Raw genomic sequence first — 112,909 nt, 5'->3', positions numbered from 1 at the left:
AGGTCGCCCGCCCGCAACCCCGGCAGATCACCCTGAAACTGGCCGAGGCCCGTTGGGGCCGGTTGGAGCTTCAGGCCGCGGGCGCGGTCAGCGTCGATGCGCAAGGCCTGCCCACTGGCGAGATCACCATCAAGGCCCGCAACTGGCGCGAGATCCTTCAGGTTTCGGTGGCCGCCGGGGCGATCTCACCCGGTCTGGCCGGGGCGCTCGAGGATGGTCTGTCGCTGCTGTCGCAACTGTCGGGCAATCCCAACACGCTGGATATTCCGCTGGGCTTTCGCAACGGGCGCATGCTGCTTGGCCCCGTGCCGATCGGCCCCGCCCCGGTGTTGCGCCTGCGCTAAGCCGCGCTCCCAAAGACGGGGGCCCTGCCCCCGACGTTGAAATCCTTGGGGATTTCAACGCTCCCCCTAAAGCGTTCCAACTTTCACCTGGGACACCAGCGAAAGGTGGAACGCGTGCAACGATTGGATGCAGCACAGCGTTTCGCGAAAGGATGCAAGGCAAGTCTTTCGTGAAACGCTTTAGGATATTTGGGGCCAGAAGAAGCCGCCCCCGGTGCAGGCAAAAGAACAAAACTGCGTTTCTTCTGGCCATAAATATCCAAAACACGCCGGGCGAATTACAAACTGTCAGCGACAATAGGGCCCATACCCGTGATCGGCGGTGTCGAAATGAAAATGATCGCGGTGGTGGCGATCGGATTCAGGGCCAAGAACCGTGCCGAACGGGCCACAGGCCGAGCGGTGCAGCTTGCGCAGCACGCGCCCCTTGCGGCCTTTGTCCCAATCGTCCAGCACCGAGATTTCCGAGCCATCGGCCAGTTGGATCGCGGCGATGTCGATGGCGCGGCCCTTGGCATGTTCCGACAGTCGCGCGCCGGGCTGGTGGTTGCGCGTCCGGCAGGCGTAATGCGCAGCGACCCTGATGCCGGTGGCGCCGCCGCCCATATTGCCCACCGTGGGGGTCATGTCGCGCTTGACCCAGTCGTTGAGGGTGCGCGCGGTCTGGCAATTCATGATCGACCCCTGGCTGAGCGTGATCCCGCCGACCGAGCGCACCCGCACCGCGCTCGAGACCCCGCAGCCGCCTGAACTTGCCTGCGTGGTGTCGGGATAGCTGCCCACGACCTCGCCCTTGATCGCGGGATTGCCGCAGACCGATCCGCGCGTCGAGGTCACCGGCTCGTCACCGCCCCGGCCGCCACCACCACCGGGCAGCAGCGAACAGCCCATCAGAATGAGCGGGAAAAACAAGGCTTTACGCATGGGGCTACCCCTTTTTTACTCGTCCGAAATCCGGGGCGTCGGTGTCCTGACCGGCCTCGATGATGCCGCGCCGGATGGCGCGGGTGCGAGTAAAATACGCGAAGAGGTGATCGCCGTCACCGGTGCGGATCGCGCGTTGCAGCGCGAACAGCTCTTCGGTGAAGCGCCCGAGGATTTCCAGCGTCGCCTCCTTGTTGTTCAGGAAGACATCGCGCCACATGGTCGGGTCACTGGCCGCGATCCGGGTGAAATCACGGAATCCGGCGGCGGAATACTTGATCACTTCGCTGTCGGTGACGCGGCGCAGGTCATCGGCAACACCGACCATCGTGTAAGCAATCAGGTGCGGCGCATGGCTGGTGACGGCCAGCACCAGATCGTGATGCTCGGCATCCATCTCGTCGGTCTGCGCACCCATTCCCTGCCAAAGCCGGGCGACGCGAGCCACCGCGTCGCGGTCGCTGCCGGTATCGGGCACGATCAGGCACCAGCGGTTGTCGAACAATTCGGCAAAGCCCGAGCGTGGGCCGGAATGTTCGGTCCCGGCAAGCGGATGGGCGGGGACGAAATGCACGCCTTGCGGCAGATGCGGCGCCACCGCCTCGATCACCGCCTTCTTGACCGAGCCGACATCGCTGACCGTGGCCCCGGGCTTGAGCGAAGGGGCGATCTCGGCGGCGACAGCGCCCATGGCGCCCACCGGCACGCAGAGCACCACCAGATCGGCGCCTTCGACAGCCTCGGCGGCGCTGTCGCAGACCCGGTCGCACAGCCCGATCTCGCGCGCGGTGGCGCGGGTCTCGGGAGAGCGGGCATAGCCGGTCACCTCGCCGGCAAGCCCGCCGCGTTTCATCGCCCAGAACATCGACGAGGCGATCAGCCCCAGACCGATCAGCGCGACCCTGTCATAGACCGGCGCCATCACTCATCCCCCATGAACTGCCCCACCGCATGGGCCACCCGGCGGCAGCTTGGCTCGTCGCCCACGGTGATGCGCAGGCAGTTGGGCAGCTTGTAGCCCGCCACCCGCCGCACGATCAGCCCTTCGGATTTGAGATATTCGTCGCAGGCCTCGGCCGCGGCGCGGGTCGGAAAACGCGCCAGGATGAAATTGGCCATCGACGTGTCCGACGGCACGCCATGCCCGGCCAGCGCCTCGGCAAGCCAGGCGCGCATGCGGGTGTTGTCGTTGCGGCATTTCTCGGCCCAGGCGGTGTCGCGCACCGCGGCCTCGGCGGTGACAAGCGCCGCCTGGCTCAGGTTGAACGGGCCGCGGATGCGGTTGAGCACGTCGATCACATGGCTCGGGCCATAGCCCCAGCCGACCCGCAGACCGCCCAGACCATACAGCTTCGAGAAGGTGCGCGTCATCACGACATTGTCGCGCCGGTCCACAAGGCTCGCGCCGCCGTCATAGCCCTCGACATATTCGGCATAGGCGCCGTCGATCACCAGCAGGGTCTGCGGCGGCAGGCCGTCGGCAAGCCGGGTCAGCTCGCCCTCGCCGATCATCGTGCCGGTGGGGTTGTTGGGGTTGGCGATGAACACCAGCTTGGTGCGCTCGGTGCAGGCGGCGAGAATCGCATCCACATCGGTCACCCGCTCGCGCTCGCGCACCTCGACGGGGGTGGCGCCATTGGCCATCGCCCCGATCTTGTAAAGCGCAAACCCGTGTTCGGTATGGATCACCTCATCGCCCGGCCCGGCATAGGCCTGACACAGAAAGGCGATGATCTCGTCACTGCCCACACCACAGATCACCCGCGCGGGGTCCACGCCGTGCACCTGGCCGATCGCCTCTCGCAGCGACGCATGATCGGTCGAGGAATAGCGATGCAGATCGAACGCCGCCTTGCGAAACGCCTCTTTTGCGGCCTCACTCGGGCCGAACGGATTTTCGTTCGAACTCAGCTTGACCACATTGGTCAGCCCCTCCACGTGGCTTGCGCCCCCCTGGTAGAGTTCGATATCCATGATGCCCGGCTGCGGCGTGATCTTCGTCATGATCGGTTCTCCTTGCCCTCGGTGTTCTAGCCTTGCCCCTGTGACTTGACCAGCCGGAAAAGCCCGATCCCGTGGCAAAGAAAAAGGCCGCGGCGGTTCCCCGTCGCGGCCTTCCGGAAGATATCTGCGACGCTTTAGTTCTGCGCGTAGAATTCGATGACGAGATTCGGTTCCATGATCACCGGATAGGGCACATCGGCCAGACCGGGAGTGCGCACGAATGTCGCAACCATCTTGGAGTGATCCACCTCAAGGTAATCGGGCACATCACGCTCGGCCAGCTGCACGGCCTCGAGAAGCACGGCCAGCTGCTTGGAGCGGTTGCGCACCTCGATCACGTCGCCTTCCTGCACGCGGTAGGAGGGGATGTTGACCTTGCGGCCATTCACGCGGACATGGCCGTGGTTCACGAACTGGCGGGCGGCGAACATGGTCGGCACGAACTTGGCGCGATAGACCACGGCGTCCAGACGACGCTCCAGCAGACCCACCAGCAGCTCACCCGTATCACCGCGCTGACGCTCGGCATCGCGGAAGATGCGGCGGAACTGCTTCTCGGTCAGGTCGCCATAATAGCCCTTGAGCTTCTGCTTGGCGCGCAGCTGCAGGCCGAAATCCGAAATCTTGCCCTTGCGGCGCTGGCCGTGCTGGCCGGGGCCGTATTCGCGGCGATTGACGGGCGATTTGGGGCGACCCCAGATGTTTTCGCCCATGCGGCGGTCGATCTTGTACTTGGCAGACGTGCGTTTGGTCACGGCTGATCTCCTTCCATGTGGTTCAGAAGGGCGTTGTCCTCTGCGTTGCGGATCAGATCCGGGCGGCCGACAGGCATCCCCTTGCGGGGGCCACCAACACCAATGAAAGCGCGCTTATACGCCCGTCGGGTCCAGAGTCAACCCGCCATGCCAGCTGATCTCGGGGCGCCCCGGTTCAGGCCGCCTCGTGCATCAGGATCGCCGCCTCCGAGGTGTTCAGACAGCGCCGCGCAAACCGGCCATAGCTTTCGGGCCGGTCTTCCAGATCGGGCTCGCGCTCCAGCAGGCGCTTGCGGTCCCTCTCGCTCAGCGTGGACAGGGCCGTGCCTGCGGGATGGAAACTTTCGGTCTCCACGCCATTGGCCCACAGGACCTGATGACGCGGCAACAACAGATGAACATACGTCACCTCGCGCGCCATGACATCCACCACCACGGTCCGGTTGTTGACCAGATCGCGCGCCGCCACCAGCACCTCCGAGGTATTGAACAGCGCCTGCGCCACCCGGCCCTTGACCAGCATCCGGTGACCCGGCGACACCAGCAATTCGCTCTGCGGCCGGTCGATGCCCAGCGCACCCGCGCTGATGCGGATCGGGCGCAGATGCGGCATCGCGAACAGGCGCGCACCGCTCATCCGACGGCTGCCGACCCATTCGATCGGCTGCGCGCCATCGTCCTTGGTCTGCACCATGTCGCCTTCGCGCAGCTCTTCCACCAGCCTCGGACCCTCGGGCGTCTCGATCCTCGTGCCGGGGGTGAAACAGATCACGCCTCCGGTTTCCGGGCCGGTGCCCGACAGATGATCCATCCGCTCCATGGTGTGATGCACCACCCACATCTCGGTATGGGCGGGCGGGATACGATCCACGAACATCAGCAAGGGCGGCGTGCCGCCCCCGATCTCGATCACCGTGATCGTGTAACTCTGCGCGCCATCACTCACCACGAAGCCGCAATCGATCAGCGGGTCGTCTATGGTAACCTCGTTCAGATTTCTGGTATTGGTCTTGACCGCGCCCACCAGACGCCGCACCAGTCGCGCAGCCCGTTTGCGACAGTCGATCTCTCCGTTTGCCCCTTCAAGCCGCAGTATTTCGCTCGGTCCATCCACCCTCACGACATCACCGCTCCAGGACCATGCGGCCCCGACGTTAAGCGCGTGTAAGGGAGCGGCGTTCAAACCGTCCACTTCCGTCTGCGACCAGGAGATGACAAACGCGCCACGAAAGCACGTACTCATTGCCTGTATAACCTGCCTATAGTTTTTTTATTATCTAAAGATATATCAGACGGCTCACACTCTGCAAAGCCTGTAAACCCCTAAACAATCAGAATTTTATTCCCAGTCGCACAGAACCAACAAACTGGCTCTCGCGCTGCGCTTTGAATTCCTTGTCCAGCCAGGTCAAACCATAGAAAAGCTCGGTGCCCCCCTCGCCCTGCCAATGCGCCCCGGCCCTGACCCTCGTGCGCGCATCGGTCAGCTGATAGCCCCGGCTCTTTGGCAGGAATTCGCTATGCTCCACATGCGCGATATCGGCGCCCAGGACGAACGACAGGCCCAGCCCCTCGCCCGGTATCGTGCGATAGCGTTGCCCCGACACCGGATCGCGCACCATAAGGCCCCCTTTGCCCAGCGACCCGATCACCATGTCGGCGCCCACTCTCAGCAAGGTCTCGGCGCCGACACGCCCCTCGATGAAGGGCCGGATGCGCACCGGCCCGCCCATGCGGTATTCGCGCCCGATCTCGGCCACGGCGGTTGGAAAGACCTCGTTGCCGATCTGGGCGCGGCGCACCTGCAACGATGGATCGGTGCCATCGACCACGTTATGGATCGTCCGTTGCACATCCGTCAGACCCGTCTGCGATCCGGTCACCACCAGATCACCGCCCAGCGCGACCTCGGTCTGTCCGGCGTTGAAATGCGTGTGCAGACCGAAGGACAGCGCATTGGCCAGCGGGCGGTCGCCCGGCGCGGGCCTGCGCAGGTTTTCGGGCGCGATGATCTCGGCGTTCAGGCGCAGTTCCAGAAGGTCGCCAGCGCGCTCGGGCGCCCGGCCCTGCCAGTCGCGGCTCCAGACATAGCTCGCCGCCACCGATCCGGTGCGCCAGCGGTCGTTGCCATCGCCAAACAGGTCGTTGGTCAAAAGACGGCCATGGCCCAAACGGTCGTAGCCATTCGCATCCGCCGCACCCGGCGCCATGATGGCCCCGCCAAGCAGGCACATTGTCAAGAAAGCATAGACGGGGCGCATCCCAAGTTCCCTTCACCTGTCGCCCCCCCGGACGGGTCTCTTCTAGCAGGGAATTTCCCCTCCGGTGATCCCTTTTTCAAAGGTGATCTGCGGGATGTGGCGATTCTGCCGCAGGCTGAGGGGGCGGCGCAACGCACGCCCTGTTTACCGGCGCGATGCACCGAGCCAACACCGTCCCCACACCGACGCTATACCGACGTGATACCGACGCGATGCCGAACGGCGTTTTTACTTTGAATCAATGCGTTAAGGGTGATTCGCCCCTCACAGCTCCCGCAACCAGAATTGCAGCGCATGATCTGTCTCGCCCGGCTGGTCGATATCCTTCCAGCCGAACCGCGCCACCGCCCCCTCCAGAGGCGCATAGCCCCGCTTGCGCCAGAACGGGTCAAGCGGTTGATATGTCGCGGGTTTGAGCGGGTGATCGGCGGGCCTTACGACACTGCAGAACGCCGCATAGCGCCGCCCCATCGCCCGCGCATGATCCTCGCGCGCGTCGAAAAACGCGTGCCCGATCCCCTGCCCGCGATATCCGGGCTGCAGCACGCTTTCGGCGCAATAGAAAACCTCTTTCAGATCAATGCCTTGCCCTTCAAAGGCCGCCGCGAAATCCTGCGCGTGATCTTCCATCGGCGTCCCCGTCGACGCCCCCACCAGCCGGTCCCCGTCAAAGGCGCCCACCAAAATGGCGGCCTCGCTGTCCCGGTAGGTCTGCAGATACCGCGCCTCATAAGCCGCGTCCCCGTCATAAAGATACGGCCAGGCCCGGAACACCTCGATCCTCAGCCGCGCGACATCCTCCAGCGCCCGCGCCAGATCGTCTCCGGTCAGACGCGCGACGCGGATCACCTCAGCCCCCCACCTGCCGGATCCAGTCCGCCAGGTTGTAATAGGTCACAACGCGGGTTATCTTCCCGTTTTCCAACGAAAAAAACGATCCCGCCGGCAAGCGGTAGGTTTGCCCGCTGGCCTCTGGCAGCCCCTCATCGGTCTTGAGGTAAGTGCCGTTGACGATGAATTCCGCCGCCGCGCGCGTCCCGCCTTCGGCGTCGAAAATGACAATATCGGTCAGCTCCTCGCGATAGCAGCGGTTCATATGCTCGCAGAACGCCCGGAACGCCGCCTTGCCACGCCGCACCTGCCCTTCATTGACATGATGCGCCACATCCTCGTCCAGACAGGCCAGCATCCCCTCGACATCACCACGCCCAAAGGCATCGAAATAGGCTTTGACTGTTGAATTCATTCGATTTCCCTCGGTTCGCCCCACCGGTCCTTGAGGTGAGAGATGATCTGGTCGCGGGTCTGCCGATAGGCGTCCATCTTGGCCTCGCGCGTCTCGCCAAGCCCGGTCGGGTCCATGATCGGCCAATAGAGCACATCCAGATGAAACACCCGCGTCAGCTCCAGCGCCCTGCGCTGGCTGGCCGGGCTGAGCGCGACGATCAGATCGAAAGACGACAGGTCATCGCCCCATTGCTCCATCTCGTCGAAACTGCGTGTGCGGTGTCGGGCCAGCTCGACCCCGATTTCCTTGCAGACCGCGATCGAGAAACCGTCGATCTCCATATCGCCCTTGACGCCAGCGGACTGGACGTAAGTATCTGATCCATAGAACTTTTTCATGATGCCTTCGGCCATCGGCGACCGAACGGCATTATGGTCGCAGCAAAAGAGCACCGATTGTGGAAGCTCTTCGGCCATGCGGTCTCAGCCCCCGAAATGCAGGACGCAAATCAGCGTGAACAGCCGCCGCGCCGTATCGGTGTCCACATCCGCCTTGCCCTCCAGCCGCTCCTCCAGAATGCGCGCACCCTCGTTGTGGATGCCGCGCCGGGCCATGTCGATCGTCTCGATCTGGGCGGGCGGCAGGTTCTTCACGGCGTCGAAATAGCTTTCGCAGATTTGCCAGTAATCCTTGACCACCTGCCGGAACGGGCTGAGCGACAGATGGAACTCGGCCGCCGGCTGATCGTTCTCGGTGCGGATATCGAACACCAGCCGCTTGTCGCGGATCGACAGCCCCACACGGTAAGGCCCATCCGGCGTCACCCGGTCATCGCGCTTGGGCAGCGCGAACGAGTTTTCCTCGATCAGGTCGAACATGGCGACCTTGCGTTCCTGTTCGATTTCGGGCGTGGGGGGCGGCAGGTTGGCGTCGTCCAACTCTATATGACAGATACGCGACATGGTCTCAGTGCTCGTTCAGATGGTTGAGGCGCGCAGTGACCGACAGTCCATGCGCCTCGAGGCTTTCGGAAATGGCCAGCGTCTCGGCCGCGGGACCGATGGCGCGCAAGGCCGCAGGTGTCATGCGGGCCATTGTGGTCCGCTTCACGAAATCCATCACGCTCAGACCCGACGAAAACCGCGCCGAACGCGCCGTGGGCAGCACATGGTTCGGCCCGCCCACGTAATCGCCGATCGCCTCGGGCGTCCATGCGCCAAGGAAAATCGCCCCGGCATGGGGGATCTTGTCAGCGAGACCTTCGGCATCGGCCACGCATAATTCCAGGTGTTCCGGCGCGATGCGGTTGGCCAGCTCTGCGGCGCGCTCCATGTCCCTGACGGTGATGATCGCGCCATTGTCGCGCCAGCTTGCCCCGGCGATCTCGCGCCGTTCCAGCGTATGCAGATAGCGCGTGATCGCGGCCTCCACGGCCTTGGCCATCGCCGGATCGTCGGTAATCAGGATCGACTGCGCGCTTTCGTCATGCTCCGCCTGGCTCAGCAGGTCCAGCGCGATCCAGTCGGGGTTGTTGTCGCGATCCGCGATCACCAAAATCTCCGACGGTCCCGCGATCATGTCGATGCCCACGCGCCCGAATACCCGCCGCTTGGCCGCCGCCACATAGGCATTGCCCGGCCCGGTGATCTTGTCCACCGGCGCGATGGTCTCGGTGCCATAGGCCAGCGCAGCAATCGCCTGCGCGCCGCCGATCCGGTAAATTTCGTCCACGCCCGAGATGCGCGCCGCCAGCAGGACCAGCGGATTGACCTGCCCATCGGGCGTGGGCACCGTGATGGCCAACCGCCCGACGCCCGCCACCTTGGCGGGAACCGCGTTCATCAGGACCGAAGACGGATAGGACGCAAGCCCCCCCGGCACATAAAGCCCCGCCGCCGAGACCGGCGTCCAGCGCCAACCAAGCGTGGCACCAGCCTCATCGGTCCAGCTGGCATCCTGCGGCAATTGCCGTTCGTGATAGGCGCGGATCCGGTCCGCCGCCACCTGCAGCGCGTCGCGCTCGTGGCGCGGTACATCGGCGATCAGCGCATCGACGTTTTCGGTCGAGAACCGAAGAGTTTCGGGTGTCAGCTCCAACCGGTCGAATTTCGCCGTCAACTCGATCAAAGCCGCGTCGCCACGTGTGCGCACATCCGCGATGATCGCGGCCACCGTGTCATCCACATCGGCTGACTCTTCGCGCTTGGCCCCCAGCAGGGCTGCAAAGCGCGCATCGAAATCCGGGCTGTCGGCATCCAGAAAAACGGGCATTTCTCGTCTCCTTGCAGGCCGAACCCTTAGAACGAAGTGGGGCGCTTCACAAGCCACATGGGCCACCCCGCCCAATCAAAACACCCCACCATTGACGCCCGTCAAAGCATGAAACCCGACGGATGCAAAGATGGCACCGGCAGACGCATCAGCAAAGCGCGCGACCTAAACCAAGGGAGATAAGGATGTTTTTTGCAAAGCAACACGGACTGGGACTTCTGGCGGCCCTGACATTGGCGGGGGCCGCAATAGCGGACGAGACCGGCAAGGAAGAATACATGAGCAGCTGTGCCTCATGCCACGGCGAGGCCGCCGACGGCACCGGGCCGCTCGCCGATCTGATGACGGTGACCGTGCCGCCGCTGACCAATCTCAGCGCACAGAATGACGGGGAGTTTCCGATGCTGACCGTGATCCAGACGATCGACGGGCGGCAAGGCATCAAGGGCCACGGCTATCCCATGCCGGTCTGGGGCAAGCGGTTTCAGGCCGATATGTCAGATGCCGGACCCTATGGCCGCGAGGTGCTGGTGCGCGGGCGTATCCTGTCGCTGGCGCTCTATCTGGAATCGATCCAGCAATAACGCCATTACGGATCGTGGCGCGGCACCTTGCGCGACGGCGCGCGATAGGGCCGCGTCACGTCTTTCAGCGTGACCTCGAGCGCCTCGATCTCAAGCCGGATCGCACCATCGCCCGCCAGCGTCAGCAGCACATGCCCCGCGCCTTCCTCGCCCGGCTCGAAGGTGACAGACAGCAGGGACAGGATGGTGTCACTGTCGCCCCGGTCGATACCCTGGCTGGCCACGTTCAGAACATTGTCGATCACCAGAACCGACTGCACCCGTTCGGGATCGTGCCGCCGGCGCCCCTCGTCTTCCCAGCGAAACCGGTTGAGCAGCAGCGCAAAGCGCCGCTCGGCCGGGCGCCATGTCATCTCGGTGATCGGAAAGATGGCATCCTGCGCAAGCGACGACATCACCTGCAGATCGTCCGGATCGAGCGCGCCAAGGTTCAGCGGCGCCTCGCGGCCCTCTTCGAATGTGGCGTCTTGTGTCATTGCCCCGATACCCGCTCTATATGGGCGCCCACATTGCCAAGCTTCTCCTCGACCCTCTCATATCCCCGATCGAGGTGATAGACCCGATTGACGATCGTCTCGCCCTCGGCGGCCAACCCGGCCAGGATCAGCGAGACACTGGCGCGCAGGTCGGTGGCCATCACCGGCGCGCCCTTCAGGCGCTCCACCCCGGTCACCCGCGCCACGCCGCCCTGCACGTCGATGCGGGCGCCCATGCGCATCAGTTCGGGCGCATGCATGAAGCGGTTCTCGAAGATCCGCTCTTCCAGAACGCTGGTGCCCTCGGCTGTACACATCAGCGCCATCATCTGCGCCTGCAGATCGGTGGGAAAGCCGGGGAACGGCTCGGTGACCACATCGACCGCCTTCACCCGCCCATCACCGCGCGTCACCAGCAGGCCCTTTTCGGTCTCGGTCACATCGATCCCGGCCTCGTGCAGCTTTTCGCAGAACGCCCCCACCAGATCCATGCGCCCGCCAAGACACTCGACCTCGCCACCGCAGATCGCGGGCGCCAGCATATATGTGCCCAACTCGATGCGGTCAGCGACAACCGGATGGGTCGCCCCATTGAGCCGGTCAACGCCCTCGATGGTGATCGTGCCGGTGCCCTCGCCTTCGATCTGCGCGCCCATGCGGCGCAGGCAGACGGCCAGATCGACGATTTCGGGTTCGCGCGCGGCATTCTTCAGAACGGTCGTTCCCTTGGCCAGCGTCGCCGCCATGAGCGCGTTTTCCGTGGCCCCCACCGACACCAGCGGAAACTCCACGATGCCGCCTTTCAACCCTCCGGGCGCGCGGGCATGCACATAGCCTTCCTTCAGCTCAAGCTGCGCGCCCATCGCCTCAAGCGCGCGCAGATGCAGATCGACGGGCCGCGCGCCGATGGCACAACCACCCGGCAACGACACAACCGCATGACCATCGCGCGCCAGCATCGGCCCCAGCACGAGGATCGAGGCGCGCATCTTGCGGACGATCTCGTAATCGGCCACGTGATTGTCGAGCGCATGGCTCGACATCACCAGAACCTGCCCGCCCTGCAATTGCGTCACCTCGGCGCCAAGCGATTGCAGCAGCAGCGACATGGTCTTGATGTCGCTCAGCCGCGGCGCATTGGTCAGGGTCAGCGGTTCTTCGCTCAGAAGCGTGGCGGGCATCAGCGTAAGACACGCGTTCTTTGCGCCGGCGATCGGGATCTGGCCCTTCAACGGACCGTTGCCCGTGACGATAATCGAATCCATCTGCTCTAGTCCTTGTCCTCGGGGGCCTCTGGCCTGTCCGCCGCCTCGTCGCCGGATCGGGCGCGTGCCTGCGCCTTACGTCGCGCAAGATTGGCCTTCAAGGCCGATTTCAAACGGTCTTCCCGGCTTTGCGCTGCGGCTGCGGCCTTTTTTATGGGGTCTTTTGGGTTCATTCTCCCTCTCTACAGCAGGGCTCAAAAAGCGTCCAGATTGGGCTTGCACCATTTGGAATTAGGGTCTAAGCACCGCGCCACACGTTGCTGCTGTAGCTCAGTGGTAGAGCGCACCCTTGGTAAGGGTGAGGTCGGGAGTTCAATCCTCCCCAGCAGCACCACCTCCCCTACGGCAGTTTGGCGCTGATGGTCGGGAAACACCCCCTTTCACCGGGTGCGGTGGCCCTCTATAACAGCATGTGGCCCCGACCATCCGAGTCGTGGGCCTTTAACTATTGACGACAGGACGCTGACCCATATGGCAATATTCCGAAACATCCCCGGTCTCTTCTCATCGGACATGGCAATCGACCTGGGCACCGCGAATACGCTGGTCTACGTCAAGGGGCGCGGCATCATCCTGTCGGAACCCTCGGTGGTCGCCTACCACGTCAAGGACGGCGTCAAGAAGGTGCTCGCTGTCGGCGAAGACGCCAAGCTGATGCTGGGCCGGACCCCCGGCTCGATCGAGGCGATCCGCCCGATGCGCGAAGGGGTGATCGCCGATTTCGACACCGCCGAAGCGATGATCAAGCACTTCATCCGCAAGGTTCACAAGCGCTCGACCTTCTCCAAGCCCAAGATCATCGTCTGTGTGCCGCATGGCGCCACACCGGTGGAAAAGCGGGCGATCCGTCAGTCGGTCCTGTCGGCAGGCGCGCGCCGCGCCGGCCTGATCGCCGAACCCATCGCCGCCGCCATCGGCGCCGGCATGCCGATCACCGATCCCACCGGCTCGATGGTGGTCGATATCGGCGGCGGCACCACCGAAGTGGCCGTGCTGTCGCTGGGCGACATCGTCTATGCGCGCTCGGTGCGTGTCGGCGGTGACCGTATGGACGAGGCAATCATCAGCTATCTGCGCCGCCAGCAGAACCTTCTGGTGGGCGAATCCACTGCCGAGCGGATCAAGACCTCGATCGGCACGGCGCGGATGCCCGATGACGGGCGCGGCACCTCGATGAAGATCCGCGGTCGCGATCTGTTGAACGGCGTGCCCAAGGAAACCGAAATCAGCCAGGCCCAGGTGGCCGAGGCGCTGGCCGAACCCGTGCAGGCGATCTGCGAGGCGGTGATGACCGCGCTGGAAGCCACCCCGCCCGATCTGGCCGCCGATATCGTCGATCGCGGCGTCATGCTCACCGGGGGCGGCGCGCTTCTGGGGGATCTGGATCTGGCGCTGCGCGAACAGACCGGCCTTGCCGTGTCGATCGCCGATGACAGCCTCAACTGTGTGGCCTTGGGCACCGGCAAGGCGCTCGAGTTCGAAAAGCAATTGCGCCACGCGATTGACTACGACAGCTGAAGCACCCAACCTTTGCATGGAAGGGGGCACCGTTGGCAAGGGACCGCGCAAAGGCTGACGACTACACCGGACCGCTCAAGCGTTTGCTGATCGGCGTACTTTTGTTGTGCCTGATCGCCCTGTTCCTTCTGTGGCGCATCGACAGCCCCCGGGTCGAACGGTTCCGCTCTCAGGTGATCGACACGGTCGTGCCCAGCTTCGACTGGGCCATGGCCCCGGTGACCGCGACGGTCAATATCCTGCGCGACTTCCAGAGTTATCAGCGCATCTATCGCCAGAACCAGGAATTGCGCCGCGAATTGCAGCAGATGAAAGCCTGGAGAGAGGCCGCTTTGCAGCTCGAACAGGAAAACGCCCGCCTTCTGGACCTCAACAACGTGCAGCTCGATCCGCGCCTGACCTATGTCACCGGCGTCGTGATGGCCGATAGCGGCTCGCCCTTCCGGCAATCGGTGCTGCTGAATGTCGGCGGGCGCGATGGCATCGTCGATGGCTGGGCCGCGATGGACGGGCTGGGCCTTGTGGGGCGCATCTCGGGCGTGGGCGACAGGACCGCCCGGGTGGTGTTGCTGACCGATACCTCCAGCCGCATCCCCGTGACGGTGCAGCCCTCGGGCCAACGCGCCCTGCTGATCGGCGACAACAGCGCAGCGCCTTATGTCGATTTCATCGAAACCCCCGATCAGGTGCGCCCCGGCGACCGCATCCTCACCTCGGGCGATGGCGGGGTGTTCCCCGCCGGTCTGCTGGTCGGACAACTGGCCCAGGATCCCGGTGGCCGGATGCGTGCGCGTCTCTCGGCCGATTACGAACGGCTCGAATTTCTGCGCGTGCTGCGCAGCTACGGCACCGAAACCATCGGCGATCCGGGCCGCCTGATCGCGCCGGCAAGCCTGCCCGAAAGCTCGGGTGGCCCCGACCCCGAAGCCGCGCCCGACGCCGCCCCGACGCCTGTGGAGGCCGGCAATGGCTGAGCGCAGACACCAAAGCCGCTGGGCCATGCGCATGCTTTTCGGGGTGCTCTGCCTGCTGCTGATCTTCCTGCACCTCTTGCCGCTGCAACTCCTGCCGCGAGGCTGGGCCGGGCCGGATGTCATGCTCGCCCTGACCTTCGCATGGGTGCTCAGGCGCCCCGATTTCGTGCCGCCCCTTCTGATCGCCGGGCTGTTTTTGCTGACCGATCTGCTGTTTCAGCGCCCGCCGGGCCTCTGGGCGGCGCTCGTCCTGCTCGGCAGTCAGACCCTGCGCGCCCGTGAACCGGGCCTGCGCGATCTGACCTTCGCGGTGGAATGGGTCAGCGTCGCCACGACGCTGGTCGCCATGACGCTTGGCTACCGCATCATCCTTGCGATCCTGATGGTGGATCAGGCGCCGCTGGGCCTCAGCCTGATGCAGCTGGTCCTGACGCTCATGGTCTATCCCGTGGTCGCGCTGATCTCTCACACCGCCTTCGGGGTCCGCAAGATCGCCCCCGGCGATATCGACGCATTCGAGAGCCGCGCATGAGACGCCCTCCCAAGGATAACGCCGAAAGCCAGCGCCGGATCACCCGGCGCGGCCTGATCGTGGGCGGCACGATGGCAGGCTTCGTCGGCCTGCTGGCGCTTCGGATGCGCTTCATGCAGGTCGAACAGGCCGATCAATTCCGCCTTCTGGCCGATGAAAACCGCATCAATATCCGCCTCATTCCCCCGGCGCGGGGCCGGATCTTCGATCGCGATGGTGCCATCGTGGCGGAAAACGTGCCCAGCTACCGCATCACCATGGTCCGCGAAGAGGCCGGCGATGTCGACGAGGTGATTTCCCGGCTCGCCAAACTGGTCGAACTGGACCCCGCCGAACTCGAGCGCGCCCGCCGCGCCCTGACCGAGCTGCGCGGCGACACGCCCGTCACCATCGCCGACCGCGTGACATGGGAAGACATCAGCCGCGTCGCCGTCAACACCCCCGCCCTGCCGGGCGTGACCCCCGAAGTGGGCCTCTCGCGGCGCTATCCCCAAGGGCCCGATTATGCCCATGTCGTGGGCTATGTCGGGCCGGTCAGCGAACGCGATCTGGAACGGATCGACGCGCCCGACCAGCTTCTTCTGATCCCGCGCTTCCAGATCGGCAAGATCGGTCTCGAAGCCCGGCAAGAGGACCTTCTGCGTGGCAAGGCCGGCACCAAGCGCGTCGAGGTGAACGCCTCGGGCCGGGTCATGCGCGAATTGGACCGGGTCGAGGGCGAGGCCGGCGCCGATGTCCAGATCACCATAGACAACGACCTGCAATCCTATATCCACGCCCGCCTCTATGGCGAAAGTGCCGCCGCCGTGGTGATGGATTGCGAAACCGGCGATGTGCTGGCCAGCGCCTCGGCGCCCAGCTTCGATCCCAACCTCTTCGTGCGCGGCATCTCGGTCGCCGATTACCAGGCGCTTCTGGACAACAAGTATCGCCCCCTGCCCAACAAGGCGGTGCAGGGGATGTACCCCCCCGGCTCGACCTTCAAGATGGTCACCGCGCTCGCCGCACTCGAGGATGGGCAGGTCGATCTCAACGAAACCGTCTACTGCCCCGGCCATCTCGAGGTCAGTGGCCGCCGCTTTCACTGCTGGAAGCGCTCGGGCCATGGCAACATGGACATGCACGGCTCCTTGGTCGAAAGCTGCGATGTCTATTACTATGATGTGGCCCTGCGCACCGGGATCGAAAAGATCAGCGCCATGGCCCGCCGCCTTGGCCTCGGAGAGCAGTTCGACCTGCCGCTCACCTCGGTCGCCGCGGGCCTCATGCCCGACCGCGACTGGAAGCGCGCCAACCGCGGCGAGGACTGGGTGATCGGCGACAGCGTCAACGCCGCAATCGGTCAGGGCTTCGTTCTGTCCACGCCCCTGCAACTGGCGGTGATGACGGCGCGTCTGGCCACCAACCGCGCGGTCATGCCCCGGCTCATCAAATCCATCGACGGGGTCGAACAACCGCTCCGCCCGCCCGAAGAGCTGGGCCTGAACGAAAACATCCTGCGCGAGGTCCGCAAGGCGATGTTCGACGTGTCCAACCATCGTCGCGGCACCGCCTATTCCAGCCGCATCATCGAAGACGCCTTCCGCATGGCGGGCAAGACCGGCACCAGCCAGGTGCGCAACATCACCGCCGCCGAACGTGCGCGCGGCGTGACCCGCAATGCCGACCTGCCTTGGGAACGCCGCGACCACGCGCTTTACGTGAATTACGCGCCCTATGACGCGCCCCGGATCGCCGTGGCGGTGGTGGTCGAACATGGCGGCGGCGGCTCGACCGCGGCCGCGCCCATCGCGCGCGACATCACCTTGCAGGCGCTCTATGGCGAAGACCCGCCGCTGGCCGCTTATCCCGCCAAGGATCGCGCCCGCATCGAAACCCAGCAAGAAGAGCTGCGCCGCGCCCGCCCGGATCCCTCCCGAGACGGGAGCGACCGCGCATGAGCTATCTTGAATACACCGTCAAGACGACGCCCACGGGCCTGCGCAAGATCCTCTATCTCAACTGGCCCCTCGTGATCCTTCTGACCGCCGTGGCGGGTGTCGGCTTCCTGATGCTCTACTCGGTGGCCGGCGGCTCTTTTCGCCCCTGGCTCGAGCCGCAGATGAAACGCTACGGGCTCGGCCTTGCGGTGATGCTGGTCGTGGCGATGGTGCCAATCTGGTTCTGGCGCAACATGGCCGTGCTGGCCTATGGCGTGTCGCTGCTGCTGCTGATCGCGGTCGAGTTCTTCGGCACCGTCGGCATGGGCGCGCAGCGCTGGATCGATCTGGGCTTCATGCGGCTGCAACCCTCCGAGCTGATGAAGATCACGCTCGTGATGATGCTGGCCACCTATTACGACTGGCTGCCGATGAGCCGCGTGTCGCGCCCCTTGTGGGTGCTGGCGCCGGTGGGGCTGATCCTTCTGCCGGTGGCGCTGGTGTTGCGCCAGCCCGATCTGGGCACCTCGATCCTGCTGCTCGCGGCCGGCGGCATGCTGATGTTCATCGCAGGCGTCCACTGGGCCTATTTCGCCATCGTGGTGGCGCTGGGAATCTCGCTGATCGCCGCCGTATTCCAAAGCCGCGGCACCGACTGGCAGATGCTGGCCGATTACCAGTATCGCCGCATCGACACGTTTCTCGATCCCGCCTCCGATCCGCTGGGCGCGGGCTATCACATCACCCAATCAAAGATCGCCCTCGGCTCAGGAGGCTGGACGGGGCGCGGCTTCATGCAAGGCACCCAGTCGCGCCTGAACTTCCTGCCCGAGAAACATACCGATTTCATCTTCACGACCCTGGCCGAGGAATTCGGCTTCATCGGCGGCATCTCCCTTCTGGGGCTCTACACGCTGATCCTGGTGTTCTGCATCGCCACGGCCCTGTCCAATCGCGATCGCTTTTCCTCGCTGCTGACCCTCGGGGTCGCGGTCACGTTCTTCCTGTTCTTCGCCGTCAACATGTCGATGGTCATGGGGCTCGCGCCCGTCGTCGGCGTGCCCCTGCCCCTGGTCAGCTACGGCGGATCGGCGATGCTGGTGCTCATGATCGCCTTCGGCCTCGTGCAAAGCGCCCATATCCACAAACCAAGGTAATGCAATGACCCTCAACATCCTCTTCGCCGCCGCTTCGGAGCGCTGGGACGATTACGAACAGCCCTTGCGCCGCGCCCTGTCCGACGCGGGCCTTGGAGACGCGACCCTCTCCACGCAGCTGCCCGCCGCCGAGGTGGATTACATCGTCTACGCGCCAAACTCCGATCTGCAGGATTTCACGCCCTACACGCGCACCAAGGCCGTGCTGAACCTCTGGGCCGGGGTCGAGGATATCGTGACCAATCCCACCCTGACCCAGCCGCTCGCCCGGATGGTTGATGACGGGCTGACCCGCGGCATGGTCGAATGGGTGACCGGCAACACCCTGCGCCACCATCTGAACACCGATCTGCATGTGCTCCATCAGGACGGGATCTGGCGCAGCGACGACGTGCCGCCGCTGGCCCGCGACCGGCCCGTGACGATCCTCGGCCTTGGCGCGCTCGGCGCGGCCTGCGCTCAGGCGCTCACAGCCCTCGGCTTTCCCGTCACCGGCTGGAGCCGGTCGCAGAAATCCATCGAGGGCATCACCTGCCTGTCAGGCGATGCGGGCCTTCGCACGGCCCTCTCGACCGCGCAAATCGTCGTCCTTCTCCTGCCTCGCACCCCACAAACCGAGTCCATCCTCAACGCCGACACCCTCTCGCTGATGCCGCCCGGCGCCATGATCCTCAACCCCGGGCGCGGCACGCTCATCGATGATGCAGCACTTCTTGCGGCCCTCGATACGGGCCATGTCGCCCATGCCACGCTGGACACGTTCCGCACCGAACCCTTGCCGGCGGACCATCCCTACTGGGCGCATCCCCGCGTCACCGTCACGCCGCATATCGCCTCGACGACCCGGCCCGCCTCGGCTGCCCGCGTCATCGCCGAGAACATCCGCCGCGGCGAAGCAGGCAAGCCCTTCCTGCATCTGGTGGACCGCGCCCTGGGCTACTGACCATCCCGGACGCGCCACGGCCCCGTCCTTGGGCACAACCCGGGGTTTCTTCTGGCCATAAATATCCCAGGGGGTCCGGGGGACAGCGTCCCCCGGCCTTCGCTCGTCAAGGCACCGCCAACCCCTGAAACGCCTTACCTCAGTCGGGGCGGCCTGTCGGGGTCCCGGCCCGGCCCGGCGCCGGGCCGGACCTGCGAGATCTCGGGCCTGGGCAGATCGAAGCGCAGCCCGACCCGTGCCAGCCGCGCCGCCGCCGGGTCCGTGGCGCGAAAGAACGCCACATCCAGCGCCGCTGCCTCCAGCCCCGAAAAGCTCAGCACTTCCGCCACTGCCCGCGCCAGCGCATCCTCGGCCCCGGGCAGCGCGTCGATGATCCCCAGCATATGCCCCGTGGCGCCCGTGTCGTAATCCACCGCCACGAGGTACGCCAGATCGGCCAGCCCCCCGGCGCTGGCCAGCCGCGCATCGAGCCCCGTCAACAGCCGTTCCGGCAATCCCACCGGCGGGCGAAACCCCGTGGCCCTCGCCTCCAGCTCCACGGGCCGCTCCGACACGATCTCCGCCAGCCATGCGACCGCATCGGGCGGCAGCAGGATGGACGAGGGCGCCACCTCCAGATTGACGCCCAGTCCAAGCCCGCCCTCGGTCAGCGCCTCGGCCACCGCCCGGCCCGTCATCGCGGCATAGGGCGCCGGCCCCCCGGCGAAATCCGCCAACCTGTCCTCGCGGTCGAAGGCCAGCACGAAAGCATGCCCCTCCACCTCGAAACTGCGCGGCACCACGCTGTCGTCGCCCGTCCCGGCCTCGGTCTCGGCCTCCTCCAGAAGCACGAAAAGCTCGCTCGCCGCCAGTGTCTCGTAAAATCTCAGACGCGCCTGGCCGTCGTCCTGCGTGGCCTCCATCGCCGCATGGGCAAGATCGAGCATCGTCATGTCAGTCATCCAGAACCTCCCGCACCTGCGCGCGCAACACCGGCAAAAGCTCCGCCTCGAACCACGGGTTGCGCTTCAGCCAAGCCGTATTGCGCCAGGACGGGTGCGGCAAGGGAAAGACGCGCGGCGCATGGTCCCGCCACGCGGCGACTGTCTCGGTCACGCGGCCCTTCGCGCCCATGTGATAGCGCTGCGCATAGCCGCCCACGATCACCGACAGCCTGACACGGGCCAACCGCGCCATCACCTGCGCGTGCCATGTGCGCCCGCAGATCGCGGGCGGCGCCAGATCGGCGCCCTTGGCATCATATCCCGGAAAGCAGAACGCCATCGGCACGATCGCCACCCGCTCCTTGTCGTAGAACTCAGCCCGCTCAAGACCCAGCCAGTCGCGCAGCCGGTCGCCCGACGGATCGTCGAACGGCACCCCCGAGGCATGCACCCGCGCCCCCGGCGCCTGTCCCGCGATCAACAGCCGCGCGGCGGGCCGAAACCACACCACCGGGCGCGGCGCATGGCCCGTCTCGGTCCTCGCAAAGCGCGCGGCACACAGACGACAGCTGTCGATATCCGCGATCAGGTCCGGCATGGCTCAGCTGATCCTGACGCCCGCATCCTTCATCGCATCCACCGCCGCCTCGAGCGAGCCGTCATGATCGATCGCCCGGCACAGCCCCTCGCGCACCAGCACGTCATAGCCCAGCCTTGCCGCATCCAGCGCCGAGTAACTGACGCAGAAATCCGTGGCCAGCCCCACCAGGGTCAGCTCCGAAATGCCGCGCTCCTGCAGATAGCCGTGCAGGCCCGTGGGCGTGCGGCGGTCATTCTCGAAAAACGCTGAATAGCTGTCGATCGCCGCTCGAAACCCCTTGCGCAGGATCAGATCGGCGCGGGTCGTGTCCAAGGCTGCGTGAAACGCAGCGCCCGCACTGCCCTGCACGCAATGATCCGGCCACAGCACCTGTGGCCCATAAGCCATTTCGGCCATCTCCATCGGCGCGCGCCCCGGATGGGACGACGCGAACGACGAATGCCCCGCCGGGTGCCAATCCTGCGTCAGGATCACCGCGCCGAACGCCTCCATCAGCGCATTGATCCCCGCCACGATATCGTCCCCTCCGGGCACCGCCAGCGCGCCTCCAGGGCAGAAATCGTTCTGCATGTCGATCACGATCAGGGCTTGGGTCATGCGGGCGGTCCTCCTTCAGCCGACAGGTGGTCAGATGCGCAGCCTGCGTCAATGGCGCCGGTTTGTCCACTTGCCGAAATCCGCGGCACTTAGTACATCGCGGCCATGTACACGATCGCCGCCCTCTATCATTTCACACGGTTTCCCGACCCGGCCAGCCTTCAGGCCCCGCTCCTGAACCTGTGCGAGGCCGAAGGGATCTCCGGCTCGCTCCTGCTGGCTCAGGAAGGCATCAACGGCACCATCGCCGGGCCGCGCTCGGGGATCGACGCGGTGCTCGCGCATATCCGCGCCCTGCCCGGTTGCTCGGATCTGGAGTGGAAGGAAAGCACCAGCGCGTATCAGCCCTTCCGCCGCCTCAAAGTGCGCCTGAAGAACGAGATCGTGGCCATGGGCCAGCCCGACGTGGACCCGCGCGCCCGCGTCGGCCATTATGTCGATCCCGCCGACTGGAACGACCTGATCCGCGCCCCCGATGTGGCGGTGATCGACACGCGCAACGATTACGAGGTGGCGATCGGCACGTTCGACGGCGCGATCGACCCCGAAACCGCCAGCTTCCGCGATTTCCCAGCCTGGTGGGAGGCCAACAAGCACCGCTTTCACAACAAGCGCATCGCGATGTTCTGCACCGGTGGCATCCGCTGCGAGAAATCCACCAATTACCTGCTCGGTCAGGGCGTCGAGGAGGTGTATCACCTCAAGGGCGGCATCCTGAAATATCTTGAAGAGATGCCCGAGGCCGAAAGCGCTTGGAACGGCGACTGTTTTGTGTTCGACGCGCGTGTCTCGGTGGGACATGGCCTGCGCGAGGGGCCGCATGTGCTGTGCTATGCCTGCCGCCGCCCGATCCTGCCCGAAGACAGGACGCGCCCCGAATATGAACACGGTGTCTCGTGCCATCACTGCGCCCAAGAAACCAGCGCCGATGACAAGGCCCGATTCCGTGAACGCCAGAAACAGATCGCCCTCGCCGAGGCGCGCGGCGCGCGCCACATCAAGATCGTCCACGAAGGCTGAAAGATTTTTCGCAGAAAAATCACAAACTAGAAAATTCGCAGAATTTTCTCACGCGCACCGCCGTTTCAGGCCGCCACAACCACCGGCTTGCGCGGCCGGGTGCGCATCAGGATCAGCACCATGATCGCGATATTGAGCACGTTCCACACGATCCCGTTGATGAAGGCCATGTGATAGCCCCCCGTCACATCATAGATCCAGCCTGACATCCAGCCGCCAAGCGCCATGCCGAGGATCGTCGCCATGATGACGAATCCCACGCGTCGCCCGGCCTCCTGACTGGGCATGTATTCGCGCACCACGAGCGCATAGCTGGGCACGATCCCGCCCTGCGCCAGACCGAAGATCAGGCTCACCATGTAAAGCGACACAAGCCCCCCCGAAGGCAGGTACAAAAACAGCGCGAGGCATTGCAGCGCCGACCCGATCAACAGCGTCATCACCCCGCCCAGCCGGTCCGCCAGCAGCCCCGACACCAGCCGCGAGGCCACGCCTCCCAGCAGCATCAGCGACAGCATCTGCCCGCCCACCGCCGGGCCATAGCCCAGATCGACACACAGGCTCACGATATGGACCTGCGGCATCGACATCGCCACGCAGCATCCTATGCCCGCCAGCCCCAGCATCAGCATCAGGGTACGCGGCGGAAACCCCGCCGCCTTGGCCCGCAGGCTCGAGGCCGCATCGGCCCGCTCGGTGGCGGCCATCGGCACCCGACGGCGCAGGAACATCGCAAGCGGCAGAACGGTTGCGACGGTCACCACCGCCAGCACCATATAGACCGCGCGCCAGCCCTGCTCGGCCAGCACCCCCGACAGGATCACCGGCCAGAACGCCCCCGACAGGTAATTGCCGCTGGCGGTGATCGCCACCGCGATCCCCCGCCGCTTGAGAAACCACAGCGACACATCCGCGATCAGCGGCCCGAAACTCGCCGCCGTGCCGAAGCCGATCACGAATTGCAGCGCCGACAGGATCAGCACCGACGGGGCAAGGGCCGCCAGCGCCGTCGAGCCCGCGATCAGCACCGCCGCCGCACTCAGCGCCAGCGTGATCCCGAACCGGTCCACGATCCGCCCGATCACCAGATTGCCCAGTGCGAAGCCCACCATGGTCAGCGTATAGGGCAAGGAGGCATCCGCCCGGTCGATCGCGAACTCGGCCTGCACCGCGGGCATGATGACGATGATCGCCCACATGCCCACATTGCCGATCGTCGCGATCGCCAATGAGATGGCCAGCCTTGTCCAGGCATACCGGCTGTCAAGAATATCCGCATCCGTCATGGCGCGACGTTAGTGCGGCCCGCATCCATGCACCAGCCCGATTTGCAGGCCCGATTTGCGCCCCCGGCCACATGCCGGTCTCGCCCTCGTTTCGCAGCCCTCTTTCCAGCAGGGCTTGGCCTCGATCCGCCCGCGCGCTATGACCGCAGCTGACACAGCCCTGCCCGGAGCCCGTCCATGACATCCACGCCCCGCCCTGCCGATATCGCCCGCGATGTGCTCACCATCGAGCGCGACGCCCTGGGCACCCTGCTCGATGCCCTGCCGCATGATTTCGACGCGGTGGTCGAGTTGCTGCTGACGGTGCCCGGCCGGGTGATCGTGTCGGGCATGGGCAAATCGGGGCATGTGGCCGCCAAGATCGCCGCCACCATGGCCAGCACCGGATCGCCCGCGCAATATGTCCATCCCGGCGAGGCCAGCCATGGCGATCTGGGCATGATCACCGCTCAGGACGCGGTGATCCTGATCTCGAATTCCGGCGAAACCCGCGAACTGGCCGACATCATCGCCCATACGCGGCGCTTTTCCATACCGCTGATCGGCATCACCAAACGCGCCGACAGCACGCTCGGCACCCAGTCCGATCATCTTCTCGCCCTGCCCGAGGCGCCCGAAGCCTGCGCCATCGGCATGGCCCCCACCACCTCGACCACGCTGACCATGGCGCTTGGCGATGCGCTGGCCGTGGCGCTGATGCGCCTGCGTGGCTTCGAGCGTGCGAATTTTCTGGCCTTCCATCCCGGCGGCACACTGGGGGCGCAATTGCTCAAGGTCTCCTCGGTGATGCATAGCGGCGCGGACCTGCCCGTGGTCCATGCCGACACGCCGATGGGCGACACGCTGCTGGAAATGACCGCCAAGGGCTTCGGCGTCGCCGCCCTGGTGGAAGAGGGCCGGCTGATCGGCGTCATCACCGATGGCGACCTGCGTCGCAATCTGGCCGATCTGATGGAGCGCACCGCAGGCGAAGTGGCCACCCGCGGCCCGCGCACCATCTCGCCGGACGCGCTCCTGTCCGAAGCCCTCGGCGTCATGAACGCCAACAAGATCAGCGCGCTCTTCGCCGTGGATGACGCGGGCAGGCTGCGCGGTCTCGTCCATATTCACGACGCTCTGCGCGCCGGCGTCGCCTGAAAGCGGCCCTTCGTGATCGCCCCCCGCAATGATCAAGGCAGTGGCGTTCCCGCGCCCGACTTGCTAAAGCGTTGCGCGAAAACCCTGAATTGCAGCCTTTCGCAAATCGCCGTGCTGCATCCAATCGTTGCACGCGTTCCACCTGTCGCTGATGTCTCAGTGCAAAGGCGGAACGCCCCAATCAGACCCGCAACCCCCTTGATCCGGTGACCAGACCATGAGCGCAACCGCCAAGAAAACCGCCCCCCTGCCCGATGACATCAAGTCGATGAAAGGCACCATGCCGATCGTCAGCCTGACGGCCTATACCACGCCGATGGCCCGGATGATGGACGGGGTCTGCGATTTCGCCCTGGTGGGCGATTCGGTGGGCATGGTGCTGCACGGGATGCCCTCGACCCTCGGGGTGACCATGGAGATGATGATCCTGCACGGTCAGGCGGTGGCCCGCGGGCTGACCACCACCATGCTGGTGATCGACATGCCCTTCGGCTCTTACGAGGAAAGCCCCAAACAGGCCTTCGCCAATGCCGCGCGGATCATGCGCGAAACCGGTGCCGCGGCGGTCAAGCTCGAAGGCGGGCGCCACATGGCCGAGACGATCGCCTTTCTGGTGGCGCGCGGCGTGCCGGTGATGGCCCATATCGGACTGACCCCGCAATCGATCAACACGCTCGGCGGCTACAAGGTGCAGGGCCGCGCCGATCAGGCCGACGCACTTCTGGCCGATGCCCGGGCCGTGGCCGAGGCCGGCGCGTTTTCCGTGGTGCTCGAAAAAGTCCCCGCCACGCTGGCCGACCGGATCACCGCCGAGATCTCCATCCCCACCATCGGGATCGGCGCCTCTGTGGGCTGCGACGGGCAGATCCTCGTGGTCGACGACATGCTCGGGCTCTTCACCGCCTTCAAGCCGAAATTCGTCAAGCGCTATGCCACGCTCGGCGCCGATGGCGAGGCCGCGATCCGCGCCTATGCCGACGAGGTCCGCGCCCGCAGCTTCCCGGCCGCCGAACACACCTTCTCCGACAAGGCGCCCGGCCAATGAGCACGCCCGCGCCCATCGTCCGCACCTTGGACGATCTGCGTGCCGCCACCCAAGGATGGCGCCGGGCCGGCGAGACGATCGGCGTGGTGCCCACGATGGGCGCGCTGCATGACGGGCACCTGTCGCTGGTGGCGGCGGCCAAGGCGCGCTGCGACCGGGTGATCGTCACGATCTTCGTGAATCCCAAGCAATTCAACAATCCCGAGGATCTGGCGAATTATCCGCGCACCGAGCTCGAGGACGCGGCCAAACTGGCCCGCTTCTCGGTCGATGCGCTCTATGTGCCGGACGCCGACCAGATCTATCCCACGCATTTCGCGACCACCGTCTCCGTCGCCGGGCTGACGGATGTGATGGAAGGCGCGCACCGTCCCGGCCATTTCGACGGGGTGGCCACGGTGGTCACAAAGCTCTTCCTGCAAACCTCCGCCGATCATGCCTTCTTCGGCGAAAAGGATTTCCAGCAATTGCAGGTGGTGCGCCGCATGGCCGCGGATCTTGATATCCCGATCACCGTGCATGGCTGCCCCACGATCCGCGAGATCGACGGGCTGGCGATGGCCTCGCGCAACCTGCTTTTGTCGGACCGTGCCCGCACCATCGCGCCCCGCCTGCACGAGGAAATGGAAACCATCGCCGCCGGCATCGCAGAGGGTCAGCCCTTCGCCACCCTGCAGGCCGCCGCCATCGCCCGGCTGGAATTGGCGGGCTTCACACAGGTCGACTATCTCGAGATCCGCGCCAATGACGACCTGTCGCTGCTCGATACCCCCAACCGCCCCGCGCGCCTCTTCGCGGCCGCATGGCTGGCCGGTGTGCGGCTGATCGACAACATCGCGATCTGAAACCCCCTCCCCGGCGTCACCGTTCCCGAAATACTCAAATAGCGGCACTGGCCGCAGTCGCTGTTATTCGAGTATTTTCGGAACGATGAAAGCAGGGTGGACCTAATCTGCCAGCAGTTCATGCAGCGCCAGCGCCATGACGGTCGCGGATTGCATCATGTCCTCGACCCCCACCCATTCGTCGGGCTTGTGCGCCAGATCGAGGATGCCCGGCCCATAGGCGATGCAGTTCTTCAGGCGTCCGATGCGGTCGATATGCTTCTGGTCATAGGTGCCGGGGCTGACCACGTATTCGGCCTCGCGGTCGAAGACGGCGCGAACCGCGCGCGCCACGGCGCCCACCACAGGCGCGTCGCGGCGGGTCATGGTGGGCAGCACCCGGTGCAATTCGCGAATGTCATAGTCGAAGCCGGGCCGGCCTTCGCGCAGTGTCTCCAGCAGCGCGCGGATTTCGGCCTCGACCTCGGCGATATCCTCTTCAATGAGGAACCGCCGATCGATCACCATGCGGCAGCGATCCGGCACGCAAGGCGATGGCAGGCCGGTATCGTCCTCGGGCGGTTCGGGCGCGCCTCCATGGATCGAGTTGATGTTCAGCGTGGATTGCCGCGCGCCTTCGGGGACCACAGGCATCGCGGTGCGCTTTTGGGCGAGCGCCGGGAAGAGGCGCGCTTCCATCTCGGCGATCACGGCGCCCATGTGGCGCACCGCGCAATCGCCCAGAAACGGCATCGAGCCATGGGCGATCTCGCCCTTGGTTTCGATCTCCGCCCACCAGACGCCGCGATGACCAAGGCAGATGCGATCTTTGTTCAGCGGTTCGGGGATGATGACATGCTGCACGCGCGCAGGGTCGAACCAGCCACGCTCGGCCAGATAGGCCACGCCGCCGAAGCCGCCCGATTCCTCATCCGCCGTCCCGCTGATCTCGATGGCGCCGGCAAAATCGGGCAGCACGGCGATGAAGGCCTCGGCAGCCACGATGCTCGCGGCCAGCCCGCCCTTCATGTCGCAGGCCCCCCGCCCATAGATGTGCCCCTCGCGCAGCAGGCCGCCGAAAGGATCCACCGTCCAGCCGTGACCGGCCTCGACCACGTCGATATGCGCATTGAAATGCACGCAAGGCCCGGCCCGCGCGCCGCTTTTGCGCGCCACGATGTTCCAGCGCGGATATCTGTCGCTGTCGCCGGGCGCGCCGGTGGCACGGACAAGCTCGGTGGCAAAGCCCGAAGCCCTGAGACGGCGATCCAGATAGTCGCAGATCTCGCGGTAATTCGCGCCGGGTGGGTTCAGTGTCGGAATACGGATCAGATCCTGCGTCAGCGCCACCAGATCGTCGCGCCGCCCCGCGATCTCGGCCCGCAGCCTGTCTGCGATGCTCATGCCCTCTCCCTCATCCGGTCATGGCAGAGCCTAGCATCCAAACCCGCATCACGCCACGCCGTTCAGCCCCAGGCACCCCTGCACGATCCCCGGCAGGTCGGCGAAATCGTCAAACGCGGCGTCATGCGGCAGATCCGAGACCGGCGCCTTTCGATAGCCCTCGGTAAAAAGGGCGAAAGCCACGCCCGCGCGCTGCGCCGTTTCGGCATCCACCTCGCTGTCGCCCACGAAGACCGTGGCCGTTGCCCCCAGACCGGCGATCGCCGCGTGCAGGGGCGCGGGATCGGGCTTGCGCACAGGCAGGCTGTCGCCACCGATCACCACCGCGAAATGCCGGTCCAGCCCCAGATGGCGCAGCACCGCATGCGCAGGCGCCGCGGGCTTGTTGGTGCACACGCCCAGCGCAAGCCCCATGCCCGCCAACTGCTCGAGCGTCGCAACAACCCGCGGATAGGGCACCGTCAGGCTCACGGCGCTTTCGTAGATGTCCAGAAATCCCGCCAGCACCTCGGCCTTCAGCCCCGGCCGGTCTGCCACGCCACGCGCCGCAAGACAGCGCTGCACGAACTGTTCGGCCCCGTGGCCCACATAGCTGCGCGTCTGCTCGAGTGTCAGCGGCTCCAGCCCATAGCGCGCGATCACCGAGCCTGCGGCGGCGCAGATGTCGGGCGCGCTGTCCACCAACGTACCATCGAGATCGAAGATGACAGCGCCGCTCATGCCATGGTCGCGCAGGCGGCCTTGATGGCGCGGATATTGTCACCATAAGGCGCCGGGTTGCTCACGCTGCCACCCTTGAACACCGCCGATCCCGCCACCAGCACATCGGCGCCGGCCTGCGTCATCAACGGCGCGGTTTCGGGCGTGATGCCGCCATCGATCTCGATATGGATGGGCCGGTCGCCGATCATCTGGCGCAGGCGGCGGACCTTCTCGATCTGGCTATGGATGAATTTCTGCCCGCCGAAGCCCGGATTCACCGTCATCACGCAGATCAGGTCCACCATATCCAGCAGATGCTCGATATCGCCGATGCCCGTGCCGGGGTTCAGCGCCAGACCCGCCTTGCAGCCCGCGCCGCGAATAGCCTGAAGGGTGCGGTGCACATGCGGTCCGGCCTCCAGATGGGCGGTCAGGATATCGGCGCCCGCGGCGGCGAAGGCGTCGATATAGGGATCGACCGGCGCGATCATCAGATGCACATCCATCACCGTCTTGATATGCGGGCGGATCGCGGCGCACATCGGCGGCCCGAAGGTCAGGTTGGGGACGAAATGCCCATCCATCACATCGACATGGATCCAATCCGCGCCCTCGGCCTCCACCGCCCTGATCTCGGCGCCGAAATTGGCGAAATCGGCGGAAAGGATCGACGGCGCGATCTTCAGGGAACGGTCGAATGACATGACGGCACCTCCTTGGTCGTCCTGCACATGCGGCCTGATCGGGCCAAGGTCAAGACCCCGGCGGAATTGATCCCGCTCCGCTTTCGTGCCACGGTCACCGTCACCGCGCGACAGGCAGGAGACAGGACGCCGATGAAAGGCATGATGCAGCATCGCCCGCTGAGGATCATCGACATCCTGATCCATGCCGCCGAAGCCTTTGCCGAGCAGGGCATCGTCTCGGCCCGCGACACCGGCGACATCCACAGCCAAAGCTATCCCGAAACGCTCGCGCGCGCGGCACAGGCCGCCCATGCGCTGCGCGCCATGGGCATCGCGCAAGGCGACCGCGTCGCCACGCTGGCATGGAACGGCCACCGCCATGTGGAGCTCTATTACGCCATTTCCGGGATGGGCGCGGTGTGCCACACGCTCAACCCCCGCCTGCCCGCCGAACAGCTGGCCTATATCATCGCCCATGCCGAGGACCGCATCCTCTGTGTCGATGCCAGCCTCGTGCCCGTGGCCGAGACGCTGCGCGATGCGCTGCCCGAAGGGGTGCGCGTGATCGTCCTGACCGATGCCGGCGCAATGCCCGAAACGCCGCTCGATACGCTGAACTACGAAGATCTGCTGCAGGGCCAGCCCGATAGCTTCGACTGGCCCCACCTGCCCGAGGACACCGCCTCGGGCCTGTGCTACACGTCGGGCACCACCGGCCACCCCAAGGGCGCGCTTTATTCGCAGCGCTCCACCGTGCTGCATGCGCTGACCGTGCCACTGGCGCAAACCTCCAGCTTTATCGCCGGGCGGCGGATGATGCCCGTGGTGCCGATGTTCCATGTCAACGCCTGGGGCCTGCCCTATACCGCGCCGCTCACCGGCATGACGCTGGTGATGCCCGGCCCGCATCTCGACGGCGCCAGCCTCTGGCGGCTGATGGAGGATCAGAATGTCTATTCGTCATGGGGCGTGCCGACCGTCTGGGCCGGGCTTTTGTCGGAAATCACCGCGCAGGGCCGCGCGCCTTCGGCCTTCCGCGACCTGATCGTGGGCGGATCGGCAGCCCCCCCGTCGATGATCGAGGCCTATGAGGGATATGGCGTCACCGTCTCGCAGGCCTGGGGCATGACGGAAATGAGCCCCATCGGCACCCATGGCATGATCCCGCCCCCCCTGCAGGGCGCGCCTCTGGCGCAGCAAATGCCGATCAAGACCAGCGCGGGCCGCCGCAAATTCGGGCTGGAGTTCAAGATCGTCGACGATCACGGCACCGCGATGCCGCATGACGGCACCACCACGGGCGAGCTTTACGTGCGCGGCAATACCGTGATTTCCGGCTATTTCCGCAACGATCAGGCCAGTGCCGCCGCGATGGATGCCCAAGGCTGGTTCGGCACCGGCGATGTCGCCTCGATCACGGCTGAGGGGCAGTTGGTGATCCGCGACCGGGCCAAGGATCTGGTGAAATCGGGCGGCGAATGGATCAGCTCGATCGACCTTGAAAACGCCGCCACCTCGCATCCCGGCATCCGGGCCTGTGCGGTGATCGCGGTGCCCCATCCCAAATGGGACGAACGGCCCGTTCTGGTCGTCGTCCCGCAGGGCGACGCGCGCCCCACGCTGACCGATATCCACGCCCATATGGCCCCGCATTTCGCCAAATGGCAGTTGCCCGACGATATCCTCTTTGTCGATGCGCTGCCGCTGACCGCGACGGGCAAGATCTCGAAGCTGACACTGCGCCGCCAGTTCGCCGATTACGTGCTGCCCGATCTGCGCGGGGCCACGACATGAGCCAGCCGCTTGACACAGACGCCCTGTCGCTCTGGCTGGCCGCCCATCTTCCGGGGTTTCGCGGACCGGTCACCGCCACCAAGTTTTCCGGCGGGCAATCGAACCCGACCTACCGGCTCGATACACCCTCGGGCGCCTATGTTCTGCGCCGCAAGCCGCCCGGCGTGCTGCTGAAATCCGCCCATGCGGTCGAGCGTGAGTTTCGCGTGCAACAGGCGCTTGGCGCCACCGATGTGCCCGTGGCGCGGATGCATGTGCTCTGCGAGGATCCCGATGTGATCGGCTCGGCCTTCTATGTGATGCAGGCCGTGGCGGGCCGCAATTTCGACGATCCCGCCCTGCCCGACGTCTCGCCCGAAGACCGCTCCGCCATGATCGGCGCGATGAATGCCTGCCTTGCCGCCATCCACGAGGTCGATATCGACGCCGTCGGCCTGTCGGATTTCGGCCCCTCTGGCAATTACTACGCGCGCCAGCTCGATCGCTGGACCAAGCAATATCGCGCGACGCAAACCGACGATCTGCCCGACATGGACGCGCTGATCGGCTGGCTCGGCGCCAACATGCCCGCCGATGACGGCCAGCGCCGGCTGGTGCATGGCGATTACCGGCTCGACAACCTGCTGTTCGCGCCCGACAGCCCCCAGATCGCCGCCGTGCTGGACTGGGAGCTGTCGACCATCGGCCATCCCTATGCCGATCTCGCCGCCGTCATCATGCAATGGTCGATGCCCCACACCGCCGAAGGGCGCGGGCTGGCCGGGGTCGACCGCGCCGCCCTCGGGCTTTGGGAGGATGCGCACTTCATCGACGCCTATTGCGCCCGTCGCGGCCTTGACGGGATCGAGCGGTTTGAGTTTTATCTCGCCTTCTGTCATTTCCGCATGGCCGCGATCCTTCAGGGGGTCCGCAAACGCGCCCTTGATGGCAACGCGTCCGATCCCGAACGCGGCCTGCAACTGGGCGCATATGTTCCGCAATTCGCCCGTCAGGGGCTAAAGGCAACCCTCAAATGACCGACACAAACAAAGACCACGACACCGGCTCCGTTTCCCCCGACCTCTTCGAGCCGCCCTCGCCGCTGGCCACCCATCTGGGCATCGCCATGACCGGCTGGCGCAAGGGCTGGGCGCGCGTCGAGGCGCCCATGGTGCCCGAACTTCTGAACCGTCAGGGCCTGCCGCATGGCGGGCTGCATGCAACGCTTCTGGATACCGCGATGGGCTTTTCGGGCTGCTTCACCGGCGATCCGGACCTGCGGCAGATGGCTCTGACCCTGTCGCTCACGGTCAATTATCTGGGCCAGGCGCAGGGCAGCCGCCTGATCGCCGAGGCCCGCGTCACCGGCGGCGGCCGCAAGACCTTTTTCGCCGAAGGCACGGTGCAGGACGACACCGGCCGGCTGATCGCCACCGGCACCGGGGTGTTTCGCTATCGCGGCGCGCCCGGCGCCTGAAATTCGCCGTTTCCATTCCCCCGGCTTTCGCGTTTAAATACCGCCGGATTCACAAGAGGTCACACCATGCGCCCCGTGTTCGTCAACATCCGCTGCAAACCCGGCACCTCCTACCGTGTGGCCGAGGATATCGCCCTGCGCGAAATCCATTCCGAGCTTTATTCCACCTCCGGCCCGTTCGACCTTCTGCTCAAGCTCTACATTCCCGACGAACAGGACACGGGCAAATACATCAACGATCACCTGCTCGATATCGACGGGATCGAACGCACCGAAACAACGCTGACCTTCAAGGCGTTCTGACCTATAAAAAACCTCAAGGGAGAGACGATCCGATGACATTCAAATCACTCGTGGCCGCGGCCTGCATGGGCCTGATGGCCACCGCCGCGACGGCACAGGACAGCTCGGTCAAGGTCGGCATGATCACCACCCTGTCGGGCGGCGGCGCCGGGCTTGGCATCGACACCCGCGACGGCTTCATGCTGGCGATGAAAATGGCCGGCGACGCGGCCCCCGACGTGGTGATCGAAGACGATCAGCGCAAGCCCGACATCGCGGTGCAACTGGCCGACAAGATGATCCAGTCCGACAAGGTCGACGTGCTCACCGGCATCGTGTGGTCCAACCTCGCCATGGCCGTGGTGCCCGCCGCCACCGCACAGGGCAAGTTCTACCTGTCCACCAACGCCGCCCCTTCGGCGCTTGCTGGCAAAGGCTGCCATCCCAATTACTTCTCGGTCTCCTACCAGAACGACAACCTGCACGAGGCCGCGGGCGCCTATGTCAAGAACGCAGGCTACACCAATCCCTTCATCCTCGCCCCCAACTACCCGGCAGGCCAAGACAGCCTCACCGGCTTCAAACGGCTTTACGGCGGGGGTCTCGCCGGCGAGATCTACACCCAGCTGGGGCAAACCGACTACGCCGCCGAAATCGCCCAGATCCGGGCCTCGGGCGCCGATAGCGTGTTCTTCTTCCTGCCCGGCGGCATGGGGATTTCCTTCCTCAAGCAATATGCCGAAAGCGGTCTGGACATCCCCGTGGTCGGCCCCGCCTTCAGCTTCGATCAGGGCATTTTGCAGGCCGTCGGCGACGCTGCCCTCGGCGTGATCAACACAAGCCAGTGGAACAAGGACATCGACAACGCCGCCAACGCCACCTTCGTCGAGGCGTTTCAGGCCGAATATGGCCGCCTGCCCTCGCTCTATGCAGCGCAAGGCTATGACACCGCCAACCTCCTGCTGTCGGCTCTCGCCAGCGCCGACATCTCCGATGCCGAGGCGTTCCGCGCGGCCCTGAAAGCCGCCGATTTCGACAGCGTCCGGGGCGACTTCTCGTTCGCCGCCAACAACCACCCGGTGCAGGACATCTACGTGCGCGAAGTGATCAAGGAAGGCGATATCTTCACCAACAAGATCGTCGGTGTCGCGCTCGAGGATCACTCCAACGTCTACGTGGACGAGTGCAAGATGTAACCTCTTTCGGGCGGGTGCCCCTCGCGCCCGCCCGCAACCGGAGACCGGTTTTTCGTGACAGTGCTGCTTTTCATCGAACAGGTCCTGAACGGGCTTCAGTTCGGGGTCATGCTTTTCCTCATGGCCGCGGGGCTGACGCTCGTGTTCGGGGTGATGGGGCTGATCAATCTGGCGCATGGCTCGCTCTACATGATCGGCGCCTTCGCCGCCGCGGCCGTGGCCGGGGCGACCGGCTCGTTCCTGCTGGCGCTCGCGGCGGCGCTGACGGCGGCGGCCGCGGCGGGCGCGCTGGTCGAAATGCTGGTGATGCGCAGGCTTTATGACCGCGACCATCTCGATCAGGTGCTCGCCACCTTCGCGCTGATCCTGATCTTTTCGGAAACCACCCGCTGGGTGTTCGGGTCCTTCCCGCTGTTTCTCGACATTCCCGACTGGCTCTCGGGACCGGTCAGCCTGCCCGGCGGGATCGAATATTCGCTCTATCGCCTGGCGATCATCGGGACGGGGCTTGCGGTGGCGGCGGCGCTCTTCTGGCTGATCTCTCGCACCCGGCTCGGCATCCGTATCCGCGCGGGCGAATCGGATCGCGAGATGATCGCGGCGCTCGGCATCGACATCTCGCGGCTCTATACGATCGTGTTCGCGCTCGGCGCGGCCCTTGCCGGGCTCGCCGGGGCGATGGTGGGCGCGATCCAGTCGGTGCAGGTCGGCATGGGCGAGCCGGTGCTGATCCTCGCCTTCGTGGTGATCGTGATCGGCGGCATCGGCTCGATTCGCGGCGCGCTGGTGGGCGCGCTGCTGGTCGGTCTGACCGATACGCTGGGCGGTCTGCTGCTGCCCGAGTTGTTCAAACTCTTCATGGACACGTCCTCGGCCTCCACCACCGGATCGGCGCTGGCGTCGATGCTGATCTATATCCTGATGGCCTGCGTGCTGATCTGGCGCCCCCGCGGCCTCTTCGGAGGCAGCGCATGACACCCCTCTCCCGCCCCTCTCATCAGTCGCTTGCGCGCCCGCCTCGAAGCCAGCCCGTGACCCGCATCCTCGCCCCGCTGGCCGCCGCCGGCGCGCACATCACCGCATCCCAAGGCATGCCACCGCTCGGCTCATTGCATGGAAAGCCCCTGACCCGCGCAGCCCTCGCCCCGCTGGACCCCACCAGCGCGCACATCACCGCCCCGCAAGGCACGCCGCAGCCCTGCTCATTGCAGGGACAGCCCGTGACCCGCTCAGCCCTCATCCCACTGGACGCCACCGGCACGCACATCACCGCCCCCCAAGGCACGCCGCAGCCCTGCTCATTGCATGGACAGCCCGTGACCCGCACAGCCCTCGTCCCGCCGCCCACACGCGCACGCCACAGCCACGGCAGTCCCACAGCGCCCGCCGACCCGCGCAGCCCCGGCGTAAGGCGCCTTGCCGCTGCGCGCGCCCGGACAGCGCTCCTTTCCTTCCACCCGCCCCATGGCAACCCCAGAGGCAGCCTATGACCCGCGAACGCCTGATCAACACGGCCCTTCTGCTGGGGCTTCTGGCGGTGCCGCTCTGGGCATGGGTCGCGGACGAGCCCTTCACCATCACCCTTGCCACCCGCGTGGCGATCCTCGCGCTGGCAGGCGTCGGGCTCAACATCGCGCTCGGCCTCGGCGGGCTGGTCAGCCTCGGCCATGCCGCGTTCTTCGGGATCGGCGGCTATGCGATGGGCATCCTCGCCAGCCATGCCCAAAGCTTCAGCCCCCTGATGGACAGCCCCCTCCTGATCGAAGGGACCAAATCCATGCCGGTGATATGGCTCGTCGCCATACTCACCTCGGCCCTCGCAGCCCTGGTGATCGGCGCCCTGTCGCTGCGCACCTCGGGGGTCTATTTCATCATGATTACACTCGCCTTCGGACAGATGTTCTATTTCTTCGCCATCTCATGGCCCGCCTATGGCGGCGAGGACGGGCTGTCGATCTATGTGCGCAACGACTTTCCCGGCCTCAACACGCTCGATCCGATCCAGTTCTTCGGGATCTGCTTCGCCGCCCTCGCCCTTGCGCTGTGGTTCAACGCCCGGCTGGCGCGCTCGCCCTTCGGACTTGCGCTCAACGCCGCGCGGCAAAACCCCACAAGGGTCGAGACGATCGGCCTCAGCCCATTCCGCCTGCGGCTCACCGCTTTCGTGATCTCCGGCGCGATCACCGGTCTGGCCGGCGCGCTCTTCGCCGATCTCAACCGCTTCGTCAGCCCCACGATGTTCTCCTGGCAGATGAGCGGCGAGATCATGGTCTTCATCATCCTGGGCGGCGTCGCGCGGCTCTATGGCCCGGTCGCGGGCGCGGCGCTCTTCATCACGCTCGAACACATGCTGGGCGGGCTGTCCGAGTTCTGGATGATCTGGCTCGGCCTCCTTCTTCTGCTGGTGGTGCTCTTCGCGCGCGGCGGGGTGATCGGGCTTCTGGCGGGCAGACAGGTGGCCCATGACTGACACTATTCTTGCCACAAAAGGATTAACAAAAGCCTTCGGCGCCGTACGCGCCTCCGACAATGTCAGCCTCGACCTGCGCCCGGGTGAAATCCACGCCATCATCGGCCCCAACGGCGCCGGCAAATCCACCCTGATCGCGCAGATCTGCGGCGGCCTTGCGCCGGATGCAGGCCGCATCAGCTTTCTGGGGCAGGACGTCACCGGCCTTTCCACCCGCGCCCGCGCCCGCATGGGTCTGGCCCGCACCTTCCAGATCTCGGCGCTGGCGATGGAGGACACGGTTCTGCAGAACGTCACCCTGGGCGCCTTGGGCGCGCGCGGCGGCCCCCTGGGGCTGATCCGCCCCGCATTGGCGCAGCGCGACCTGCGCGACACCGCCCTCGCAGCCCTCGACCGTGTCGGGCTGGCCGATCAGGCCGCCACCGTCACCGCCGAACTCAGCCACGGCCAGCGCCGGCAACTCGAAGTCGCGGTCGCCCTCACCCTAAAGCCCCGCGCCTTCATCATGGACGAGCCGATGGCCGGCATGGGCGCCGAAGGCTCACGCCAGATGACCGGCTTTCTCGACAGCCTGCGCGACGAGGCCCCGATCCTGCTGGTGGAACACGACATGGACGCCGTCTTCGCCCTCGCCGACCGGCTCAGCGTGCTGGTCTATGGCCAGATCATCGCCACCGGCACGGTGGACGAGATCCGCGCCAATCCGGATGTGCGCGCCGCCTATCTTGGGGAAGGATCATGACCGCCCGCCCCATGCCCGCCCGTGCCTCTTGGCGGCTTGCCCCGGATGCCTCCGGCGGGAGTATTTCGGGAACGATGAAAGCCTGTCTGCAGATTTCACCGTTCTTCAAATACTCGAAAAGCGCCGAGACCCGCCACGGAGACCCGCGATGAGCCTGCTTCGCCTTGAGTCCGTCACGGCCAGCTATGGCGCGACGCAGGCGCTTTTCGGGGTGTCGCTCGATCTGGCCGAGGGCGAGGTGCTGGCGCTCATGGGGCGCAACGGCATGGGCAAGTCCACCACCATCAAGACGATCTGCCGGATGATCCCGGTGCGCTCGGGCCGGATCACATTTGACGGAACCGATATCCTGCGCCTGCCCTCGCACCGGGCGGCGCGGCTTGGCCTGGGGCTTGTGCCCGAGGGGCGGCGTGTCTTTCCCAATCTCAGCGTGCATGAAAACCTGATCGCCGCCGCCCGACCCGGGCATTGGGATGTCGCGCGGGTGACCGGGCTTTTCCCGAGGCTGGCCGAACGGCGCACTCAGGGGGCTGCGACATTGTCGGGAGGCGAACAGCAGATGCTGGCCATCGGACGCGCGTTGATGACCAATCCGCGTCTTCTGATCCTCGATGAGGCGACCGAGGGTCTGGCCCCCATCGTCCGGCAGGAAATCTGGTCAGCCATCGCCCGATTGCGCGCCGAGACCGGTCTGTCGATCCTGCTGGTCGACAAGTCGCTGGCCGAGCTGGGCCGGGTGGCCGACCGGGCCGTGATCCTGCAGCGCGGCGAGTCGGTCTGGTCCGGGGCCTTCACCGATCTGACGCCCGAGATCACCACCCGACTGATCGGCGTGTAACCCGCAGGCCCAAGGCCTTTTGTGTACGGGATGGACACAAATCTGTAAGCGGTCGCTGGCCCTCACCTTTTACCCGCTTGTCTGACCTGCGATGCCATGTCCGATGGAGATCGGTGCAGGAGTTTCGCGATGGCGACTACGTTGGAGTTTCTCCGGGATTACGGGGTGGACATAAGGACCAACGGACAGCGACGCTGGCCGGATGAGATAAAGGCTCGGATCGTTGCTGAGAGTTTGCAGCCAGGTGTGAGCGTGAATGCAGTTGCGGCGCGGTATGGTCTTCGGGCGAACCATTTATCGGAATGGCGTAGTCGGGCACGTGATGGCCGGTTGGTTTTGCCTGTGGTTGAAGATGACAGCTTCTGTTTTGCACCGATGGTCGTGTCGGATGGTGGCGGCGGTGCGGATGTGCCGGCTGTCGCCGGGCAGCCCACAAAGCCTGACGGGTTGTCCTGTAAACCCATCGAGATTGCGATAGGTCGTGTGACAATCCGGGTCGATGGCACCACCAGTTCTGACCGGATTGCCGAGATCGTGCGGGCAATCGGGGCGCGGCCATGATGTTCCCGTCAAACCGCGTGCGGGTTCTGGTCTCGACGCAGCCAGTGGACTTCAGGAAAGGTCATGATGGTCTGGCGGCAATCGTGTCATCTGTGCTGCGCAAGGATCCGTTCACCGGCACGGTGTTTGTGTTCCGATCGCGCCGTGCCGATCGGCTGAAGCTTCTTTACTGGGACGGCACCGGTCTGGTGATGGCTTACAAGCGACTGGAGGAGGCAACCTTCACCTGGCCTGCGATCAAGGACGGGGTGATGGCGTTGAACCATGCCCAGTTCGAGGCGCTGTTTGCCGGGCTGGACTGGCGTAAGGTTAAAGCCTTAGAGGCGCGCCCCCCTGCTGCGGCAGAGTGAATCAACCATATGTTTTTGCGTGATTTTACTGGGGCATCTGGGTAGCTATGGCCTATGCAAACTGCCCCGCAACTTGATCTTTCCGCTATCCCGGCTGCGCAACGCGCGGCGGTTCTGGCGTTGATGGAAAAGGTAGCGGCGCTCACAGAAATAACCCAACGGCAAGAGCACCTGATCGCCGAGTTGAACCATGCCCTGCATGGGAAGCGGTCGGAAAAGCTGACCGAGGATGAGCGACAGCTGGCGTTCGAGGATCTGTCCATCGCACTGGCAGAGGTCGAGGTGCAGAAGGAACATCTGGCTGACAGGTCAGGTGACAAGACGACAACCAAGCCTGCGCCGAAGCGCACCATCGGCAATCTGCCGACAGCATTGCCCCGCATCGAAGAGGTCATCGAACCCGAGAGCCTGATTTGCCCTTGTGGCTGTGGCGTCATGCACAAGATCGGTGAAGACCGCAGCGAGCGGCTGGATATCGTGCCAGCGCAGTTGCGCGTCATCGTCACCGTGCGCCCGAAATACGCCTGCCGGACCTGCACCGACGGCGTGACCCAAGCCCCCGCACCATCGCATCTGATCATGGGCGGCCTGCCGACCGAGGCGACCATCGCCCATGTGCTGGTCAGCAAATATGCCGACCACCTGCCACTATACCGCCAAAGCCAGATTCTGGCGCGGGCGGGTCTTGATCTGCACCGCGCTGTGCTGGCCGATTGGGTGGGTAAGGCGGCGTTCCATCTCAAGCCCGTCGTCGACCGGCTGACCGACCATCTGAAGCGATCCAGCAAGCTGTTCATGGATGAAACCACGGCCCCGGTGCTGGACCCAGGGCGCGGCAAAACCAAAACCGGGTATCTCTGGGCACTGGCCCGCGATGACCGACCATGGGGCGGTGAGGACCCGCCAGGCGTGGTCTACTTCTATGCCCCCGGGCGCGCGGGCCAGAATGCCGAAACATTCCTGACAGGCTTTGATGGCATCCTTCAGATCGACGGATACCAGGGCTACAACCGGCTGACCAAGCCTACCCGCAAGGGCGGCAATCCCATTCGCGTGGCCCATTGCTGGGCCCATGCCCGGCGCAAACTGAACGAAGTCTTTGACCGCGATAGATCAGAGATCGCCGCCGAAGGCCTGCGCCGCATCGCCGGGATCTATGCCGTAGAAGCTGACATTCGTGGCATCTCCCCCGGCCAGCGATTGTCTGCCCGCCAGACCCACAGCGCTCCACTGGTCGCGGCCTTCGGTGATTGGCTGCAGGCTGAGCGACGCAAGGTCTCTGCCAAATCCCGCTTGGGCGAAAAGCTGACTTACATCCACAATCACTGGGACGGGCTGCAGACCTTCTTGGCTGATGGTCGCGTCGAGATCGACAACAACCGCGTCGAAAACATGATCCGACCGATCGCTTTGAACCGCAAGAACTCACTCTTCGCGGGTCACGACGAGGGCGGCATCGCTTGGGGCCGCATTGCCTCGCTCATCGAAACCTGCAAAATCAACGGCGTCGAGCCCTTCGCCTATCTCAAGGCAACCCTCACAGCGATCGCCAATGGCCACCCGCAAAACCATATCGAAGACTTGCTACCGTGGAACTTCAAGCCGTCAAGCTAAGCCGTCAGTGTTGTCCAGCGAACGCTTACACAAATCTGGGCGTGCCGTGGCCTTTTCGTACCAAAGCCGTGTCAGTTTGTTACGGATCGTACGAAACCCGCAGCGTCGCAGGATCGCCGACAGCGACGAGGGCGATCTCGCCATCCCAGACCTGCCGCAACCGCTCGGCCGCCTGCCAGGATCGCAGCCCCGACCGGCAGACCAGCACCGCGCGCTGTCGCGGATCGGGACGCGGCCCGTCCGGGCCAAAGGCCGCGACGGGCAGGCGGTGGGCATCGGCGCGGATCAGCGGGGCTTCGTCCTCGCTTCGTAAATCCACAATGAAATCATCGGTCTCGATGGTCCGGGGCGCAATGAAGCGCGGCGACCAGTCCGGCTCGGGCGCGCCCGAAAACCGAAACCCGCCAAACCGCATCGTCGCCGCATCGACCGTCACCAACTGCCCGAGCGGGCTTGGCGCCAACCCCGCCAGCACCGAAAGGGCCATCTGCGCCTGAAGGCTGCCGACCATGCCCACGACCGGCCCCAGCACGCCATCCTCGGCGCAATTTCCCATGGTTTGCGGCAAATCCGGGAAGATCGCCCGCAAACTCGGGGCGCCTGCGCAAAACCCGCCTGCATATCCCGACATTTGCGTGACGGACGCACTTATCAGCGGAAGGGTCTGAGCCAAGCAATGATCCGACAGGATGTAACTGGCGGCGAAACTGTCCGCGCAATCCAGAACAAGGTTAACGCCATGGCACAGATCAGCGGCTGTGGCCGGGTCCAGCTTGTCGCAGACCGGCTCGATCACCGTCTCGGGATTGAGCGCGCGCATCGCCTCAGCGGCGGCGTCCGCCTTGGGCCGTCCGACATCGCTGGCGCGAAAAATCGTTTGGCGGTGGAGGTTTGTGACATCCACCACATCGTCATCGACCAGCCGGATATGCCCCAGCCCGGCCCCCACGAGATACTGCAGCACCGGGGCTGCCAGCCCGCCTGCGCCCACGACCAACACGCGCGCGCTCTGTAAACGCGTCTGTGCCGGCGGGCCGAAACCCGGCACCGCAATCTGGCGGGCATATCGGCTCATCGCGTCGCGTCCAGCCATGCGCGGACCCGGTCTTCGGGGCTGTCGTGCCATGTGATATCGGTGACCGCCGAGACGATATCGGCCCCCGCCTCGAAGGCGCCGGGCGCGCGTTCCACGCTCATGCCGCCGATGGCGACCAGCGGGATATCCCCGATCAACCCCTTCCATTCGCTCAGTTTTTCCAGCCCCTGCTGATGCCATTTCATCTTCTTGAGCTTGGTGGGATAGATCGGGCCAAGCGCCACATAGTCGGGATCATGGCCAAGCGCCCGGTCCAGCTCGTCGCGGTCATGGGTGCTGATGCCGATCCGCAGACCGGCCCGGCGAATCGCCGCCATGTCCGCCACATCCAGATCCTCCTGACCCAGATGGACCCAGTCACAGTCCAGATCCATCGCCAGCTTCCAATAATCGTTCACGATCAATGTGATATCGGAATTCTGACAGATGGTTTTCGCTTTGGCGATCTGATCGCGCAGCTCTGGCTCGGGCTGGTCCTTGATCCGCATCTGCACCAGTTTGATGCCAAGGGGCGCCATCCGTTCCAGCCAGCGGATATCGTCGAAAATGGGATAGAACCGGTCCAGCGTCATTCCAGAAAGGCCTTTCCTATCAGAGGGGTAGAGGGGGCCGCCATATCGCGGGGCTCCATCGGATCGGCCTCATACGCCAGCCTCCCGGCCTCGACCGCGCGGGCAAATCCTTCGGCCATGGCCGCAGGGTCTCCGGCCTTGGCCACGGCGGTGTTGAGCAGCACGGCGTCAAACCCCATCTCCATCGCCTGAGCGGCCTGACTGGGCAGGCCGAGCCCCGCATCCACCACCATCGGCACATCGGGAAACTGCGCCCTAAGTGTCCGCAAACCATAGATATTCGTGAGCCCCAGGCCTGTCCCGATCGGCGCGCCCCATGGCATCAGCACCTTGCAGCCCGCCTCGAGCAGCCGGTCGGCCAGCACGATATCCTCGGTGGTGTAGGGAAACACCTCGAAGCCATCATCGGTCAGGATGCGGGCCGCCTCGACCAGTCCGAAGGGATCGGGCTGCAGCGTGTCGGCATGGCCGATCACCTCGAGCTTGATCCAGTTGGTCTCGAAAAGCTCGCGCGCCATCTGCGCCGTCGTCACCGCTTCGCGCACCGAATGGCAACCGGCGGTATTGGGCAACACCTTGACGCCAAGCTGGCGCACCAGATCCCAGAAAGCAGCACCGGCACGCTCTGTCCCGGCTTCGCGCCGGACCGACACCGTGGCGATCCCCGCGCCCGAGCGGCGAAACGCCTGTTCCAGAATGGCGGGCGACGGATAAAGCGCCGTGCCCAGCATCAGGCGCGACTGCACCTCGGTTCCGTAAAACGTCACCATGTCTCAGCCCCCTTGCCTTGGCGCGACGATCTCAAGCCGGTCGCCGTCCTGCAAGGTCGTGGCCGCGCGGCTTGCCGCAGGCACAAAGGCCTCGTTCACCGCCGTCGCGACCTTGGCCTCGCCATAGCCCAGTTCGATCAGCGCGGCATCGAGCGTCATGCCCGAGACCTCGTGGCTGTCACCGTTCACTGTGATCTTCATCCATCACCTCCGGAATTGTGCCGTCCAGCACCAGATCCGCCACCATCCGCGCCAACGCGGGCGCCAGAAGAAAACCGTGGCGGAACAGGCCGTTGACAAGGATCGTATCGCCCCGCCGCCGAATACGCGGCAGGTTGTCGGGAAAGGCCGGGCGCGCATCCACACCGATCTCGAGGATCTCCGCCTCGCCAAAAGCCGGATGCAAGGCATAGGCCGCGCTGAACAGCTCGGTCACCGAACGCAGGGTCGCGCGATGCCGTTCGCCGCTTTCGATCTGGGTGGCGCCCAGCATGAACACCCCGTCGCCGCGCGGCACGATATAAAGCGGATGGCGCGGATGCAGCAGGCGCACGGGGCGACGAAGGTCTATGTCCGGAGCGCGCAGTACCGCCATCTCGCCTTTTACCCCACGCAGATCGCTCAGCACATCCCGCGCCGCAAGTCCCCGGCAGTCGATCACCAACCCGCCCGCATCATCGGCGCGCTCGAGCACCGGCACATTCCGGTCATCCAACCGCTGGCGCAGATGCGCGAGCGCCGCGCGCGGCGCGATATGGGCCTCGTCGGGGAAAAACAGCGCCCGGTCGAAGCGCCCTTCGAGCTGCGGTTCCTTCTCGGCCAGGGTCATGCGGTCGAGCCGTTCGTGCCGTTCGGTCCGGCGCGCGAAGCGGTCAAGCTCGCTGCGGTCGCGGCCAAGCGCCACGACAAGCGAGCCTTCGTGGCTCACGTCGACGCCCTGCGCCTGCCACCAGCCCGCCGCTTCCTGCCCCAGCCTGACCACGGGTTCTTCGGCTGACTCGCCTTCGCAGAACGGCGCAAGCATCCCCCCGGCCCACCACGAACAGGCATGTGCGCCGGGGCTGGGCTGCGGATCAACCAGACGCAGCTCTATTCCGCGCGCCACAAGTTCGGTGGCAACGCACAGACCGGCGACACCGGCTCCGAGTATGGTGACGTCAGCGCTCATGTCCAAAGCTCGTGGAAGTGATGTACCGGTCCATGCCCCTGTCCAACCTGTAGCGTATCGGCTGCGGCAATCGCCCCTTGCAGCCAACCATGCGCGCGGCGCACGGCCTTGTCCAGCGGGTGCCCATGCGCCAATTCTGCGGCAATTGCCGAGGACAGCGAACAGCCCGTACCATGGGTATTACGGGTCATTATGCGTGTGGCCTCGATGCGCAGCGTGCCTGCATCGCTCACCAGCAGATCTGTGCAGACCGGCCCATCGGAATGCCCTCCCTTCATCAGAACCGCCGCTGGCCCCATCGCCAGCAGCGCATGGCCCTGAGCCTCGGCCTCCTCCGGAGTGCTTGCCGGCGCACGCCCAAGAAGGCGCGCCGCTTCGGGCAGGTTCGGGGTAAGGACCGTGGCACGAGGCAGCAGCTGTTCGATCACAGCGCCAACCGCGTCATCGGCCAGAAGCGGATCACCGGACTTGGCAACCATTACCGGATCAAGCACGATCGGGCCGCTGTAGCCTGCAAGGGCATGCGCCAAGGTTTGCGCAACCGACGCGGTGCCCAGCATCCCGATCTTGATGGCATCGGGCGGGATGTCCGTCAGGACCGACGCGATCTGCGCGGCGATCATCGCCTCCGACACAGGCTCCACCGCCTGAACGCCGATGGTGTTCTGCGCCGTGATGCCAGTGATCGCGCTTGCGCCATAGACTCCGCGCGCCGAAAAGGTCTTGAGATCGGCCTGAATGCCAGCACCTCCGCCACTGTCGGAGCCTGCGATCGTCAGCGCCTTGGGCGGGCTGGCCTTGGGTGGTTTTGTCATCGTGCGCTCCCCCGGTGAGGGAAGACGGATTGTCCGACGCTTGGCGCTTTGGCCTCAGGTCAGGTCCGTTCCCTACGCCGGCATTGTCCGGATCAGGTTCGATGGGTTGGCTGCGCCTCTCAGCCCCATGACGGGACACCCCAACGGATATGGTGCAACCTAGAACCATGCCGAACGAAGTTCAAGCGGCACAAGGCGGATTTACGTCTCGAGCCCAAGGGCCTTGCGGCGGCGACTGGCCCAGACAGTAATCAGATGATCCACCATCAGCCCCATGAACGCCACGGCCAGCCCCAGAACCAGCCCCTTGCCCACATCGCTGGACGACAAGGCGCGCTGCATTTCCTGCCCAAGATCCTGCGTGCCGATGAAGGCCGCGATAATGACCATGAAAAGCGAGAACATCACCGACTGGTTCACCCCCACCATGATCGTCGGCAAGGCCAGCGGCAGGCGCACCGACCACAAGGTCTGCCGCCGCGAGGCACCCGACATGTTCGCCGCCTCGATTTGCGCCACGGGCACATTGCGCAGCCCTTCGATCGTGTAGCGGATCAGCGGGACCGCCGCGAACAGCACCACCGCGCCCACCACCGCCACGTCATTGACACCGAACAGCATGATGACAGGAATAAGGTAGATGAAGCTTGGAAAGGTCTGCAGCGTGTCGCAGATCAGCAGAACGGCCCGCGCGCGGCTTTCGGTGCGGCTTCCCCAGATGCCAAGCGGGAACCCGATCAGCGTGGCCAGAAACACCGCGAAGGTGACCGTGTAGACGGTAATCATGGCCCGGTCCCACCATCCCGTCATGGCGATCAGGCCGAAATACGCCAGACAGATCAGCGCCGAGCGCCGTCCGCCAACGGCCCAGCCCACCGCCATCAGGAACACCAGCACCGCCGAGAACGGCAACCACAGCATCGCATCGCGCAAGGGGATCAGTACCCAGACGATCAGGAACCACCGGAGCCACTGGGTCACCGGGTCCAGAACCATGATGACCCAGTCCATCATCGCATCCAGAGGATCCGCCAGACTGAACGCGTCGCGTCGCCCAATCTCGTGCAGGACCGGGAAAATCAGGGACAGCCCCCAGAAAACACCGACCAAAACGGCCCAGACCAACAACACACGGTGACGGATCAGCCATGAGGTGCCCTTTTCGATATGCTCCGGCTGGCGCGTGGCCCAGGCCTTGGAACACCGGTCAAGCATGACCGCCAGCAGAACGATCGTGATGCCGATCTCGATCGAGCGGCCGATCTTGAGCGCCTGCAGAAGTTGCAACAATTTCTGCCCCAGTCCCGGCATCCCGATGAAGCTTGCCAAAACGACCATTGCAAGGCACTGCATGATGACCTGATTGACGCCCACCAGAATTTCGGTTCTCGCGGTCGGCAGGCGCACATGGCGCAGCAATTGCCAGCGCGTGGCACCGGCCATATGCCCAGCCTCGATCACTTCGGGCGGGACTTTCTGCAAGCCGAGCAGGGTCATGCGGATCATCGGCGGGACAGAAAAGATGATCGTGACGATCGCGCCGGCCTTGGGCCCGACCCCGATGAACACCACAACCGGGATCATATAGGCGAAATGCGGCAGGGACTGCGCGACATTCAACAGGGGATTGAGCACCATCCGAAACCCTGCGCTGCGCCATGCCATCGTGCCAAGGACCAGCCCGAGCAGGATCGACAAGGGCGCCGCTACGATGATGACCGACAGGGTCTCCATCGTCCATTCCCACTGGCCCATCACCGCCACCCAAACAAAGGTCAGCCCGGCGAACATCGCCAGCCGCCAGCCGCTCAGGTAATAGCCGACCATGGCGGCAGTAATGGCGATCACGCTCCAGGGGATCGGGCCAAGTCTCGGCCAACGGTTCTTGCCGTAAAGCAGGTTGGCCGTGATATCCAGCAGCCACTCCACCCCATCGGCGAAGGCGCGGGTGACATGGATCAGGCCAAGATCTTCGCGCAGGAAGTCGAAAAAGGCATTGATCCAATCCGCAAATGGCCAGACCATCCATGCGGCTGGACGCACAAGACCCTCGGGCAGAACGCCCTTGCCCACCGTCAGGACCAGCGCCGCCATCAACAGGATCTGGGCCACACGCATCCGCGCGTCATGACGCGCATCGACATGATGCGCGTTTGTCGACAGTGCCGTCATTCCTTGGCCCCCAGCAGGACATCAAGTGCCTTTTGCCGGTCCAGCCCCCCGATGATCGCACCATCCGGTCCGGCCACCGGCAGGATCAGACGGTCATCATTGACCAGCAGCCGCGCCAGCTGGGATATGGTCTTGCCGCCATCCACGGCCGCGCCGGTCAGGTCATGGCCATTGACGGGTTGCATCATCGCGCTGGCATGAACCACGCGGGCTTTCTCGATATCCTCGATGAACTTCGCGACATACTCTGTCGCCGGCTCCATCACGATCCGGTCAGGCCGATCGCATTGTTCGACAGCACCGTCCTTCATGATCGCGATCCGGTCGGCAAGGCGCAGCGCCTCGTCGAAATCATGGGTGATGAAAACGATGGTCTTGCCCAAAAGCTCCTGAAGGCGCAGGAATTCGTCCTGCATCTCGCGGCGGATCAGCGGATCGAGCGCCGAGAATGGCTCATCCAGAAACCAGATATCCGGTTCGATCGCCAGACTGCGGGCGATGCCGACGCGCTGTTGTTGGCCACCGGACAATTCGCGCGGGAAGTAATCCTCGCGGCCACCCAACCCCACAAGCTCGATCACCTCGAGGGCGCGGGCACGGCGGGTGTGGATATCCTGCCCTCGCATTTCTAGTGGAAAGGCAACGTTCTCGAGCACCGTGCGGTGCGGCAGAAGACCGAAGCTCTGGAAGACCATACCCATCTTGTTGCGACGCAGGTCGATCAGTTCTTTCTCGGACAGATCGCCGATCACCTGCCCCTCGACCCGGACCTCGCCCCCGGTGATCTCGATCAGGCGCGACAGGCAGCGCACAAGCGTCGACTTGCCCGATCCGGACAGGCCCATGATGACCAGCATTTCGCCCTTGGAAATGTCCAGAGACACATCCCTGACGGCGGGCACATATCCATCGGCCCGGATTTGGTCGAAACTGGCGGCAGGATCGAGACCGGCAAGATAGGCGCCCGGCCGCGGCCCGAACAGTTTCCAGACGTTACGACAGGACATCACCATATCGGTGTCGGTCATCTAAGGGTCTCCTTGCGTAGATCATGCCGCCCCGCCAGGCATGGCGGGGCGACCAGTCAGGATTTGAAAGGCAGGGACTTATGCGCCGCCTTCGACCCAGGGCTTCCAGATGGCCTCGTTCTGCTCCAGCCATTCGGCGGCAGCATCTTCCGGCTCGAACTCGTCGATATCGACAAGCTTGGCCATTTCCGCGATCTGGGGATTGGTGAAGCTGATCCTTTCAAGCACGGCATAGGCGTTGGGCCATTTGTCCTTCATGCCGTCCCATGCAGCTTTCTTCAGATAACCGTTCGCGGGATTACCACAGTCATAGGTCGCCGTCGGGTTCGGGCCGACCGCCGGATCGGTTTTGCAACCCTCACTATAGGCCGGAAACTCGACGAATTCACCGGGATAGAGCGCCTCGACAAAGTTGGGCGTCCAGTTGAAAATCACCACCGGACGCTTGTCACGTTCGGCGGCAGCCACTTCAGCCCACAAGGCCGAGGCAGAACCGGCATTCACGACGACGAAATTCATGCCAAGCGCATCGACACGCTCCTGATCGTGCTTCAGCCAGTCAACCGGACCGCCAAGAAAGCGCCCCTTGTCGCCCGTCTCGGGCGTGGCGAAAAGTTCGGCGCAGGCGTTCAGGGCTTCCCAGTCGGGCAGACCCGGGCACGATTCCTTGGTCCATTCCGGATACCACCAATCCTCGCGGGTGACGGCATCATGGTCGCCCACATCATGCAGGCCGCCCTTTTCCAAGGCGGCTTCGAAAGACGGCCCAAATGCACCTTCCCAGACTTCCAACTCGAGCGTCACATCGCCAAGACGCACGGATTCATATACCGCCTGACTGTCGGTCGAGACATATTCGACGCTGTTGCCCAAGGATTCAAAGATCTGACCGACGACATGGCTCATGACGATCTGGCTGGACCAGTTGTGCGTCGGGATGATGATCGGATCGGAACTGTCCGCGGCAAAGGATGCCGTTGCGGACGATACGGCCAGCACAGCAGCCGACATGATGACTTTGGTTCGCATTTTCTTTCCCCGTTGTTTGACTCGTTTTTATTCTTCAAGCGCGGACATGATTGGCAAACCAAGCCCGTGCTGGGGAAATCCTAGGCATCGTTTGTGAACAGGTAAGGCGCATGGGGTGAACAGCCTATACTAAGATGTAAAAATTTGTTAATGGAATGGTTGTCCAATACCTCCGAGGCAGATGTCACATATCCTCATCATAGAAGACGAGCCTGTCACGCGCGCCACCCTGACAAGTTATCTCGAAGCACAGGGATATGACGTGTCCGAGGCGGCAAGCGCCGACATAGCCGAGCGGATCCTTCGGGATCAGCCCGTCGATCTGCTTCTTGTGGACATCAATCTGCCGGGCAAGGACGGCTTGAAGATCACGCGCGAACAACGGGCGAAATCCGATATCGGCATCATTTTGGTCACCGGGCGCGATGATGACGTCGATCGCATCATCGGCCTGGAGATGGGTGCGGACGATTATGTTTGCAAACCCTTCAACAGGCGCGAGCTTCTGGCGCGGATCAAGAACCTGCTATACCGCACCAGCCGGTCGACACACGGATCGCGCCAGGTCTATCGGTTTTCCGGCTATGTTTTCGATCTGCGCGCCCGACGACTGGAAAACGAAGACGGGGCGGCGGTGACCCTGACACGGGCCGAATTCGAGGTTTTGCAGCATTTCGTGACACGCCCCGGCGAGGTGGCAAGCCGTGATGCTCTGATGGCGCGGGTCACGCATCGCCAATATGGCACCAATCCCCGCACCGTCGACGTTCTGATCCGCCGCCTGCGCACCAAGCTGGAGCAGGACCCGGCAACCCCCGCGATCATAACTACCGTGCATGGCGAGGGATATGCTTTCACATCGCATGTGACCTGACGGCTTCGTTCTGCCGTAACGCGGCGGCCATGGCGTCACCCAGTTGCGGCATCAATGCCGACAAGCGCTGAACAAGGATGCGCGCGCGGTCATGGTGTGCGGCACTTGCATTGGCCTCGAGCTGGGCCAAAACCTGAACCACATCATGCTGATCGTAATTGCCGATCGCACCTTTCAAACGGTGCGCGATCTTTTTCAACTCGCCCCAGTCTTCGGCCTCGAGCATGGCTTCCAGCGCCGCCTGCTCGACTGCGATCTGCTCGATGAAAAGCCCGGCGATCCGGCGCGCGGCGTCGGCGCCGAAATCCTCGATATTACGCCGCAGCACCGTCTCGAGCGAGACCATACGCGACATCGCCTTGGAGACCGGCATTCGCGACGACAGGAAAACCGCGCCCTGCTGGCCCTGCCTGACACTGTCCAATGCGCGGGCCAGGCGCTCGGGCGCCACGGGTTTGGCCACAAAGCCATTCATGCCCGCCTGCAAATGGCTTTCGATCTGCTCCTCCTGCACATGCGCCGAAATGCCGATGATCGGCGTTGCCGAAACATCCGCATTCGCATGGGCGCGGATCTGGCGGGTCGCCTCGACCCCGTTCACACCCGGCAGGTTCACATCCATCAGGATCACATCGAAGCGGCGATGCTGCAAAAGCTCGAGCGCCGTCTCGGCATCGGACAGGCAATGGCATGTATGCCCCATGCGCTCCAGATAGCCGCGGGCAACCATCTGATTGATCTCGTTATCCTCGACCACCAGAATATCCAGAGCGACTTCGGCTCGGTCGATTGTTTCGGGACGGGCCATATCCTCAAGATCCGATGGATTGCCGGATTCCAGATCAACCGCCAGCGTAAAGACCGACCCCACCCCCTTGGTGCTTTCAAGGGTCAAGGTTGCACCAATGGCATCGGCAAACCGCTTGCTGATGGCAAGGCCAAGCCCCGTGCCGCCGAACTTACCGCTCGTAGCGCCATCCTCCTGTTCGAAGGCCTCGAATATGCGGGCCTTTGCCGCCTGCGCGACACCGCGCCCCGTATCACTGATCTCGAAGATCACCCGGTGCGCATCGCCTTGCGTCCAGCCGGCACGCAGTCGCAGGATCACCTCTCCTTCTTCGGTGAATTTGAGCGCGTTGGACAACAGGTTGAACAGGATCTGCCGCAGCTTGGCGACATCGCCCCAGACGACATCCACAAGCGTATCCGGCATATCCAGAAGCAAGTGCAGGCCCTTTGAATCGGCACTGGGACGGATAAGCGCCATTACGTCGGTGACCAGATCATGCAGCGAAAAAGTGGCGTTCACCGGCTGTATGCCGCCATGCTCAATCTTGGAATAATCGAGGATGTCATTCAGGATCTGCAACAGGTTCTGCCCCGAGGCATAGGCCGCGCCCAGTCTGTGGCGCTGTTCGGGATCCAGCCGATCCTCGGACAGGCTATGCAGCAAGCCCAACATGCCGTTCATAGGCGTGCGGATTTCATGGCTCATCATCGCGAGGAATTCCGACTTGGCCCTGTCGGCGGCCTCGGCCTCGCGGCGGGCTTCGTCATGGGCGGCCACTTCAAGACGCAAACGCTCGGTCTGCTCGGACACCATTTTCTGCAGATTGTTGCGATGCTCCAGCAATTCGCGTTCGTTGCGGTCGCGCTGCCTTTCAAGATCGCGTTTGGCGATGGCTTGCTGGCGGAATACCTCGGTCGCTTCTTCCATTCGGGCGATCTCGTCATTGCCGCGCGGACGGATCTTGCGGTCGAGATTGCCCCGTGCAAGGGCCGTCATTTCCCCATGTAGGCGATCAAGCCGACGGGTGATGTGGCCACGCACGAAAAACCACAGAACGGCCATTGCAAGAACAAGCCCCACAATGGCTGCGGCGCTGTTGCGGATCTGCGCCTGCCGCATGTCCTGTGCAACGATCTCGCCGGAGGTGACAGCGACCTGCTGCAACTGGTCAGCCACCGCTGAGGCCTCTTCGCCAAGCCGAATGGCGGCATCCTGAAGCTCTTTTTTCAGGGCGTCGATCCCAAGTCCACTCAACAGGATGCTGCGCTGCAGATCGAACAGGGTTACGTCATCCTCGGTGACCGACTGCAATTCCGCCAAAAGGCGCTCCGCCTGCTGCAGACGCCCCGGATCGCGGATGGCGGCGATCCGGCGCGACACCACGGCAAGCTCGGGCAAGAAGGCCACTTCCACCGCTTCCAACTCCTCGACGGTGACTGTCTCTTCGATGCGGTTGATCAACAAACCCACCTCGGCCGCCCTCGAGCGCAATTCGAACATCAGGCCAAGCTGGAACAGATCGACTTCCAAGAGCTTGTCCAGCGCTGCGACCGTTCCCGCGTCTTCCAGCCCGGCATTGGTCTCGCCGTAGAGACTGGAGATGACAGCCGTCGTCGCCATTTCGGCATTGGCGACAAGCGTATCGGCCATATCGAGAAGCATGTTGGCCGCGTCCAGATTCAGCGCAACGCGGCCATGAAACACGTCGCGTTCCGCAATCCGCTGCTCGACCATATCGTCCAGCATCGCAAGGGCGGTTTCCACCTGGGCGATGGTTTCGCGCAAGGTGACGATACGGGCACCACTGTTGCCCTCAAGCCGTTCAAGACGTGTGGCAAGGGCTTCGACCTGCTTGCGCAGATCACCCGACAGCGCCTCGCGATCAGGCTGGTTGTCCACATCGGCCAGCCGCGGAACAAGCGCCACGATACTCGTGCTTTCCTCCGCAATGCCACGGACATCGGTGATCGCCGGGATCGTCTGACGGATCACGTCAGACTGCTTTCTGACAAGGTCGCGCAGCTCGATCAGCCCAAGAAAGCCCGCAACGGTCGGAAGCCCCGCGATCAACACGAAGGCGAACAGCAGCTTTCCCCGCAATCCCGCTTGTCTCAACACGTGTTCGCCCCGAGTGCCGTCCCATCCGCAAAAGTGCAGGCTTGCCGCTTGAAACAGTTGATGCAGACCCACATTGCTGCAACCATATCACTCATGCGCTGGTTCTGCGTTCTTTTTCTCGTCGTGGCCCCGTTGGCGGCTGCATCCTCTCCTTGGCAGTTGCAGGTTCCTCAGGCGCCTTTCGACTACGAGGGGCCAAGCGATATCGTGACCTACACGCCACTCGACACAGCGCAGCAGGACTGGTCGCTTTGTGTCGCCTACCCGCATCTCAAGGATGCCTATTGGCTGAGCGTCAATCACGGGATGGTCGAAGAGGCGCGCAGGCTGGGTGTGTCCTTCAAGCTGGTCGAGGCGGGCGGCTATCCCAATCTTGACCGTCAGCGACAGCAGATCATCGACTGCGTGGCCGAAGGTGTGGATGCGCTTATCCTCGGAACCGTCGCCTATGACGCGTTGACCGATACGATCCTCCAGATCGCCCGGGATATCCCCGTGATCGCAGCGGTCAATGATATCGCCGATCCCGGCATCACCGCCAAGGTGGGCGTATCTTGGGTGGAAATGGGCGCCGCCGCTGGCCGTGTCATTGCGCAACGCCACCCCAAGGGAAGCCCGGCGGTGAAAGTGGCCTGGTTTCCCGGTCCTAAGGGGGCGGGCTGGGTGCAATTCGTCGAACGCGGCTTTCACGCCGCGATCGCCGCAAGTTCAGCCGAGATCGCGGTGACCAAATACGGCGATACAGGCCGCAAGGATCAGGTTTTGCTGGTCGAGCAGGCGCTCGAGGAAGTTCCCGATCTCGATTATGTCGTTGGGTCCGCGCCCACAGCCGAAGCGGCGGTGTCTTTGCTGCGCACGCGTGGCCTTGAAGGGCGGGTGCAGATCGTCTCGGATTACATGACCCATGCGGTTTATCGCGGAATATACCGCCAGAAGATCCTTGCCGCGCCGACGGATTTCCCCGTTCTTCAAGGTAGGCTTGCCGTGGAATTCGCCGTGCGCGCCATCGAAGGCAGCCTTATCCATCGTCAGGCCGGGCCGGTCATCTTCCCTGTCGTGGAAGGCCAGATCACCGAGGCGCAGTTGTCCGAAACCCTTGCGCCAGCCAGTTTCATCCCGGTTTTCGAATTCTCACCCTGATCGGGGCGAGGATGCCGCCTCACCTGCGTGCTCTCAGCCATGCGCAGCGGCGTAGAGGCACAGCATGTCATTGGCGATCGTCGCGGCCGCCAATGCCGTGATATCGGCCACATCATAAGCCGGAGCGACTTCGACGACGTCCATGCCCACAAGGTTCACGCCAACCATATTCCTTAGTGTTTCCTGGGCCTGATAGGGGCTTAGCCCGCCGATCACTGGCGTGCCAGTACCTGGGGCCGAGGCGGGTTCCAGCGCGTCGATATCAAAGGTCAGATAGGTCTTCTGGTCCCCGACGATGCGCTTGATCTTTTCGGCAACCGCCTGCGGCCCGGTGCGGTGCATTTCGATCGCGTCTATGATGTTGAAGCCAAGTGGCTCGGGATTGTGCGTCCGGATGCCGACCTGAACCGAGCGCGAAGGATCGACCAGCCCATCGCGGACGGCGTGCCACAGCATCGTGCCATGATCTATCCGTCCCGCCTCATCGGCCCATGTGTCGGTATGCGCATCGAATTGAACAAGGCTCAGAGGCCCGTGTTTCTCGGCATGGGCCTTCAGCAGCGGGTAGGTGACGAAATGATCGCCACCGATCGACAGAAGCGCCGTATTCGTTGCCAGAACCGCGCGCGCCTGATCGGCGATCTCATTGGGGATATTCGCCGGATTTCCGTAATCGAACTGGCAATCCCCGTAATCCACCACGGCAAGTTGCTCGAACGGGTCCATTTCCCAAGGCCATGGGGCAGACCAGGCAATATGGCTCGAAGCAGCCCTGACAGCCCGCGGTCCAAGGCGCGCGCCCGAACGGCTGGATACCGCCAGATCGAAGGGCACACCCATGATGGCGACATCGGCACCGCTCAGATCACGGGTGTAGCGCCGCCGCATGAAGCTAAGAGCGCCCGCATAGGTCGCTTCAGCCACGGTCCCCAAGTCCGACGTTCGGGTAAAGGCCTGATCGCCCGTTCTGGGGGTAACGTTGGACTCCTTCGCCATAGGTGCTTTTCTCTTCTTCAAATCCGAATGGGCCCAGATTGCATGAGATGGCCTATATATGTAAATCGCGCCACAGATATATATTTTTACGTATGTGAGAGCCTGTCACGTCCGACACGAAGAACGATGCGCGGCTTGCCGCCTTGTGCTTCAAGCGGGACGATACACTGGACTTGGCGCGTCTGTTCCGAACCGTCGGCATGGGTCCGTTTTCCCGTGACGCTAAGTCTGCTTCTGCGCCGGATCTGTGACGTAGAGACTATCGTCGCGACCAGACATCCAGCATCGCATCCGCCAATATGGGCTTCAGCTTATTGTGCTCACCTGCCAGCGCCCGCAGCGTCTTGGCATCCGATATCGTCATGCCGCCAAACCAAGCTTTGCATGTGTGAAAGTTCGCGTAGATGAGGCCGTAGCGCGGTTTTGTGCCGGGGTTCTCAGCCCGAAGAAATGCGGATGGCAAAAGGCACACGCAAACCCGGTGATCCAAAAACTGTGGCTCGACACCTCCCCCTTCATAGGGATCAATTCAGTTCTATTTTTTAGAACTAAAATGGCGGAAAGATGTATTTTTATTTATACTCGCTTTGCGCCAAATGAGGGCCAACGCAATCAGAAATGGCTCAGCCCTCATGGAAATCATCGTCGAAATCTTGACCACCATCCTGTCTCAGTTTCAGAAGCCGACACTTGCCTTTCTGATCGGCGGTATGCTTTTGGCAGCCCTTGGCAGCCGCCTCGAGGTTCCCGAACCCGTTTACAAACTGGTCGTTCTCCTTTTGTTGATGAAGGTCGGCCTGGGTGCAGGCATCGCGGTGCGTGGCGCAAATTTATTGGAACTTGCGGTTCCGGCACTGGGGGCGACCATTGCCGGGATCGTCATCGTCTTGATCGGACGAGCAATTCTTTTACGGCAACGGGGTGTGTCTCCGATGGACGGCATGGCAACAGCCGGTCTCTTCGGCGCCGTGTCTGCCTCCACTCTTGCGGCGGCAATGGGCATGTTGGACGCCGAAGGCATGGCCTATGAAGGCTTTATCGGTGCCTTGTATCCCTTCATGGACGTGGCCGCTCTTTTAACTGCCATAACACTGGCAAGAATAAGTGCAGCACGTAGCATTGTGTCCACTCCGGATGAGGCCGGTACGGCCACGATGACCATGGGCGGCCATGGAAGCGGCTTCAACGGAACGCTTGTTAAGGACATCTTGGTTGATACGCTCAAGAGCCCCGCAATATCAGCACTTTTGCTTGGCTTGGCTCTTGGTCTGTTCGCAAGGCCGGAAACGGTCTATGCCAGCTTCTATGAGCCACTGTTTCACGGCCTTCTGTCACTGCTGATGCTCGTGATGGGGATGGAAGCTTGGGCGCGGCTGGCGGATCTTCGCAAAGTCGCCCATGTCTACATTCTTTACGGCATTCTTGCACCATTCGTCCACGGCGCGATCGGGTTCGCGATCGGTATGGCTGCCAATCACTTCACAGGATTTTCAGCAGGTGGCGTTGTGCTTCTCGCCGTGATGGCATCTTCTAGCTCGGATGTTTCCGGACCACCGACGCTGAGAGCCGCATTGCCCGAGGCAAATTCCTCTTCCTATATCGGGACCTCGACAGCACTCGGAACTCCAATCGCGATCCTGTCAATCCCGCTTTGGATGGCCCTTGCCGAAACAATGATTGCCGGATGAAGATAGGGGCACCACCCCGAGCGCCCCTTCCCGGAAAAGCCGCAAATTTCCGATGCCTCATGATGAAGCCCGATACCTCAGGCGCCACAAGGTCGAGCACAGCTTCGCACGGCTCAAGTATTGGCGGCGCGTCACACCACCCCAAGTCAGGTGGGAAAGGTCTTGCTATCAGAACGCGCATTGGCTGCCTTGGTCATACTCTTGTTATGAGCCCTGACCCTGACAAAAACAGTCTTTACCCAATCGAACACGCGACAAACCCGTGCGATACTGAAATGCATTTTCTAAGCTTAAATGGTGCCCGGGGGCGGAATCGAACCACCGACACGAGGATTTTCAATGCAGGTGGCAGTAGATTTCTGTTCTATTACTGTGGGTTAGCGTACAGAAATTTTGGTGTGCGTAAAAGTGTGTTTTTGGTGATTTCGGGATGAACGGAGCGAGAACACTGTGTCGAACACAGTGTTCGCGACAGTGTGCGGGACACAAACACAAGCTTAAACATTGCTTTGAGCTCAACAACTTGCAACAGTAAGGATGACAATGAAACAGTCTGAAACTCTTCAGCGAGACCATGCGTACCCAATAGCGTCTGTTGAAATATTCCATATTAGGATCGGGCAGGTACATGCAAAACAATGTAATATTTGAACTGTCGAGCAAATCGCCGATGGAAATCGTATACGGTTTGTCAGCAAAAACACTGCGGAAACTAAAATCTGAGAATAAAGATACCAAGGGTTATGATTGGTGCATTCTGCTCAATGATACAGCTGAGCAACGCGAAGAATTTATGTCTGGTAACGACGTAGACGATGCCCAACTAATCGTTACGGACCAGGATGGACAAAAAAGAAACTTTTTCTTTCTTTCCGAAATTGAATGTGAAGATGAAGATGACCTAAGCAATGTGATCAAGTTTGGCGACGATTCCTTTCATGATGCAGGAGCAGACAGAGGTGGTCGCGGAAACTTGGACCAAGCGTTAAGGTGGATCGCATGACGAAAGAGACGATCCGAAATGGCAAAGAGAAAGACGCATACGCCTGATTTCAAGGCGAAGGTCGCGCTTGAAGCGATCCGCGAAGAGATGACGCTGGCCGAGCTGTCGAAGAAGTATGGCGTGCATCCGAACCAGATCAGCACATGGAAGCGGGCGGCGATTGAGAACATGGCCACGGCGTTCACCCGGCGGGGTGCTGATCCCGGGAAGGTTAACGAGGCTGAGATCGAGAAGCTGCATTCGAAGATCGGGCAGCTGGTGGTGGAACGGGATTTTTTAGCCAATGCCTCGGTTCAGCTGCTCGGGACGCGAGGCAAAAAATGGTGAGCAAGGATCATGAGCTGAGCCAGCGGCGGCAATGTGCGCTGCTGCAATTGTCGCGCTCTACGCTGTATTATCGTCCCAAGGGTGAAAGCGCTGAGAACTTACGTTTCATGGAGATCATCGACAAGCAGTTCCTGGAGACCCCGTGGTATGGCTCTCGCCAGATGGCGCGTCACATGAAGCGGCAGGGTCACAAGTGCGGCCGTCATCGTGTGCGGCGCCTGATGCGTCTGATGCGGTTGGTGCCGATCTACCAGGAGCCCAACACCAGCAAGAAACACCCGGCGCACAAGATCTACCCCTACCTGCTCAAGGGGTTGGCGATCACCCGACCCAATCAGGTCTGGTGCGCCGATATCACCTATATCCGGATGGAGCGGGGGTTCCTGTATCTGGTCGCCATCATGGATTGGTATAGCCGCAAGGTTCTGGCCTGGCGTCTGTCGAATACCTTAGAGGCAGACTTCTGTGTCGCGGCGCTGAAAGAGGCGCTGGCCACCTATGGCCCGCCAGAGGTCTTCAACACCGATCAGGGATCGCAGTTCACCAGCAGCGACTGGATCGATGAACTGAAGGAGGCCAAGGTGAAGATATCGATGGATGGCAAGGGCCGCTGGATCGACAATCGAATGATAGAGCGCCTTTGGCGGTCGCTGAAATACGAGTGCGTTTACCTGCGTGCCTTCGAGACCGGGTCACAAGCCAGGGAGGGTATCGGGCGATGGCTGGCCTATTACAACGCCGAGCGGCCCCACTCGACCCATGGCATCTTGACCCCGGATGAGGTCCATGCAAGCAAAACGGAACCCATGAGAATTGCAGCCTGATGTGAAACCTTGATCCACCTTAACTGGGCTGCAATCTGGTCGAAAAAGCAGGACCACCTCTGACCTAGATCCTTCCACCATTAATCACATCATCGTTGCGCGGATAGAATTTAAGTTTAGAGCGTTCGACCCAAAACCTGAATCATTGGGATTCCTTTGATCGCTGATCTGTGATTCATCCTGTTTGGGAGGATGGATCATGTCAGCACCTTTGCCGGATGCGCTCCGGGCGCGGTTTCAGCAGTTGATTGAGGAAGGGTTAAGCGGTCGTGCGGCAGCGTTGCGCCTGAAACTTTCGCCAGCCACCGGGGCGCGTTGGGGGCTCGCGATCCGGCGGACGGGTCAGGCAAGGGCTGCGCCTCAGGGTCGGCCTCGGGGAAGGGGCAAGCTTGATCCGCATCGCTCCTTTTTGATTGAGCTGATTGATCAGGACGGCGACATGACCATGCCCGAACTGGCGGGAGCTTTGGTTGATGCAACCGGTGTGCAGGCGCACCCCGATGCGATTGGCCGGTTCCTCCGCAAACTCGGCTACACGTATAAAAAAAGACACTGGTCGCCACCGAACGGCGCCACGCACGGGTAAGAAAGCTGCGTGACGAGTGTAAGCGTTCGCTGGACAACACTGACGGCTTAGCTTGACGGCTTGAAGTTCCACGGTAGCAAGTCTTCGATATGGTTTTGCGGGTGGCCATTGGCGATCGCTGTGAGGGTTGCCTTGAGATAGGCGAAGGGCTCGACGCCGTTGATTTTGCAGGTTTCGATGAGCGAGGCAATGCGGCCCCAAGCGATGCCGCCCTCGTCGTGACCCGCGAAGAGTGAGTTCTTGCGGTTCAAAGCGATCGGTCGGATCATGTTTTCGACGCGGTTGTTGTCGATCTCGACGCGACCATCAGCCAAGAAGGTCTGCAGCCCGTCCCAGTGATTGTGGATGTAAGTCAGCTTTTCGCCCAAGCGGGATTTGGCAGAGACCTTGCGTCGCTCAGCCTGCAGCCAATCACCGAAGGCCGCGACCAGTGGAGCGCTGTGGGTCTGGCGGGCAGACAATCGCTGGCCGGGGGAGATGCCACGAATGTCAGCTTCTACGGCATAGATCCCGGCGATGCGGCGCAGGCCTTCGGCGGCGATCTCTGATCTATCGCGGTCAAAGACTTCGTTCAGTTTGCGCCGGGCATGGGCCCAGCAATGGGCCACGCGAATGGGATTGCCGCCCTTGCGGGTAGGCTTGGTCAGCCGGTTGTAGCCCTGGTATCCGTCGATCTGAAGGATGCCATCAAAGCCTGTCAGGAATGTTTCGGCATTCTGGCCCGCGCGCCCGGGGGCATAGAAGTAGACCACGCCTGGCGGGTCCTCACCGCCCCATGGTCGGTCATCGCGGGCCAGTGCCCAGAGATACCCGGTTTTGGTTTTGCCGCGCCCTGGGTCCAGCACCGGGGCCGTGGTTTCATCCATGAACAGCTTGCTGGATCGCTTCAGATGGTCGGTCAGCCGGTCGACGACGGGCTTGAGATGGAACGCCGCCTTACCCACCCAATCGGCCAGCACAGCGCGGTGCAGATCAAGACCCGCCCGCGCCAGAATCTGGCTTTGGCGGTATAGTGGCAGGTGGTCGGCATATTTGCTGACCAGCACATGGGCGATGGTCGCCTCGGTCGGCAGGCCGCCCATGATCAGATGCGATGGTGCGGGGGCTTGGGTCACGCCGTCGGTGCAGGTCCGGCAGGCGTATTTCGGGCGCACGGTGACGATGACGCGCAACTGCGCTGGCACGATATCCAGCCGCTCGCTGCGGTCTTCACCGATCTTGTGCATGACGCCACAGCCACAAGGGCAAATCAGGCTCTCGGGTTCGATGACCTCTTCGATGCGGGGCAATGCTGTCGGCAGATTGCCGATGGTGCGCTTCGGCGCAGGCTTGGTTGTCGTCTTGTCACCTGACCTGTCAGCCAGATGTTCCTTCTGCACCTCGACCTCTGCCAGTGCGATGGACAGATCCTCGAACGCCAGCTGTCGCTCATCCTCGGTCAGCTTTTCCGACCGCTTCCCATGCAGGGCATGGTTCAACTCGGCGATCAGGTGCTCTTGCCGTTGGGTTATTTCTGTGAGCGCCGCTACCTTTTCCATCAACGCCAGAACCGCCGCGCGTTGCGCAGCCGGGATAGCGGAAAGATCAAGTTGCGGGGCAGTTTGCATAGGCCATAGCTACCCAGATGCCCCAGTAAAATCACGCAAAAACATATGGTTGATTCACTCTGCCGCAGCAGGGGGGCGCGCCTCTAAGGCTTTAACCTTACGCCAGTCCAGCCCGGCAAACAGCGCCTCGAACTGGGCATGGTTCAACGCCATCACCCCGTCCTTGATCGCAGGCCAGGTGAAGGTTGCCTCCTCCAGTCGCTTGTAAGCCATCACCAGACCGGTGCCGTCCCAGTAAAGAAGCTTCAGCCGATCGGCACGGCGCGATCGGAACACAAACACCGTGCCGGTGAACGGATCCTTGCGCAGCACAGATGACACGATTGCCGCCAGACCATCATGACCTTTCCTGAAGTCCACTGGCTGCGTCGAGACCAGAACCCGCACGCGGTTTGACGGGAACATCATGGCCGCGCCCCGATTGCCCGCACGATCTCGGCAATCCGGTCAGAACTGGTGGTGCCATCGACCCGGATTGTCACACGACCTATCGCAATCTCGATGGGTTTACAGGACAACCCGTCAGGCTTTGTGGGCTGCCCGGCGACAGCCGGCACATCCGCACCGCCGCCACCATCCGACACGACGATCGGTGCAAAACAGAAGCTGTCATCTTCAACCACAGGCAAAACCAACCGGCCATCACGTGCCCGACTACGCCATTCCGATAAATGGTTCGCCCGAAGACCATACCGCGCCGCAACTGCATTCACGCTCACACCTGGCTGCAAACTCTCAGCAACGATCCGAGCCTTTATCTCATCCGGCCAGCGTCGCTGTCCGTTGGTCCTTATGTCCACCCCGTAATCCCGGAGAAACTCCAACGTAGTCGCCATCGCGAAACTCCTGCACCGATCTCCATCGGACATGGCATCGCAGGTCAGACAAGCGGGTAAAAGGTGAGGGCCAGCGACCGCTTACTGACGAGTGGTGCAGGCACCGCCTTCCAGCCGTCACAGCCCAGCCAGAGCGCGTTGTCTTTATTGATGAAACCTCCGTCAAAACCAACCTGACCCGCCAACGAGGTTGGTCACAGCGCGGTGAGCGGTTGGTGATGGAGGCTCCGTTCGGATCATGGGGGACGCAAACCTTCATCGCAGGCCTCAGTGCCAATGGCTTGATCGCACCGTGGGTCATCAAGGGGGCGATGGACGGCGAAGCATTTGCAGCATACGTCACGCAAGTCCTGCTTCCCGAACTGGAGCCAGGCACCGTCGTCATCTTGGACAACCTAGCCACACACAGGAATACTGCCGCTGCCAAAGCCATGCGCGAAGCCGGATGCTGGTTCCTGTTCTTGCCACCATACAGCCCAGACCTGAACCCGATCGAGATGGCCTTCTCGAAGCTCAAGGCGCACCTGCGCAGGATAGGGGCGAGAACATTTACTGACATGTTCAGCGCTCTCGCCGAAATATGTGACCTCTTCTCCCCAGACGAGTGCTGGAATTACTTCAAGGCTGCCGGATATGTCTCAGGTTAAAAGTCGGATGCTTTAGAAGCTGGAAATTTGTTTCAAAATTGGAAGGCGACTTCGCGAAGGAAAAAATTTCGCTTAAAATTAAAAGTCGTGACTCCGATATTGATGCGGCCTCTGAAATATACATTGCGTGGTTCTCAGATTTGGAAAATTCTATCACAGACGTATACTATGATGGACTACGGATTCCGTTTAGGGTGGATTTTACAAGTTATGCGCCAGAATTCCTGTGCTTGAAGAAAACTCCGACAGGCTGGAAGAGGGATACACAACTAGAACACTTCTTCGAAGACGTTTAAGGTTAAGCCACTCTCCTCAACTTTAGATCAGCTCAACCCTTACAGAGTATCATACTTCTGCTTGATCAGATATTTCGCGTATTCTAGATCAGACGCTTTCGAAAGCTTCATCACATAGGAATTCCCAACCCTGCCATTTTTGTGTGTCCAAGACTTGGCTTCCAATGTTTTTTTGGGGTCGTCGACGGTGAAGAAGTTCTTTGACTTCTGGCCATCTGGTGAAATCTGCCCACGCGAAAAGTCTACGCTCAAATGATTTTTGAATATGCGAACTGCGGCAAACAGAGAGTTGCCTTTTTTGAAGCCAACATAGTACTTCATCGCCGTGCAGGTCACATCGTCCCAGCTGCTGAGCTCTTCTTTAAGGGCGTTGAACACATCAAGTGTCTCCGCTGATGCACTCGCAGTGTGGTCTTCTTCTCGATAGACTTTGACTTCACTGGAAACCTGCTTGATGGGGCTTTCAGGGTTGGTGTCTGCAATCAGGTTTATATCTTCGTTGCTGCTGGCCTGATGCTGTATTAGCGAAATCACTCCACCTTCAAAGCGCCGTATTTCCCAAAGCTCAAATGGGATGTCGCGGAAGTTCACACTGTTTTTCTGGTAAGCGTTGAAGCTTGGCGAAACAAAGATCACGCGAGACGCAGACCAATCCACATCATCGCGCCGCAAACTTTGATCAAGGCGTTCATTATACTCCAAAATGAAGTCAGCTTTGTTGTTAAGCATCACTGACAGATATGAATAGCCCTGATCAACTACAGAGTAGCTGTTGCCCTTCTTGTACTCGATGATGACGAAGGCATTGCTGTCTTCATCAAAAGCCAGCGTATCAATGCGGAACTTTTCAACTGTCAGTTCAGATGCGACGAACTGCAGATTGAATATTTCTGGGAGGTTGGCCTCGATCAGACATTGAATATCTTTTTCCAGCAGAAACCGTTCCTGCTTCATCTCGCTGATAGAGCCTGTGCTGGATTGCTGAAATAAGTACAACTCTTTTTAATCCTTTCTCACAGCGTATGGTTGCGCTTCTCAAATCATGAGTGTTCGACAATCAATGCACGACACTACGCAACCTCTTATTGCCTCGCCACCACATCCATCAGCTTCGCATAGCTATCGACTACATCGTACCGCACATTATTGGGCAGGTCAGCGCGGCTGATCTCTGCGAAAAACTTGCGAGCGCATTCGATTTTGGTCAGCTCATCCGGCCGCAACTTCATAGAAGACATACTGCCTTTCGTTTCAGCCACAAAGTAGATGTGACGCACTGAGCCATCTTCGAACGAGATAGCCCAGTCAGGGTTATAATCGCCAACGGGCGTCGGGATTAGGAAGCCGTGCGGCAATTTTGCGTACACAACTACATCGGAGCTTGTGTCCAGCTCCGCAACAAAATCACGTTCAACATTGCTGTCCACGATTGCGTGATCAAACACGTGCTTCTTCAGCTTTTCCGTGGCTTTCGAGAAGTCATTACCAGTTTGTGCCGCTGTAAAAATCCCGGTGTCATAGCGTTCATCGACAGCATCGTAGGTCAAGCGCTCAATGATCACGGTTGCCTTCTGCTCTTTGATTAGGCGGGCCGCCTCAGCGATGAACTTCTCAGGGTTTTTCTTGAACTGTTCAAACACAGGCTTTTCCATACCAGCCAAAATACGAGCAACGGTATGACGGGTCAGCTGTGTATGCTCTGCAACTTCGTGAAGAAGGTCGTATTTTACGCTGGAGAATGCAGACTGACCGTATTCTGTGCGAGTGTCTTTAACCTTAAAGCTTTGGCCATCTGACAGCTGCTCAGCAGTCAAGCTGTCACCCTGCGATCCAACCTGCACCGTGTACTGCAGAGGGGTCACGTTCAGCTCTTTATTGAGCGTTCTAACACACTTATCGACCAGCTCATCGCTGTCAAAATCCACGCGATAAACGGCCTTTTGGTTGATCCGCGCCCATAGCTCTTTGAAGGCCTGCTTTTCAAAATTATCATTCAGCAAGTTCGTTTTGGGCTTGCGGCCATCATCCACGATACGGGCCAGCGCATCTGCGCTAAACACGCTGTCTACAAGCTCAAAAACCTGTGGTGCATATTGGGCCAGCTCATCCGGCAACGGAGCGAGCGCTTCTTCTGTTTTGGCCGTGTGATAGGCTTCCACAACTTGGCGCTGATGATCCACATACCCATTTTGGATTAGGTAGAACTCGATTTGTGCGGCCATTTCAGGAGTCACGGTGACTTCGCCTTCTTCAGTCCGCAGTACTTTGTCTTTGAAGTATGCTTCATTGGCCTTGCGCGGACGAGAAGCCAGTGCTTCAGAAATCTCCTTCTGCAAGTTCGAGACAAAATCCTTGTAGCTTTCGCTGGCCACCACCGTCAGCACGTTTATGTCGTGCACGACTGATGGGTGATCCATGCGCTCGCCAGCTTGGTTAACACAAAGCCTTAAACCTCGGCCTACTTCTTGCCTGCGGCGGACATCACTATTCGCATGATTGAGCATACACATAGTGAAAACGTTGGGATTATCCCAACCCTCCCGCAACGCCGAGTGTGAGAAGATAAAACGCACAGGCTCCTGTTGCGAAAGCAACCTTTCCTTATTGCGCAGGATTAGATCGTATGCGCCTTCATCGTCTGAAAGGCCCTTATTTTCGCCAGTCCTCTTGATTTTGCTCGGGTCAACAAGACGCTTTTTCTTATCAATAGAAAAGTAGCCTTCATGCACCCTATCCACTGCATCACGTTCAAGAAACGTCCTGTAATCGTGATGCTCAAGAGGCAATGCTTGCAGATACTCATCTTTAAGCTGTTGGTATTCTTCTTCAAAAATACGAGCATATTCACCATTCTCGTCATCTTGATCGTAGTCACGGTACTTAGATACTGTGTCGATGAAGAAGAGTGACAGAACCTTGATGCCTTTCGAGTATAGCGATTGCTCCTTTTCAAAATGGGCGCGAATGGTTTCACGGATTTGAATGCGTCGCCTATGCTCTTCTGTTATGTCTTTCGTGGCTTCTCCAGCCTTCAGCTCGAAGCCGTTCGTAAACTCCACAGTGTCTTTGTTCGCGTATATCTCCGAGATTGTGTAGCCGTTGTACGCTTGGATGCCATTTGATGCCTCGTAAAGGTTTGTGCCGGCATCAAGACGCTTTAATTGGCGTTTAATGCCGCCGCCTGCCAGTTTGACTTCCATTTCTATTCGGGCAACCGGCGCTTTCTTAGAGACTTCAATACCTTCGAGATACATATATGGCTCTTGACCTGACAAACCGCGGGTTTGGATACCTCTTACAGAAATTTTCTTAACAAGCTTTTGGTTGAAGGCGTCCAAAGCATCCAGACGATGCACCTTGTTGTGCTGTGTCGTGTGCGTGGCTGAGTATCGAAGGATCATCAACGGATGCTGGCGATCGCTGGCAAGGACCTGCGCGAGGAAGCCGCGAACGCAGCAGAAGCCAATGTGGCCAAGCAGGACGCCGAGCATCGCGCTGAGAATGTTGAGCGTTTGGCTGCGGAACTTGCTGCTGCACAGGGCTTTCAGCCTCAGGTGCAGGTCACTGTGCCCGAAACCGAAATGGCCCCTGCCTAACCACAATGGGTCATCACAGGCAGTGCCACAGCTGCCTGTGATCCCTCCTCATATTGAAAGGACAACACAATGAAATTCGACAAGAAGCACGAACCCGAAACCCTCGATGACGTGATCTTCGCTGACGCGGACGTGAAGCAGACGCTGCAAGACTACGCCAACAATCAGCGCCACAAGCATCTTCTGCTCTATGGTCCAAAAGGCACGGGCAAGTCTGTGACCGCACAGATTGTTCTCAAAGAGCGCATGTGCGTGATTTGGCAGACCGGACTGGGTGATGCATGGAACGCAAGTTCTTACCAGGACAAGTGGGATAACTTTAATCCCATGCTGCAGCAGTGGAATATGCAACTGAGCTGGGGCGCACACACAGGCTGCTCAGTGATTGACGAGATTGATCAGTTCAACTTGCCCATGCAGCACCGTCTCCGTGCTTTCATCGATCAGTACGAAATGGGCTTTGTGATCGCCACCACCAACAACCTGCACTTGGTTGATGGACCTCTGAAGGACCGCTTTCGCCCCCTATTCGTGGAATACCCCAGTGTTCAGCAATGGGTGCCGCGTGTGGTCTCTGTGATGGCCGCCGAAGGTATTCCTGTCACGCCCATCCAAGCAGCAGGCTTGTTGCAGGGATTTCAGGGCAGCGGGCGCAGCCTCAATGACTGGATGGAAGACTATGTGTTCCGTCTGCAGCGCATGATGGCACAGGTCACAACGCCGCCAGCAACAGCACAGCACTGCGCACACACCATCAATGGCGCGGGGAGCAAGTAATGGAAACGCTGGAAATCGAACTGGCCTTCATTCAAGGGCTGCTGGACGACGACATTGCACGTGTTCTCAATCAGCACCTTGAATGGGAAGCGCTGACGAATTGCTCTCACCTGTTTGATCTGGATGTTGAGCACATTCAAAACCCACTCGACGTTCTACCCGATGTGGTCATGCGTAAAGCAGATCAGCGCTTGTCAGAAGACAAAGCGGAACGCTTCAAAGCTGTTTGGCAACGCTTCACGCCTGAGCAGCAAATGCACATCATCTTTCGAGCGTTTCAGCTAACCTAAACGGCTCGGTGTCGCCGGTGAAAATCGGCGGCACACCACACTCACCCCACAATTGAATAGGAGAACAACGCCATGAAAATGGACACAATGCTGCGCCTTTTTAACATTGAGCAGTTGATCACCCCCCGCGTTGTCAAGGCGCTGCAGCGTCAGGAACAGATTGACGACTTGTTCGAGTGGTATGAATTCCTCAACCCCTTGCCCGCGTTCAAAGAGCTTGCTGCGCATGAACTCAAGCAAGCAGTGGAAAGCACAGCATTAGCGCAGATGTCAGACGCTGAATATACTGGGTTTCGGAAACAATGGGACCGAATAGACCCCGCGCAACAGCGTCAATACCTCTGTGAGCGGGCAGGATTACCAGACCCAGAACGTGACAGGGACCCCCAATAGAATTGGTCAAGCAAGCACGTCTTGCCTCAACGTAACGCAAGAAGAAGGAAATCAAAATGACTGAACTGAACGAACAAGCCATCATTGGTCTATCCGTGACCACATCCTTTCTTAGAAATGACTGGGACAATCAGACCAGTGTAAGTGATGTGGATGCAGCAAACGGTTTCGACGACATCATCGAGATGGCGCAAAATTACTGCGCATGGGTGGGTATCGAAAAACCTGATCTTACTCGTGAAGATGTAATCGGGTGCGTTTGGGGAGATATCGAAATCGACGACTAAATATCATTGCCGTCAGCATTCGTGCTGGCGGCTTTTTTGTGCCCACAGCGTCGCAAGTTCTGTGTGGGGCGGACTATGTTTCCCCAAAAATGTGCGAACACAGTGTTTGCCCCACAGTACTTTGAGTTTTGATGAAAACACACTGTTTGCAGTTCTTGCTCCGACACCACGTTTGCTCGGTTTGGCCCTCATCCCCCTGCCCCGTTGCTAAATACACGGGAAAGGTCAGCGATGATGGATTGGCGACGTGAACGACGAGAACTGATGGAATACCTGCTGGAACAGAACTGGGACTTGTTTGGGACGCTCAAGTTCGTAGACGGCAGAACCATTGGCAGTGTCACCGCCAATAAACTGCTGCGTTCATACTGGAACCGAATTGATCGCGTGTTCTTTGGTCACGCTGCTGATCGGCGAAATGTTCGTGTGCCACGCTGGTGCTTCGCGCACGAAGGCTCGGACCAAGAAAACTTCCACATCCATTTCCTGCTGAAATCGCCACTTACCGATACCGAACACGCTTGTTGTGTCCTAAACTCAGTGTGGGCGCAGCATCATCGACAAACCGGCACCCTCGATGATTTGCGTTCAGAATTCACGCAGCAGACGCCCTCCGCCGCGCAATGGCCCGCAGAAACCACTTTCCCGCAACGCATACCAGAAACACACGGAATTGATGCCTAGTATTGGAATATCAATCATTGGTTCCAATTTTTGTGTGACATCAATCATGCTCATGTTGGTTCCGCATTGGACAATGGCGTCGAGTGCGTTTTCCGTCGTTGCCATTTCCATGACCGCTTGTTCCTTAGCCCAGTCGGGAATATGCGCGATGTGTTGCGTATTTCCACAGGCAAAACCAAAGCTGGTAACGACTTCGAAACCTAGGTCCTCGAACATGCGGATTGCAGAGTCATTTCCTGTCTGCTCGAATGGGGTGAGAAGACCAATTCGTCTTGCCCCGTAGCAGTCTAGAGCCACTTTTATAGCATCGTGCCAGGTAGCCCACGAAAGATCGCAGTGCTCCTCGATCTTTGCCATGGTTGCCCTGATTGGGTTGATTCCCGTAACAATGTGCTCAAGGCTCATACCCATGATCATGTACTGGGGTGCCGCTAGAAGCGCCGACTTCAACGCGGCCTCTACGCCGCCCAGGAACTGCAATCGGTACTGTTCGATGCTCTCCACCGAACTTACATCCGGCTTGGGAGTCAACACTGGGCTCGTATGCAGGCCCACACCTGCCAGCCCTTCCCGGTCGGGATTAGCGAAGATGATGCTCCAGAGTTCGTGCTCCATGGTAGTGTTGGTGGCAGGCACGAGCAGCCCAAAGCGTTGGCGAAAGTTGCGCGCATCTGGGTAGGTTGCGTTTGACAGGCTGAGCATCGGCGAAACGCTGACGCTTGGGATGAAGACGGGCTTTTTAGAAAGGCTGCCGATATGGGTTCGCCGGTCCCCGTGTTTATCATTCTTGAGAGGGCTCATCTAGACCATTCCACTTGGTTTGAGGCATTGAAGGTAAATGACCTGCCCTTTTACAAATCAGCTGACGTCCTCTTAGCCGACACTCACCAAGTGGACTGCTGCTGGACAACAAGGTCGGCCAAAACTGCGCGCTGAGCAAGCATTTTGGCCCCTACCCAACATGAAGTTGTGCGCCACCTGCGAACGCTGGGCTGGCGCACCCAAATCAAACGCAACCCGAGCCTTTGTGCCCATAGCGTCACCAACAACGCAGGGCGAATGCTTAGGTGGCGGGCACAATCATGCACAGACGCCCGCATCTGGCACCTGTAGTGAGTACCGAAAATGGTCGGTACTGCGCTGAGCCCCATCACAAGTTCTGTGTCACAGCAGCTTCCTGCGTTTTCTGTTCCCACAATGTCACCAGTTCTTTGTCCCAACAGCGTCGCATGTTCTGTGTTGCTCGGACTATGTTTCCCCATTTTGTTGAGGACACAGTGTTTGCCCCACAGAACTTTGAGTTCTTACGGAAACACAGTGTTCCCGGTTTCTGTTCCAACACAAAACCCATCAGTTTCTGCGCCATCCCCCTGCCCCGTTGATAAATACATGGGAAAGGACAGCGATGGCGGATTGGCAACGTGAACGACGCGAACTGATGGATTACCTGCTGGAGCAGGACTGGGACGTGTTCGGCACGCTGAAATTTGTTGACGGCAGAACCATCGGCAGAGAGACCGCCAACAAGCTGCTGCGCTCATACTGGAATAAGATAGATCGCGTGTTCTTTGGCCACGCAGCAGACCGCCAAAATGTTCGCGTGCCACGCTGGTGTTTCGCACATGAGGGATCGGACACAGAAAACTTCCATGTTCATTTCCTTTTGAAATCGCCCATTGCTGACACGGAACATACCTGCGCCGTGCTCAACGCTGTGTGGGCACAGCATCATCAGCAAACAGGGCCAATGGTCAAGAACTGGATCATGCCGGTAATCAACAGGCAGGACGCTGTGAACTATGTTACCCGCGAATATTGGCGCATGGGCAGCGCGACCCTGTTGGATGACATCAGTTGGGCCCCAACATCTGCGGCAGACATGGCAGCACAAGAGACTGAAGCACAAGCTCACCGCATAAATAAAGCAGTGAGTTCGGCTTGGATCACAGCAGCAACAGCAGCGCTGAGGGATCAGCAAAGTCGATATACACATAACAGCTGACGCAGACGCGAGTGGCGATGCCCCCGTCCAACTCAGCTGTGTTTGAACAGGATCATGTCGTAGATGAATTTCTTGGCACATCCTTGTTCAGTGGCAACACACAAAACAATCAAACAAATGATATCAAATGTACATTGAGTGTACGAAAACATGACTGTTGATACACACGCAGTCAAAAACACATTTAGATTATTTGTTTATACACAGCTGATTGCTGAATCCACCCAGGATAGAAATACACAATCAACCACAAAGAGCTCAGCGAGCAACACAGAAACAGAACCACGTGAACGACACTGAGTAGACATAAACATCACATAAACAGATACATAGCGTCAGCGGTTGATACCGTTAGACGCTTTTTTTATGAGCGTTTCTTCGGTTCCCATGCGCTCTTCCATTTCCTGCCACAACAGCTGTCTTTTCGGTCGTCCACACAAATATCTGATCATATGTTCGCGCTATAGGTGTATAGCAAGGGAGCACTTGGCAGATGACTGCACTGGCAAAACTCAACTTCAAATCGGTGACGCGAAGCACAACACGTGATCCCATCTCGGCTCGACGTGAAAAGCTGGTGGCGGGATTAAAAGAGCAGCAGTTGGTATATGCAGCTGCACTCAAAGGCGAAGATCACCGCGTTGAACGACATAAATGGATGAACAACGAGGTCGGGGAGCGAGTTATTGTCAAAACCAATCGCCGCGTACGTCCTTGGTTCTTTGAGCAAGATGGGGGCTGGTATGTGCAGTGCCGTTATGGGGCACGGGTGATCGCAGCTGATGGCACCAACAATGCTGTGTTCGTCAAAACACTCAAAGACGTGGGGCCGGTGCTGGACGTGTTCCTGGCAGCTGCACAGGCCGGGGAATTGGACACAGCTATTGCCAAAACGGCCGGACGCAAACCCCGTATCAAACCCGGTGCGGCACGGGCGGCGCAAGATGGCTGAATTCAACACAGCTCGCATACGAGAACTCAATGATCGTGCAAGGCGGACATTCACTGGCTGTCGTGTTGTACTAACAAGTGGCATTGCTGAATTGGACGACACAGCAGTTCAGCAAATACTGGCTCAAGTGCGCAGCTATGACCAATTCAACCCAGATAATGATCCATATGGCGAGCACGACTTTGGCTCATTCCATCACGACGCAGTTCAGGTGTTCTGGCGCTGGGATTACTACGATTTGGACTACTCAATGCACTCGCCTGATCCCGCCGACGAAACCGTCACAGCGCGGGTGCTCACCATCATGTTGGCGGAGGAATACTGAGCAGGGATTTCTGTGGCGGACTGATGTGGTTCGTGGCACAGATTTCCCATGGCCCTCTCAGCAGACCAGTTGAAAACCTATATCGCGGAAACCATGCGCATGTCGCATGTGTACCAACCCGTGATGCTGCGTGTGTTGTTGGAGCAAGGCGGATCGGCGTCATTGACTGATATTGCCCGTGCTCTGCTCAGCTATGACCAATCTCAAGTCGAATACTACGAGCTTCGTACCAAGAACATGGTGGGGCGAGTGCTGACGGCGAACGGCGTTGTGCAGCCCATAAAGTCAGGGCGGCAAATCACTGGATACGAGCTTAACACAGCCGCCTTGACAGACCATGATCGGCGGGAATTACTGGCGCTCTGCGATCAGAGACTGGCTGACTTCCTCAGTAAACGCGGTGGCCGTGTATGGCAGCATCGCAGCAGCGCTGATGGCTATGTACCTGGCTCAGTGCGCTATGAAGTGCTCAAGCGAGCCAAGTATCGCTGTGAACTGTGTGGGGCACACGAGGATCAGGCCGCGCTGCACGTTGACCACATCATTCCTCGTGCCCGGGGCGGCAGTGACGATATTTCAAATTTCCAGTCGCTCTGCGTCACCTGCAATACCAGCAAACGCGACCGGGATGACACAGACTTCCGCGCCGTGCTTTCGTCATATGAAGAGCAGGCAGAAGGTTGTGTGTTCTGTGAATTACCCACACAGCGAATCGTAGCTGAAAATGAACTATGCGTAGCGATCAGAGACGGATTTCCCGTTACGCCCATGCACACGCTTATCATTCCCAAACGCCATGTGGCGGATTACTTCGACCTCTATCAGCCCGAGCTGAACGCCATACAGACGATGCTTGTCGAGCAAAGACGTCAGATCACGGCTGCAGACGATACTGTCAAAGGCTTCAACGTGGGCGTGAATGCAGGCAGTGATGCAGGGCAAACCATTTTCCACGTGCATGTCCATCTCATTCCCCGTCGGGCTGGTGATGTTGAGCGGCCACGCGGTGGGGTTCGCGGCGTTATTCCCGACAAGCAGAGCTATTGATAACCATGATTGCTTTTCGAACACTGCCCGATAACGCACCTGAGCTGGACCTATGCCCCCTGCTCCGAGCTGCACAGATGACGCTGCAATATGCCGTTGAACATGATGGCATAGAACTCACCCAAACCAAGGCGTTCAAACGGGTATTTGTGCACTGGGCCGCTGAGCATTTTCACTGGCCCGGCATAGAATATGACGAACTGTTTCGCTACAACAAGGTGCTGAACGAATACGAATTCCCACCTTTGGAGATGACGCATTTTCTGCTTACGCAGCTCAAGCTTGGCCGACATTACAAAGGCCGCTTCAAAACCACAAAACAGGGCGCAGCATTGGCCGCGGATAGGGGCAAACTGTTCGCTGAACTGATCCCATTCTTCCTGTTTCGCATAGATCACAGCAGTTACAGTCGTTTGGCAGAAACGCCCGTTGGCAACTGGGATACATGGTTGAACGTGATCAACGTGGAGGCGGATCACGGCGCTGACGAAAAGCATCTGTTCAAGACGTTCTATGGATATGAAGCTTCATTTGCGCAAGGAAACTGGCGAAAAGCGGCAGTGTTTTCATCTTGCGTGCTCAAACCCTTGGAATGGGCTGGTCTATTGGACTCGGTGGCAAGCAAGGACGACGATGGCCTCACCCAGCATCATTATGTCAAAACACAGCTGTGGCGCTCGGTGCTGGAGTTGGACACTGACCCGCTTCTTGTGCCGATGCAGAAACACTAATCCTCGTCGTCACTGAACCGCCGACACTCACTGGGCAAAAATAAAGGCGACGCACAAAGGGAGGAGATGTGCGCCGCCTTGAAAGTGTCGGCAACTCCAGGGAGGAGGATAGAAGCTGCCGTGGCGATGATATAGGTATGACATTTCACACCCGCAAGCACCCATGCTGCAGAGCGGCAATGCATTTGCAGCATACCGGATCGCGCGAGCCTGTAAGCGTCTTGTTTCAAACGAGTAGTCCAACGAATTTCCGCTTGGCGGCATTCTTATGATGTGCCACGTTGCCGCGCATTCACGGCAACTCAGTTGTCGTGCAGCTCCGCTGTCTCCGCGATTTGGGAGGAGAGCGTTGCAGACAGCGGAGCGCACTCTACCTCGTGAAAAATCGGTCAAGCAAACGAGGACAGAACCCATGACAGCACCTATTGTCGCGCAGAAAGCGCCCTACCCTGTCGAAGTTGAAGAAGGCAAAAGCTATTTCTGGTGCGCCTGCGGCAAGAGCAGAAAACAGCCATTCTGCGACGGCAGCCACAAAGACACCGGCATCGCACCCGTCAAATACACAGCCGAGGCCAGCAAGCGGGTCTTCTTCTGCGGATGCAAGCACAGCAGCAAGCAACCCCTTTGCGACGGCGCACACAGCAAGCTGTAAGCAGCAACTGCCGCGTGGTTTTCTGCTTGCTGCGCGGCAGCTGCCAAAACCTCATAGAACATGCATTGTATGAGGTTTTCGCTTAAGTCATTGAATTCATTGCATGACCAATCAGTGCCATTTCCGGTCGACCATCCAAAACCTCAGACTTTATAGTCAAGCATATGAAAACATGAGGTTTTTAGGGGATCGCACCATGCGCCAAGCACAGACATTGAACGAAGCTCAGCTGCGTCGCGTTATACAGTACTGCCGCAGTCGTCGTCATCCAACTCGTGACGAAACCATCGTCCTGTTCAGCTTCTACGCAGGACTGCGGGCCAAGGAAATCGCTGCGCTGAAACGTGGGGACGTGTTCGACGAAGCAGGTGCTGTGCGCGAACAATTCATCCTGTCAGCCGTGCAGAGCAAGGGCGGTAAGACGCGCACAGTGTATCTCAACCAGCGCTTGCGTCGTGCATTGGCGGAATATGCTGCAGGCTTGAACCTCAGTGACCCCAATCGTCCCCTGTTTGAAAGTCAGAAGGGCGGGCATTTCTCGGCCAACACAATGTGCCAGCTGTTCTTGGACATTTACCGGGCTGTTGGGCTCAAAGACGCTTCCAGCCATTCAGGTCGGCGCACATATATCACCAGATTGGCGAACAAGGGGGTGGGTGTCAGGTTGCTGGCCGAATTGGCCGGACACAGCCACATCTCAACCACGCAGCGGTACATTGACGTGAATTCAGAACAGCTGAGCGAGGCGGTCGAGCTTTTGTAAGGCTCAGCGGCGTCCTGATCATGGCTAGCTTTGAGCCGCTTGATATCGATCATCAATCACCCCTGAACATCCTAGCTCATAATCAGCACAATACTGTTATTAAAAAAATTGCGTCACCTCGCCAGAAAAATGCTTGGTATCTTTTTTCGACACCTTGTGCCGTTAGCAGGCTGCTGAAATAGTCCTGCCTCGACAACGATTTGAGAACATGATTCACCCTTTGCACGATAATGGCGGGGGTGAAGATGCGCGGGACGGACGAGACGAGCGGGTCACTGTTCAGCTATGTTGATCTTGAGGAGCGCATCCCGCCGCAGCATCCGCTGCGCAAGATCAGGCAGGTGGTCAATGACGCACTCGCCAGCCTCGATGCGGAGTTTGAGGCGCTTTACACAGATTTTGGCCGACCCTCGATACCGCCGGAACGGTTGATCCGGGCGAGCCTGCTGCAAATCCTGTTTTCGGTCCGGTCCGAGCGGCAACTGATGGAGCAGATGGATTACAACCTGATGTTTCGCTGGTTTGTGGGGCTGGGCATTGATGACCCCGTGTGGGTGCCAACCGTATTCACGAAGAATCGCGACCGGCTGCTGACGACGGAGATGTCGCGCAAGGTGATGGCGGCGATCCTTGCCCATCGCGAGATCGCGCCACTTCTGTCGGACGAACACTTCTCGGTCGATGGCACGCTGGTGAAAGCCTGGGCCTCAATGAAGAGTTTCCAGCCGAAGGCCGATGCGGCCCCGCCTTATGATGAAGGGCCGGGCGATCCGCCCTCCCCAAATGCCACACTTGAGCCCACGCCTTCTGAGACCGACCCAATGCCCCGCAACACCAAACCCCACCGCAATGCCGAGGTCGACTTCAAGGGTGAGAAGCGATCCAACGCCACCCATGCCTCAACCACTGATCCCGATGCGCGCCTTTACAAGAAATCCCCTGGTACGGGTGCCATGCTGTGCTTCATGGGGCATACTCTGATGGAGAACCGTAACGGGCTGGTCGTGCAGGGTGATCTAACCTTGGCCGACGGTCATGCCGAGCGCAAGGCAGCGTTGGATATGATACACCGCCATTGCCCCGGATCGACCCGGCGGCTGACGCTAGGTGCCGACAAGGGGTATGACGCGGCCGGGTTCGTGTCCGACCTGCGCAAAGCCTGCGTCACGCCCCACGTCGCACAGAAATCGCGATATTCAGCGATCGACGGGCGCACGACCCGACACGAGGGATATGCGGTGTCCCAGAAGCACCGAAAGAAGATCGAAGAGCCGTTCGGCTGGGCCAAAACTGTCGGCGGTATGACACAGACCATGTATCGCGGCGTTGAACGCGTCCGATCCCGCTTCATCTTGACCATGGCCGCCAACAATCTTGCCCGGCTACCACGTTTGCTGGGGGCATGATGGATAAGATGAAACCCAGGAGCAAGCCGCGAGGGCAACAACTGACGGGAACCATCAGTCGAACCCAGACCTGATGAAGGGAAAGCGTTCCAGCTCCGCGACTATTTCAGCAGACTGTTAGAGGTCTCTGCCACAATGCCACCGCAAGTACGGTGGTTTCATTATAAAACTTGGCGATTTCAGACAAACGAGGCAAGGTTAAACTTTTAATTGACAGGATAAGGCTGCGTGATCAAACCTTGATTTATCATGCTTATCTTGCTGCTGTCTTCCCAACTGGACATAGAATTTGTTTCACCGAATGGTATCGCACCGTTTGCGCCTGATATTGATTGTTTGGACATGCCTTTGGAGGCTGCAACGCAATTGCTGCGGGCCGACCCCGGGTTGCCTCTTGAGTGTGATGCCGTTTTGAATGGTCATGAAAATAGACCTGTGTGTATCAGCCCCTCGGGTGGACGAAATTATCTACGGCGTATCACGCCTCGAAAAGGCTTCGATGGTAAAATTCACCAATTGGTCGTGAGCTACGAGCCTGGAGAACTTGAGCCATTCATTGAATTAAACAGTGTGCGTCAGCGTTTAAATCACGCGGTTGAGGCCATATCAGACCCTGTCGCCTACTTTGATTGCGAGGACCGTTTGACGCTTTGCAATCGGCCGTATTCTCAATTGCACATGGGTCCCGAGGGGCCCGTTGAACTGGGCATGACATTTGAAGCGATTTTGCGTCGTGACCTTGCCAATGGTGTTCTAAACATTCCGCCTGAAGCACAAGAGGGTTGGTTGGCCGAGCGTTTGTCCAGCCGCCAGAAAGCTAGTTTTGAACTGGAACTTCGTCTGAAGGATGGTCGGTGGTTTCGTATAACTGAGCGCGGCACAGAAGACGGCGGCAGAGTCCATATTCTGACCGACATCACGCAGCTGAAGCATGCACAAACTTATGTCCAAAATGTCATCACTGGCTCACAGGTAGGGACATGGAGCCTCGACCTCGAAAGCAGCGTGGGGACAATTAATACCTATTGGGCCGATATGCTTGGGTACGATCGCGACGCGTTGATGCCGATAAACTACGAGGGTTGGCGTGAATTAGTCCATCCTGATGACCTACCTTCGGTGGAGACAGAATTTCAGGCCTGTCTCGCCGGAAAGGCCAAAAACTGGGAAGTTGAATATCGTCTTCGGCACCTTTCCGGCCGCTGGGTTTGGGTACTAGGCCGTGGTGGCGTGTCCGAATGGAATGCGGATGGCAGCCCACGTCAGATCGCGGGTGTTCACCTCGACATTACAAGGCGCAAAGCCTTGGAAGATGATTTGCACCTCCGGAACTCGGCTATAAATTCGACGCAAGACGGCATTACAGTCACAGATGAGGCGGGAACCATCCTTGATACAAATTTGGCACATGCCCGAATGCTTGGTTACGACTCGCCCACTGACCTGATCGGCAAGCCGTGGTACATTCTTTACAGTGCAGATGCGGCAGCTTCGTTGGCTGCTGAAGCCTTCCCCGCATTGCGAGCTAGTGGCAGTTGGCAAGGTGAGGCTCTGGCACTCAGAGCAGACGGCACCCGTTTTGAGCAGGAACTCAGCCTTGCCAAAATGCCAGATGGTAAGATCGTCTGCATCAACGCTGACGTCTCTCAGCGCAATGCCTTGGAACGTAGCCGCTTGGAGTTGCGCGACCGTGTGCAGAGAGCCCAACGGCAAGAGATAGCCAATCTGCTATCAGCCGGCCTGACGCATGACTTGTTTAACCTTACGACAATCATCTTGCACATGTCTGACCCCCTATATCTGCGGACGAAAAGCATACAGTTGCAAGACACGTTTGCAGACATCCATCGTGCGGCACGTGAGGCGATTGGTCTGTTGACTCCGGTTCGCGACTTTGGACAACGACAGACCCAGATCGAGGATACTGACCTTTGTGTGCTTCTCAAAAACGCAGCAGAGCTTCTTAAACTTGGTGCCCCACCAGATCTTGTTGTGAATACACGACTTCCCCAGGCCTCAATCTGTGCCGAGGTAGATCCGATGCAGATCATGCAGATATTGCTGAACCTTGGGCTAAATGCTCGTGATGCTTTGGAAGGAGACACCAAAGAAATCGAGTTGAGCGTTTGTGTTGCAGACAAAATGCCAGATGATGCGGTGATCGAGATCGGTCAGTCGCCTGACTGCCAATTTGCTCTGTTCACAGTGAGAGATACCGGCACCGGTATGTCCGAGGCCGTTAGACAGCATCTCTGGATCCAAGGCTTCACGACAAAAGGGCACCGAGGAACAGGCTTGGGTTTGGCCGTAGTTGCAGAGCTTGTCAAAGCCGTTGGTGGCTGTATTTCGCTCTCAACTGTAATTGATAAAGGGTCGGAATTCTTTGTGGCATGGCCGCTTGAGCCGATTGTAGAAGACGCGCAGCTTGACATAAGCCCGTCATTGAAAGCTTACATCGACTAGACAATAACTGAATTCACATGAATTGGCGGCGCGACAGATATCCGCTCCCCCGTCGGTTCTTCGGCTTGATGCAGATAAAATCCAGCGCAAATTGGGACATTGCGCATTGTCGTAATCCGCTCGACTGGATCGCCGAGCTGTTTGAAGTTCATTGTGGCCCTCTCTGACCAGTTCGCCTCGGTAATTAGGCGTTAACCAGATTTGCTCCAGTGCACAACATGGCTTGGCACGCCAAACTGGTCGCTCGGCACGCCACCTCTTATTTTCTTCAGCAGGCATCGCGCCCATGCTTCTAAATTGATCTGAGTTTTATGGTGGCATAGAAGCTGATAGCCCCCAGCAGGGCAAGATAAATTGCAGGAGATGCCAAGTCTTCTGTCCTATCAATGAACCACGTGGCAACCAGCGGGGCGGTACCTCCAAAGATTGCAAGGGTAATGTTGTAGCTCAGGCCAATTGCACTTGATCGCACATTAGGCGGAAAGCTTGAGACCAAAAGCGCCGGCATCGGTCCAAGAATGGCACCACACCCGATCGCAAAAATTAGAACAGCAGTCAGAGCCGCACCAACACTACCATGGTCTACAAAAACGAAAAGCGGATACACCGCGAGGGTTATGAATGCCGTTCCAATCAAGACCACCTGCTTGTAACCTACCCGGTCGGAAAGAGAACCAAAGCAAAAGATGCTGGCCAGCAAAAGGGTCATGCCCGCCAAGTTTATCTCGTCAGCATGTGAGATGGGAACCGGGAGAATCTTCGTGAGGTAGGTCGGGAACCAGACGAACAGGACATAAAAGCTGCTGGAAAAAAGCATCAGCGCGCTAGAAATGTGCAGCACCCTTCCAGGCATTTTGGACAAAACTTCACGCAGAGGATTGCTCGGTTTGTCCACCGGCACGCCGCATTCAGCCTGACCCTCGGAAATGTCGCGACGAAGCCAGACGCCCAGAGCAAAAATCACAAGCCCCCCAATGAACGGCACACGCCAACCCCACGCGGTCAGGGCCTCGGCGGATAGCAGCCAGTCTAGCAAAGTCATGGTCAGGGAACCCAGCAAGACGCCCGACACTGAACCAAACAGCGACCAGCTTCCTGCAACACCCCTCTTCTCCGGGGGGGAGTTTTCGACGAGATAGGCCATGGACGCGACTAGCTCTCCACCCACCGACACACCCTGAACGAGGCGCATCACGATCAGCAGAAGCGCGGCTAGCCAGCCGATCTGTTCGTAGGTGGGAAGAAAGCCAATCAGCAGGGTCGGGACAGCCATCATAAGGATCGACAACTGTAGCGCTCGCGCGCGGCCAAATCGGTCACCAATATAGCCGAAGAAAATCCCTCCAATGGGGCGCATCAGGTAGCCACCGGCAAACACACCATAGGTCTTGATAAGACTGACCATCGGATCGCTGTCAGGGAAAAAAAGTGGGCTCATAATCGGCGCAAGAAACCCGAAGATGGCAAAGTCATACCACTCAAGAACGTTTCCGATTGCGCCGCCCCAAGTTTTCTTTCTCGTGTTCATCTTTGCTTCCATTGGTTGCTTGCAAAAATAAGATCCAAGAACTTTGACCTACGATTTACACTTTAATCGTGCAAAACATCATAATGTTACCCTTCTTACGCGTTTTACGATGCTCGCAATGATCTGTGACTTTGTTCAGATCTCGCCGAGATCTCCCAGACCTGTTCTTTCAAGCTTTTGAAGAGCGCATAGCACCGGCAACCCAGTCTACCTTGGCATCAGCAGGCATCGAGTCCGGTGGCCTTGCACTCTGCCAACAGCAAGTTCGCTTGGTTCAGTTGGTCTTCGTTCAACTTCGCCGAAAGCGTCGCAAGTGCCGGAACGGCATTCTCATAGCCGTTATCTGCAGAGAACGAATACCAGACAAAGGCGCGTACAGGATCACTCGGCATTCCCAAGCCCTTGGCTGACATTTCGCCCATGTAGAATTGGGCTTCGTTGTCACCGGCCAGCGCGGCCAACGTGTACCAGCGGGCAGCTTCTTGGTAATCCTGTGGCGCTCCATCGCCATTGTAGTAGCTATCTGCGATGTTGGCTTGCGCCAGAGCATATCCCTGCACCGCTGACTTTCGGAACCATGTCATAGCAAGTTCTTTGTCCTGCTTCACGCCCATGCCGAGGCTGTACATGACGCCAAGGTTGTTCTGTGCGCGGGCGTTGCCCTGCTCCGCCAGCCTTGACCATATCGCGAGAGCCGATCCAAAATCCTCGGCCTTGTAAGCTGCGATGGCCCGGTCGTTCTGCACCTCCTGGATACTGGCGCACCCCAATAAGGAGAGGCTCATCAGGAGGGCAACTACCCAGATTCGTACAGCAGACGTCATTGCACACAACTCCTAGCGTTGAAGTTTTCGACAATTTTCAAGCAACTAGGCTTTGTCAATCAGGGGAACCTAAAGATACAGAATCAAGACCTTAGGAGAACAGATTGGCTCTCCTTCTAACGTAATCATGCAGTATCCAGTCTGGTGACACTGAGTTGTGTAGTCGCCGCGCAATCCATGCCTCCCCTGTTTGAGAGCCAAAAGGGCGGGCACTTTTCAGCCAATACCATGTGCCAGCTGTTCTTGGATATTTACCGGGCTGTTGGCCTGAAAGATGCGTCAAGCCATTCGGGACGCAGGACCTACATCACCAGATTGGCGAACAAGGGCGTGGGTGTACGTTTGCTGGCCGAATTGGCGGGACACAGCCACATCTCAACCACGCAACGCTATATCGACGTGAATTCTGAACAGCTGAGTGCGGCGGTGGAGCTGCTGTAACGGTGAGCGGAAATCAAACATTCGCCACACCCGCGCCCCTTCGGCGCCAATTGAAAAAAGCCGATGCACCGCCAACGCCTAAGCAAAGGCTCGCACGGGATAACAATGGCGAAAAGCGTTGCAAACGGAGGGCAAAGACGACACCTTGATTTTAACAAGTTACGTGGTGGCAAGGACCGATTCATCTTATCGAAAAGGTGTGAATTCGACGGAGGAACAATGCCAAAATCACTGGAGTATTGGTTCACTTGCGGGTCTACCTATAATTATCTCACCGTGAACCGGATAGAGGCAGCGGCGGCAGACGCCGGCATAGATCTGGTATTGCGGCCGTTTCATCTGGGGCAGATTTTTCGCGAGGCGGGCTTTTGGCCCTTTCACGCGGGAACACCCAAGATGGACTATATGTGGCACGATATACAGCGTACGGCGAAGGGCCTAGGCCTGTCACCCAAATTGCCTGCACCTTACCCATGTCCTGAGACGGATATTGCGAACCGCATCGCTTTGGTGACAATCCAAGAAGGGCACGGTCTGGCTTGGGTCAAGGCGTCCTATCGGGTTTGGTTCGAGGATGGTTTGCCCGTAGGCGGCATCGAGAATCTGGCTGCGAGCCTAGGCAGCTTGGGGCTTAACATTGACGCCATGCTCTCCGCCGCCGAGGCTGCGGACACCGATCTGCAAGCATACACAGAGCATGCAAAAGCATTGCGAATTTTTGGCGCGCCGACTTTCGTGGTCGGGGAAGAGCTTTACTGGGGCAATGATCGCTTAGAGCAATCGCTAGCAACTGCGTTACAGCTTTAATCATTCGACAGCCAGCCTGATAGGGCAGTCATCTTGATGACGATTTCGTTTCCGTATCGAACGTTAAAATCGTCCGCACCACCACGTTCACTCCGCGAAGACATTTATCGGGCTGTTGGGCTCAAAGACGCTTCCAGCCATTCAGGTCGGCGCACATATATAACCAGACTAGCGAACAAGGGGGTGGGTGTGCGCTTGCTGGCGGAACTTGCTGGGCACAGCCATATCTCAACCACGCAACGCTATATTGACGTGAACGCTGAACAGCTCCGCGCGGCTGTGGAGCTGCTGTGACAGGTAGGGCGGAGAGCGGTCATTCGCTCCGGGCAAGAGGCGTACTATGTTTCTAATCGGAAGCGGACATTTAGTCAGAACTCCAGCCCGACCACAAATGGATAAAAAAGGGGCGGCTCGTTGTTACCGACGTCCCGCTATTTTCATCTGCCAGAAGGCTGATCGAAGGGCCGCCGAAAACCGATAGCCGGAAGGGAAAGGCGCGGCGGCAATCCTGAGAATCCACAGGTCCTTTGCTTTTTATATATTCAATACCATTGACCGAATCACCTTCGAACCAGCACCCTCAGTTGAATTTGTTTATTTGCTTGGTTCACGGAGAGCACAATGAAACGTAGTGCCATCAAACTAACCCGGCTAATTCTTTTTTTCACTCTGGCTGCGACACCGGGGTATTCTTTCGACCTGAATGACGTTGTTACGGGCATAAACGTCATCAATGAGCTTTCCAAACAACAGCAAGAACGCCAACCGCAAAGAGACCGTGCAGAGCCCCGCACAGAACAACGCCAACAGGTACAATCGGACCGGCGCACCATCCGTCAAATTCAAACGACACTGACCGATCTGGGCTATGCCCCCGGGCCGATTGATGGCCTGATGGGCAGCCGGACGGCGCAGGCGATCCGCAGGTTCGAGGCGGATATCGGCGCACCGGTCACGGGCCAACCCACGCGGTCGATCCTGCGGCGAATGCAAGCCGAACGGCAAGCTGGCGGCACGACACCCACCGCAAGCAATACGCCAAACCCGAGTTTTGATTGCGCCCGGGCCGGCACCTCGACCGAGAAGGCCATTTGCAGTTCGGCCAGTCTGGCCACCTATGATCGCGAGATTGCCCGCTCGTTCTCAACCGCCCGGGATCGCTTGGATGCATCCGCCGCCGACGACCTTCTCCAAGGTCAGCGCGCTTGGCTGAGGGAACGCAACGCTTGCGGCGGCAACCGGGCCTGTCTTGAGTCAACCATGCGCGACCGCGCCGCCTACTTGCAGCGCGTCACAACAGATGGATCGACAAACAGAGTTGCAAACAGCGACACGATGCCAGGCGCATCCGGGGCACAAGGCAACCTGCCCCTGTTCTTCATCAGCAACGATTTCGTACCACGCAGCGCTAGTTCGCGATACGAAAACTCGCGGGACGATATGGTGACGCGGCTTGAGTATGCCGCGAATGCGGATTTGATTAACGATACCGATTTCATGATGCGGCTTCTGGATACGCTTCCTGATGAGGACATCGACGCCTTGATCGGCCTTGTTCACGAGGGCAACCCGCCACAAATCCTGCTCAACAATCTGGCGGCGAAGCGCAAGGCCGGTGGCCCCACACTCGCGTCGATCTCGACCTATCTTTGGGAGAACGAATTCGACCGGCGGCTTTTCATGTCCGAGGGCCGCGCCCTTGTCGAGGCGCGGATCGCGCAAGACCAGCTTGCCGGCTCGATTGACGTGATGCTGATCTGCGCGGCCAGTTTCGGGGAGTACGACTTCGACGAAGAAGAGTTCCCGCAAAGAACGACCTCTTGTAGAGAGAAACGTTTGGACCTGAACGGGCGCTCAGTACTGGCCGAGTACCGTTCTGGCCCGGGGATTGGCCCCATTTCCATGGAGGTCTCCGAGGCGCGGGCCTTCTCGGATCGGTTAGGCTCCCGCCGGAAGTTGCTGGTGGCCACTCCTGCAACCTTGTCGATAGAGGCCGATACCTCGATGAAACGCTTGAGTATCGAAGTCAAAGGGCCGCCTCGGCTGCATCCAATCAATTCATTGGAGGAGACGCTTTATACCTTTCCGGAAACGCTGCGTTTGGACGCAGAGAGCAGTGATCAATCCCCTTATGCGCCGCCGGTTTCTGACACATGGAACCGTGTCCCGGGTGAATTTTTCGTGCTGCGTCTCGCGCCTGACGTTCTGACCGAGGATGAATGGCTGCAACTGACAGAGCGGCAGGTTCAATACGACCAGAACCGCAATGGCCCCAGCGTTTTCTCGCCCGATCAGGTGAGGGGCCGGAAGCCATCCTTCGTCGCGCCCGAACTGGTGGATGACTACAAGGCCGAGGTGCAGCGACTGCTTTCCGATCTCACCCCGAGGGCCGTTACCCCCATAGAGGTCGAGCCAGAGTGGGTCGGATACAAAGATGGCAGACTGACCGCATCCCGGACCAATGGAGGCTATTTGCGCGAAATTGATCACATGAGCCGGATGCAGAACATGGCCGAGCACTTGGGCAAGTCCGCCGCATTCGGTGACCCCGGGTTGCAGCAGGATTTCAACGTCAAGGAGCTGCCCAGATCATTGGTCCAAGGCCTGCGGCCACTGATCAGGAATGTCATTCTGGTGTCGGACCGCTTGCCGCGTATTCCCGCGCTGGAAATGGAGGCAGCCAAGGCGGAAAGCCTTTTCCTGCAAGACAAATGCCATTCGGAGCGCGACGCCCTCAATGATCTGATGCAAGACGGGTCGGGTGCATCGGCTTATGACGTCAATAACGCCAATGAGACATATTACGATTGCCTGGGGCGCAAGCGTGATCTGCCCGAACACTTCGTTTTCGACATCTCCATGGAATTCACCGGCGTTCAGCGCAACGAACGGGGCTTTTTCCTTGAAACCAAGCTGTTGGGGGCCGAGCTTTATGACCTCAAGGGATTGAACTTTGCCAGTCTCACACACGAGGATTTCCCCGCCGGGGATACCGGGGAAGACCAAAAGCAGGATCAAGCCGAACAAGAGCAAGTTGATCAGGCCGAGCCAGAAGCGGAAAGTGACGACGCCCCGACGCTGATCGACCCCGACATCGTCGGGCTGAAACTCGGCATGTCATTGGACGAGGCCGACAAGATGATCCGCGCGCATTTCGGCAAGATCGACGGCATTGTCGAACGGCAAATGGCAAAGAACGTTTTTGCCAACTCCATTGCCTATGGCAATGCGTCCACGGGTGAATCGATCGCGGTGTATCATCTGGTCGATCGGCCCGAGGAGGGTGTGATCGCGATCACGCGAACCATCGACTTGCCGGGAAAACGCCCGATGGCGGGGGAGTTCCGCAAGCTGATTTCGGAAAAATACGGTTTGGAAGACAGCAACTGGGGCAACCACCTTCAGGTCAACGACACGGGCCATAGAAACTGCCTTCCGCTGTTTCCAACCAGCCTTGGCCGCTACCTGCCCAGTGGCCTCAGTGAAACATGGCGCCAAGGCTCACGCGCCGACGTTGGCTGGGAGTTGTTCTCGAATGTCCTGTCGTTGCCGTTCCCGCAAGGCGAGGCCGGCAGGCGGATGATCCTTGAAGAGGCGGATTGCGTTCCGGCCCTCGCCGTTAGGTTCTTCAGCACGAACGATGACCTGTCCATTCATACCCTGCTTGTCGATGTATCGGCACCACGCGAGGTGATGCGGGAGGCGCTGACTGCCGAAAAGGACGACATAACCACCAAGTTCTGATCGTGGTGGGTTTCGTGACTGGCCGGGCGCACCCTCGCCCCGGCTAGTCGCAGTCAGCCACCGTTGATACCTTGATCTTGGTAAGGTTGCTGCGCCGCATCCTTGCCATGTGGGCATCAAGAATTGTTGGAGCAAGCTCACTGGTGGTAGGCACGCAGTCCCTTTTTTTGACTGCACCCCCATTCCTTCGTCAGCATGTTTCCATGCAAACGGTAAACCGATTGCTGGACGCGTCTTGCTACACGCCAACTAGCGTTGATCTCGGCGATAATGATGTTGCGTCGAAACCGCAGGGCCGACACGAGCTTTTCGTATTTGAGGTCCAGAATTGCCAGTCGCGCGTCCGTCCAATAGTTGACGCATGCCCTTTCCTTTATTTCCGCAACGGTCGGGAAGTTGCGCTCGTCAGAGTTGTCGATAGTTCTTTCGTTTTGCATAAGCTCTGCCGTTCACTCACGCGGGCGCCAACCGGATTAAAGACGGAAAACACGTTTCCTCCGAAAACTGGTACTCGGTTTTGTCGTACTCACCATCTTAGCGTGTTAGAAGAATAGGGAATTGTGTACACGCTAATGCTGCCTGCGCTGCGTTGGTGGCAGCCGATTGTAGCAGATTGCTGGCCGTGAGCCGTGGAACCGGCGGTCGCGGGGATACTTCGGGTGGCGTTAGTTCAATCCAACCAACGAAGGACACTCAGCCCCTGATACCGGTTCCAAAAACGGTAGTGTCCTTCTTCGGCGCCACACGAATTAAGTGGTCTGAGGTAAAGTCAAAAATACGCCTGAAGTATGATCCCTCAGACCTATCTATGGTGGCATCCACATCCGGCATCGCCCCTGGCCCGAAGGCCCCATAAAGACCGTCCATGTAAGACTTTGCGAGTTCCTCATTCTCACCTGCGATCGCGCCTACGATGCCACAGAGTGCTTTCGCTCGATTGATGCGTTTCTGAAGCATTTCCCGCCTCGCGCTCCGCTCATTCTGCTGCCGTTCATGCAGAGAAGTCATTTCTTTGAGCCTTGCGGAGCGTAAACTGTTCCTGATTAAGCTTACGTCTTCGTTCAGTTCCTTAAGCCCGGCTTGTTTCCGAGCAACCAGGGCTTCGGCACGCTTTGGCTGTCTGTGCGACCTAGCTTTGCCAATAGCTTCTTCCAACCGGCTCCGTCTCTCTGCCCAATTTGCATGCAATTGTTCGAGCGCATCATCGATCTGCTGTTCGTAATATCCCCACAGTTCTTCGCGTTCGAGCCTGTGGTGCAGTCGCAAATCTCCCATGGCGTCTCGTCTGTCCTGAATGAGCTGTGTCGGCTCGGGGCAGGCCCATGCTGTTGCCATAGGCAAGCACGTGGCGAAAACGAAGACTTTGAGGAACACTGCGTTCCTTGAAGATCTTTCAGCTCTATCCATCGAAATCACCGATTAAACCTTAAACTTGCCACAGCTCGTTACGGTCGGCAAGCTTAAGGGATGTCTGAATAACCTCGAGGCTCTGACGAGATCCTCAGAGCCCAAAGCAGCCTGCTATACTCGGTCTTCGTGATGCAGTGAAGGAGAAGGTGACGCGGGCTACGGGGTGATCGCGCGCCTTCCGTTTTACCGCGGCATCGAGATCGGCAGCTGCCTGGCACAGCGTGGGCATAGGTGGCGATGAACCCGTCGGCAATCGAGCGCAGCAGCGAATCGGTTTTCCCTGCGACCGCATCCCATGCTTCCAAGAGGGATGACCCTTGCCCGGTCGATGCCCCCACCACCGCCGTGAACGCCGCAACGAGAGGCCTCTCTGAGCCGCTCTACGGGGCTGATGGGGTTATCGTCACTTTTTGTCATCATCGCCTCTTCGTCACGATGTTGCTCCCACGCAGCAGGCCACCAGTTGACTGTACTCTTGATTCAACTCAAATCGACGGCGCAAATCGCATGCCCGAAATCGTTTAAGGCATTGCCTTCGTCGACGGGGTAGCGACTGAAAATATTTTTGTCGAAGTGTCTTATCACCAAACTTCAGTAGATATTGGCCAGCGGCGGTTTTGGGCCCACGGACTAAGCCGCTCCGCGGCATTGGCGCATTTTGTGAATGTTGTGATCTGACCAATTCGGCGCGCATTTTGCGTTCTTGATGACCTGCCTGACGATTGGGGCCTTCTCAATCATCAGACAGGAGGTTCCCATGACAGAGGAGAGAGTAAGCCCGCTGCGTCAGAGGATGATCGAAGACATGCGTATCCGCGGCATGGGCGATAAAGCCCAGAAGGCTCATATTCGAGCGATCAAGGATTTCACCGCCTTCCTTGGCCATTCACCTGATACTGCGACGCCGGAGGAACTGCGCGCCTATCAACTCCACATGACGGACACGGGGGTCACGGCGTCAACCTTCAACGCTCGGATCGTGGCACTGCGGTTCTTCTTCGGCATGACCTGCGGGCGGGAGGAGATGAAGCGCTACATGCAATTCCGCACCGAACCGCGGAAATTGCCCGTCGTTCTGAGCGTTGAGGAGGTGTCCGACATCCTGATGGCGGCACCCGGGCCAGGGCTTAAGTATCGGGCTGCGCTCAGCATTTCTTACGGCGCCGGGCTCAGGGCCGCCGAGGTCTGTAACCTCAAGGTCAGTGATATCGACAGTGACCGGATGCTGATCCACGTCGAGCAGGGAAAGGGCCAGAAAGACCGCAAGGTGATGCTGTCGCCGGGACTACTGGACTTGCTGCGCACATGGTGGCGTGGGGCGCGCCCGGAGGGCTGGCTCTTCCCGGGCAAGCCTAAGATCAACCCGATCTCACCGCGTCAGTTGAACCGAGCGTTCAGCTCGGCCAAGCACATGGCTGGCGTCACGATGTAATCGCCGGACGTAATCTCCCCAAAACTGCCGTTTGAATTTTCCCCAGTCGTGAGCGTCAGGGGCAATTCCGAACTTCACGTATTCGGAATTGTCGCTGGCGCAGGCCATAAGGCCGTAAGCCTCCGGGGGCGGCCGTCTGAACTTGTGTTCGCTTCGATGGTAAGTCCGCCCTTATGTCCGACGTTATCAACCGCCCTCAAATCGAAGTTCTGTCTGCTGCCGATGGTGAACGCCGCCGGTATTGGTCGGATGATGACAAGCTGCGCATTGTGGAGGAGAGCTTTATCGGCCACCGTCAGGTGGCAGCCACAGCGCGGCGACACGACATTTGCCGGTCGCTGTTGACGACTTGGCGGCGGCAGTATCGAAACGGTGAGCTTGGGTCTTCTCGTCCAATATCGTTCGCGCCGGTGACCGTGACGAAAGCGCCCGCGCCACAGACCCATTCAGTTGATCCCTGTCCGCCTCCGGACTGTCAGATTGAGATAGCTCTGCCGAACGGGCGGCGGGTCATCGTGCCGGTGGGCGTGGAGCCCGAAGCGCTTGCGCGGATCCTGGCCGTGGTGGACAGACAATGATCGCGTTTCCGGCGGGCGTGAAGGTTTGGATTGCGGGCGGCGTCACCGATATGCGGCGGGGCATGAACACGCTGGCGCTACAGGTGCAGGAGGGGCTCGGCCGCGATCCCCATGCGGGTGAGATATTCTGCTTCCGGGGTCGTAAGGGCGATCTGGTCAAGATCCTGTGGCATGACGGCGTGGGCATGTCGCTGTATCTGAAGCGCTTAGAAGCGGGTAAGTTCATCTGGCCGGTGAGCCGGTCTGGCCAGGCGGTGCAGATCTCGGCGGCACAGTTGGGCTATCTTCTGGAGGGTATTGACTGGCGCAATCCACGCTGGACGCAACGCCCTGCAAAGGCTGGATAAATTGCACTGACAGGCCTGTTTTTATTGGTGTTCCGCGGCCCCGGTTGCTAAATATTGGCCATGTCTGACGCCGCCTCCGAACTCGCCAAATTACGCGCTGCCCTGGCCGCTGCCGAGGCGCGTGCGGAGGTTGCGAAAAGCGAGCTGGCACAGACCCGCGCAGTTGTCTCTTGCTCGGAAGCGATGATCCAGGAGCTCAAGCTCGAGATCGCCAAACTGCGCCGAGACAAATACGGCATCTCGTCGGAACGGCGCTCGCGGCTGATTGATCAACTGGAACTGCAGCTTGAAGAACTGGAAACAGCGGCAACCGAGGATGCCCTGGCCGCCGAGGAGGCGGCCGACAAGGCCGCCTCCACGGTGCGCGCCTTCACGCGTCGCCGTCCTGTGCGCAAGCCGTTTCCCGATCACCTGCCGCGCGAGCGGGTTGTCGTTGAGGCACCTGCCACCTGCACCTGCTGTGGCTCGGATCGTCTCGTGAAGATGGGCGAAGATGTCACTGAGACGCTGGAGGTAATCCCACGGCAATGGAAGGTGATCCAGACCGTGCGTGAGAAGTTCACCTGCCGGGCCTGCGAGAAGATCAGCCAGCCGCCAGCCCCGTTCCATGCGATCCCGCGTGAATGGCCTGGCCCAGCCTGATCGCCATGCTCGTCTTCGAGAAATATGGTCAGCACCAGCCGCTGAACCGGCAGGCCGAGCGGTTCGCCCGTGAAGGCGTCGAGTTGAGCCTGTCGACCCTGGCGGACCTGGTCGGGCACGCGACTGTCGCGCTGCAGCCCCTCCATGCGCTGATCGAGAGCCATGTGCGTGCCGCTCACCGCCTGCATGGCGATGACACGACCGTGCCGCTTCTGGCGCGAGGCGGCGCAAAAAAGGCCCGGCTCTGGACCTATGTCCGTGATGACCGGCCCTGGAATGGTGGCGCACCGCCGGCGGCGGTCTTCCACTTCACCCGCGACCGTGCGGCAACCAATCCCAATCAGCACCTGGCCGGATGGCAAGGCGTGCTGCAAGCGGATGCCTATGGAGGATACAACGATCTTTATCGCGCCGACCGTGATGCGGGGGCTGTGACCAGTGCGCTGTGCTGGGCTCATGCCCGCCGGAAGTTCTTCGAGCTGGCCGACATCGCGGGCAACGTCCGCAAGGGCAAACCCAGCCATCAAATCTCGCCGGTCGCGCTGGAAGCGGTGAAACGGATCGACGCCATCTTCGACATCGAGCGCGAGATCAATGGGCTGGATGCCGATGCCCGGCTTGCCGCCCGTCAGAAACTCTCCCGTCCCCTGGTTGATAATCTCCATGATTGGCTGCTGGCAGAGCGTGCGAAACTGTCCCGACACAACAAGGCGGCTAAGGCGATCAACTACATGTTCGAGAAAGACGGTCGTTGGCAGGCGTTCACGGCATTCCTCGATGACGGGCGCATCTGCCTGACGAATAATGCGGCCGAACGCGCCCTGCGCGGCGTGGCCTTGGGCAGAAAGTCGTGGCTCTTCGCGGGATCCGAGCGCGGCGGTGAACGCGCCGCCGCCATGTATACCCTCATCGTCACGGCCAAAATGAACGACGTCGACCCACAGGCCTGGCTTGCCGATGTCCTCGCCCGGCTGCCCGACATGCCCGTCTCGCGCATCCATGACCTTCTGCCATGGAACTGGAAGTCGTGGCACCTCGCTGAGGCGGCATGATCATGCAGCTCAACAAGGTGTATTCCGTCAAGACCATCGACCGCGTTGCAGCCGAACTGGGCGAAACCGTCGACCGGATCTTCGATCTCGCCATCGACATGGAAACCGAAGATGGAGTGATCTGGGTCTACGGCCCTGGCGACGACAGCGTCATCGCCTTCACTCCGTTCGGGATTGAAAACCTGCAAGAGTTCATCGAAATGGACCGCGAACGCGCGCGTTGACCTCGCTGTGGCCTTCGCCGGATGCTTATATAAGGCCTGATGCCCTGGAATGAGGAACTGACAGGGGCGGATAGGTGAAAGGACTGAGGGAGATCGTTTTGATCCATGATTTGAAAAAGCAGGGCCTGAGCGTGTCTGCGGGTGCGCCAATGCCTGCTTCTGGGAAATGGACGCCGTCAAAAACGGTGGTTTGTGTCCCGGCCACAAACCTTGCACAGAACCTAGCACCGACAATGCAAAGCTGAGAAGAGGGCTTCTGATTTATGTCAGGATGTATGACCTATAATGCGTTTTATGTAAAGATAAGTTGGCTATTTCAGGATATGCCAACACCATCACAAAGACCGAAGTGCAGGACTACGGGGGCTGCGAGGAACGCAAAATCCCCTCCATGCAAGCTTACACTGTGTTCAACGTCGCACAGATCGAAAGACCATGCGCCCTTACATCTTCGTTCGTGTCGCCGCGGTCACGCGCTCGGCAAAAAGACCGAGCAGAAGGTACAAGGTCGCGACATGGCCCTGGCTTACTTGGAGTTTTCGCGGGCATCCCAGTGATGCAAGATACGCGAAAACCCGTTGATCCAATTGGCGCGTTCGTCAGCACTCAATTCGAGAGGCTCGAATTGGTTATCCGACGTCACGCGATAAAATCCCGCCCTATCAAGTTGGCAGTTCGGTGCTTCGAACTGAATGCGATGATAGCCAAGAGCATTCAACTCCGGCGTGATGATCATGTCCAAGCAGCTTAGTGGCTGTCCATTTTTGTCTTCTGTCGAAGCAATGCGCTGAAATCTGTAGCCCTCATAAATCTCGACCCAAAAAAAATGATACTTTCCTTCAGCCACTGTTCCTTGGCTCTTGAGCAGAGGAATATCTGAGGCGAGTATGGCGGCAAGGTCTTCGCCTGGATCGCTCTCCATTGGAAGGGGATCGGGAAACTCGAATTTTTCAATTGCAGCCGCATCGGGAGTTGCAAGAGACAGAGCAGCGATCGATCTCGCCAAGAACCGTACATCGGCTTCAAATCGAGCCTGTTGCTTGGGAATGGCGTTTAGGGTGCGGGGAACAGTCTTCCCGAACTCAGCGATCTTCAGTACGTTCAAAGTCCCGTCGCACATCAGGTCTTCCGCGATGAATCTGCCTATCGTCGGAACCACTTCTTCAATGATACACAGGTCTTTCAGGTCCTCGCCCGCTCCAATATCTAAGCGGAAGTCGCTACCGTTGATCCTTACGTCAACATCCCAATTGGGAACAAAGAGAGCCTCAGTAGTAAATGGCGTGGACCTTGCAAATTCTGCAACATAGCGGATGGCGTCCCGGGCATCGGGCTCTTCGCCAATCGCAAAGGTTGGCAGGCAAGAAAAAAGACCAGCGATAATTGCTTTGTAGACGTGGCCCATGCACGCGTGAAAGCTTTCGTCTGAAGATCTATGTCTCATGGGTGTCATCTCTTTTGGGCCAAACATCCCTGTCAGCCTGCATATGTAACTGTCCGCGATCAAGAGACGAGTCTACGCCTCAAGGGTTTGAAAGATGCGGTCCTTTGCGCTCCGAAGCATTTGACCAAGGCTCGGCCAGCCAGCAATTCAAACTTGTGCGTCTTTGAGATCAAAATGCCAAAAACGGTGGTTTCTGTCACTTCGCGAAACCCCATCCAAATCGTAGAAAAATCTCGTGCCACAAACCCTTGGCAAAACTCGGTTTGGTTTTGTCACATTTGTGGCCGTTGCTTGGAGACCGGACATTCATGTGCGGCGCAGCATCGGTCAGTGTGGGCTCAGACCAGAACTTAGCTGCGCGACCCACCAACGTCCGGTTTGGGCCGAAACAACCATAGAACTTGACGCTCAGCGGCGCCCTTTACCCCGACGTTACTGTTAAGCAGCCGAGTACTACTAAGGAACTACTGTGATTTATATCGCTGCAGAAACTCGTCCGCTGGCAAATCATGCCGCTTGCCTGTGAGCATGTCCTTCTTCAGACGCGGCGTCAAATGGCTGTAGTGGCGTTCAATCATGCCGATTGACGTGCCCATCTGTATGGCCAGTGCGTGTATGTCCATCCCGTCGTTCAGCAGAGCAAACGTGGCATAGGTGTGTCGCAGGCTATACAGCGTTCGGTTCTGCCCTGTGCGTGGACAGGTGATCAGCCCCGTTTCTGTGACGAAGGCGCGAAACGTTTGATGCAGGTTCTTTGACACAGTGCCATTTGGCAAGCGGAACACGGGCAAATCCACACGCTGACGGAGCAAATCTTCAAATGGTATGTGGTTGATGTCTTCTGAGCGTTCATGGATGCGACGCAGATAGTTGATGGTGCCTGAACGACAGATGATGTCCCGCCTGCCTGTTTTGCCTCGCACCGACATTTCCAAGTACTGAAGGCCGCCTTCTTCAAACAGCGTGATGTGCTTCCAGCGCAGGTTCAGCGCCTCTGTACCGTGTCGTATGCCGGTGTTTGCGAGGATCAGCACATAGTCACGCAGCAGATACCGCATATCAGTTGGCTTGCCCGCTTTGCCCTGCTTGATCCAATGGGGCAGTTTGCGGATCAGTGTTCGGTATTCATCGCGTGTGAAGTCAGGACGGCGCTCACTGCCCTCACCCTTGTTGGCCAGCATGGGCACATCTTTGTGGGCCAGAAATCCCCGCGCCACAGCTTCTTCAAACACACGGTTCATGGCGGAGTTGTGGGTGTTCAACGTTGAGGCTTTCGGTTCACGCCCCATACGTTCCCGCCGCCACTCGTAGAACTGCTGGATTTTCTCGTAGTTGATTGACGTGACATACTGAGCGCCGAAAAACGGGATCAGATAGCGTTCAATGCAGACGATGTAGTCCCTGTACACCTTCTTGCCCAAGCCCGCGTCCAGCTGCTTGCGCATATCCACAATCGCCAGTCTGGCCACGTCAGAGAACTTCTTGGTGACGATGGGCAGATCGTTTTTGTGGCGGAACTTGTATTCGAGGTAAGTATCGCGGGCGTACTCTTTGGCCTCAGCCAAGTCACGCTTGCCCGTGCTGACGCGGATCGTATGCCCGTCAATGCTGAACGCAGCCTGCCAACGCCGACTGCGCTCACGGCGATACACACGCACCTCGCCGTCTAGTATCAGATGTGTGTCGTCCCGCAGTTGCCGCATGTAATGCTCCTCGCAGCAACAATATGGCTCAAAGCACCAACAAGTCTATGAAAGTGTGCTTTTCAGCTGTACCTACAGTGTGACGAGCGGAGCGGGGCGCTATAGATGTGTGTTGCATCACAGAACCTGCAACGCAGCATTAATCGCTGACCAATCCCCAAAACCCGTGCTTGCGGCTATGATCAGCTTTCAACGTTGCCAAAAACTGTTCGTGCGAGGGAAAATTGCCATAGTCTGCGATCGCTGCATCACTGGCAGCGCATTCGGCCAAGTGCTTTGCTGCGTAACGGTACCTTTTGTGTTTCGCTCCATTCAGCGTGTCTTCGATCATTGACCGGCGCATCAGTGTAGCAGCCAGCGGATACTCAGCTTCCAAAGCGTCTGCTGCCTCCGTCATGGTGTAATAGCTGTTGCCATCCAATTCATCAGCACGGGCTTCAATGATTTTGGCCGCGCGGGCTGGTGCTGGCCACTTTAGAAGAAAGCTGATTGCCGTGCTGAGATATGGATACTGCTCCGCGAAATCTAATGCTCGCTCCTCAGCTTCAATGTCATCGAAATCCGGCAGCAGCTTGAGATATTTGCGCAGGGCGCTTTCCATCAGAGTTTGGGTAAATGTGTCCCACAAGTGCTGCTTGAGTTCGTCGGTCTGGCCCAGTTTTTCCAAGCATTCCTCATACACAGCATCGAGGTCATACCGGAACATACGATACGAACCGCCTTTTTCAGCTTCGCGCGAGTTGACGATAATCTGCATTGCCTCATCTACTCGCCCGGCATCTAAAAGCCGACGGCCCACATCGGGCGCAATCGTACCGTAGGTGAGCTGTTCGTCAGTGTAGCGGGCCATGTAGGCGTCAACATCACCCTGAGCGTCGGCAATATCGGCCAAAATAAGAGAACTGGTGCTTTTTCGGTTCCGCTGGACAATCTCTTCAGGCGTGGTCGAGCTGAGACCCCATGACCGATAGCGTTCCAACTCATGCGCTTGAGGCGGTGTTTCAGCCCAGGTTTGGGTAATCTTCTTGAGGTGCTCAAGGCCAGCGTTACCCAAGATCGGCGCAGTAGCTGGAATAATGCCATCAAATTCCCCGTAGCCAGCTGCAACAACCGCATCCAATATGCGCTCTGCCAGCACTTCGGAGTCAAGCTGCACTTCTGGTGCGATCTTCTCAATCAGGCGCACAGCAAAGGACATCTCGTCCCCGATAGCGCCATTGCTATCATCGGTGCGCTCATACAGAGCAGGGGCAACGGTGAGGAAAGCCCACGCGAGCTCAAAAGCTTCATTGACATCATGTGGCGCAATTTTGGTCTCAATCATTTCCAGCAGGGCATCGAGGTCTTTGATCAGCGCACGTTGTTTGCGCCAGTCTATCCAGCTTTTCGACCGTCTTAGAGACGCAAGTCGTTTACGAACATCAGCGGCGATTTCTTTAGGACCCTGTGCGGCGCTCAACTCCATCCGAGCGCGTCGTTGTAAAGCCGCGCTGCCCTGCACCAGCTCCATAACGAGCTCAGCCAGTTTTTCCGCGCCCAAGTTTTCCAGATTTTTCTTGTTCAGGGTTTTCTTCGACATGGATTAGCTCAAGTGGTTGTAACCAACCTAACATGAACACAGAGTGTGGCAAAGTGAACCCAGTTCAAGCAAAGTCTGTGTCGCTGACTGTGTTTCACCAAAATTCCGCCAACACAGTGTTTGAACCACAAACTGAAAACACAGTGATCTGAACACGGCGGGTAAAACAAAGCACATTTGTGAGGACGTGTAGTCTTGGCCTCTGGTGGTTCCCGCCTGTATTTTGCCCCATCGAACGGCGAAATGAATGAAAATCCCTATTTGTCAGTCCAAGCATTGCATCAAGGCCGATCACGCGAAATCTACGGACTTATTAAACGGCATTTCGCGCAGGCGCTGGCCCGTCGCGGCAAAGATGGCGTCAGCCAGCGCGGGTGCTGCGGGCGCTGTGGCAGGTTCTCCAAGGCCACGAACCTTCTCGGCGCGCTCCAAAAGCCGTGTGTGGAATAGCGGCGTCTGGTCCAGGCGCATCCCTTCGAATGCATGGAAATTGGTCTGCTGCACCGCATGGTTTTCGTAGGTCAGCTCACAATTCATCGCGTGACCAAGACCAAAGATGGCTGCGCCGGTAAGCTGGGCCTCAGCGTTGACCGGGTCAAAGACGGTGCCACAATCAACGGCGATCCAGACCTCGTCGATGTGGATGCCACGGTCTGTCATGGTCACGTCGATGACCTCGGCCACGGGCACGCCATGGGTGTGGGCAAAGGCAATGCCCCGCCCGCGTCCTGGCCCAATATCAGCACCGGACCAGTTCGACATTTCGCCCACAGCCTCCAGAACGCGGCGGCTGTCCGCGTCGGCGATCAGACGCAGCCGTTCCTCTAGCGGGTCTGCGCCGGCGGCGTGGATGAGTTCGGACAAGAAACTCTCGTGGAAGAAAGTGTTGGAGCAGGCCCCGGGCGAGCGCCAGGAGCCAATCGGCATCATCGGCGGCGCGGCATAGCCGGTCACGCGGTAGTTTGGGATGGCATAGGGCTGGTCGTAGGCACCCCAGACCAGCATGGTATCAGGCCCTGGCGGTACGATGAAGATCCGTCCGAACCACGAGGAAACAAGTGAAGGGCTGATACTGTCGAGGTCATAGGCCAATACGCGACCATTTCCAACGGCGCCTCGGCCAACGGCCATGTGCAGGGGGCGGGGGAAGTCGTGGGTCATGTCCTCTTCCCGGCTCCATGTCGTCTTGATGGGTGTGTCGGGCATTGTGGCGGCGATTTGGATCGCCTGCACCACATAGTCGTGGTCGAGCCTGCGGCCAAAACTGCCGCCAGCGGGCAGGGCGTGGACGGTGACCCGGGATGGATCGACACCGGTCAGCTCTACCGCTGCGTCACGCACCACAGCGGGGATCTGCGTCGCGGTCCAGATCGTAATGCTCTCAGCCTGCACCAGCACCGTGGCACTGAGCGGCTCGAGCGCGGCGTGTGCAAGGAAGGGCGAGCGGTATTCGGCCTCGATCACCGTGGCGTTGGCAAGCGTTGCCTCGACATCGCCATCGTCGCGCAGGCGGCTGTTGCGGAACTTGTCCGTGCGCGCATCCGACAGCGCCTGCCACATCTCGGCGGAACTGGCGGGATAATCGGGGGGCAACCAGTCGACCTCCAGCACCTGTGCCGCCTGAAACGCGAACCAGGTGTTGTCGGCAATCACTGCAAGACCTTCGTTCACCTCGACCACCGACCGCACGCCTTGCATCGCAAGAGCGGCATCGGCGTTGTAGCCCGCCATGCCACCGCCGCGACCGGGGTTGGCGCGCACGGTCGCGTGCAGCATCCCGGGCATCACCACATCGATCCCGTAATCCTGTGTTCCAGTGGATTTCGCGACGATATCGAGCCGCTGATAGGGCTTGCCCAGGCGCGTCCACTCGGAGGTGGAGCGGAGTGTTACGTCAGTAACTGGCTCAATAGCTGCTGCCTGTGCCGCAAGATCGGTGTAGGGAATGCCCGTACCGTCGGGCAGAATGACGTGTCCGTTTTCAGTCCTCAGGTCAGCACGCGGTACACCGGTGCGGACCGCAGCGGCAGCTTTCAGGGTTTCGCGGGCGGTAGCCCCCGCCATGCGCAGGGTCTCGTGCAAATCCGCAACCGAGGACGAACCGCCGGTGAACTGAGAACTGGTCAGCCGTGCGACATGGCCCATCAACTCGCGCACCGTGCTGGCTACGAAACCTTGTTCCCATGCTGGGAAAGGAAGGCTCTCAGCGGCGACAGTCCCGTTAAAGTAAGCCTGATGCGGCTGGCCGGGGTCGAGCGTGACGGTGGCCGGATCTATGTCCAACTCCTCGGTGATCAGCATCGCTTGCGTCGAGGCAATGCCTTGGCCCACATCTGCACGGGGCACGATGAATGTGATGCCCTGTGGCGTGATCTTGACGAAAGGTGTCAGTGCGGCCTCTCCCTCAGCCAATCCCTTAAGTAGAGGGTTTGGCGTTGGGCGCGTGACGAAATAGGCCCCAAAAGCCACCCCACCGAGAATTGAGGCGGACCCGATGAGGAAACTGCGGCGGGCAATGGTTCTAACGCGTCCCATAGCTTATATCTCCCTTATTGCGCTGGCGGCAGCGTGGACGGCGGCGCGAATGCGGGGGTAGGTCCCGCAGCGGCACAGATTGCCCGACATCGCAGCGTCGATATCCTCATCTGTCGGCTGCGGGTTGCGGGCCAGTAAGTCAGCGGCCTGCAGGATCTGGCCAGACTGGCAGTAACCGCATTGCGCCACCTGATGGTCGATCCACGCCGCCTGAATGACATGTAAGGCTTCGGGCGTTCCCAGCCCCTCGATCGTTGTGATTTCGCCCCAGACATCGGACAGCGCCACTTGGCAAGACCGTACTGCCTCACCGTCGATGTGGACAGTGCAGGCGCCGCATTGGGCGATGCCACAGCCGTATTTCACGCTGGTGATGTTCAGGCCGTCCCGCAGCACCCAGAGCAGTGGCATGTCGCCGGGCAGGTCGACCGTGTAGTTGGTGCCGTTTATCTTAAGGTCCATGGCGTTCTCCGGTCGGCTGGTGGACGAGGCTTGCTTTGCGATAACCACAACCTATGCCCGTCAGCGCAACTCGGCGATATGCATATATAGTCAGAGACATGCATATCCGGTCATTCGGCATTCACGTACTGGCCCCACGCAACCCTTCGTGGCATTAATACAGGGACTTTGAGAGTTCGGGCGCATGGATCATTTACAAACCTATTCCCTCTTCATGGCGACGGAAGTGGCGTGCCGCATCCTCGGCGTCGATCCGCAGGTGATGCTCGAGAACGCTGGCCTTGGCGGCCTTACGCCAGGCAGGTCTGAGGCGCGGGTAACGGCGCAACAGTATTTCGACTGCTGGAACACTATGGGTGCGCTGTCGTCGCGCCCCGATTATGTACCCTATCTAGGCGTTGCGATTTCACGCGGGCCTGTCATTCCTGTGTTCTTCACGCTCTCATGTGCGCCCGACATGGAAACCGGCCTCAGGCGTTTGGCGCAGTTCAAGTCGTTGCTGGGCCCGACCGTGATGCGGGTGTTCCGGGATGGCGATTTGCTGCGGCTGGAATACGAAAGCGTCGATGCCCGCGTGCCCATGCCGCCGAGCCTTGGCGCCCTGCAACTTGTGGTGGCAGTCGAGAATATTCGCGGGGCGACGGCCCATCTGGTCTGCCCGGTTGCAGCGGGATTCGATGGATCCGAAGAGGAACGGCATATGATCGCCGGGCATCTAGGCATCATGCCGGAGCGGTCGCAGGTCACCTATGTGGCCTTTGCGCCCGAGGATGCCAAGCGCCGGTTTATTTCCGAGAACGCCGCCCTTTGGGCTGATGTCGAGGCTGACCTGAGGCTTAAGCTAGCCGCCCAGAACGACCACCTTCCAGTTGCCTATCGTGTGCGAGGGGCATTGGTCGATTTGATGCCCGCAGGACGCACGGGGGCGGAGGATGTGGGCCTTTCTCTAGGGGTCAGCCGCAGCACGTTGCAGAGGCGCTTGCGCGAGGAAGGCACATCCTATCAGCAGGTGTTGGACGCCACGCGTCGCGGTCTGGCGATCCGGTATCTCAAAAAGACCGCCTTACGAGTTGACGAGATTGCGAATGTCTTAGCCTACCGCGATGCCAACAGCTTTTCGAGAAGCTTCCGCAGGTGGACCGGCCAGGCACCCGTTGCCTTTCGCGAAACGCTTAGGCGACAGGCTGGAGAGGCTGAATAACTATTAGACCACCGCTTGAGTTATTCCTCAGCTTTGCTAGCAGCGACCTGCACAGAAGACCACAATAGGTTCACACCCTCTTTTGGGTTTCAATAGCCCGAAAGACAGCTGAAGCGTAAAGATACCAGTCACATTATTAATGGGAACAACCATATTCCCACAAAACTCCGCCGACACAGTGTCCGCAACACTGTGTCTGAACCACAAACCGAAAACACAGTGTTCTGAACATAGCCAGCGACACAGTGTTCACTGTTCTCGCGCCAACACAGCATCCAGCAACTTCACAGTGTTCACCACAGCGATTCCACTCACTGTCCAGCCTGAAAACACGACAAAAAGTGTGCGTTTGGTGTGTTTTTGATTTACACACGCTTAGCGTGCACTCTCAAAACCTAAACCAGTGTTTTCTCTGGTAAAAGTGGTGCCCGGGGGCGGAATCGAACCACCGACACGAGGATTTTCAATGCAGATGGCAGTAGATTTCTTTTTTATTACTGTAAGTTAGATTACAGAAATTTTGGTGTGCGTAAAAGTGTGTTTTTGGTGATTTGAGGATGAACGAGGCGAGAACACTGTGTTGAACACAGCGTTTGCGACGGTGTGTTAGGCATCAACCTCATTCTGCTTTATTCAAAAGGAGATATGGGTTTAAAAGGTCAGCCACGGTTCACCATGAGCCAAATAATGTGTGGTTTGAACCCACGCGGTGAGCTACGAATTATCACATCCATACCAGATGCAATAGCCGGCACCTAGACTTGGATGAAAAGATATGTGAAAACTGTAGCTTTAGAACGCTGAGGTTATATCTTACGCAAACTGCAAAAAGAGGGGATCGATGCGCCTTATATCATTAGTGTTTGGGGGGATTGTTGCATGCTCTTCGGCCTTAGCAAATGAGAAGACAGATTTGATCGCCGAGCTGCAGCTAACCATGCAAAGGCACGTAGACCAGTCTTTAGTTGATGGTGCCATCCAACGGCGTGACTTTGAGACCGGCGAGGTGGTAAAATACTTTCCTATTGATACGCACTCTATGGTTATGGCTTTGGATGAAGACTATGTCCTCTGTTTGGATTTAACTACAGAGAGTGGGTCTTCAGTCCCCGTCGATTTCTACATTACCGAAACTGGAAGTGGCTTTCGCGTTTACCAGACTGAGATCAACAATCGTGAGGTGCTCGAAAACTTAATGAAAGCGGGCCGTGTTGAACGTGTCAAATAGTTAGTAAGGTTTTATTTTGCTCCAATTGCCACGACCAACAGTTCTGTTTCTTAAGCTGTTACTTTTCACAATCCCAACTTTTCTTTTGCTTGCGGGCGTAGCGCTCTACTTCTTGTACAGTGATAGATTTTTTGATGCCCGTGATGACTTTTCAACACGTCTTGGAAACACAGTTGCTCGGACTGCTGGTTCAATTGAAGGCATATTGGGAAACCAAAACCTCGATCGAGATGCAAAAAGTCATGTCACTAATCAGCTGTTACAACTTCTTCTTGGCAATCAATCGATTAAATGCGCAAAGCTATCAGGTGACGGTATTGAAGTTCCAAATTTGTCGGCGCCTTCAGAGATAGGTTGTAGGTTTGCTCAAATAGACGATTGGCTTGAAGTTGCGTTTGACGCTAATGAGCAGACGGTACTTCGTGTTGGATTTAGCACTGAACAAGTCACACAGATCCGTCAGTCCCAAATACGTAACTCCCTTTCTGTTCTGGCTTTCAGTCTTGTCGCTTCAGTTCTGTCCAGTTGGTTTGCTTTTCGTGTAATTGTGGGTAGGCCGCTAAAGGCATTGATAGATGATATTGTTCGCTCACGTGATCTGGCCGAACACGCGAATGCTACAAAAACTCGTTTCCTCGCAAATATGAGTCATGAGCTTCGCACCCCTCTTAATGGTGTTTTGGGGAACGCTGAGTTTCTCAGAGAAACCAGCCTTACCAGCAGTCAACGCGAGTGCGTAAATACCATTACGAAATCAGGTAATGCACTCAAGCTAATCATTGAGGATGTTCTTGACTTTGCGCAAATCGACGCGACGGCAATTAAGCTCAACAATGACGAATTTGACCTTAGCGATTTAATTTTCGACGCAGTCAGTATGATTGAGATTGATGCTGCTGGAAAAGGCATAGAGTTGTTGGTCGATTGTCCTACACACCTTGAATATAATCTCATCGGTGATGGTGCACGCTTCAGGCAAGTATTGCTGAACCTTTTAAGTAACGCCATTAAGTTCACGAATGAGGGTACTGTAACGCTAGAAGTTAAGCTCGTACTCCAGGGGAGCGAGGCGGAAGTTTGCTGCAGTGTCACTGACACGGGCGTAGGCATATCGGCAGATGCACTCGAAACAATTTTTAAACCTTTTAGCCAAGTGAATGAAAGTACGACCAGAAAATATGGCGGCACTGGCCTGGGGCTAACGATCTCCCGAGAGCTTGTTCGAATGATGGGAGGCGAGCTTACTGCGTCTTCCTCCCTAGGCGATGGGTCAAAATTCACATGTCGGGTTCCATTTCAGTATGGGCAAGTCAGCGAGCTCCCCGAAGAGTACTCAGCCCTCAAATCGTTGACAGAGAAGCGCCACTTCAAGGTTTTATTGGTAGCAAATTGCCAACTCAGTACTGCGATTGCCTCAAAGTATTTATCTTGGTGGGGTGTCCAGCATGATACAGCTGGTTGGTGGGAGAAGGCCCCGCCAATGCTCGAAGCTGCAGCTGCATCGGAAAAGCCTTATGATGTACTGCTATTAGCATCTCAAATGCCTAATTTACGTAATGGGTCGTTGATTGATAAACTTTGTTCCGATCCATTGATAGAAAAGACTTCAGTCATTCTTATGGGGGGGATGCGGAGAGATATCCAGGAACATTTAGGATCCAATAAGATTCAAATGTACACCGTACCCAAGCCTTTGCGACCAAAAATGCTGGCGCAAGCCCTTTATGAAACGTTGATTGACCATCGTGAAACAAAGCACGTTAACGATGGTGCAAAGTTGTCACCGGAACAAAAAGTCTTCGATGGGGTAAAGTTTTTATTAGTGGACGATCACGAGGTGAACCTAAGAGTCTTGGAGCAACAGTTGCAGCCAACCGGCGCAATATTACGCGTTGCCAATGATGGCAGTGAAGCTGTTGAAGTGTTCACCAATTACAAGCCAGAAGTGGTCATGATGGATATTTCCATGCCCAATATGGATGGTTTTGAGGCAACAAAAAGGATCCGCAAGCTGGAGTCTGAAAGTGGCATTGCGCCAAGCCTGATCATTGCAGTTTCTGGTAATGTTTTAAAAGAATTCAAAGATAATGCAAAAGCTGTTGGCATGGATGGTTTCATAGAAAAGCCTACAGATCGCGAAAGTTTAATTCTCACAATATCCTCTAAGATGAAACCGTCTGAAGAGAGCTATCCATCTGAAAAGCTAGTTGAAAAAGAGAGCTCGGAGACAGATGGTTGCGGACCAATAGAGTCTGAAGACATTAGCCTAATTGATATGGAGAGACTTGGTCCACTGCGCTCAATGTTCAAGGCTGACGACTTCTCCCGGCTTTTAGAAACTTTTATTAAAAACGGCGATGTCATAATTGACGAAATCGAAAGGTACGTTGGCGAAGGTAGTTATCTAGAGGCTGCAACCAGTGCGCACCGATTAAAGGGGAGCTCTGCAAACCTTGGTTGTGTGGGAATTTCAAGAACAATGGCTGAGCTTGAACAGACGATAAAAGCGAGCTCTGAGGTGTCATTGGAAGAAGTTGCTTTCGTATCAGTGCTTTGGTCTGACACAAAAACGGCACTGATCGCTACAATTCACCGTGATTAGTTTGTGATAAAGAAATCCCAAATTGATATTGTAAAAATTAACACAAATAAATCTAGCATTACTTAAGTTATCTTCGCCACCCCAGCCGTGCGCATGAATAGCCGGGCCCTATAGAACCAATCCTCTTTGAACAACTGTATGTCGCTGATTTGGGCTCGCTAGCCTCTTTTGACTTTCCAACACTTTCAAGGAAGCCTCGCGCAGCCACTGGCGCGGCTTCAGTGCGTTAGTAGAACTTGTCGCGGGCTGATTGCCCCATGAGTGGTTTCTGGGCTGCAATCGCAGGTTAGGCCATTTGGGCTATGTGTGCCAACCGTTCTGTCAACGGGAATGAGGTGCGACAAGTATCGGTATGAAACGTGAAGGAAATTGCACAAACACAGCGTGCAGCGTCAACCCACGTGCGCCGCTACATGGGCCAGTGAAAAACTCCAACCGATGCATACAGAGCCCGCACAGCTTGTCTGTGGCGCCATCAGCTGAGCTCTTCGGGTTTGGGGTCGTTGAACGGCTTGGGTTTGGCTAGCTTCTGGGGCTTGGTACGTGCCTTTGCCTTGGTGGGGCCGGGTATGGGCGACTGCTTTGGCTTGGGGTGCTGCTTTCGCCACGCCTCGCCCACGACTTCGCTCACCAGCATCGTGCCCACCTGCAGAAATAGGGTGATGCAAAATCACCAGGCTGATTTGATAAGTACTTCCCAGCCAAAAACTGCGCGGCGGGATCTTCTGAGCGCAGGACCCATTTCAGACAGAGCATCACGCCGACATCCTTTCTGGTGCCCGCCATACTGCTTCCGCATGTTCAGCTATGGCTCGATCACAGAGCAGCTTCAGACGATCGAACTGGTCGGCCAGCTGAACATGACCATTATCGCCGCTCGCACGTAGACGGTCGCGGTAGTGACCCAGTTTGTGGGAACACACAGTGAGTGTTTCAACGCTCGGCCCAGTTCCGTGATTGCGCAGTGTTCGTATGTAACCCTCACTGCGGCCCAGCCACGCCCGACAAAACTCTGGGGTGTTGGCCGCGGCTCCTGAACTGATCAGTTCATCTCGTATGTGTTCAATCAGTTTTATGCTCATGGGTTCTCCTATCACGTTGATTTGTAGTGTATTTATGTTGATCGTCGCGTGGGAAAAGATTTATGTTCGGCACATCTCAAAGGGGATTTCTGTGCAGGCCTATTCGCCCATGATGAGAATATGCGCCACCTGTGAACGCCGGGCGGGACCACGCAGCATCAACAGCGGCCGCAGTGTGATCACGACCGTGTCAACAGCGGTGAAGGGTCTATGCTTGGGAGGGGCGCACGATCACGCTCAAACGCTGCTCCCAGCCAGCTGTGCAAAACACGTGAAATGGCCAGAGCTGCGATAGCTGGCTGCGGATGCAGGTCACCAAGCAAGCGATCTTTAACGAGGCGATTTTGCCCGCGCAAAAACAGTAAAACAGCGGGGCATTTTTCGAGGATTTGGTCTTGCGCGCGACCAAACACAGTAAAGTGGTTTACTGGTTCAAACACAGTAAACTTTTTTAGGCACTTGGATTAGCATCGCCGCGCAACACCATAATCCTGTAATATAAAAAGTCGTTTTTTAACCGTAAGGTTAAACTGCCTATGGTTGATCTATTTATGGCTGGGCATTACCTTGAGCGGATCAACCTTACACGGGAGTCAGCCAATGGTGCGAACGGGAACTATATCCTCACCCACCGCTGCGATTGGCTGACGCACACAGCGCAGATTATTTGAATTGAGCAAGGTGCCAAAGCGGGTCACCAAGCAAAGGATCTTTAACGTGATGGCGTTGCCCGCGCAGAACCCACAAAACTACTCTGTGTTTTTGATTATGCCCCGGTTACACCCACGAACACAGTAAACCAGTTTACTTTCAAGAACACAGTAAACTAGAACACAGTGTTTGAACTTTTTAGTACACTAAAACAATGAGTTGCAATTTTTTGATTGTTTGGTCAAGCGAGTAGCGTTTCCATATTTCGCGTTTCGCGTGTTCTTTTTTTCTGCTTTGACGTGTATCCGTTTTTGGAAACACGCCTTTGGAGGAAGTTGGCTACGCAGTGAGAACAACAAGTCTCTCAGCGCACACAGCATAGCGGTGTACCCCGTCCCAAGTTCTGTGTTTGACGAACTATGTTTCCCCACAAATGTCCGAACACAGTGTTTGCCACACAGAACTCTGAGTTTTGACGAAAACACAGTGTTCGCAGTTTTTGTCCCAACACAGAACCCATCAGTTCGACCCGTGAATTTCTGTCCCGTTGCTAAATACACGGGAAAGGCGTGGAATGATGGATTGGCGACGTGAACGACTAGAACTGATGGCGTACTTGCTTGAGCAAGACTGGAACGTGTTCGGCACGCTGAAATTTGTTGACGGCAGAACCATCGGCAGTGTCACCGCCAACAAGCTGCTTCGCTCATACTGGAACCGAATTGATCGCGTGTTCTTTGGTCACGCTGCTGATCGGCGAAATATTCGTGTGCCACGCTGGTGCTTCGCGCACGAAGGCACAGACACGGAAAACTTCCACGTCCATTTCCTGCTGAAGTCACCCATCGCTGACGTCGAATACGCCTGTTGTGTGCTCAACGCTGTGTGGACGCAGCATCATCAGCAAACCGGACCCATAGCCAAGAACTGGATTATGCCGGTGAAGATCAGGCGGGACGCGGTGAACTATGTGACCCGTGAATACTGGCGCTTGGGCAGCGCCACCATCTTGGACGACATCTGCTGGGACAGCACGAATTTGGCAGAATTGGCTAAATACGAGCATGACGCTCAGGCGGCACGAATTCATAGGGCAGCCAGCCCACTCTGGCTCAGGCAAGCACAACAGGCATTACAGGCTCAACAGGCAGCGTATGCGGCAGACGACGGAAACCTCGTAGTGAAGCGTGGCAAGGCCCCTTCACGCTGACGCATATCAGACAATTCAAATGGGATCATGTCGTAGGCGGAAACCTTGGCACATCCTTGTTCAGTGGCAACACACAAGTTCAACCAAAGAAACACAAAACACTCACAAGTGATGAGAACATAAAACACTCAAGCAAACAGAAAAACACGTATTGATTGAACGCATGATCAACTTGACACAAACACAATCAACCACAAAGAGCTCAGCGAGCAATACAGAAACAGAACCACTTGAACGACACTGAGTGGCCACAAACATCACATAAACAATTGGATAGCGTCAGCGGCACACACCGTTAGACGCTTTTTTTATGAGCGTTTGTTCGGTTCTCGTGCGCACTTCCATTTCTTGTCACAACAGCTGTCTTTTCGGTCGTCCACACAAATCTCTGATCATATGTTCGCGCTATAGGTGTATAGCAAGGGAGCACTTAGCAGATGACTGCATTGGCAAAACTCAACTTCAAATCGGTTACTCGCAGCACAACACGTGATCCTGTTCTGGCTCGTCGTGAAAAGCTGGTGGCGGGATTAAAAGAACAAAAACTGGTCTATGCCGCTGCACTCAAAGGCGAAGATCATCGCGTTGAGCGTCACAAATGGATGAACAACGAGCAGGGCGAGAGGGTCTTGGTCAAAACCCATCGTCGTGTACGAGCGTGGTTCTTTGAACAAGACGGCGGGTGGTATGTTCAGTGCCGTTATGGGGCACGTGTGATTGCTGCTGATGGCATCAACAATGCTGTGTTCGTCAAAACACTCAAAGACGTGGGTGCTGTATTGGATGCGTTTCTCACAGCTGCGTCTGGCGGGGAGTTGGACACAGCTATTGCCAAAACAGCGGAACGAAAACCCCGCATCAAACCCGGCGCGGCGCGGGCGGCGCAAGATGGCTGAATTCAAGACTGACCGCATACGGGAACTCAACGATCGTGCACGGCAGTCATTCACCAGCTGTCGTGTTGTGATCACACGTGGCATTGCTGAGCTTGGTGATGATGCAGTTAACCAAATACTGGCACAGGTCAGATCGTACGACCGCTTTACGCCAGACAATGATCCCTATCAGGAGCACGACTTCGGGTCGTTTCGGTGGGGCGAGGTTCAGGTGTTCTGGCGTTGGGACTATTACGACTTGGAGTACTCAATGCACTCGCCTGACCCCGCCGATGAAACCGTCACAGCTCGGGTGCTCACGGTGATGCTAGCCGAGGAATACTGATAGATTTACCCCATTTTTTGCCGACCAAGGTCCTAAAACTGATCCTACCGAAGTCGTTGCTGTTCACGTGCCGCTCTGCCAAACTTGCTACGAAAACGCCGCACCAATCATGCGCTATGGGCGGCACGGCAATGACACTGGAGATCAGAAAGCATGGGACAGTCGGGTACAGCGGACCGCCAGCCAGACAGCGATCGTCGTACTGGTCCTGAGCTGCAAGTCATGTTCACGCAGGATGGTGAGGCACGCGTGATCACGCTTGAGGGCAGGCGCGAGGATTACGAATTTGACTTTGATGACGGCGAACTTGAGGTCGAATCTCGTAATGGGAAGTTCGAATTAGAGCTCGATGATGTGGACAGCTTCGAATTTCTGTCCAACCGTCCCAGCGAAGCCGCTGGAATCCTGCCTAACGGGTTTGAGGAAAAATTTCAAATCGGCTTCATACAGGACGGTGAGGCCCGTGTGATCACGCTTGAGGGCAGGCGCGAGGATTACGAATTTGACTTTGATGACGGCGAACTTGAGGTCGAATCTCGTAATGGGAAGTTTGAACTAGAGCTCGATGATGTGGACAGCTTCGAATTCCTACCCTTAAACTCTGCAGATGATCCAGCAGATCTTGGTGTAGGCAGCCCCGAAGCCGGTCGTGTTGCGACGCTGGCTGGTCCTCTGCATGATTTTGACTTCTTGTTGCAGGATGGCGCGCTGGCGGTTCGCAACCGGTTTGACGGTGAGGTGGAGTCGCTGTCGGAATTCGATAGCTTCATTGCTGGTACGGAAACTTTCCGGACGGCTGATATCCTGGCACAACTCGAGCAGCCAGGCCCCGACCTTTTGGCCGAAGGCGGCCCGCGCCTTATGATGGTCAATACGCCCGAAGTCACTCCAAGCGTCCTCTGGGATCAGATCCTGCAATCAATCGTTGTGGAAAGTGGCGGCGGGCCGACCAACGCGTCGCGATCATTCTCGATCATGCATACCGCAATTTATGATGCACAGGCCAGTTATGACCCGGTCGCACAACGTGTGTCGATCGACCTTGAGGGTGACAACTTGGATGTTGCGGCCCTGTCTGACGCATCAACAGCCGAGATCGAGACGGCCATGCATGTTGCGGCCCATCGAGTGCTATCGGAGCTTTACCCGCAATATCAGGAGAAGCTCGATCAAGTGATATCGCAGCGTATCGGGCTGGATATCGCCGATGACTCGCGGGCCTATGAGGTCGGGGCGGATGCGGCTCAAGATGGCCTGACACCGCGTCAAGTGGAAGCGACACAGCTGGCTGCGATATCCGAGGGACTCTATACGCCGGTGAATGCTGATCCGGCGCCCGAGACCCGTAAGGACATCGCGCGCTGGACGCCGGAGAAGCAGGGCATCCTGTCTCCGACGCCTGATGCGCTGCAGACCTTCCTCACGCCGGAACTCAGTCTTGCGGAAGGGTTTGCGCTCCCTGAAACGCCCACTGGAGAAACTGACACGGTGCTGACGCGTCCTGATGGTCCTGAGCCGTTTTTCACGGCTGAGCATGCGGGTGCGGCCCTTGATTTTCAGGCAAAGACGGTCACCCTTGCGGCTCCGGCAGAGATAAATGGTGTGGCGTTAGAGGCTGGAACCACAGTGCCTGTGGACAAATCCCTGATCGGTCCCGTCATCAACCCTGCCTTCATCTCGCAAGCCGAATCCCTCGTTCAGACAAGCGCGACGCTGACCGAAGATCAGAAGATGATTGCCGAATTCTGGGAAGATGGCCCCGGCACTAGCTACCCTCCTGGTGCCTGGATGACGCTGGCGCAATATGTGTCGCAGCGAGATGGGCATGACGCCGCAACTGACGCGCTTTTGTTCATGACGATGGGCAATGCCATGTTTGATGCGGCGGTTGCGACCTGGGATGCCAAGGTGTTTTTTGATTATGCACGCCCTGTCACGGTCATCCGCGACTTGGGGCATCTGGGGCTGATTGGGGAGCAAGGTATTGACGAACTGACCGGAGAGCCCGGATATGTGATCCAAGCGTTTGGCGGCATCGACCCCGACACCGGCACCAGCCTTGGCACCCGAACGATCCTGGCCGAGAACTTCATCACCTACCAGCTGCCTGGCGGCGAGCAATCACCACCCTTCGCGGAATATACCTCGGGACACAGCACATTTTCGGCGGCCGGTGCGGCTGTGCTTCAGGCGTTTACCGGGTCAGACCATCTGGATGCGCATATTACCGTGCCTCCAGGGACGAGCGCCTTTGATGCAGCACTTCCGGGTGATGTGTATCAGTTTCAATGGGATACGTTTTCAGAGGCAGCTATAGATGGTGGCGCATCTCGGATCTATGGCGGGATTCATTTCAGTGATGGCAATCTCGATGGGCTCAGCGCCGGCGCCACCATCGGCGCGGACGCCTACGCACTTGCGGTAGACTTTACCAATGGCACGGCACAGCCAGAACAACAGCCCTTCTTCGATGAGTTTTTCATCGCCTGAACGCAGAAACACTTTGCAAATACGCATAGATCATTTGAGTTTAGCACCTTGTTTGAGGACCGTGTCTGCTGCGTCACAGGCTGGAAGCTCTGTTGTTGTGCTGGGAACCGCTGATTAGCACTAATAGACCTGCGCTACGCTAAACTCTCACAACTCCTGCTTGAACGGTGGAAGCTATCTGGGCTGGGCAACATAGCCCAAAACCTCATAGAACATGCATTGTATGAGATTTTGGCTTAAGTCATTGAATTCATTGCATGACCAATCAGTGCCATTTCTGGTCGACCATCCAAAACCTCAGACTTTATAGTCAAGCATATGAAAACATGAGGTTTTTAGGGGATCGCACCATGCGCCAAGCACAGACATTGAACGAAGCTCAGCTGCGTCGCGTTATACAGTACTGCCGCAGTCGTCGTCATCCAACTCGTGACGAAACCATCGTGCTGTTCAGCTTCTACGCAGGACTGCGTGCCAAGGAAATCGCTGCGCTGAAACGTGGGGACGTGTTCGACAAAGCGGGCTCTGTGCGTGAACAATTCATCCTGTCAGCGGCCCAAAGCAAAGGCGGCAGGACACGCACAGTGTACGTGAACCAGCGCTTGCGTCGTGCATTGGCGGAATATGCTGCAGGCTTGAACCTCAGTGACCCCAATCGTCCCCTGTTTGAAAGCCAAAAGGGCGGGCACTTCTCAGCCAACACCATGTGCCAGCTGTTCTTGGACATTTACCGGGCTGTTGGGCTCAAAGACGCTTCCAGCCATAGTGGTCGCCGTACCTACATCACAAGATTGGCAAACAAGGGTGTGGGTGTGCGCTTACTGGCCGAATTGGCGGGACACAGTCACATCTCAACCACACAGCGTTACATCGACGTGAACGCAGAGCAGCTGAGTGAAGCAGTGGAGCTTTTGTAAGTGCCCCCATTTTCAGGCAACTATATCGGGTCAGGCAGAAATTTTACGGTCAAGTCGTAAAGTGGCGTTACTTGCAACTCTGCATTTATGGGGAGAAAAGGACAGTCCTCTTTTGAGACTAG

At 59.1% G+C, this 112,909-nt stretch carries 110 protein-coding genes, 1 tRNA gene, 3 pseudogenes and 1 riboswitch (2 of these 115 cut by a window edge); of the genes and pseudogenes, 64 read left to right on the top strand and 50 right to left on the bottom strand.

The window, feature by feature from the left end:
• Positions 1–344, top strand: partial view of a DUF2125 domain-containing protein gene (locus RAZWK3B_RS06100; protein WP_007813249.1) — the 3' portion only. Its footprint begins 667 nt before the window's first position; only the last 344 of its 1,011 coding nucleotides appear in the window; its start codon lies beyond the left edge, outside the window; the stop codon is at positions 342–344.
• Positions 345–632: 288 nt separating this feature from the next.
• Here RAZWK3B_RS06100 and RAZWK3B_RS06095 read toward each other — a convergent pair whose 3' ends face one another.
• From RAZWK3B_RS06095 to hisD, 11 genes are all read right to left on the bottom strand, one after another.
• Positions 633–1,268, bottom strand: a complete 636-nt coding sequence (locus RAZWK3B_RS06095; RefSeq protein ID WP_007813246.1) for an extensin-like domain-containing protein — start codon at positions 1,266–1,268, stop codon at positions 633–635.
• A gap of 4 nt (positions 1,269–1,272) precedes the next feature.
• Entirely contained in the window at positions 1,273–2,190 is a 918-nt protein-coding gene (locus tag RAZWK3B_RS06090; RefSeq protein WP_007813244.1) for a prephenate/arogenate dehydrogenase family protein, read from the bottom strand.
• The gene (gene hisC, locus RAZWK3B_RS06085) at positions 2,190–3,272 is read right to left on the bottom strand and encodes a histidinol-phosphate transaminase (protein WP_007813243.1); all 1,083 of its coding nucleotides are present in this window, start codon (positions 3,270–3,272) and stop codon (positions 2,190–2,192) included. Before hisC ends, RAZWK3B_RS06090 begins: the two co-directional genes overlap by 1 nt.
• A 134-nt stretch (positions 3,273–3,406) precedes the next feature.
• Positions 3,407–4,027 (bottom strand): 30S ribosomal protein S4, encoded by a 621-nt coding sequence (gene rpsD / locus RAZWK3B_RS06080; RefSeq protein ID WP_007813240.1) that lies wholly within the window; start codon positions 4,025–4,027, stop codon positions 3,407–3,409.
• A gap of 175 nt (positions 4,028–4,202) precedes the next feature.
• Entirely contained in the window at positions 4,203–5,270 is a 1,068-nt protein-coding gene (locus RAZWK3B_RS06075) for a Hint domain-containing protein (protein ID WP_037295119.1), read from the bottom strand.
• Between the two features lie 88 nt (positions 5,271–5,358).
• Positions 5,359–6,288: a lipid A-modifier LpxR family protein gene (locus RAZWK3B_RS06070; RefSeq protein WP_007813235.1), complete on the bottom strand. Its 930-nt coding sequence runs from the start codon at positions 6,286–6,288 to the stop codon at positions 5,359–5,361.
• A gap of 264 nt (positions 6,289–6,552) precedes the next feature.
• Entirely contained in the window at positions 6,553–7,137 is a 585-nt protein-coding gene (locus tag RAZWK3B_RS06065; protein WP_007813233.1) for a GNAT family N-acetyltransferase, read from the bottom strand.
• 1 nt (position 7,138) lies between these two features.
• A complete protein-coding gene (locus RAZWK3B_RS06060; protein ID WP_007813231.1) occupies positions 7,139–7,534 on the bottom strand; it encodes a ketosteroid isomerase-related protein in 396 nt (131 codons plus the stop codon).
• Complete coding sequence (locus RAZWK3B_RS06055) at positions 7,531–7,992, bottom strand: arsenate-mycothiol transferase ArsC (protein WP_007813229.1); 462 nt, start codon at positions 7,990–7,992, stop codon at positions 7,531–7,533. The genes RAZWK3B_RS06060 and RAZWK3B_RS06055 overlap by 4 nt, the downstream gene beginning before the upstream one ends.
• A gap of 6 nt (positions 7,993–7,998) precedes the next feature.
• Entirely contained in the window at positions 7,999–8,478 is a 480-nt protein-coding gene (locus RAZWK3B_RS06050; RefSeq protein WP_007813227.1) for a UPF0262 family protein, read from the bottom strand.
• 4 nt (positions 8,479–8,482) lie between these two features.
• Positions 8,483–9,787, bottom strand: a complete 1,305-nt coding sequence (gene hisD, locus RAZWK3B_RS06045; RefSeq protein ID WP_007813225.1) for a histidinol dehydrogenase — start codon at positions 9,785–9,787, stop codon at positions 8,483–8,485.
• Positions 9,788–9,972: 185 nt separating this feature from the next.
• Here hisD and RAZWK3B_RS06040 point away from each other — a divergent pair, with 185 nt between their 5' ends.
• Positions 9,973–10,371: a c-type cytochrome gene (locus RAZWK3B_RS06040; protein ID WP_007813223.1), complete on the top strand. Its 399-nt coding sequence runs from the start codon at positions 9,973–9,975 to the stop codon at positions 10,369–10,371.
• A 5-nt stretch (positions 10,372–10,376) separates the two neighbouring features.
• Here the strand turns inward: RAZWK3B_RS06040 and RAZWK3B_RS06035 are convergent, their stop codons facing one another.
• Genes RAZWK3B_RS06035 through RAZWK3B_RS21405 form a run of 3 tightly spaced genes read right to left on the bottom strand, consistent with a single transcriptional unit; the run spans position 10,377 to position 12,285 of the window.
• Positions 10,377–10,847, bottom strand: coding sequence for a DUF2948 family protein (locus RAZWK3B_RS06035; protein ID WP_007813221.1), 471 nt, complete (start codon positions 10,845–10,847; stop codon positions 10,377–10,379).
• The gene (murA, locus tag RAZWK3B_RS06030; RefSeq protein WP_007813220.1) at positions 10,844–12,112 is read right to left on the bottom strand and encodes a UDP-N-acetylglucosamine 1-carboxyvinyltransferase; all 1,269 of its coding nucleotides are present in this window, start codon (positions 12,110–12,112) and stop codon (positions 10,844–10,846) included. Before murA ends, RAZWK3B_RS06035 begins: the two co-directional genes overlap by 4 nt.
• A 5-nt stretch (positions 12,113–12,117) precedes the next feature.
• A complete protein-coding gene (locus RAZWK3B_RS21405) occupies positions 12,118–12,285 on the bottom strand; it encodes a hypothetical protein (protein ID WP_007813219.1) in 168 nt (55 codons plus the stop codon).
• Between the two features lie 86 nt (positions 12,286–12,371).
• Between RAZWK3B_RS21405 and RAZWK3B_RS06025 the strand changes: the two genes are divergently transcribed.
• From RAZWK3B_RS06025 to RAZWK3B_RS05995, 7 genes are all read left to right on the top strand, one after another.
• A tRNA-Thr gene (locus tag RAZWK3B_RS06025) sits at positions 12,372–12,446 on the top strand.
• Positions 12,447–12,583: 137 nt separating this feature from the next.
• The gene (locus tag RAZWK3B_RS06020) at positions 12,584–13,630 is read left to right on the top strand and encodes a rod shape-determining protein (protein WP_007813218.1); all 1,047 of its coding nucleotides are present in this window, start codon (positions 12,584–12,586) and stop codon (positions 13,628–13,630) included.
• A gap of 32 nt (positions 13,631–13,662) precedes the next feature.
• Positions 13,663–14,604, top strand: coding sequence for a rod shape-determining protein MreC (gene mreC / locus RAZWK3B_RS06015; RefSeq protein WP_007813217.1), 942 nt, complete (start codon positions 13,663–13,665; stop codon positions 14,602–14,604).
• Entirely contained in the window at positions 14,597–15,136 is a 540-nt protein-coding gene (locus tag RAZWK3B_RS06010) for a hypothetical protein (RefSeq protein ID WP_007813216.1), read from the top strand. The genes mreC and RAZWK3B_RS06010 overlap by 8 nt, the downstream gene beginning before the upstream one ends.
• Positions 15,133–17,076: a penicillin-binding protein 2 gene (mrdA, locus tag RAZWK3B_RS06005; protein WP_007813213.1), complete on the top strand. Its 1,944-nt coding sequence runs from the start codon at positions 15,133–15,135 to the stop codon at positions 17,074–17,076. The genes RAZWK3B_RS06010 and mrdA overlap by 4 nt, the downstream gene beginning before the upstream one ends.
• The gene (rodA, locus tag RAZWK3B_RS06000) at positions 17,073–18,212 is read left to right on the top strand and encodes a rod shape-determining protein RodA (RefSeq protein ID WP_007813212.1); all 1,140 of its coding nucleotides are present in this window, start codon (positions 17,073–17,075) and stop codon (positions 18,210–18,212) included. The genes mrdA and rodA overlap by 4 nt, the downstream gene beginning before the upstream one ends.
• 4 nt (positions 18,213–18,216) lie before the next feature.
• Entirely contained in the window at positions 18,217–19,155 is a 939-nt protein-coding gene (locus tag RAZWK3B_RS05995; RefSeq protein ID WP_007813211.1) for a 2-hydroxyacid dehydrogenase, read from the top strand.
• 134 nt (positions 19,156–19,289) lie between these two features.
• Here the strand turns inward: RAZWK3B_RS05995 and RAZWK3B_RS05990 are convergent, their stop codons facing one another.
• The 3 genes from RAZWK3B_RS05990 to pncA are packed head-to-tail and all read right to left on the bottom strand — an operon-like array spanning position 19,290 to position 21,276.
• On the bottom strand, positions 19,290–20,096 hold the full coding sequence (locus RAZWK3B_RS05990; protein ID WP_007813210.1) for an SseB family protein: 807 nt from the start codon (positions 20,094–20,096) through the stop codon (positions 19,290–19,292).
• Positions 20,089–20,676: a uracil-DNA glycosylase family protein gene (locus RAZWK3B_RS05985; RefSeq protein ID WP_007813209.1), complete on the bottom strand. Its 588-nt coding sequence runs from the start codon at positions 20,674–20,676 to the stop codon at positions 20,089–20,091. Before RAZWK3B_RS05985 ends, RAZWK3B_RS05990 begins: the two co-directional genes overlap by 8 nt.
• 3 nt (positions 20,677–20,679) lie before the next feature.
• Positions 20,680–21,276 (bottom strand): bifunctional nicotinamidase/pyrazinamidase, encoded by a 597-nt coding sequence (gene pncA / locus RAZWK3B_RS05980; protein ID WP_007813208.1) that lies wholly within the window; start codon positions 21,274–21,276, stop codon positions 20,680–20,682.
• A 105-nt stretch (positions 21,277–21,381) separates the two neighbouring features.
• On the opposite strand from pncA, the gene trhO reads away from it, so the two are divergent.
• On the top strand, positions 21,382–22,296 hold the full coding sequence (gene trhO / locus RAZWK3B_RS05975; RefSeq protein ID WP_007813207.1) for an oxygen-dependent tRNA uridine(34) hydroxylase TrhO: 915 nt from the start codon (positions 21,382–21,384) through the stop codon (positions 22,294–22,296).
• Between the two features lie 65 nt (positions 22,297–22,361).
• On the opposite strand, the gene RAZWK3B_RS05970 is transcribed toward trhO, so the two are convergent.
• The gene (locus RAZWK3B_RS05970) at positions 22,362–23,582 is read right to left on the bottom strand and encodes an MFS transporter (RefSeq protein WP_007813206.1); all 1,221 of its coding nucleotides are present in this window, start codon (positions 23,580–23,582) and stop codon (positions 22,362–22,364) included.
• 177 nt (positions 23,583–23,759) lie between these two features.
• Here RAZWK3B_RS05970 and RAZWK3B_RS05965 point away from each other — a divergent pair, with 177 nt between their 5' ends.
• The 3 genes from RAZWK3B_RS05965 (at position 23,760) to panC (ending at position 26,609) form a co-directional block, all read left to right on the top strand.
• Entirely contained in the window at positions 23,760–24,719 is a 960-nt protein-coding gene (locus RAZWK3B_RS05965; protein WP_007813205.1) for a KpsF/GutQ family sugar-phosphate isomerase, read from the top strand.
• Positions 24,720–24,936: 217 nt separating this feature from the next.
• Complete coding sequence (panB, locus tag RAZWK3B_RS05960; protein WP_007813204.1) at positions 24,937–25,764, top strand: 3-methyl-2-oxobutanoate hydroxymethyltransferase; 828 nt, start codon at positions 24,937–24,939, stop codon at positions 25,762–25,764.
• The gene (panC, locus tag RAZWK3B_RS05955; RefSeq protein ID WP_007813203.1) at positions 25,761–26,609 is read left to right on the top strand and encodes a pantoate--beta-alanine ligase; all 849 of its coding nucleotides are present in this window, start codon (positions 25,761–25,763) and stop codon (positions 26,607–26,609) included. Before panB ends, panC begins: the two co-directional genes overlap by 4 nt.
• A gap of 102 nt (positions 26,610–26,711) precedes the next feature.
• Here the strand turns inward: panC and RAZWK3B_RS05950 are convergent, their stop codons facing one another.
• The 3 genes from RAZWK3B_RS05950 to rpe are packed head-to-tail and all read right to left on the bottom strand — an operon-like array spanning position 26,712 to position 29,398.
• Complete coding sequence (locus RAZWK3B_RS05950) at positions 26,712–27,992, bottom strand: acetylornithine deacetylase/succinyl-diaminopimelate desuccinylase family protein (protein WP_007813201.1); 1,281 nt, start codon at positions 27,990–27,992, stop codon at positions 26,712–26,714.
• A 48-nt stretch (positions 27,993–28,040) separates the two neighbouring features.
• Positions 28,041–28,712 (bottom strand): phosphoglycolate phosphatase, encoded by a 672-nt coding sequence (gene gph, locus RAZWK3B_RS05945; RefSeq protein WP_007813199.1) that lies wholly within the window; start codon positions 28,710–28,712, stop codon positions 28,041–28,043.
• Entirely contained in the window at positions 28,709–29,398 is a 690-nt protein-coding gene (rpe, locus tag RAZWK3B_RS05940) for a ribulose-phosphate 3-epimerase (RefSeq protein ID WP_037295195.1), read from the bottom strand. The genes gph and rpe overlap by 4 nt, the downstream gene beginning before the upstream one ends.
• Before the next feature lie 132 nt (positions 29,399–29,530).
• On the opposite strand from rpe, the gene RAZWK3B_RS05935 reads away from it, so the two are divergent.
• From RAZWK3B_RS05935 to tnpC (RAZWK3B_RS05880), 13 genes are all read left to right on the top strand, one after another.
• Entirely contained in the window at positions 29,531–31,174 is a 1,644-nt protein-coding gene (locus RAZWK3B_RS05935) for a long-chain fatty acid--CoA ligase (protein ID WP_037295193.1), read from the top strand.
• A complete protein-coding gene (locus tag RAZWK3B_RS05930; RefSeq protein WP_007813193.1) occupies positions 31,171–32,190 on the top strand; it encodes a phosphotransferase family protein in 1,020 nt (339 codons plus the stop codon). Before RAZWK3B_RS05935 ends, RAZWK3B_RS05930 begins: the two co-directional genes overlap by 4 nt.
• On the top strand, positions 32,187–32,630 hold the full coding sequence (locus tag RAZWK3B_RS05925) for a PaaI family thioesterase (protein ID WP_007813191.1): 444 nt from the start codon (positions 32,187–32,189) through the stop codon (positions 32,628–32,630). Before RAZWK3B_RS05930 ends, RAZWK3B_RS05925 begins: the two co-directional genes overlap by 4 nt.
• Before the next feature lie 66 nt (positions 32,631–32,696).
• Complete coding sequence (locus RAZWK3B_RS05920) at positions 32,697–32,933, top strand: Lrp/AsnC ligand binding domain-containing protein (RefSeq protein WP_007813189.1); 237 nt, start codon at positions 32,697–32,699, stop codon at positions 32,931–32,933.
• A 32-nt stretch (positions 32,934–32,965) separates the two neighbouring features.
• On the top strand, positions 32,966–34,108 hold the full coding sequence (locus RAZWK3B_RS05915; protein ID WP_007813187.1) for an ABC transporter substrate-binding protein: 1,143 nt from the start codon (positions 32,966–32,968) through the stop codon (positions 34,106–34,108).
• A gap of 54 nt (positions 34,109–34,162) precedes the next feature.
• Complete coding sequence (locus RAZWK3B_RS05910; RefSeq protein ID WP_007813184.1) at positions 34,163–35,083, top strand: branched-chain amino acid ABC transporter permease; 921 nt, start codon at positions 34,163–34,165, stop codon at positions 35,081–35,083.
• Positions 35,080–35,598 carry a hypothetical protein gene (locus RAZWK3B_RS21105; RefSeq protein WP_157132170.1) on the top strand — a complete coding sequence of 173 codons (519 nt, stop codon included), beginning with the start codon at positions 35,080–35,082 and terminating at the stop codon, positions 35,596–35,598. The genes RAZWK3B_RS05910 and RAZWK3B_RS21105 overlap by 4 nt, the downstream gene beginning before the upstream one ends.
• Entirely contained in the window at positions 35,595–36,578 is a 984-nt protein-coding gene (locus tag RAZWK3B_RS05905; RefSeq protein ID WP_007813183.1) for a branched-chain amino acid ABC transporter permease, read from the top strand. The genes RAZWK3B_RS21105 and RAZWK3B_RS05905 overlap by 4 nt, the downstream gene beginning before the upstream one ends.
• Complete coding sequence (locus RAZWK3B_RS05900; RefSeq protein WP_007813181.1) at positions 36,571–37,320, top strand: ABC transporter ATP-binding protein; 750 nt, start codon at positions 36,571–36,573, stop codon at positions 37,318–37,320. Before RAZWK3B_RS05905 ends, RAZWK3B_RS05900 begins: the two co-directional genes overlap by 8 nt.
• 148 nt (positions 37,321–37,468) lie before the next feature.
• Positions 37,469–38,158, top strand: coding sequence for an ABC transporter ATP-binding protein (locus tag RAZWK3B_RS05895; RefSeq protein WP_007813180.1), 690 nt, complete (start codon positions 37,469–37,471; stop codon positions 38,156–38,158).
• A gap of 129 nt (positions 38,159–38,287) precedes the next feature.
• Positions 38,288–38,719: an IS66-like element accessory protein TnpA gene (gene tnpA, locus RAZWK3B_RS05890; RefSeq protein WP_007813178.1), complete on the top strand. Its 432-nt coding sequence runs from the start codon at positions 38,288–38,290 to the stop codon at positions 38,717–38,719.
• Complete coding sequence (tnpB, locus tag RAZWK3B_RS05885; RefSeq protein WP_007812645.1) at positions 38,716–39,069, top strand: IS66 family insertion sequence element accessory protein TnpB; 354 nt, start codon at positions 38,716–38,718, stop codon at positions 39,067–39,069. The genes tnpA (RAZWK3B_RS05890) and tnpB (RAZWK3B_RS05885) overlap by 4 nt, the downstream gene beginning before the upstream one ends.
• A 54-nt stretch (positions 39,070–39,123) precedes the next feature.
• A complete protein-coding gene (gene tnpC / locus RAZWK3B_RS05880; protein WP_007813144.1) occupies positions 39,124–40,683 on the top strand; it encodes an IS66 family transposase in 1,560 nt (519 codons plus the stop codon).
• 79 nt (positions 40,684–40,762) lie between these two features.
• Here the strand turns inward: tnpC (RAZWK3B_RS05880) and RAZWK3B_RS05875 are convergent, their stop codons facing one another.
• From RAZWK3B_RS05875 to RAZWK3B_RS05835, 9 genes are all read right to left on the bottom strand, one after another.
• On the bottom strand, positions 40,763–41,776 hold the full coding sequence (locus RAZWK3B_RS05875) for a HesA/MoeB/ThiF family protein (protein ID WP_007813176.1): 1,014 nt from the start codon (positions 41,774–41,776) through the stop codon (positions 40,763–40,765).
• Complete coding sequence (locus RAZWK3B_RS05870) at positions 41,755–42,351, bottom strand: thiamine phosphate synthase (RefSeq protein WP_007813175.1); 597 nt, start codon at positions 42,349–42,351, stop codon at positions 41,755–41,757. The genes RAZWK3B_RS05875 and RAZWK3B_RS05870 overlap by 22 nt, the downstream gene beginning before the upstream one ends.
• Positions 42,348–43,121, bottom strand: a complete 774-nt coding sequence (locus RAZWK3B_RS05865) for a thiazole synthase (protein ID WP_007813173.1) — start codon at positions 43,119–43,121, stop codon at positions 42,348–42,350. The genes RAZWK3B_RS05870 and RAZWK3B_RS05865 overlap by 4 nt, the downstream gene beginning before the upstream one ends.
• Positions 43,122–43,124: 3 nt before the next feature.
• Entirely contained in the window at positions 43,125–43,322 is a 198-nt protein-coding gene (gene thiS / locus RAZWK3B_RS05860) for a sulfur carrier protein ThiS (RefSeq protein ID WP_007813171.1), read from the bottom strand.
• Positions 43,300–44,289 (bottom strand): FAD-dependent oxidoreductase, encoded by a 990-nt coding sequence (locus tag RAZWK3B_RS05855; protein WP_007813169.1) that lies wholly within the window; start codon positions 44,287–44,289, stop codon positions 43,300–43,302. The genes thiS and RAZWK3B_RS05855 overlap by 23 nt, the downstream gene beginning before the upstream one ends.
• Positions 44,286–45,104: a bifunctional hydroxymethylpyrimidine kinase/phosphomethylpyrimidine kinase gene (thiD, locus tag RAZWK3B_RS05850; RefSeq protein WP_007813167.1), complete on the bottom strand. Its 819-nt coding sequence runs from the start codon at positions 45,102–45,104 to the stop codon at positions 44,286–44,288. The genes RAZWK3B_RS05855 and thiD overlap by 4 nt, the downstream gene beginning before the upstream one ends.
• A 52-nt stretch (positions 45,105–45,156) precedes the next feature.
• A riboswitch (TPP riboswitch) is annotated at positions 45,157–45,257 on the bottom strand.
• Positions 45,258–45,305: 48 nt separating this feature from the next.
• On the bottom strand, positions 45,306–47,276 hold the full coding sequence (locus RAZWK3B_RS05845) for an ABC transporter permease (RefSeq protein WP_007813165.1): 1,971 nt from the start codon (positions 47,274–47,276) through the stop codon (positions 45,306–45,308).
• Positions 47,273–48,304 carry a quaternary amine ABC transporter ATP-binding protein gene (locus RAZWK3B_RS05840; RefSeq protein WP_007813163.1) on the bottom strand — a complete coding sequence of 344 codons (1,032 nt, stop codon included), beginning with the start codon at positions 48,302–48,304 and terminating at the stop codon, positions 47,273–47,275. Before RAZWK3B_RS05840 ends, RAZWK3B_RS05845 begins: the two co-directional genes overlap by 4 nt.
• Before the next feature lie 78 nt (positions 48,305–48,382).
• Positions 48,383–49,333: an ABC transporter substrate-binding protein gene (locus RAZWK3B_RS05835; RefSeq protein WP_007813159.1), complete on the bottom strand. Its 951-nt coding sequence runs from the start codon at positions 49,331–49,333 to the stop codon at positions 48,383–48,385.
• A gap of 181 nt (positions 49,334–49,514) precedes the next feature.
• Between RAZWK3B_RS05835 and torR the strand changes: the two genes are divergently transcribed.
• Positions 49,515–50,207 carry a two-component system response regulator TorR gene (torR, locus tag RAZWK3B_RS05830; protein WP_007813157.1) on the top strand — a complete coding sequence of 231 codons (693 nt, stop codon included), beginning with the start codon at positions 49,515–49,517 and terminating at the stop codon, positions 50,205–50,207.
• Here torR and RAZWK3B_RS05825 read toward each other — a convergent pair.
• Positions 50,188–53,115 carry a response regulator gene (locus RAZWK3B_RS05825; RefSeq protein ID WP_157132168.1) on the bottom strand — a complete coding sequence of 976 codons (2,928 nt, stop codon included), beginning with the start codon at positions 53,113–53,115 and terminating at the stop codon, positions 50,188–50,190. The two genes, torR and RAZWK3B_RS05825, sit on opposite strands and share 20 nt — an antisense overlap.
• Before the next feature lie 60 nt (positions 53,116–53,175).
• Between RAZWK3B_RS05825 and torT the strand changes: the two genes are divergently transcribed.
• The gene (torT, locus tag RAZWK3B_RS05820; protein ID WP_007813154.1) at positions 53,176–54,255 is read left to right on the top strand and encodes a TMAO reductase system periplasmic protein TorT; all 1,080 of its coding nucleotides are present in this window, start codon (positions 53,176–53,178) and stop codon (positions 54,253–54,255) included.
• Positions 54,256–54,288: 33 nt separating this feature from the next.
• Here the strand turns inward: torT and speB are convergent, their stop codons facing one another.
• Entirely contained in the window at positions 54,289–55,251 is a 963-nt protein-coding gene (gene speB, locus RAZWK3B_RS05815; protein WP_007813152.1) for an agmatinase, read from the bottom strand.
• Positions 55,252–55,883: 632 nt separating this feature from the next.
• Here speB and RAZWK3B_RS05810 point away from each other — a divergent pair.
• The 4 genes from RAZWK3B_RS05810 to RAZWK3B_RS05790 all read left to right on the top strand — a co-directional run bounded on the left by RAZWK3B_RS05810 (position 55,884) and on the right by RAZWK3B_RS05790 (position 59,679).
• Positions 55,884–56,939: a sodium-dependent bicarbonate transport family permease gene (locus tag RAZWK3B_RS05810; protein WP_007813148.1), complete on the top strand. Its 1,056-nt coding sequence runs from the start codon at positions 55,884–55,886 to the stop codon at positions 56,937–56,939.
• Between the two features lie 628 nt (positions 56,940–57,567).
• Positions 57,568–57,942, top strand: coding sequence for a hypothetical protein (locus RAZWK3B_RS05805; RefSeq protein ID WP_157132167.1), 375 nt, complete (start codon positions 57,568–57,570; stop codon positions 57,940–57,942).
• A gap of 18 nt (positions 57,943–57,960) precedes the next feature.
• Positions 57,961–59,093, top strand: a protein-coding gene (locus RAZWK3B_RS05795) for an IS3 family transposase (RefSeq protein WP_502685140.1) whose coding sequence is annotated in 2 segments (ribosomal slippage) — positions 57,961–58,234 and positions 58,234–59,093 — 1,134 coding nt in all. Because the reading frame shifts where the segments join, the coding sequence is not laid out codon by codon here.
• Positions 59,094–59,292: 199 nt separating this feature from the next.
• Positions 59,293–59,679, top strand: a complete 387-nt coding sequence (locus tag RAZWK3B_RS05790) for a helix-turn-helix domain-containing protein (protein WP_007811008.1) — start codon at positions 59,293–59,295, stop codon at positions 59,677–59,679.
• 47 nt (positions 59,680–59,726) lie between these two features.
• On the opposite strand, the gene tnpC (RAZWK3B_RS05785) is transcribed toward RAZWK3B_RS05790, so the two are convergent.
• The 3 genes from tnpC (RAZWK3B_RS05785) to tnpA (RAZWK3B_RS05775) are packed head-to-tail and all read right to left on the bottom strand — an operon-like array spanning position 59,727 to position 62,122.
• Positions 59,727–61,286: an IS66 family transposase gene (tnpC, locus tag RAZWK3B_RS05785; RefSeq protein ID WP_007813144.1), complete on the bottom strand. Its 1,560-nt coding sequence runs from the start codon at positions 61,284–61,286 to the stop codon at positions 59,727–59,729.
• Positions 61,287–61,340: 54 nt separating this feature from the next.
• Complete coding sequence (gene tnpB, locus RAZWK3B_RS05780; protein ID WP_007812645.1) at positions 61,341–61,694, bottom strand: IS66 family insertion sequence element accessory protein TnpB; 354 nt, start codon at positions 61,692–61,694, stop codon at positions 61,341–61,343.
• Positions 61,691–62,122: an IS66-like element accessory protein TnpA gene (gene tnpA / locus RAZWK3B_RS05775; protein WP_007811945.1), complete on the bottom strand. Its 432-nt coding sequence runs from the start codon at positions 62,120–62,122 to the stop codon at positions 61,691–61,693. Before tnpA (RAZWK3B_RS05775) ends, tnpB (RAZWK3B_RS05780) begins: the two co-directional genes overlap by 4 nt.
• Before the next feature lie 86 nt (positions 62,123–62,208).
• Here tnpA (RAZWK3B_RS05775) and RAZWK3B_RS05770 point away from each other — a divergent pair.
• Positions 62,209–62,769, top strand: a pseudogene (locus tag RAZWK3B_RS05770) (IS630 family transposase); the annotation flags it as partial.
• A 335-nt stretch (positions 62,770–63,104) separates the two neighbouring features.
• Here the strand turns inward: RAZWK3B_RS05770 and RAZWK3B_RS05765 are convergent.
• Positions 63,105–64,019, bottom strand: a complete 915-nt coding sequence (locus RAZWK3B_RS05765) for a DUF5655 domain-containing protein (protein ID WP_007813140.1) — start codon at positions 64,017–64,019, stop codon at positions 63,105–63,107.
• Positions 64,020–64,147: 128 nt separating this feature from the next.
• Positions 64,148–66,466: a restriction endonuclease gene (locus tag RAZWK3B_RS05760; RefSeq protein ID WP_007813138.1), complete on the bottom strand. Its 2,319-nt coding sequence runs from the start codon at positions 66,464–66,466 to the stop codon at positions 64,148–64,150.
• Between the two features lie 6 nt (positions 66,467–66,472).
• On the opposite strand from RAZWK3B_RS05760, the gene RAZWK3B_RS05755 reads away from it, so the two are divergent.
• The 5 genes from RAZWK3B_RS05755 to RAZWK3B_RS05735 all read left to right on the top strand — a co-directional run bounded on the left by RAZWK3B_RS05755 (position 66,473) and on the right by RAZWK3B_RS05735 (position 68,408).
• Complete coding sequence (locus RAZWK3B_RS05755; protein ID WP_007813136.1) at positions 66,473–66,661, top strand: hypothetical protein; 189 nt, start codon at positions 66,473–66,475, stop codon at positions 66,659–66,661.
• Positions 66,662–66,730: 69 nt separating this feature from the next.
• Entirely contained in the window at positions 66,731–67,438 is a 708-nt protein-coding gene (locus RAZWK3B_RS05750; protein ID WP_007813134.1) for an AAA family ATPase, read from the top strand.
• A complete protein-coding gene (locus RAZWK3B_RS05745) occupies positions 67,438–67,728 on the top strand; it encodes a hypothetical protein (protein WP_007813132.1) in 291 nt (96 codons plus the stop codon). Before RAZWK3B_RS05750 ends, RAZWK3B_RS05745 begins: the two co-directional genes overlap by 1 nt.
• 72 nt (positions 67,729–67,800) lie before the next feature.
• Positions 67,801–68,121, top strand: coding sequence for a hypothetical protein (locus RAZWK3B_RS05740; RefSeq protein WP_007813130.1), 321 nt, complete (start codon positions 67,801–67,803; stop codon positions 68,119–68,121).
• Positions 68,122–68,177: 56 nt separating this feature from the next.
• Complete coding sequence (locus tag RAZWK3B_RS05735; RefSeq protein ID WP_007813129.1) at positions 68,178–68,408, top strand: hypothetical protein; 231 nt, start codon at positions 68,178–68,180, stop codon at positions 68,406–68,408.
• A gap of 588 nt (positions 68,409–68,996) precedes the next feature.
• Here the strand turns inward: RAZWK3B_RS05735 and RAZWK3B_RS05730 are convergent.
• On the bottom strand, positions 68,997–69,893 hold the full coding sequence (locus tag RAZWK3B_RS05730; RefSeq protein WP_007813127.1) for a maleate cis-trans isomerase family protein: 897 nt from the start codon (positions 69,891–69,893) through the stop codon (positions 68,997–68,999).
• A 604-nt stretch (positions 69,894–70,497) separates the two neighbouring features.
• Between RAZWK3B_RS05730 and RAZWK3B_RS05725 the strand changes: the two genes are divergently transcribed.
• From RAZWK3B_RS05725 to RAZWK3B_RS05685, 9 genes are all read left to right on the top strand, one after another.
• Complete coding sequence (locus RAZWK3B_RS05725; protein ID WP_007813125.1) at positions 70,498–71,094, top strand: hypothetical protein; 597 nt, start codon at positions 70,498–70,500, stop codon at positions 71,092–71,094.
• 493 nt (positions 71,095–71,587) lie between these two features.
• Positions 71,588–72,046, top strand: a complete 459-nt coding sequence (locus tag RAZWK3B_RS21100) for a hypothetical protein (RefSeq protein ID WP_037295112.1) — start codon at positions 71,588–71,590, stop codon at positions 72,044–72,046.
• On the top strand, positions 72,039–72,371 hold the full coding sequence (locus RAZWK3B_RS05715; protein ID WP_083799018.1) for a DUF3768 domain-containing protein: 333 nt from the start codon (positions 72,039–72,041) through the stop codon (positions 72,369–72,371). Before RAZWK3B_RS21100 ends, RAZWK3B_RS05715 begins: the two co-directional genes overlap by 8 nt.
• 69 nt (positions 72,372–72,440) lie before the next feature.
• On the top strand, positions 72,441–73,418 hold the full coding sequence (locus tag RAZWK3B_RS05710) for an HIT family protein (RefSeq protein WP_198133252.1): 978 nt from the start codon (positions 72,441–72,443) through the stop codon (positions 73,416–73,418).
• 5 nt (positions 73,419–73,423) lie between these two features.
• Positions 73,424–74,149: a hypothetical protein gene (locus tag RAZWK3B_RS05705; RefSeq protein ID WP_037295110.1), complete on the top strand. Its 726-nt coding sequence runs from the start codon at positions 73,424–73,426 to the stop codon at positions 74,147–74,149.
• 412 nt (positions 74,150–74,561) lie between these two features.
• Positions 74,562–74,801, top strand: a complete 240-nt coding sequence (locus tag RAZWK3B_RS05700) for a CDGSH iron-sulfur domain-containing protein (RefSeq protein WP_007813115.1) — start codon at positions 74,562–74,564, stop codon at positions 74,799–74,801.
• A 196-nt stretch (positions 74,802–74,997) separates the two neighbouring features.
• A complete protein-coding gene (locus RAZWK3B_RS05695) occupies positions 74,998–75,564 on the top strand; it encodes a tyrosine-type recombinase/integrase (RefSeq protein WP_037295187.1) in 567 nt (188 codons plus the stop codon).
• A gap of 245 nt (positions 75,565–75,809) precedes the next feature.
• Positions 75,810–76,970, top strand: coding sequence for an IS5-like element ISRosp6 family transposase (locus RAZWK3B_RS05690; protein ID WP_037295186.1), 1,161 nt, complete (start codon positions 75,810–75,812; stop codon positions 76,968–76,970).
• A gap of 249 nt (positions 76,971–77,219) precedes the next feature.
• Positions 77,220–79,433 carry a PAS domain-containing protein gene (locus RAZWK3B_RS05685; protein ID WP_083799016.1) on the top strand — a complete coding sequence of 738 codons (2,214 nt, stop codon included), beginning with the start codon at positions 77,220–77,222 and terminating at the stop codon, positions 79,431–79,433.
• A gap of 292 nt (positions 79,434–79,725) precedes the next feature.
• Here RAZWK3B_RS05685 and RAZWK3B_RS05680 read toward each other — a convergent pair whose 3' ends face one another.
• Positions 79,726–80,961, bottom strand: a complete 1,236-nt coding sequence (locus tag RAZWK3B_RS05680) for an MFS transporter (RefSeq protein ID WP_157132166.1) — start codon at positions 80,959–80,961, stop codon at positions 79,726–79,728.
• A 218-nt stretch (positions 80,962–81,179) separates the two neighbouring features.
• Entirely contained in the window at positions 81,180–81,785 is a 606-nt protein-coding gene (locus RAZWK3B_RS05675) for a tetratricopeptide repeat protein (protein WP_007813105.1), read from the bottom strand.
• Between the two features lie 171 nt (positions 81,786–81,956).
• Between RAZWK3B_RS05675 and RAZWK3B_RS05670 the strand changes: the two are divergent.
• The 4 genes and pseudogenes from RAZWK3B_RS05670 to RAZWK3B_RS20135 form a co-directional block, all read left to right on the top strand.
• Positions 81,957–82,226 (top strand): annotated as a pseudogene (locus RAZWK3B_RS05670) (tyrosine-type recombinase/integrase); the annotation flags it as partial.
• Between the two features lie 219 nt (positions 82,227–82,445).
• Entirely contained in the window at positions 82,446–83,033 is a 588-nt protein-coding gene (locus tag RAZWK3B_RS05665) for a 2-hydroxychromene-2-carboxylate isomerase (protein WP_007813102.1), read from the top strand.
• Between the two features lie 36 nt (positions 83,034–83,069).
• A complete protein-coding gene (locus tag RAZWK3B_RS20500) occupies positions 83,070–83,327 on the top strand; it encodes a tyrosine-type recombinase/integrase (protein ID WP_286131798.1) in 258 nt (85 codons plus the stop codon).
• A 327-nt stretch (positions 83,328–83,654) separates the two neighbouring features.
• Positions 83,655–86,777, top strand: coding sequence for a peptidoglycan-binding protein (locus tag RAZWK3B_RS20135; protein WP_007813101.1), 3,123 nt, complete (start codon positions 83,655–83,657; stop codon positions 86,775–86,777).
• A gap of 137 nt (positions 86,778–86,914) precedes the next feature.
• On the opposite strand, the gene RAZWK3B_RS05650 is transcribed toward RAZWK3B_RS20135, so the two are convergent.
• Together RAZWK3B_RS05650 and RAZWK3B_RS05645 are read right to left on the bottom strand one after the other, a co-directional pair.
• Complete coding sequence (locus RAZWK3B_RS05650) at positions 86,915–87,214, bottom strand: hypothetical protein (protein ID WP_007813100.1); 300 nt, start codon at positions 87,212–87,214, stop codon at positions 86,915–86,917.
• Positions 87,215–87,470: 256 nt separating this feature from the next.
• Complete coding sequence (locus tag RAZWK3B_RS05645; protein WP_198133251.1) at positions 87,471–88,184, bottom strand: hypothetical protein; 714 nt, start codon at positions 88,182–88,184, stop codon at positions 87,471–87,473.
• A gap of 760 nt (positions 88,185–88,944) precedes the next feature.
• On the opposite strand from RAZWK3B_RS05645, the pseudogene RAZWK3B_RS05640 reads away from it, so the two are divergent.
• The 5 genes and pseudogenes from RAZWK3B_RS05640 to RAZWK3B_RS05620 form a co-directional block, all read left to right on the top strand.
• Positions 88,945–89,610 (top strand): annotated as a pseudogene (locus tag RAZWK3B_RS05640) (tyrosine-type recombinase/integrase); the annotation flags it as partial.
• Positions 89,611–89,792: 182 nt separating this feature from the next.
• A complete protein-coding gene (tnpA, locus tag RAZWK3B_RS05635) occupies positions 89,793–90,197 on the top strand; it encodes an IS66-like element accessory protein TnpA (RefSeq protein WP_007813095.1) in 405 nt (134 codons plus the stop codon).
• Positions 90,194–90,544, top strand: coding sequence for an IS66 family insertion sequence element accessory protein TnpB (gene tnpB, locus RAZWK3B_RS05630; RefSeq protein WP_007813093.1), 351 nt, complete (start codon positions 90,194–90,196; stop codon positions 90,542–90,544). The genes tnpA (RAZWK3B_RS05635) and tnpB (RAZWK3B_RS05630) overlap by 4 nt, the downstream gene beginning before the upstream one ends.
• A 60-nt stretch (positions 90,545–90,604) precedes the next feature.
• Positions 90,605–92,238, top strand: a protein-coding gene (gene tnpC / locus RAZWK3B_RS05625) for an IS66 family transposase (protein ID WP_085977132.1) whose coding sequence is annotated in 2 segments (ribosomal slippage) — positions 90,605–91,181 and positions 91,181–92,238 — 1,635 coding nt in all. Because the reading frame shifts where the segments join, the coding sequence is not laid out codon by codon here.
• A gap of 2 nt (positions 92,239–92,240) precedes the next feature.
• A complete protein-coding gene (locus RAZWK3B_RS05620) occupies positions 92,241–92,462 on the top strand; it encodes a hypothetical protein (protein WP_037295181.1) in 222 nt (73 codons plus the stop codon).
• A 526-nt stretch (positions 92,463–92,988) separates the two neighbouring features.
• Here the strand turns inward: RAZWK3B_RS05620 and RAZWK3B_RS21095 are convergent.
• From RAZWK3B_RS21095 to RAZWK3B_RS05595, 5 genes are all read right to left on the bottom strand, one after another.
• Positions 92,989–93,867 (bottom strand): hypothetical protein, encoded by an 879-nt coding sequence (locus tag RAZWK3B_RS21095; protein WP_007813085.1) that lies wholly within the window; start codon positions 93,865–93,867, stop codon positions 92,989–92,991.
• A 503-nt stretch (positions 93,868–94,370) separates the two neighbouring features.
• Entirely contained in the window at positions 94,371–95,609 is a 1,239-nt protein-coding gene (locus tag RAZWK3B_RS21595; RefSeq protein ID WP_007813082.1) for a tyrosine-type recombinase/integrase, read from the bottom strand.
• Between the two features lie 139 nt (positions 95,610–95,748).
• Entirely contained in the window at positions 95,749–97,188 is a 1,440-nt protein-coding gene (locus RAZWK3B_RS05605) for a DUF6880 family protein (protein ID WP_007813081.1), read from the bottom strand.
• Between the two features lie 291 nt (positions 97,189–97,479).
• Positions 97,480–99,723, bottom strand: coding sequence for a xanthine dehydrogenase family protein molybdopterin-binding subunit (locus RAZWK3B_RS05600; protein WP_037295103.1), 2,244 nt, complete (start codon positions 99,721–99,723; stop codon positions 97,480–97,482).
• A 3-nt stretch (positions 99,724–99,726) separates the two neighbouring features.
• Positions 99,727–100,185: a (2Fe-2S)-binding protein gene (locus tag RAZWK3B_RS05595; RefSeq protein WP_007813077.1), complete on the bottom strand. Its 459-nt coding sequence runs from the start codon at positions 100,183–100,185 to the stop codon at positions 99,727–99,729.
• Positions 100,186–100,369: 184 nt separating this feature from the next.
• Between RAZWK3B_RS05595 and RAZWK3B_RS05590 the strand changes: the two genes are divergently transcribed.
• From RAZWK3B_RS05590 to RAZWK3B_RS05575, 3 genes are all read left to right on the top strand, one after another.
• The gene (locus tag RAZWK3B_RS05590; RefSeq protein ID WP_007813075.1) at positions 100,370–101,386 is read left to right on the top strand and encodes an AraC family transcriptional regulator; all 1,017 of its coding nucleotides are present in this window, start codon (positions 100,370–100,372) and stop codon (positions 101,384–101,386) included.
• A gap of 841 nt (positions 101,387–102,227) precedes the next feature.
• Positions 102,228–102,614 carry a hypothetical protein gene (locus tag RAZWK3B_RS05585; RefSeq protein WP_007813073.1) on the top strand — a complete coding sequence of 129 codons (387 nt, stop codon included), beginning with the start codon at positions 102,228–102,230 and terminating at the stop codon, positions 102,612–102,614.
• A gap of 112 nt (positions 102,615–102,726) precedes the next feature.
• Positions 102,727–105,216, top strand: a complete 2,490-nt coding sequence (locus tag RAZWK3B_RS05575; protein ID WP_157132165.1) for a hybrid sensor histidine kinase/response regulator — start codon at positions 102,727–102,729, stop codon at positions 105,214–105,216.
• Between the two features lie 475 nt (positions 105,217–105,691).
• Here the strand turns inward: RAZWK3B_RS05575 and RAZWK3B_RS21080 are convergent, their stop codons facing one another.
• Positions 105,692–105,847, bottom strand: a complete 156-nt coding sequence (locus tag RAZWK3B_RS21080; protein WP_157132164.1) for a hypothetical protein — start codon at positions 105,845–105,847, stop codon at positions 105,692–105,694.
• A gap of 124 nt (positions 105,848–105,971) precedes the next feature.
• Positions 105,972–106,298 carry a DUF6626 family protein gene (locus RAZWK3B_RS21075; RefSeq protein WP_157132163.1) on the bottom strand — a complete coding sequence of 109 codons (327 nt, stop codon included), beginning with the start codon at positions 106,296–106,298 and terminating at the stop codon, positions 105,972–105,974.
• A 1,225-nt stretch (positions 106,299–107,523) separates the two neighbouring features.
• Here RAZWK3B_RS21075 and RAZWK3B_RS05570 point away from each other — a divergent pair.
• The 5 genes from RAZWK3B_RS05570 (at position 107,524) to RAZWK3B_RS05550 (ending at position 112,787) form a co-directional block, all read left to right on the top strand.
• The gene (locus RAZWK3B_RS05570; RefSeq protein ID WP_007813064.1) at positions 107,524–108,159 is read left to right on the top strand and encodes a hypothetical protein; all 636 of its coding nucleotides are present in this window, start codon (positions 107,524–107,526) and stop codon (positions 108,157–108,159) included.
• Between the two features lie 437 nt (positions 108,160–108,596).
• Positions 108,597–109,055 carry a hypothetical protein gene (locus RAZWK3B_RS21400; RefSeq protein WP_198133250.1) on the top strand — a complete coding sequence of 153 codons (459 nt, stop codon included), beginning with the start codon at positions 108,597–108,599 and terminating at the stop codon, positions 109,053–109,055.
• A complete protein-coding gene (locus tag RAZWK3B_RS05560; protein WP_007813060.1) occupies positions 109,048–109,380 on the top strand; it encodes a DUF3768 domain-containing protein in 333 nt (110 codons plus the stop codon). The genes RAZWK3B_RS21400 and RAZWK3B_RS05560 overlap by 8 nt, the downstream gene beginning before the upstream one ends.
• A 153-nt stretch (positions 109,381–109,533) precedes the next feature.
• On the top strand, positions 109,534–111,870 hold the full coding sequence (locus RAZWK3B_RS05555) for a vanadium-dependent haloperoxidase (protein ID WP_232279481.1): 2,337 nt from the start codon (positions 109,534–109,536) through the stop codon (positions 111,868–111,870).
• A 350-nt stretch (positions 111,871–112,220) separates the two neighbouring features.
• Complete coding sequence (locus RAZWK3B_RS05550) at positions 112,221–112,787, top strand: tyrosine-type recombinase/integrase (RefSeq protein ID WP_037295180.1); 567 nt, start codon at positions 112,221–112,223, stop codon at positions 112,785–112,787.
• 20 nt (positions 112,788–112,807) lie between these two features.
• Here RAZWK3B_RS05550 and RAZWK3B_RS21070 read toward each other — a convergent pair whose 3' ends face one another.
• On the bottom strand, positions 112,808–112,909 hold the end of the coding sequence (locus tag RAZWK3B_RS21070; protein WP_502685141.1) for a hypothetical protein. 561 nt of this gene lie beyond the right edge of the window; 102 of the gene's 663 nt are visible here — the last part of the coding sequence; the start codon falls outside the window, past its right edge — the gene reads right to left on this strand; the stop codon is at positions 112,808–112,810.

This window comes from Roseobacter sp. AzwK-3b, from assembly GCF_000170875.1.
GTDB lineage: Bacteria > Pseudomonadota > Alphaproteobacteria > Rhodobacterales > Rhodobacteraceae > Roseovarius > Roseovarius litoreus.
This window is presented reverse-complemented; position numbering and strand designations above follow the sequence as displayed.

Coding starts and splice junctions, on each gene's coding strand:
- RAZWK3B_RS06095 (WP_007813246.1), bottom strand. CDS start 1,268: ATGCGTAAAGCCTTGTTTTTCCCGCTCATTCTGATGGGCTGTTCGCTG.
- RAZWK3B_RS06090 (WP_007813244.1), bottom strand. CDS start 2,190: ATGGCGCCGGTCTATGACAGGGTCGCGCTGATCGGTCTGGGGCTGATC.
- hisC (WP_007813243.1), bottom strand. CDS start 3,272: ATGACGAAGATCACGCCGCAGCCGGGCATCATGGATATCGAACTCTAC.
- RAZWK3B_RS06075 (WP_037295119.1), bottom strand. CDS start 5,270: ATGAGTACGTGCTTTCGTGGCGCGTTTGTCATCTCCTGGTCGCAGACG.
- RAZWK3B_RS06070 (WP_007813235.1), bottom strand. CDS start 6,288: ATGCGCCCCGTCTATGCTTTCTTGACAATGTGCCTGCTTGGCGGGGCC.
- RAZWK3B_RS06060 (WP_007813231.1), bottom strand. CDS start 7,534: ATGAATTCAACAGTCAAAGCCTATTTCGATGCCTTTGGGCGTGGTGAT.
- RAZWK3B_RS06055 (WP_007813229.1), bottom strand. CDS start 7,992: ATGGCCGAAGAGCTTCCACAATCGGTGCTCTTTTGCTGCGACCATAAT.
- RAZWK3B_RS06050 (WP_007813227.1), bottom strand. CDS start 8,478: ATGTCGCGTATCTGTCATATAGAGTTGGACGACGCCAACCTGCCGCCC.
- hisD (WP_007813225.1), bottom strand. CDS start 9,787: ATGCCCGTTTTTCTGGATGCCGACAGCCCGGATTTCGATGCGCGCTTT.
- RAZWK3B_RS06040 (WP_007813223.1), top strand. CDS start 9,973: ATGTTTTTTGCAAAGCAACACGGACTGGGACTTCTGGCGGCCCTGACA.
- RAZWK3B_RS06035 (WP_007813221.1), bottom strand. CDS start 10,847: ATGACACAAGACGCCACATTCGAAGAGGGCCGCGAGGCGCCGCTGAAC.
- murA (WP_007813220.1), bottom strand. CDS start 12,112: ATGGATTCGATTATCGTCACGGGCAACGGTCCGTTGAAGGGCCAGATC.
- RAZWK3B_RS21405 (WP_007813219.1), bottom strand. CDS start 12,285: ATGAACCCAAAAGACCCCATAAAAAAGGCCGCAGCCGCAGCGCAAAGC.
- RAZWK3B_RS06020 (WP_007813218.1), top strand. CDS start 12,584: ATGGCAATATTCCGAAACATCCCCGGTCTCTTCTCATCGGACATGGCA.
- RAZWK3B_RS06010 (WP_007813216.1), top strand. CDS start 14,597: ATGGCTGAGCGCAGACACCAAAGCCGCTGGGCCATGCGCATGCTTTTC.
- mrdA (WP_007813213.1), top strand. CDS start 15,133: ATGAGACGCCCTCCCAAGGATAACGCCGAAAGCCAGCGCCGGATCACC.
- rodA (WP_007813212.1), top strand. CDS start 17,073: ATGAGCTATCTTGAATACACCGTCAAGACGACGCCCACGGGCCTGCGC.
- RAZWK3B_RS05995 (WP_007813211.1), top strand. CDS start 18,217: ATGACCCTCAACATCCTCTTCGCCGCCGCTTCGGAGCGCTGGGACGAT.
- RAZWK3B_RS05990 (WP_007813210.1), bottom strand. CDS start 20,096: ATGACTGACATGACGATGCTCGATCTTGCCCATGCGGCGATGGAGGCC.
- RAZWK3B_RS05985 (WP_007813209.1), bottom strand. CDS start 20,676: ATGCCGGACCTGATCGCGGATATCGACAGCTGTCGTCTGTGTGCCGCG.
- pncA (WP_007813208.1), bottom strand. CDS start 21,276: ATGACCCAAGCCCTGATCGTGATCGACATGCAGAACGATTTCTGCCCT.
- trhO (WP_007813207.1), top strand. CDS start 21,382: ATGTACACGATCGCCGCCCTCTATCATTTCACACGGTTTCCCGACCCG.
- RAZWK3B_RS05970 (WP_007813206.1), bottom strand. CDS start 23,582: ATGACGGATGCGGATATTCTTGACAGCCGGTATGCCTGGACAAGGCTG.
- RAZWK3B_RS05965 (WP_007813205.1), top strand. CDS start 23,760: ATGACATCCACGCCCCGCCCTGCCGATATCGCCCGCGATGTGCTCACC.
- panB (WP_007813204.1), top strand. CDS start 24,937: ATGAGCGCAACCGCCAAGAAAACCGCCCCCCTGCCCGATGACATCAAG.
- panC (WP_007813203.1), top strand. CDS start 25,761: ATGAGCACGCCCGCGCCCATCGTCCGCACCTTGGACGATCTGCGTGCC.
- RAZWK3B_RS05950 (WP_007813201.1), bottom strand. CDS start 27,992: ATGAGCATCGCAGACAGGCTGCGGGCCGAGATCGCGGGGCGGCGCGAC.
- gph (WP_007813199.1), bottom strand. CDS start 28,712: ATGAGCGGCGCTGTCATCTTCGATCTCGATGGTACGTTGGTGGACAGC.
- rpe (WP_037295195.1), bottom strand. CDS start 29,398: ATGTCATTCGACCGTTCCCTGAAGATCGCGCCGTCGATCCTTTCCGCC.
- RAZWK3B_RS05935 (WP_037295193.1), top strand. CDS start 29,531: ATGAAAGGCATGATGCAGCATCGCCCGCTGAGGATCATCGACATCCTG.
- RAZWK3B_RS05930 (WP_007813193.1), top strand. CDS start 31,171: ATGAGCCAGCCGCTTGACACAGACGCCCTGTCGCTCTGGCTGGCCGCC.
- RAZWK3B_RS05925 (WP_007813191.1), top strand. CDS start 32,187: ATGACCGACACAAACAAAGACCACGACACCGGCTCCGTTTCCCCCGAC.
- RAZWK3B_RS05920 (WP_007813189.1), top strand. CDS start 32,697: ATGCGCCCCGTGTTCGTCAACATCCGCTGCAAACCCGGCACCTCCTAC.
- RAZWK3B_RS05915 (WP_007813187.1), top strand. CDS start 32,966: ATGACATTCAAATCACTCGTGGCCGCGGCCTGCATGGGCCTGATGGCC.
- RAZWK3B_RS21105 (WP_157132170.1), top strand. CDS start 35,080: ATGACACCCCTCTCCCGCCCCTCTCATCAGTCGCTTGCGCGCCCGCCT.
- RAZWK3B_RS05905 (WP_007813183.1), top strand. CDS start 35,595: ATGACCCGCGAACGCCTGATCAACACGGCCCTTCTGCTGGGGCTTCTG.
- RAZWK3B_RS05900 (WP_007813181.1), top strand. CDS start 36,571: ATGACTGACACTATTCTTGCCACAAAAGGATTAACAAAAGCCTTCGGC.
- RAZWK3B_RS05895 (WP_007813180.1), top strand. CDS start 37,469: ATGAGCCTGCTTCGCCTTGAGTCCGTCACGGCCAGCTATGGCGCGACG.
- tnpA (WP_007813178.1), top strand. CDS start 38,288: ATGGCGACTACGTTGGAGTTTCTCCGGGATTACGGGGTGGACATAAGG.
- tnpB (WP_007812645.1), top strand. CDS start 38,716: ATGATGTTCCCGTCAAACCGCGTGCGGGTTCTGGTCTCGACGCAGCCA.
- tnpC (WP_007813144.1), top strand. CDS start 39,124: ATGCAAACTGCCCCGCAACTTGATCTTTCCGCTATCCCGGCTGCGCAA.
- RAZWK3B_RS05875 (WP_007813176.1), bottom strand. CDS start 41,776: ATGGCTGGACGCGACGCGATGAGCCGATATGCCCGCCAGATTGCGGTG.
- RAZWK3B_RS05870 (WP_007813175.1), bottom strand. CDS start 42,351: ATGACGCTGGACCGGTTCTATCCCATTTTCGACGATATCCGCTGGCTG.
- RAZWK3B_RS05865 (WP_007813173.1), bottom strand. CDS start 43,121: ATGGTGACGTTTTACGGAACCGAGGTGCAGTCGCGCCTGATGCTGGGC.
- thiS (WP_007813171.1), bottom strand. CDS start 43,322: ATGAAGATCACAGTGAACGGTGACAGCCACGAGGTCTCGGGCATGACG.
- RAZWK3B_RS05855 (WP_007813169.1), bottom strand. CDS start 44,289: ATGAGCGCTGACGTCACCATACTCGGAGCCGGTGTCGCCGGTCTGTGC.
- thiD (WP_007813167.1), bottom strand. CDS start 45,104: ATGACAAAACCACCCAAGGCCAGCCCGCCCAAGGCGCTGACGATCGCA.
- RAZWK3B_RS05845 (WP_007813165.1), bottom strand. CDS start 47,276: ATGACGGCACTGTCGACAAACGCGCATCATGTCGATGCGCGTCATGAC.
- RAZWK3B_RS05840 (WP_007813163.1), bottom strand. CDS start 48,304: ATGACCGACACCGATATGGTGATGTCCTGTCGTAACGTCTGGAAACTG.
- RAZWK3B_RS05835 (WP_007813159.1), bottom strand. CDS start 49,333: ATGCGAACCAAAGTCATCATGTCGGCTGCTGTGCTGGCCGTATCGTCC.
- torR (WP_007813157.1), top strand. CDS start 49,515: ATGTCACATATCCTCATCATAGAAGACGAGCCTGTCACGCGCGCCACC.
- torT (WP_007813154.1), top strand. CDS start 53,176: ATGCAGACCCACATTGCTGCAACCATATCACTCATGCGCTGGTTCTGC.
- speB (WP_007813152.1), bottom strand. CDS start 55,251: ATGGCGAAGGAGTCCAACGTTACCCCCAGAACGGGCGATCAGGCCTTT.
- RAZWK3B_RS05810 (WP_007813148.1), top strand. CDS start 55,884: ATGGAAATCATCGTCGAAATCTTGACCACCATCCTGTCTCAGTTTCAG.
- RAZWK3B_RS05805 (WP_157132167.1), top strand. CDS start 57,568: ATGCAAAACAATGTAATATTTGAACTGTCGAGCAAATCGCCGATGGAA.
- RAZWK3B_RS05790 (WP_007811008.1), top strand. CDS start 59,293: ATGTCAGCACCTTTGCCGGATGCGCTCCGGGCGCGGTTTCAGCAGTTG.
- tnpC (WP_007813144.1), bottom strand. CDS start 61,286: ATGCAAACTGCCCCGCAACTTGATCTTTCCGCTATCCCGGCTGCGCAA.
- tnpB (WP_007812645.1), bottom strand. CDS start 61,694: ATGATGTTCCCGTCAAACCGCGTGCGGGTTCTGGTCTCGACGCAGCCA.
- tnpA (WP_007811945.1), bottom strand. CDS start 62,122: ATGGCGACTACGTTGGAGTTTCTCCGGGATTACGGGGTGGACATAAGG.
- RAZWK3B_RS05765 (WP_007813140.1), bottom strand. CDS start 64,019: ATGAAGCAGGAACGGTTTCTGCTGGAAAAAGATATTCAATGTCTGATC.
- RAZWK3B_RS05760 (WP_007813138.1), bottom strand. CDS start 66,466: ATGATCCTTCGATACTCAGCCACGCACACGACACAGCACAACAAGGTG.
- RAZWK3B_RS05755 (WP_007813136.1), top strand. CDS start 66,473: ATGCTGGCGATCGCTGGCAAGGACCTGCGCGAGGAAGCCGCGAACGCA.
- RAZWK3B_RS05750 (WP_007813134.1), top strand. CDS start 66,731: ATGAAATTCGACAAGAAGCACGAACCCGAAACCCTCGATGACGTGATC.
- RAZWK3B_RS05745 (WP_007813132.1), top strand. CDS start 67,438: ATGGAAACGCTGGAAATCGAACTGGCCTTCATTCAAGGGCTGCTGGAC.
- RAZWK3B_RS05740 (WP_007813130.1), top strand. CDS start 67,801: ATGAAAATGGACACAATGCTGCGCCTTTTTAACATTGAGCAGTTGATC.
- RAZWK3B_RS05735 (WP_007813129.1), top strand. CDS start 68,178: ATGACTGAACTGAACGAACAAGCCATCATTGGTCTATCCGTGACCACA.
- RAZWK3B_RS05730 (WP_007813127.1), bottom strand. CDS start 69,893: ATGAGCCCTCTCAAGAATGATAAACACGGGGACCGGCGAACCCATATC.
- RAZWK3B_RS05725 (WP_007813125.1), top strand. CDS start 70,498: ATGGCGGATTGGCAACGTGAACGACGCGAACTGATGGATTACCTGCTG.
- RAZWK3B_RS21100 (WP_037295112.1), top strand. CDS start 71,588: ATGACTGCACTGGCAAAACTCAACTTCAAATCGGTGACGCGAAGCACA.
- RAZWK3B_RS05715 (WP_083799018.1), top strand. CDS start 72,039: ATGGCTGAATTCAACACAGCTCGCATACGAGAACTCAATGATCGTGCA.
- RAZWK3B_RS05705 (WP_037295110.1), top strand. CDS start 73,424: ATGATTGCTTTTCGAACACTGCCCGATAACGCACCTGAGCTGGACCTA.
- RAZWK3B_RS05700 (WP_007813115.1), top strand. CDS start 74,562: ATGACAGCACCTATTGTCGCGCAGAAAGCGCCCTACCCTGTCGAAGTT.
- RAZWK3B_RS05695 (WP_037295187.1), top strand. CDS start 74,998: ATGCGCCAAGCACAGACATTGAACGAAGCTCAGCTGCGTCGCGTTATA.
- RAZWK3B_RS05690 (WP_037295186.1), top strand. CDS start 75,810: ATGCGCGGGACGGACGAGACGAGCGGGTCACTGTTCAGCTATGTTGAT.
- RAZWK3B_RS05685 (WP_083799016.1), top strand. CDS start 77,220: ATGCTTATCTTGCTGCTGTCTTCCCAACTGGACATAGAATTTGTTTCA.
- RAZWK3B_RS05680 (WP_157132166.1), bottom strand. CDS start 80,961: ATGAACACGAGAAAGAAAACTTGGGGCGGCGCAATCGGAAACGTTCTT.
- RAZWK3B_RS05675 (WP_007813105.1), bottom strand. CDS start 81,785: ATGACGTCTGCTGTACGAATCTGGGTAGTTGCCCTCCTGATGAGCCTC.
- RAZWK3B_RS05665 (WP_007813102.1), top strand. CDS start 82,446: ATGCCAAAATCACTGGAGTATTGGTTCACTTGCGGGTCTACCTATAAT.
- RAZWK3B_RS20500 (WP_286131798.1), top strand. CDS start 83,070: ATGACGATTTCGTTTCCGTATCGAACGTTAAAATCGTCCGCACCACCA.
- RAZWK3B_RS20135 (WP_007813101.1), top strand. CDS start 83,655: ATGAAACGTAGTGCCATCAAACTAACCCGGCTAATTCTTTTTTTCACT.
- RAZWK3B_RS05650 (WP_007813100.1), bottom strand. CDS start 87,214: ATGCAAAACGAAAGAACTATCGACAACTCTGACGAGCGCAACTTCCCG.
- RAZWK3B_RS05645 (WP_198133251.1), bottom strand. CDS start 88,184: ATGGATAGAGCTGAAAGATCTTCAAGGAACGCAGTGTTCCTCAAAGTC.
- tnpA (WP_007813095.1), top strand. CDS start 89,793: ATGTCCGACGTTATCAACCGCCCTCAAATCGAAGTTCTGTCTGCTGCC.
- tnpB (WP_007813093.1), top strand. CDS start 90,194: ATGATCGCGTTTCCGGCGGGCGTGAAGGTTTGGATTGCGGGCGGCGTC.
- RAZWK3B_RS05620 (WP_037295181.1), top strand. CDS start 92,241: ATGCAGCTCAACAAGGTGTATTCCGTCAAGACCATCGACCGCGTTGCA.
- RAZWK3B_RS21095 (WP_007813085.1), bottom strand. CDS start 93,867: ATGGGCCACGTCTACAAAGCAATTATCGCTGGTCTTTTTTCTTGCCTG.
- RAZWK3B_RS21595 (WP_007813082.1), bottom strand. CDS start 95,609: ATGCGGCAACTGCGGGACGACACACATCTGATACTAGACGGCGAGGTG.
- RAZWK3B_RS05605 (WP_007813081.1), bottom strand. CDS start 97,188: ATGTCGAAGAAAACCCTGAACAAGAAAAATCTGGAAAACTTGGGCGCG.
- RAZWK3B_RS05600 (WP_037295103.1), bottom strand. CDS start 99,723: ATGGGACGCGTTAGAACCATTGCCCGCCGCAGTTTCCTCATCGGGTCC.
- RAZWK3B_RS05595 (WP_007813077.1), bottom strand. CDS start 100,185: ATGGACCTTAAGATAAACGGCACCAACTACACGGTCGACCTGCCCGGC.
- RAZWK3B_RS05590 (WP_007813075.1), top strand. CDS start 100,370: ATGGATCATTTACAAACCTATTCCCTCTTCATGGCGACGGAAGTGGCG.
- RAZWK3B_RS05585 (WP_007813073.1), top strand. CDS start 102,228: ATGCGCCTTATATCATTAGTGTTTGGGGGGATTGTTGCATGCTCTTCG.
- RAZWK3B_RS21075 (WP_157132163.1), bottom strand. CDS start 106,298: ATGAGCATAAAACTGATTGAACACATACGAGATGAACTGATCAGTTCA.
- RAZWK3B_RS05570 (WP_007813064.1), top strand. CDS start 107,524: ATGATGGATTGGCGACGTGAACGACTAGAACTGATGGCGTACTTGCTT.
- RAZWK3B_RS21400 (WP_198133250.1), top strand. CDS start 108,597: ATGACTGCATTGGCAAAACTCAACTTCAAATCGGTTACTCGCAGCACA.
- RAZWK3B_RS05560 (WP_007813060.1), top strand. CDS start 109,048: ATGGCTGAATTCAAGACTGACCGCATACGGGAACTCAACGATCGTGCA.
- RAZWK3B_RS05555 (WP_232279481.1), top strand. CDS start 109,534: ATGGGACAGTCGGGTACAGCGGACCGCCAGCCAGACAGCGATCGTCGT.
- RAZWK3B_RS05550 (WP_037295180.1), top strand. CDS start 112,221: ATGCGCCAAGCACAGACATTGAACGAAGCTCAGCTGCGTCGCGTTATA.